This is a genomic window from Pseudomonas sp. UBA7500 (assembly GCF_002478435.1).
Classification (GTDB): Bacteria; Pseudomonadota; Gammaproteobacteria; order Pseudomonadales; family Pseudomonadaceae; genus Aquipseudomonas; species Aquipseudomonas palmensis.
The window spans coordinates 115,344-229,927 of record NZ_DLNW01000001.1 but is presented as its reverse complement, the minus strand read 5'-3'; the positions used below and the strand labels follow the sequence as shown (position 1 = coordinate 229,927).

Below are 114,584 nucleotides of genomic sequence, written 5' to 3'. Positions count from 1 at the left end.
TCGTCATCGCGCCGGCTCAGCGCCTGCACCGCCGCCAGTATCTTCAGGGCGAAGCCTTCGCGGGCCAGGTCCGACAAGCTCATGCTGGTATCTTCGAGCACGTCGTGCAGCACCGCGACGATGCGCTGTTCGGTGGTCTGCACCCTCAGCATCACCCGCAACGGGTGCAGGATATACGCAGTGCCGCCCTTGTCCTGCTGCCCTTCATGGGCCCTGGCGGCAACCGCAATGGCTCGCTCCAGTGTGGACATAAGCCCCCTCCTCTAACCCTCGCGCCGTCGCAGGCGCGCCATGCTGCAGGCATCGGTGAACACACCGTCACGTAAAGCATAGTCGCGCAAATGCCCTTCCACCTCGAAGCCGTGGCGCCGGTACAGCGCCAGTGCCGGCTGGTTATCGGCGTAAACAGTGAGTTCGACGCGCTGCAGGCCCATCCAGTTGTCCGCCACCTCGAGCACCGCCGACAACAGCCGTGTGCCCACCCCCTGCCCTTGCCAGGCCGGGGCGACGCCCATGCCGATGCCGCCGCAATGACCGCGACGTACACGTATGAACTGCTCGAGCGTACAGCTGCCGATCACCTCGCCTTGATGTAAGGCCACCAGAAACACCATTCGTTCGTTGTCGGTGGCGATGCGTTTGCGCCACAGGTCGGCGCTCTGATACGGCATCTGCAGCACCTGCCGCGCCACCTGCGGGTGGTTGTACAGGGCCGTGAGCCCCTCGACGTGCTGTTCGGTACAACGTTGAAGGGTAATGGCGAAGGGCGAATCACTCATGACGGCTCATCCTTGAAGACAAGCCGTGAGTGTAAGAGGCGCCGCCGCGTGCTGGCTAGCGCTCGGCGCCGTGCTGGATGACCACCGAATCGGTACCCAGGCGCGCCATCACATCGTTCTTGCTGGCCAGGGCCTCCTCTTTGGTCGGGTAAGGGCCCAGCAGAACCACCGGCTTGCCGTCGCGGTACACCACCGAGGATGGAATCTGTTTTTCGATCAGGCGCGCGGTCATGTCGCTGAGGGCGCCCATGTTCGGGCCCTGGATGATCTCGACGTCCCAGCCTTCGGGCGCGGGCTGGTCGGCCAGGGCATCGGCACGGCGCTGCAGGTCGGCACCACCGCAGATTTCGCGGATGCGCAGGTCGCCGCCGGTTTCGTCGATGATGATCTGGTAGTCGTCGCCCTGCTTGATGGCCACGTAGCTGCGGTAAGGCTGGAACACACCGGCCGCGTCCTTGCCACGGAACTGGCCGCAGATATCGCCCTGCTTGTTGAATCGCACGTTGGCGAACTTGGCCGTCTTCGGGTTATCCAGATGCTCGGCAACCTGCTTGTGTACCCGTTCGGCATCGTTGTCACAGCCGGCCAGGGCCAGCACTGCCATTACCACCGCCACTTTGCGCACGCGTCTATCTCCAGGTTTCAAGCGGCGGATTTTAGCATCTGTGCAAGGCCGGGGGTTACAATCGCCCGGCCTTGAACTTCCATAGGGCATTCCATGCGCCAGGTACTGCTGATTATCGACGTACAACCCTCGTTCAACCCGCCGCAATGGCTGGTAGACGGCATAGCATCACTGATCGGCCGCATGCCGTCGGTGGCGAGCGTGGAGCGCCATGATGAATCGGTGACCCCGTTTCAACGTCAGCTGGGCTGGCAACCGGCGGCGCACGACCAGAGCCTGGTGGCGGCAGATCGTATCTTCATCAAGCATGGCTACGCCCCGACGGCCGAGATGCTGGATTACCTCAGGCAATTGAACCCCGAGCGCGTGCTGGTGTGCGGCATACAGACCGACACCTGCGTGCTGGCGGCGGGGTTCGCGCTGTTTGATGCGGGGCTGCAGCCGACCCTGATCAGCGACCTCACGGTAGGGTCGTCGCTGGATCGGTCGGGGCAGTTGGGGGTGAGCCTGTGGCGGCATCATTTCGGGCACGTGGTGAGCACGCAACAGTTACAGTGAAGGCTTCGCCGGCATTGCCGGCGAAGCGGCCAGCACAAGCCATCCCTCATTCGCGGATGCAATCCACCGTATACACGTCCCCCACTTCATGCTGCAGCCCGTGCACATCGGCCACAAACCCGGGGAACCCACGGTCGAACGCCCGTGCAAAGCCCAGGTAGTCGATGATCGAGCGCGTCGACTCGGTAAAGCGCTCCCCGGGCATGATCAACGGAATCCCGGGCGGGTACGGCACCAGCATCACCGCCGCCACCCGCCCGATCAGGCGCTCGATCGGCACCGCCTCGACCTCGCCGCGCACCAGCTTGTCATACGCATCCCCCGGCTTCATCACCACCTCGGGCAAACGCATGTACAAGCGCTTGAGCTGCTTGGCTGTGGCGTTGGCGCGGTAGCATTCGTGCAACTGCTCGCACAGGTCGCGCAGGCCCATGCCGTGGTAGCGCAACGGGTCCAGTTGCGCCACGCACGGCAGGCTCTGCAGCAGCGCGGTATTGGCGTCGTAGTTGCGCTTGAACTCCAGCAGTTCGGTGAGCAAGGTGCTCCACTTGCCCTTGGTGATCCCCATCGAGAACAGCACCAGAAACGAATACAGGCCGGTCTTCTCCACCACCAGCCCGCGCTCCCACAGGAACTTGCTGACCACTGCCGCAGGAATACCATGCTCACCCAGGCTGCCGCCCGCATCCAGCCCCGGCATCACCAGCGTGACCTTGATCGGGTCGAGCAGCACGTAGTCTTCGCTCACATCGCCAAAACCGTGCCATTCGGCCTGGGGTTGCAGCAGCCAGTCCTCGGTCGCCACGCGGTGAATGCCACCCACCTGCGGCGGTTGCCAGATACTGAACCACCAGTCGTCGTCGGCCAGGTGCTCGCGCAGGTTGGCCAGCGCACGCCGAAAGCTCAGCGCCTCGTCGAACATTTCCTGCAGCAGCGAGCGCCCAGCCGGGCCTTCCATCATCGCCGACGACACGTCCAGCGAGGCCAGGATGCTGTACTGCGGCGAGGTGGAGATATGCATCATGAACGCCTCGTTGAATCGATCACGGTCGAGCTGGCGTGCACCGCCGTCCTGCACGTGGATCATCGAGGCCTGGCTGAACGCGGCCAGCAGCTTGTGGGTGGAATGGGTGCTGAACACCAACGGGCTGTCGGCACTGCGCGAAGTACCCATGGCGTAACGCCCGGCAAAGAATTCGTGAAACGCCGCGTAGGCGTACCAGGCCTCGTCGAAATGCAGCACCTCGACACTGTTGCCCAGCACCTGCTTGATCATCTCGGCGTTGTAGCACAGCCCGTCATAGGTGGAGTTGGTCACCACCGCCATCTTCACCCGCGGCTCGCGCCCTGCGGCCAGCGGGTTGGCCGCGATCTTGGCCTGGATCGCCTCGCAGCTGAACTCGCTCAGCGGGATGGGGCCGATGATGCCCAGCTCGTTGCGCTCCGGACACAGGTACAGGGGGATTGCGCCGGTCATGATGATTGCGTGCAGCACCGACTTGTGACAGTTGCGATCCACCAGCACCAGGTCGTCACGCCCGACCATCGAGTGCCAGACGATCTTGTTGGCGGTGGAGGTGCCGTTGATCACAAAGAAGGTGTGGTCAGCGCCGAAGTTGCGCGCCGCACGCGCTTCGGCCGCCGCCAGGGGGCCGGTATGATCGAGCAGCGAACCCAGCTCCGGCACCGACACCGACAGGTCCGAACGCAGGGTGTTCTCGCCGAAGAACTGGTGAAACGCCTGGCCCACCGGGCTCTTGCGATACGCCACGCCACCGCCATGGCCCGGCGTGTGCCAGGAGTAGTTCGATTGCGCGGTGTGCTGCACCAGGGCCTTGAAGAACGGCGGCAGCAGGCCGTCCAGGTAGTTGTGCGCCGCCCGCGCCACTTGTCGGGCCAGAAACGGCACGGTGTCTTCGAACAGGTAAAGGATGCCGCGCAACTGGTTCAGTTCGCTCATGGCGTCGGCCGGGGCGTTCTCCAGGGTCACCTGCTCGCCCAGTGCGAAGATCGGCAAGTGCGGTGCGCGCACCCGCGCCAGGCGGATCAACTCGACCATGTTCTGCAGCAGGTGGGTGTTTTCCCCCGCGCCTTCGGCCGCAATCAGCATGCAGGCCAGGCCGTGGTGGGTGGCCGCTACCAGGCGGCCCTCGGCGTAGTCCACCGCCGGCAGAATGGTAAAGCCGTCCTGGGCCAGTTCCTGGGCAATGCCGCGCACGCGATCACCGGCCACACTGTCGGCCTTGATATCGCGGTGCACGATGAGTATCGGAAACTTGAGGTCCTTGTACATGGGCGCCGGCACCTTCTGAGCGACAGGCCGTGAGGCCGTTCATTTCAGGGTAGAAGGTCGGCGCCAGGTACGCGGCGGGATTTGCTTCAGCGGGCCTCGAGCAGTTGCTGCCACAAGGCCGGGCCACCGGTGGATTTTGCCACTGCTTCAAGGCGCGCCATGTGCGCTTGCAGCTCTGCCTCGGTGGCCGGGATGATGCGCCCCGGCTGACGCCCCACCAGCCGACGGATCTCGCTGCCCTGGCTGGACTGGCCTTCGCCCTCGCTGTCGCTGCCGGCCAGTGACAGGCTGGTCTGGCCGCCGGTCATGGCCAGGAACACGTCCGCCAGCAACTCGGAGTCGAGCAACGCGCCGTGCAGTTCGCGGCCGGAGTTGTCTACGCCATAGCGTTTGCACAAGGCATCGAGGCTGTTGCGCTGGCCGGGGTGACGCTCGCGGGCCATCAGCAGGGTGTCGAGCACCTCGCAGTGCTGTGCGATATCGGCGCGATCGTGCTGGCCGAGCATGGCGAATTCGTTGTTGATGAAACCAACGTCGAACGCCGCGTTGTGGATGATCAGCCGCGCGCCCTTGATGTACTCGAAGAACTCGTCGGCGATTTCGGCGAAACGCGGCTTGCCCACCAGGAATTCGTCGGTGATGCCGTGCACCCCGATCGCACCCTCGTCGCTTTCGCGGTCGGGCTGCAGGTACACGTGGAAATTGCGTCCGGTCATGCGCCGGCCGACCAGCTCGATACAGCCGATCTCGATGATGCGGTGACCATCGGCCACCGGCATACCGGTGGTTTCGGTGTCGAGCACTACCGACCTGTTGTTCTGCATCTCCACGTCGGTCATCTCCTGCCGCGTACTGCCTGAATATTGAAAGCGGCGAATTTTACCTCACCCAGGGCAGGATGTGGCGAATTCGCTAAAGGGAGGGGTCAGCGTTGCTTGCGCAGATCGTCGACGCCGCGGTTGGCCAGCTGGTCGGCACGCTCGTTGCCGGCGTGGCCGACGTGCCCGCGCACCCACTGCCATTTCACGTTGTGGCGGTTGACCTGTTCGTCGAGCTGCTGCCACAGGTCGGCGTTCTTGACCGGCTCCTTGGCGGCGGTCTTCCAGCCACGCTTCTTCCAGTTGACCATCCACTCGGTGATGCCTTTCATCACGTACTGCGAGTCGGTCACCAGCAGCACATCACACTGGCGCTTGAGCGCCTCGAGGCCCTTGATGGCGGCCATCAGTTCCATGCGGTTGTTGGTGGTTTCGCGCTCGCCGCCCCACAGCTCCTTTTCGACGCCCTTGCAGACCAGCAGCGCGCCCCAGCCGCCCAGGCCAGGATTGCCCTTGCAGGCACCATCGGTGTAGATCTCGACGCTTTCGACGCTTTCGCTCATGTACAGCCTTTATTCATCATTGAAGGTGCGGCCCTCGGGGTGAGGCGTGCGCCGGTTGACCTTGGCCATCGGCAACGGCAGCAGCTTGCCCATCGGCTCGCGGCGCACCTGGCGCAGCGGGCGCAGGCCCACCACCATCTTGCGCGCCACCAGCACGTACACACCGCCACCGGATATCTGCCAGCGCCCGGCAGCACGCTCCCAGCCAGACAACCGTGCCTGCCAGGCCGGCGAGGCAAGCGGCGGACGATAGCACCCGAAGCGGCGTTTCTCCAGCGCGAAGCCCAGCAGGTTGAGCCAGTCGCCCACCCGCGACGGCGAGATGCAGCGCGCCTTGCGCAACGCATCATGGGCAAACACCCGGCGCAGGCCCCAGGTGCTCCAGGGGTTGATCCCGACGATCAGCAGGTGCCCGCCAGGGCGCACGCTGCTGGCCGCCTCGCGCAGCAGGCCGTGGGGCGAGAGGCTGAAGTCCAGCCCGTGCTGCAGCACCACCACGTCGGCGGCGTGCTCGCTCAGGGGCCAGGCCTGCTCTTCGCACACGATCTCGACGCCCGGCAGCGGCGCCCCCAGGCGCACGTTGCGTTGCACCTGCGGGGCATTGGGCGGTGCCTCGGCGCAAGGGCCGTAATGCACCAGGTAGCCACCGAAGAAGCGCCCCAGCTCCTCTTCGAGCAGGCGCTGCTCCCCGGCGAGCAGCTGCTGGCCCAGCGGGCCGGCGAACCACTCGCGCGCCTGGCTGATCAGCTCGAGCCACTGCGGGTCGGCCTGGGCAAAGGCTTGATCGGTCATTGCTGTCTCCCTTGGAAGGTTCTCGACAACGCACATAGCTACTAAGATGCACCCATGTCCACCGTTTGGCGAATCGCACGATGATACAGATACAGGCCCTGCCCGCTTTCAGTGATAACTACATCTGGTTGTTACAAGATGCCGTGAACCAGCGCTGTGCGGTGGTCGACCCGGGCGATGCCGCCCCCGTGCTGGCCTGGCTGCAGGCGCATGCCGACTGGCAACTGACCGACATTCTGATCACCCATCACCACCACGACCATGTGGGTGGCGTTGAGCAGCTCAAGGCGCACACCGGCGCCCGCGTCAGCGGCCCGGCCAACGAACGCATACCCGCCCGCGACCAGGCCCTGAACGACAATGACCGCCTCGAGGTGCTGGGGCTTGAGTTCCAGGTGTTCGCCGTACCCGGCCACACCCTGGGGCACATCGCCTATTACTGTGCCCAGCCGCAGTTGCCGATGCTGTTCTGTGGCGACACGCTGTTCGCCGCCGGCTGCGGGCGCCTGTTCGAGGGCACGCCGGAGCAGATGCACCACTCGCTGGAGCGCCTGGCAGCGCTGCCGGCGGCCACCCAGGTGTATTGCGCCCACGAATACACCCTGAGCAACCTGCGCTTTGCCTGTGCGGTCGAGCCGCAGAACCCGCACGTTATCCAACGCTTCGAAGACGTTACCGCACTGCGCGCGCAAGATCGCATCACTTTGCCCTCCACCATCGCGCTGGAGAAGCTGACCAACCCGTTTTTGCGGGTAGCAGAAACATCCGTTAAACAAAAAATAGACGAACGGGTGGGCCGCATAAACCCTACGCCCAGTGCTGTTTTTGCAGGGTTGCGGGCCTGGAAAGACACGTTCTAAACAGGCGCTGTGAAGGTCGGAAAATTCTCAAAGGTTGACCGATGGGGGGTGCCTTTCTAGAATCGCCCGACATTTTTGCCCGGAACTTTCCCCCAGCCAATGTCGTCCCCTAGCCGCAGAACCTTCAATTCCGTTGCCCTGACGCGCCTGGCCCAAGCCAGTGCGCTGGCCCTGGCCGCCACCCTCGTGGGCTGCCAGAGCACGCGCCAGGTCGATGAATCCGATAGCGTTCGCGCGCACAACTTCCAGGCGCGGATCAAGCAGAAACCGATCTTCGTGCATGACAAGAAGCCGGTCGAGCCAGCCGTGGCCCAGGACGTCTGGGAACGCATGCGCCAGGGTTTCCAGTTGCAGGACGGCATTGCGGTGAACCCGCGCATCGAGCAGCAGCGCCTGTGGTTCGCCAGCAACCCTTCGTTCCTGGAAGGCGCCGGCGACCGCGGCAGCCTGTACATCCACTACATCGTCGAGCGTCTTGAAGAGCGCGACATGCCGCTGGAGCTGGCCCTGCTGCCGGCAATCGAAAGTGCCTACAACCCGATGGCCTATTCCCGCGCCCACGCGGTGGGCCTGTGGCAGTTCATCCCGTCCACCGGGCGCTACTTCAACCTGCGCCAGACGCGCTTCTACGATGGCCGTCGCGACATCACCGCCTCGACCAACGCGGCGCTGGACTATCTGACCCGCCTGCACGACATGTTCAACGGCGACTGGCTGCTGGCCCTGGCGGCCTACAACGCCGGTGAAGGCACGGTCAGCCGCGCCATCGAGCGCAACGAGAAGCTTGGCCTGCCAACCGACTACTGGAACCTGCCGCTGCCCAAGGAAACCCGTGACTACGTGCCAAAGCTGCTGGCCCTGTCGCAGGTGGTGCTGACCCCGCAGGCGTATGGCGTGAACCTCAACCCGATTGCCAACGAACCCTACTTCGAAGCCGTGGCGATCAAGGACCGGCTCGACCTGTCGCGGGTCGCCGCACTGGCCGAGATCGACGAAGACGAACTGTTCCAGCTCAACCCGGCCTTCAAGAAACGCATGACCGTGGACGGCCCGCAGCAGTTGCTGGTACCCACCGCCAAGGCGCAACTGCTGACCACCAGCCTGTCGAACATGAAGCCCGAAGAGCTGCTCAGCCTGCAGCCGAAAAAGGCGGTATTCGAGGCAGCCCTGGCCGAAGCCTCGACGCCGGTGCGCAACAGCCGCTACCGGGTCAAGCGTGGCGACAATCTGGGCAGCATCGCCCGGGCCAACAAGGTCAGCGTCAAGGACCTGCAGCGCTGGAACAAGCTGCGCGGCAACAACCTCAAGGTCGGCCAGACCCTGGTGATGCAAGGTGCGCAGCCTGCCAGCGCGGCCGGAAACCAGAAGAAGCCTACCCAATACAAGGTGCGCAAAGGCGATTCGCTGTACATGGTGGCCAAGCGTTTCAACGTTGAAATGCAGCACCTCAAGCGTTGGAATCCGCGCAGCGGCCACGCCCTCAAGCCCGGCCAGACCCTCACCGTCTACCTGCCGCACTGAGACCCGGGCCAGGCCTGCCTGGCCGCGGCCCCGGCGATCTCCGGGGCTGCTCTTTTTCCTGCCGATACAAGCTGTTACTGTAGCCGGAATAAAGCCCAAGCCCGGATCGGATCGCCGACTTGATACGTCCCCTCCTGTTGCTGTCATTCAGCCTGGCCTTGAGCTTTCCCGCGGGCGCGACCATCAGCGAAAGTCACGGTTACGCCCAGTTCGGCACGCTCAAGTACCCAGCCAAATTCACCCATTTCGATTGGGTAAACCCGCAAGCGCCCAAAGGCGGCACCTTGCGCGCCATGGCATTCGGCACGTTCGATACCCTCAACCCCTATACCTTCAAGGGCTCAAGCCCGGTCACCACGCCCAACTTCCTGCAGTACGGGGTGAACGAGCTGAACGAGACCCTGATGGTGGGCACCGGCCAGCGCGACCCCTCCGGCGATGAAGCCACCTCCAGCTACGGGCTGATCGCCCGTTCGGTGGAGTACAGCGAAGACCGCAGCTGGGTGGTGTTCAACCTGCGTCCCGAGGCACGCTTTCACGATGGCCGGCCGATCACCGCCGCCGACGTGGCGTTCTCCTACCGCACCCTGCTCAAGGAAGGCCACCCGCTCTACCGCACCAACCTGCAGGAAGTGCAGCGGGTCGACATCCTCAGCCCCAAGCGCATCCGCTTCGTGTTCAAGCGTGCCGGCAACCCGCTGCTGATCTTGCGCCTGGGCGAAATGCCGGTGCTGCCCCAGCATTACTGGAAAGGCCGCGACTTCAAGGCCACCACCTTCGAACCGCCACTGGGCAGCGGCCCGTACCGCATCACCCAGGTACAGCCAGGTCGAAGCCTGGTGTTCGAGCGGGTCAAGGACTACTGGGGCAAGGACCTGGCAGTCAACCGCGGCAAGTACAACTTCGACCGCGTCGAGTTCGAGTTCTACCGCGACAGCGATGTGGCCTTCGAGGCCTTCAAGGCGGGTGAATTCGATGTCTACATCGAGCACCAGGCCAAGAACTGGGCCACCGGCTACAACTTCCCCGCTGTGCGTCGTGGCCAGGTGATCCAGGCGCAGATCGCCCACCAGATCCCGACCCAGACGCAGGGATTGTTCATGAACAGCCGGCGCGCCGCCTTCAGCGACGACCGCGTGCGCCAGGCCCTGGGCCTGATGCTGGACTTCGAATGGACCAACCGCACCCTGTTCAGCAGCGCCTACAAGCGCGCCAGCAGTTACTACCCCAACAGCGAGTTCAGCGCCACCGGCCTGCCGGTGGGCAAGGAGTGGCTGCTGCTGGCGCCGTACCGCGACCAACTGCCTGCCGCCCTGTTCACCCAGCCCTACAGCGTGGGCAAGACCAACGGGCGCGGTATCGACCGCGATACCCTGCGCCAGGCCCTCAACCTGCTCGGCCAGGCAGGCTGGAAGCTCAGCGGCCAGCGCCTGCTCAACAGCAACGGGCAGCCGCTGAAGCTGGAAATTCTGCTGGTGAACCCGAACCTGGAGCGGATCCTGCAACCTTATGTCGAAAATCTTGCCAGCATCGGTATCGACGCGCGCTTGCGCACGGTAGACCGGGCCCAGTACAAACAACGGCTGGACCAATTTGATTTCGACATGATTCTGATGACCCTGAACCAGACCCTGAGCCCGGGCCTTGAGCAGTGGCTGTATTTTCATTCCAGCCAGGCCGCCACCAAAGGCAGCAAGAATTACGCGGGTGTGAAGAGCCCGGTGGTCGACCACCTGCTAGAGTCCCTGCTCAATGCACAGAGCCGCGACGACCAGGTGGCTGCGGCGCGCGCCCTCGATCGAGTGCTGCTATGGCAGCACTACATGGTTCCCAACTGGTATCTCGACTATCACCGCCTGGCCTACCGCAACCGGTTTGCCTTTGTCGCCACGCCGCCCTACACCCTGGGGCTGAACAGCTGGTGGCTCAAGCCCACGGAGAACGCCCAATGATGCCATTGCCGTGCCTGCGCCTGATCGCAGGCGGCCTGCTGCTGGCCAGCCTGAGCCTTCAGGCCCTGGCCGCCCCGCAACATGCAGTGACCCTCTACGACGAAGCGCCCAAGTACCCGGCCAACTTCAAGCATTTCGACTATGTGAACCCCGACGCGCCCAAGGGCGGCACCTTTCGCGTCAACGGCTCCGGCAGCTTCGACAGCCTCAACCCCTTCATCAACAAGGGCGTGCCGGCCGACAACATCGATCTGGTATACGACACCCTGGCGCGCAACAGCCTCGATGAGCCATTCACCGAATACGGGCTGCTGGCCAGGCAGATCGAAAAAGCCCCCGACAACAGCTGGGTGCGCTTCTACCTGCGCCCCGAGGCGCACTTTCAGGATGGCCATCCGGTTCGTGCCGAAGACGTCGTGTTCACCTTCAACACCCTGGTCACCAGCGGCGCACCGCTGTACCGCGCCTACTATGCCGACGTCGACGAAGTGATCGCCGAAGACCCGCTGCGTGTGCTGTTCAAGTTCAAGCACAAGGGCAACCGTGAACTGCCGCTGATCCTCGGCCAGTTGCCGGTGCTGCCCAAGCACTGGTGGGCCACCCGCGACTTCACCAAAGGCAACCTGGAGATCCCCCTGGGCAGCGGGCCGTACAAGGTCGCCGAGGTCAAGGCCGGGCGCTCGGTCCGCTACGTGCGCGACCCCGACTACTGGGGCAAGGACCTGCCGATCAACCGCGGCTTCTACAATTTCGACACCATTCGCGTCGACTACTACCGCGACAATACCGTGGCGCTCGAGGCGCTCAAGGCCGGCCAGTTCGACTACTGGCTGGAGGTCAGCGCCAAGAACTGGGCCACCGCCTACAACATCCCGGCAGTTCGCCAGAACCGCCTGATCCGCGAAGAGATCGCCAACGGCAACCCGACCGGCATGCAGGGCTTCGTGTTCAACCTGCGCCGCCCGATCTTCCAGGACGTGCGCGTGCGTGAGGCACTGAGCCTGCTGCTGGACTTCGAGTGGACCAACAAGCAGCTGTTCAATGGCGCCTACACCCGCACCACCAGCTACTTCGAAAATTCCGACATGGCGGCCAGCGGCCTGCCGGATGCGGCCGAACTGAAACTGCTGGAACCGCTGCGCGGGCAGATCCCCGACAAGGTGTTCACCGAAGCGTTCAAGAACCCGGTCACCGATGGCAGCGGCATGATCCGCGAGCAGCAACGCCAGGCCTACAAGCTGCTGCAGGAAGCCGGCTGGCGCATCCAGGACGACAAGATGGTGGATGCCCAGGGCAAGCCGGTGGTGATCGAGTTTCTGCTCGCCCAGACCGAGTTCGAGCGCATCCTGCTGCCCTACAAGCGCAACCTGGCCGACCTGGGCATCGAGCTGAACATTCGCCGGGTGGACGTATCGGAATACATCAACCGCCTGCGCTCGCGCGACTTCGACATGATCGTGGGCGGCTTCCCGCAATCCAACTCGCCGGGCAACGAGCAACGCGAGTTCTGGCAGAGCGCCAGCGCCGACAAGCCCGGCAGCCGCAACTTCATGGGCCTCAAGGACCCGGCCGTGGACACCCTGGTGGACGGCCTGATCAATGCCGACTCGCGCCAGAGCCTGATCGAACACACCCGTGCCCTGGACCGCGTGCTGCAATGGGGCTACTACGTGGTGCCCAACTGGCACATCAAGACCTGGCGCGTGGCGTACTGGAACCATATCGGCCACCCGGCCACGCCGCCCAAGTACGACATCGGCATCAACACCTGGTGGATCAAGCCGGACGTGAAACCGGTGGTGCCGGGGGCCGCAGACGCCGCCCCAGCCGATGCTGCCCCAGCGGGCGAGGCACCTTGACATGCTGGCCTATATCTTTCGCCGCCTGTTGCTGATCATCCCCACCCTGCTGGGTATCCTGATCATCAACTTCGTGATCATCCAGGCCGCGCCCGGTGGCCCGGTGGAACAGATGATCGCCAAGCTCGAGGGCTTCGACGGCGCCACCAGCCGCATCGCCGGTGGCGGTTCGGAAGTATCCGTGGCCGGCTCCAACTACCGTGGCGCCCAGGGCCTGGACCCTGCCCTGGTCAAGGAAATCGAGCGCATGTACGGCTTCGACAAGCCGGCGCCGGAACGCCTGTGGATCATGATCAAGAACTACGCCCGGCTGGATTTCGGCGACAGCTTCTTCCGCGACGCCAAGGTCATCGACCTGATTGCCGAGAAGATGCCGGTGTCGATCTCGCTGGGGCTGTGGAGCACGCTGATCATGTACCTGGTGTCGATCCCCCTGGGCATCGCCAAGGCTACCCGGCACGGCAGCCACTTCGACGTGTGGACCAGCTCGGCCATCATCGTCGGCTATGCGATCCCGGCATTCCTGTTCGCCATTCTGCTGATCGTGCTGTTTGCCGGCGGCAGCTACCTGGACTGGTTCCCCTTGCGCGGGCTCACCTCAAACAACTTCGATGAACTGAGCACCACGGGCAAGATCCTCGATTACTTCTGGCACCTGACCCTGCCGGTGACCGCGCTGGTGATCGGCAACTTCGCCACCATGACCCTGCTGACCAAGAACAGCTTCCTCGACGAGATCAACAAGCAGTATGTGATCACCGCCAAGGCCAAGGGCCTGAGCCCCAACCGGGTGCTCTACGGGCACGTGTTTCGCAACGCGATGCTGCTGGTGATCGCGGGCTTCCCCTCGGCATTCATCGGCATCTTCTTCACCGGCTCGCTGCTGGTGGAGGTGATCTTCTCCCTCGACGGCCTGGGCCTGATGAGCTTCGAGGCGGCCATCAACCGCGACTACCCGGTGGTGTTCGGCACGCTGTTCATCTTCACCCTGCTGGGCCTGGTGGTGAAGCTGATCGGTGACCTGACCTACACCCTGGTCGATCCGCGTATCGACTTCGACAGCCGGGAGCACTGAGATGACCCTATCCCCTCTCAACCGCCGCCGCTTCGAACGCTTCAAGGCCAACCGCCGTGGCTGGTGGTCGCTGTGGCTGTTCCTGATCCTGTTCGGGCTGAGCCTGGGCGCCGAGCTGATCGCCAACGACAAGCCGCTGGCGGTGCGTTACGACGGCGAATGGTACTTCCCCGCCCTCAAGCGCTACCCCGAGACCACCTTCGGCGGCGAGTTCCCGCTGGAGGCCAACTACAAGAGCCCGTACATCCGCGAGTTGCTGGCAGCCAAGGACAGCTGGGTGCTATGGGCACCGATCCCGTTCAGCTACCAGAGCATCAACTACGACCTGAAGGTGCCCGCCCCGGCCCCGCCCTCGGCGCAGAACCTGCTGGGCACCGACGACCAGGGCCGCGACGTGCTGGCGCGGGTGATCTACGGCTTTCGCATCTCGGTGCTGTTCGCCCTGACGCTGACGGTGTTCAGCTCGATCATCGGGGTGATCGCAGGCGCCCTGCAGGGCTTCTATGGCGGCTGGGTCGACCTGGCCGGGCAGCGCTTTCTGGAGATCTGGTCGGGGTTGCCGGTGCTGTACCTGCTGATCATCCTGGCCAGTTTCGTGCAGCCCAACTTCTGGTGGCTGCTGGGCATCATGCTGCTGTTCTCGTGGATGAGCCTGGTGGACGTGGTGCGCGCCGAGTTCCTGCGCGGGCGCAACCTGGAATACGTGCGCGCGGCGCGGGCGCTGGGCATGCAGAACGGCGCGATCATGTACCGGCACATCCTGCCCAACGCGATGGTCTCGACCATGACCTTTTTGCCGTTCATCCTGACCGGCGCCATCGGCACCCTCACGGCGCTGGACTTTCTCGGCTTCGGCCTGCCACCGGGCGCGCCGTCGCTGGGCGAGCTGGTGGCCCAGGGCAAGTCCAACCTGCAGGCGCCGTGGCTGGGCATGAGCGCCTTCGCGGTACTGGCACTGATGCTCAGCCTGCTGGTGTTCATCGGCGAGTCCGCCCGCGATGCCTTCGACCCGAGGAAATGAGATGAGCAACGACACCTTGATCGAAGTGCGCGACCTGTCGGTGGAGTTCGTCACCGGGGCGCAGCAGCAACGCGTGGTCGAAGGCATCAGCTTCGACATCCGTCGTGGCGAGACATTGGCACTGGTGGGCGAAAGCGGCTCGGGCAAGTCGGTGACCGCGCACTCCATCCTGCGCCTGCTGCCCTACCCGCTGGCCCGCCACCCCAGCGGCAGCATCACCTACGAAGGCCAGGACCTGCTCAAGCTGGAAGAAAAACAGATGCGGCGCATTCGCGGCAACCGCATCGCGATGATCTTCCAGGAGCCGATGACCTCGCTCAACCCGCTGCACAACATCGAGAAACAGATCAACGAGATTCTCATGCTGCACAAGGGCCTGCGCGGCAAGGCGGCCACCGAGCGCACCCTGGAACTGCTGGAACTGGTGGGCATTCCCGACCCGGTCAAGCGCCTCAAGGCCCTGCCCCACGAGCTGTCGGGCGGTCAACGCCAGCGGGTGATGATCGCCATGGCCCTGGCCAACGAGCCGGAGCTGCTGATCGCCGACGAACCGACCACCGCGCTGGACGTCACCGTGCAGCTGAAAATCCTCGAATTGCTCAAGGACCTGCAGGCGCGCCTGGGCATGGCGCTGCTACTGATCAGTCACGATTTGAACCTGGTGAAAAGAATTGCCCACCGCGTATGTGTCATGCAGCGCGGTTGCATCGTCGAACAGGCGTCGTGTGACGAATTGTTCCGTGCCCCGCAGCATCCGTATACGCAAATGCTGCTCGGTGCCGAGCCCAGCGGCAAGCCTGCCGACAACCCGGTGGGCCCGCCGCTGCTGGAGGTCGAGGACCTGCGCGTGTGGTTCCCGATCAAGAAGGGCCTGCTGCGCAAGACCGTGGACCACGTCAAGGCGGTGGACGGCATCAACTTCAGCCTGCCCCAGGGCCAGACCCTGGGCATCGTGGGCGAGAGTGGTTCCGGCAAGTCTACCCTGGGCCTGGCGATCCTGCGGTTGATCGGCAGCCAGGGCGCGATACGCTTTGAAGGCCAGGCGCTGGACGGCCTGACCCAGCAACAGGTGCGGCCGTTGCGCCGCCAGATGCAGGTGGTGTTCCAGGACCCCTTCGGCAGCCTGAGCCCGCGCATGAGCGTGAGCGATATCGTCGGAGAGGGCCTGCGCATTCATCGGATTGGCACGGAGGCAGAGCAGGAACAGGCGATCATGGAGGCGCTCGAGGAAGTAGGACTGGATCCGCAAACCCGGCACCGCTACCCTCACGAGTTCTCCGGTGGCCAGCGACAACGTATTGCCATTGCCCGGGCACTGGTATTGAAACCGGCGCTGATACTGCTGGACGAGCCCACTTCGGCGCTCGACCGGACCGTTCAGCGCCAGGTGGTGGAACTGCTGCGTACGCTGCAGACCAAGTACAACCTGACCTACTTGTTCATCAGCCATGACCTGGCGGTGGTCAAGGCGCTCAGCCACCAGTTGATGGTGGTAAAGCAGGGCAAGGTGGTGGAACAAGGTCCGGCTACGGGTATTTTCAGCGCCCCGCAACATCCCTATACACAGCAGCTGCTGGAAGCCGCCTTTTTGGCCCCCACAGCTGTCGATTAACCTGAAGAGGAACAACACATGGGTTTTCTCGCCGGTAAGCGCGTACTGATCGTCGGTGTCGCAAGCAAACTGTCCATCGCATCCGGCATCGCTGCCGCCATGCATCGCGAGGGTGCAGAACTTGCCTTCACCTACCAGAACGAAAAGCTCAAGGGCCGCGTCGAAGAGTTCGCCGCTGGCTGGGGCTCCAGCCCTGAGCTGTGCTTCCCCTGTGACGTTGCCAGCGATGAAGAAATCGCCAAGGTCTTCGAAGAACTGAGCAAGAAGTGGGACGGCCTGGACTGCATCGTGCACTCCGTAGGCTTCGCGCCGGGCGACCAGCTCGACGGCGACTTCACCCAGGCCACCACCCGTGATGGCTTCCGCATTGCCCACGACATCAGCGCCTACAGCTTCGTGGCCCTGGCCAAGGCCGGTCGCGACATGATGAAGGGCCGCAATGGCAGCCTGCTGACCCTGTCGTACCTGGGCGCCGAGCGCACCATGCCCAACTACAACGTGATGGGCATGGCCAAGGCCAGCCTGGAAGCCGGCGTGCGCTACCTGGCGCGCAGCCTGGGCCCGGAAGGCACTCGTGTGAACGCTGTTTCGGCCGGCCCGATCCGTACCCTGGCAGCCTCGGGTATCAAGAACTTCCGCAAGATGCTGGACGCCAACGAAGCGCAGACCCCGCTGCGTCGCAACGTCACCATCGACGAAGTCGGCAACGCCGGCGCGTTCCTCTGCTCGGACCTGGCGTCGGGCGTGAGCGGTGAAATCATGTACGTGGACGGTGGCTTCAACACTACCGCCATGGGCGACCTTACCGAGTAAGGTTGGCAGGATGGGAAAAGGCCGCTGATGCGGCCTTTTCTTTTGTCCGGGATCTGGCCATTCGCCGGCAAGGCCGGCTCCTGAAGAGGTTGCGATCCCTGTAGGAGCCGGCCTTGCCGGCGAACGCCCCCGTACAACCAACACAAAAACAGAAAGGGCCGCATCAGCGGCCCTTTCCGTTTACAGCAGCATCACTCAGTAACGGGTGATGTCCGCCTTCTCTTCCAACTGCTTGCGGTACGCAGCGAAGTCCTGCTGGCCAGCACGCGACGCCAGGAAGCGACGGTAGGCCGCCTTCTCTTCGTCACTTGCCGCAGCACCTTCGTTGACGCCGTTCAGGCGCAGGACCACAAAGCTGCCGTCGTTCAAGGTGACGCTACCGAAGGTCGGCTTGTCCTTGGCTTGCGGCTTGCTCATGCGGAACACCGCCTGCAGCTCGGCCGGGTCGATGGCCTCCTGGTTGCGTGTGACCGCTTCCTGGACCTTCCAGCTCTGGCCTTCCTGGCTAGCTGCCAGTTCGACCTTGCCGTCGCGCAGGCCGGCGATCAGCGCCTCGCCCTTGGCCTTGGCCGCCGCACTGGCGTGCTCCCTGGCCAGGTGCTTGCGAATGCTGTCGCTCACCACTTCCAGCGGCAGTTGCTCAGGCTTGCGGTGCTCCTTGACACGGATGACCACGACCGTCTCCGGGTCCAGCTCGATGGCGGTGCTGTTGGCACCCTCTTCCAGCACTTCCGGGCTGAACGCCGCCTGGATCACCGCACGGTTGGCCGTGATGCCATCGCCACCTTCACGACCGAACGGCGCCGAGGTGTTCAGCTTCAGGCCAAGCTCCTGGGCCGGCTGGGCCAGGTCGGAGGCTTCGAACGCCGAGTCCTCCAGCTGCTTGGTCACTTCGACGAAGCGCTGTTCGACCTGCTGGGTCTTGAGCTCGCGGGTCAGCTTGTCTTTCAGGCTGGCGAAGGTCGGCACTTCAGGTGCCTGCACATCCAGCAGCTTGATCAGGTGCCAACCGAAGTCGGTACGCACCGGCGCCGATACCTGGCCCTTGTTCAGCGCATACAGCGCCTCTTCGAAGGCCGGGTCGTAGACGCCCTGGCCGGCATAGCCCAGGTCACCACCCGTGGCGGCAGAGCCCGGGTCCTGGGAGAACTCCTTGGCCAGCTTGGCAAAGTCTTCGCCTTTGTCCAGACGCTGCTTGATCTCTTCGATGCGGGCCTTGGCCTGGGCATCGTCAAGCTTGTCGTTGACTTCGATGAGGATGTGCGCGGCATGGCGCTGCTCGGCCAGGTTGGCGATTTCCTTCTGGTACAGCGCCTGGAGCGCCTCGTCGTCGACCTTGACCTGGTCGAAGAACGCGGCCTTCTTCAGCTCGATGTAGTCGATGACCACCTGATCGGGGCTCATGAACTCCTTGGCGTGCTCGTCGTAGTGCGCCTTGATCTCTTCGTCGGTGACCTTGACCGCGGCCGGGTCGGCCTTGAAGGTCAGCGAAGCGAAATCACGGGTCTGCTTCTCCAGGCGGGCAAATGCCTCGACCTGCGAATCGGTAACAAAACCGCTGCCGGCCAGGCCAGCACGCAGTTGGCCGATCAGCATTTCCTGCGCCAGCATGTCGCGGAACTGCAGGCGACCGTAGCCCAGCTGACGAATCACCTGGTCGAAACGCTCGGGGCTGAACTTGCCGTCAACCTGGAACTCCGGCGTTTGCAGGATGACCTGGTCAAGCGCGGCCTCGGAGAAGCTGAACTTGGCATCCTTGGCGCCCTGGAGCAGCAGCTTGCGCTCGATAAGGCCCTTGAGTGCTGCTTCACGCAGCATTTTTTCATCCAGCAGGGAGGCGTCGAAATCCTTGCCCAGCTGTTGCATCAGTTGCCGACGTTGCATGTCGACAGCCTGGCTCAGCTCATTCTGGCTGATGGTGTCGCCATTGACCTTGGCAGCGTCCTGGCTATGGGTGGTGGCCTGGAAGATGGCATCGAAGCCGGTCAGCGCCATCAAGGCCACGATGACACCGATGATGGTCTTGGCAATCCAACCTTGTGAATTGTCCCTGATATTTTGAAGCATGCGTCCCCCAGAAACGGCCGTACTAAATAAACAACCGCGGAGCGTGGGTAGAGTCCTGATAGAAGAAAGGCGCATCCGAGGATGCGCCTTCTCGTAACTGGCGAAGCACACGGGAATCTGTTTTTGCGATTCCCCGTGCTGCGCTACCAGGCCAGGCGAAACCCGACCCGGTTAGGCGAAGCCTGAAAGAGACGCCTTAGTTGACGGCTTCTTTCAGTGCTTTGCCGGCCTTGAAGCCTGGCTTCTTGGCAGCAGGAATTTCCAGAGTCTTGCCGGTTTGCGGGTTGCGACCGGTACGGGCAGGACGATCGGTTACCGAGAAGGTACCGAAACCGACCAGCACCACGGAATCACCGGCTTTCAGGGCGCCGGTGACGGATTCGATGACTGCGTCCAGCGCACGGCCGGCAGCAGCTTTCGGGATATCAGCAGATGCGGCAATAGCGTCAATCAGTTCCGACTTGTTCACTCTAAGTCCCCTTATCTCTATTTGAGTTTGTTTCTAAGTATGTAATGAAAAGCAAAACGATTGCCGGGTGGCCCACCGACAAGTGGGCGCCGCTTTATAACAAGGGCCCGAATTAACGTCGTGGAGGCCCCCCAGCCAAATACGTACTAATGGGTACTGATTCGTTCCTTGGAATCGCTGTCGCGCTTTTCATCCTTGGCGACAATCTCGGGAGCCACATCTGGCAAGGGCTCCGGGGCGTATTGCAGCGCAATTTGGAGGACTTCGTCAATCCATTTGACAGGTTTAATCTGAAGATCCTGTTTAATATTGTCAGGAATTTCCTTCAGGTCGCGCACATTCTCTTCTGGAATGATCACGGTCTTGATCCCGCCGCGGTGTGCTGCCAGCAGTTTTTCCTTCAAACCGCCAATGGCCAGCACCTGGCCACGCAGGGTGATTTCCCCGGTCATGGCCACATCGGCGCGCACCGGAATCCCGGTCAGGGCCGACACCAGTGCAGTGCACATGCCGATGCCAGCGCTTGGGCCGTCCTTGGGGGTAGCCCCTTCCGGCATGTGAATGTGGGTGTCGCGCTTCTCGTGGAAGTCGGCCGGGATCCCCAGGCTGCGTGCACGGCTGCGCACCACGGTCTGCGCGGCAGTGATCGACTCGACCATCACATCGCCCAGCGAGCCGGTCTTGATCAGTTGACCCTTGCCCGGAATCACCGCGGCCTCGATGGTCAGCAGCTCGCCGCCCACCTGGGTCCACGCCAGGCCGGTTACCTGCCCTACCTGGTCCTGCTGCTCGGCCAGGCCGTAGCGGAACTTGCGAACGCCCAGGTAATGCTCGAGGTTGTCACCATCGACCTTGACGGCCACCTGCTTGAGCCCGGCATGTTCCTTGACGACCTTGCGGCAGATCTTGGCGATCTGGCGCTCCAGGCCCCGCACACCGGCTTCGCGGGTGTAGTAGCGGATGATGTCGCGGATGGCGGCAGTGTCGATCTCCAGCTCGCCCTTCTTCAGGCCGTTGGCCTTGATCTGCTTGGGCGAGAGGTACTTGACCGCAATGTTGATCTTCTCGTCTTCGGTGTACCCCGGCAGACGAATCACTTCCATCCGGTCGAGCAGCGCCGGCGGGATATTCATCGAGTTGGAGGTGCACAGGAACATCACGTCCGACAGGTCGTAATCGACCTCCAGATAGTGATCGTTGAAGTTGTGGTTCTGCTCGGGGTCGAGCACTTCGAGCAGTGCCGAGGCCGGGTCGCCACGCATGTCGCTGCCCATCTTGTCGATTTCATCGAGCAGGAACAGCGGGTTGCGCACACCCACCTTGGTCATCTTCTGGATCAGGCGACCTGGCATCGAACCGATGTAGGTACGGCGGTGACCGCGAATTTCTGCCTCGTCACGCACGCCACCCAGGGCCATGCGCACGAACTTGCGATTGGTGGCGCTGGCAATGGACTCGGCCAGGGAGGTCTTGCCTACCCCCGGCGGGCCGACCAGGCACAGTACCGGGCCGCGGATCTTCTTCACGCGCTTTTGCACGGCGAGGTATTCGAGGATGCGTTCCTTGACCTCGTCCAGGCCATAGTGGTCGGCATCCAGGATCTCTTCGGCCTTGGCCAGGTCAAGGCGCACCTTGCTCTGCGCCTTCCACGGCACCTGCACCAGCCAGTCGAGGTACGAGCGCACCACGGTGGCTTCAGCCGACATCGGCGACATCTGCTTGAGCTTGTTCAGCTCGGCCTGGGCCTTGGCGTAGGCATCCTTGGGCAGGCCGGCAGCGTCGAGGCGCTTTTTCAGCTCTTCGACTTCGTTGTGGCCTTCGTCGCTGTCGCCGAGCTCTTTCTGAATGGCCTTCATCTGCTCATTCAGGTAGTACTCGCGCTGGCTGCGCTCCATCTGCTTCTTGACCCGACCACGGATGCGCTTCTCGACCTGCAACAGGTCGATTTCGGCATCCAGCAAGGCCAGGACGTGCTCGACCCGGGCGCCCAGGTCGATGATTTCGAGAATTTCCTGCTTCTGCTCGATCTTCAGGGCCATGTGGGCGGCCATGGTGTCGACCAGGCGGCCCGGCTCGTCGATGCTGTTGAGCGAAGAGAGGACTTCAGCGGGGACCTTCTTGCCCAGCTGCACATACTGTTCGAATTGCGACAGCAGGCTGCGCACGAAGACTTCGGACTCGCGATCGGCGGCCTCGACTTCGTCGATCAGCGCCACATCGGCGCGAATATGCCCGTCGACTTCGACAAAGCGCTCAACCGCACCGCGCTGCTCGCCCTCGACCAGCACCTTGACGGTGCCATCGGGCAGTTTGAGCAGTTGCAGTACGGTTGCGATGGTGCCGACACGGTACAGGGCATCTTCACCTGGATCGTCATCAGCTGGATTCTTCTGGGCCAGCAGGAGGATCTGCTTCTCGCCCGTCATCGCGGCCTCGAGGGCCTCGATGGACTTTTCACGCCCCACGAACAGCGGGATGACCATGTGCGGGTAAACGACGACATCGCGCAATGGCAAAAGAGGCAAGTCGAGGGTTGTCTTCATGATTTCGCCTCTACAGCGGCCTTATGGCCGTAATCCGATGGAAATTTGAGCATGGAGTTAATGTGGGGGCAGGCCCGCAAAAAAACAAGCTCTGCGACAGGAAAAGCAAAGGGGCCCGTAGGCCCCTTGCTGGTTTGCTGCCGTCACCCGACTCAGGCGTCGGGTGCAGCCTTGGCTTGCGGCTCGCTGTTCTCGTAGATCAACAGCGGCTTGGACGAGCCATCGATGACGCTCTCGTCGATCACCACCTTGCTGACATCCTTCTGCGAAGGAATCTCGTACATGGTGTCGAGCAGGATGCCTTCGAGTATCGAACGCAGGCCACGGGCACCGGTCTTGCGCTCCAGTGCCTTGCGGGCCACCGACTTGAGCGCATCGCTGCGGAACTCCAGGTCGACGCCTTCCATCTCGAACAGCTTGCCGTATTGCTTGGTCAAGGCGTTCTTCGGCTCGGTGAGGATCTGCATCAGCGCAGCCTCGTCGAGCTCGTCGAGGGTTGCCAGTACCGGCAGGCGGCCGACGAACTCGGGAATCAGGCCAAACTTGACCAGATCGTCCGGCTCGACTTCACGCAGCGACTCGCCAACCTTCTTGCCTTCTTCCTTGCTGCGAACTTCCGCACCAAAGCCGATGCCACCGCGGGTGGAACGGTTCTGGATGACCTTTTCGAGGCCCGAGAACGCACCGCCGCAAATGAACAGGATGTTGCGCGTATCGACCTGCAGGAACTCCTGCTGCGGGTGCTTGCGGCCACCTTGCGGCGGTACCGAGGCAACCGTGCCCTCGATCAGCTTGAGCAATGCCTGCTGCACGCCTTCGCCCGAAACGTCACGGGTGATGGACGGGTTGTCCGACTTGCGCGAGATCTTGTCGATTTCGTCGATGTAGACAATGCCCATCTGGGCCTTTTCCACGTCGTAGTCGCACTTCTGCAGCAGTTTCTGAATGATGTTCTCGACATCTTCACCGACATAACCCGCTTCGGTCAGCGTGGTGGCATCGGCAATGGTGAACGGCACATTCAACAGACGCGCGAGGGTTTCGGCGAGCAGGGTCTTACCCGAGCCCGTCGGTCCGATCAGCAGGATGTTGCTCTTGCCGAGCTCGACATCGTCGTTCTTCTTGTCACGTTGGTTCAGGCGCTTGTAGTGGTTGTACACCGCTACGGCCAAGACTTTTTTCGCGCGCTCCTGACCAATGACGTACTGGTCCAGGATGCCGCTGATTTCTTTCGGCGAAGGCAATTTATGCGCGCTGCTCTCGGCCTGGGCTTCCTGCACCTCCTCACGGATGATGTCGTTGCACAGGTCGACGCACTCGTCGCAGATAAAGACCGAGGGGCCGGCAATCAACTTGCGTACTTCATGCTGGCTTTTGCCGCAGAAGGAGCAATAGAGCAATTTGCCGTTGTCCTCGCCGTTACGGGTGTCAGTCATTCGATCGATCCAATCCGGTAGGCTTGCAACACAAGATGAAGGCAATTGCGGGCTTTTTCAAGTCCACAGGTGGCGGGAGGGCCCGCCCACCCGCTTGGCTGCCTATCAAACAGGCCGCTTGTGGAGCACCGAGTCGATCAGGCCGTATTCGGCAGCACGCTCGGCGCTCATGAAGTTGTCGCGGTTGGTGTCACGCTCGATGGTTTCGAGGTCCTGCCCGGTGTGATGGGCCAGCAGCTCGTTCAGACGCGAACGGATCTGCAGGATTTCCTTGGCGTGGATCTCGATATCCGAGGCCTGACCCTGGAAGCCACCCAGCGGCTGGTGAATCATCACCCGCGAGTTCGGCAGGCAGAAACGCTTGCCATGGGCACCGGCAGCCAGCAGGAACGCGCCCATGGAGCACGCCTGACCGATGCAGGTGGTGGAAACGTCGGGCTTGATGAACTGCATGGTGTCGTAGATCGACATGCCTGCTGTCACCGAACCACCCGGCGAGTTGATGTAGAGATGGATGTCCTTGTCCGGGTTTTCCGCTTCAAGGAACAGCAATTGCGCTGCGATCAGGTTGGCCATGTAGTCCTCTACCGGGCCGACCAGAAAGATCACCCGCTCCTTCAACAGGCGCGAGTAGATGTCATAGGCGCGTTCGCCACGAGCGGATTGCTCGATAACCATCGGGACCAGGCCGCCTGCGGCCTGGATGTCAGAGCTCTGCTGATAATAAGAATTGCGGGACATGTCCTGCACTCACTCCCAAATAGTCATGTCTTGAATACGCACAAGCCAGCTCGAAGGCTGGCTTGTGGTGTTTTCCTACAAGAGAAGGAAATCAGTCAGCGGCAGGTGCCTGCACCGGCTTGACAGCTTCTTCGTAAGAGACCGATTTGTCGGTCACAGTCGCTTTCTGCAGAACAGTATCCACAACTTGTTCTTCCAGCACAACCGAACGGACTTCGTTCAGCTGCTGGTCGTTCTTGTAGTACCAGGCCACGACTTGCTCAGGCTCCTGGTAGGCCGAGGCCATTTCCTGGATCATTTCGCGAACGCGGTCTTCGTCTGGCTTGAGGTCGAACTGCTTGACCACTTCGGCGACGATCAGACCCAGCACGACGCGGCGCTTGGCTTGCTCTTCGAACAGCTCGGCCGGCAGTTGCTCAGGCTTGATGTTGCCACCGAACTGCTGAACGGCCTGCACGCGCAGACGGTTCACTTCGTTTTCCAGCAGGGCCTTTGGCACTTCGATCGGGTTGGCAGCCAGCAGGCCGTCCATTACCTGGTTCTTGACCTTGGTCTTGATGGCCTGGCGCAGTTCACGCTCCATGTTCTTGCGAACTTCGGTGCGGAAGCCTTCGATGCCGGTTTCCTTGATGCCGAACTGGGCGAAGAACTCTTCGGTCAGCTCAGGCAGTTTTGGCTCGGAAACGCTGTTGACGGTAACGGTGAACTCGGCGGCTTTGCCAGCCAGGTCCAGGTTCTGATAGTCCTCGGGGAAGGTCAGGTTCAGAACGCGCTCTTCACCGGCCTTGGCGCCGACCAGACCTTCTTCGAAGCCTGGGATCATGCGGCCGGACCCCAGCACCAGCTGGGTGCCCTGGGCCGAACCACCGGCGAACACTTCACCGTCGACCTTGCCGACGAAATCGATGTTCAGCTGGTCTTCGTTCTGGGCAGCACGGTCGGTCGCTTCAAAGCGAACGTTCTGCTTGCGCAGCACTTCCAGCATGTTGTCCAGATCGGCGTCAGCCACTTCGGCGCTCAGGCGCTCGACGTTGATCGACTCGAAACCGGCAACGGTGAACTCAGGGAACACTTCGAAGACGGCAACGTATTCCAGGTCCTTGCCCGCTTCGAGCGACTTCGGCTCGATCGACGGCGAACCGGCCGGGTTCAGCTTCTGCTCGACCACGGCTTCGTAGAAGGAGGACTGGATCACATCGCCTACTGCTTCCTGGCGAGCGTCAGCACCGAAACGGCGCTTGATTTCGCTCATTGGAACTTTGCCTGGACGGAAGCCAGCGATCTTGGCCTTTTGGGCGGTCTGCTGCAGACGCTTGTTGACCTGGCTCTCGATACGCTCAGCCGGCACGGTGACGCTCATGCGGCGCTCGAGAGCGGAAGTATTTTCAACAGAAACTTGCATGGATATTCCTCGTTGCACAGACGTTAGCCGGCGATACCGACTCCAGAATCAAGGGCAAGCATTCTAGTGACTCAAACACCAGAAGTCACCCCGTTCAAATCAAGGAGAACAGGCCGCGGCACATTTGAATTTCGCACAACTGCCCCGAAGCCTCTTGCCTGGGCGCCGGAACCCGCCGTTGAAGGCGTTGCGGCCTGACCGGCGGGCATCCCGATGCCCAGAGGAGGCTATGGAACAGAAACTTTTCAACACACTACCGCGCCTCAGGGCGCAGCATCTTCAATTTCGTTGAACTCGCAGTATTCCTGCCAGCTCAGGCCCAATGTCTCGGCCACTTCGCGGTGCACTTCAAGACGCATCTCGCGCAGTTGTTCGGGCGACTCGGCAATCAACTCCAGGGTCAATTCCCAGGATTGAAGGCCACGCTCCTGCGCCTGGTCATCGAACGCCCACTGGATCTGCTGCTGTTGCTCGTGGGCATTGAGCCCGGCTATCTCTTCGAGCAACTGCGGGTTTGCCTGGGCAAATCGCTCTAGCGCGACCGCCTGGCGTGATTCTTTTGCAATCATGGTGCATTCCTTCCTGCGGCCGATAACCCGGCCACTGCTTCAACCGCCTGAAATCTATCAGCTTTGGCTTATTTGTCACTAGCCAGGGTGACATCGGCGACAGGTGAACAGCAGAATGCCGCGCACCTTAACATCCGGCCCTGTGCCACCCAAGCGCTGCAGCAAATCAACAAACGGCCGCCCGGTTTCTGCCAGACTCACCGGCGTCTTCTTTTCGGATACCTGCATGAATCACGAATTGTTCTGGGTCCTTGGCCTGCTGTTCAGCGCCGTCGCGCTGTTTGTCATCAATCGCCCGCGCATGGACGTGGTCGCGCTGCTGGTGATCGTCGCCCTGCCCCTGCTCGGCATCCTGAGCGTGCAGGAAGCCCTGGCCGGCTTCAGCGACCCCAACGTGGTGCTGATTGCCGCGCTGTTCGTGATCGGCGAAGGGCTGGTGCGCACCGGCATCGCCTACCGCATCGGCGAGTGGATGGCCGAACGCGCCGGCAACAGCGAAACTCGCCTGATCGTGCTGCTGATGGTGTCGGTGGCAGGCCTGGGCTCGGTGATGAGTTCGACCGGCGTGGTGGCGATCTTCATCCCGGTAGTACTGAGCATCGCCGCACGCATGAAGGTGTCGCCCAGCCGCCTGATGATGCCACTGGCCTTCGCCGGGCTGATCAGCGGCATGCTCAGCCTGGTGGCCACGCCTCCCAACGTGGTGGTGCACAGCGAGCTGGTACGCCACGGTGAAACCGGTTTCAGCTTTTTCAGCTTCACCCCTTTCGGCCTGGTGATCCTGGTGCTGGGGGTGGGCTACATGCTGCTGACGCGCAACTGGCTGGGCAGCGCGACGCGCAAGGACGGCAGCACCGAAACCCGCCGCACCCTGCTCGACCTGATCATCGACTACAAGCTGGCCGGGCGTGAACGACGCCTGCGGGTCAGGCCCCATTCGCCGCTGATCGGCCACAGCCTGAGCGAGCTGAAGCTGCGCACCGAGCACGGTGCCAACGTGGTCGGCATCGAGCGCCAGCACAAGTTCAGCACCCGCGTGATCAGCCCCGACTCCAGTACCCTGGTGCACGAAGGCGACGTGCTGCTGCTTGACCTGTTCTCGCCCAAGGACGACCTGCGCAGCCTGTGCCAGACCATGCGCCTGGAGCCTCTGCACTTCAAGGCCGCCTACTTCATCGACCAGTCGCGCGAAGTGGGCATGGCCGAAGTGGCGCTGCCACCGGGCTCGCAGTTGATCGGCAAGAACCTGCTGGAGCTGACGTTCCGCAGCCGCTGGGGGCTGAACGTGGTGGGCCTGCGTCGCGACCAGGCGGCCATCGACGAGCAACTGGTGGAAGAAAAGCTCAAGCTGGGCGACACCCTGCTGGTGATCGGCACCTGGAAGGCGATTCGCCAGCTGCAGACGCAACCGCGAGACTTTCTGGTGCTGAGCCTGCCGGCGGAAGTGGACAACGTGGCCCCGGCCCTGAATCAGGCGCCTTATGCGCTGATCAGCCTGGCGGTGATGGTGGGCCTGATGATCAGCGGCCTGGTGCCCAACGTGATCGCCGCGCTGATCGGCTGCCTGCTGATGGGCGCCAGCCGCTGCATCGACATGGAGAGCGCCTACCGGGCGATCCACTGGCAGAGCCTGATACTGATCGTGGGCATGCTGCCCTTTGCCCTGGCGTTGCAGAAAACCGGAGGCATCGCCCTGGCGGTGGACGGCCTGGTGGGCGTGCTGGGCGGTGCCGGGCCCTACGTGATCCTCGCCACGCTGTTTGCGATCACGGCGTTGATCGGGCTGTTCATTTCCAACACCGCAACAGCGGTACTGATGGCGCCGGTTGCGATCACCACCGCACAGCAACTGGGCGCATCGCCCTACCCGTTCGCCATGATCGTGGCGCTGGCCGCATCCGCCGCGTTCATGACGCCGGTGTCGTCGCCGGTGAACACCCTGGTGCTGGGGCCGGGGCAGTATCGCTTCGCCGACTTTGTGAAGGTGGGGGTACCGTTCACGATCCTGGTGATGATTGTGAGCGTGGTGATGGTGCCGTGGATTTTTGCTCTGTAGACGGCGGTGCTGCCTTCGCCGGCCATGCCGGCTCCTGCAGGAGCCGGTTTGGCGGCCACAACCCACTAACAATAACAATAACAATTATCATTTGAGAAATAATCTCGTTATACTCCGCAGCCTCATCAGCCCTGCACCGATCGCACTCGATGGAATCCAGCCCACACGCCCCTGCCAGCGCCCATGCGTACCTGCAGACGCTGTACACCGATCACCATCGCTGGCTACGCCAATGGCTGCGCAACCGAATGGGTTGCCCGGAGTCGGCGGCTGACCTGGCCCAGGACACGTTCCTGAGCATCCTGGCCTCCAAGGACCTGTTCAGCATCCGCGAGCCGCGCTCGTTCCTGTCCACCGTGGCGCGGCGCCTGATGGCGAACGTACACCGGCGCCGACTGGTGGAGCAGGCCTATCTCGAAGCCCTGGCCAACCTGCCCGAAGCCGTGGAGCCCTCGCCCGAGGTGCGCACCCTGGCCCTTGAAGCCCTGACCCTGCTGGACAGGCTGCTCGACGAGCTGCCGGCGAAGGTCCGCGAAGCGTTTCTGCTGTCGCACCTGCAGGGTCTGAAAATCGCCGAGATCGCCGAGCGCCTGCAAGTCAGCACACGCTCGGTGAAGCTGTACCTGGTGCGCGCCAACCAGCACTGTTTTTTTGCGCAGCTGCCATGAGCACACCGCAACCGGCCTTCAAGCCCCGCACCACCCGTGAGGCTGCCCACTGGCTGACCCTGTGGATGGACGGCGACCTGCCGCCCGAGCAGGCCCAGGCCTTTGCACGCTGGCGCGCCGCCGACCCGGACAACGAACGCGCCTGGCTGCATATAGAAAGCCTGCGCGGTCGCCTGGCCGGGCTGGAACCCACCGCCGGCTACCGCAGCCTCAGCCACGGCGGCGGCAGTCGTCGGCGGGTGGTCAAGGCATTGCTGCTGCTTGCCCTGGCCGGCGGCACCGGCGGCCTGGCCTACCGCGAGCCCTGGCGCAGCGGTGCGGGCCTGGCCTACCACAATGGCGCCAGCGCCCCTCGACACATCACCCTGGCAGATGGCAGCCAACTGACCCTGGATGCCGACAGCACGGTGGAGGTGGACTTCACTTCCACCCAGCGCACCGTGCACCTGCGCAGTGGGCGGCTGCTGATCAATACCGGGCATGATGACGCGCAGCGCCCCTTCAGCGTGAAGACCGCCCAGGGCAGCGTCCTCGCGCTGGGCACCCGGTTCGTGGTGCAGGTGCAGCCCGAGCGCACCGATGTGCAACTGTTCGAAGGCGCGCTGAAACTCAGCCCGCTGCACACCACGCCGCAGCGGCTCAGTGCAGGTGAGCGCACACGCTTTACTGCCGTGCGCATCGACGACAGCACCCGGGTGGGCCGCGAGCCTTCATGGGGCGTAGGCGCACTGGAGGCCGACGACATGCGCCTGGGGCACTTCATCGCCGAACTGTCGCGCTATCGCCCCGGCCTGTTGCGCTGCACCAGTGAAGTGGCCGACCTGCGCATCTCGGGGGTCTACCCGCTGGCCGACAGCGATGCGGTACTCGACGCGCTGACCCAGTCGCTGCCGGTCAGCATCAACCGGCGCTCACGCTACTGGGTCACAGTCAGCGCCCGCTGAGGGAACTGGCCACTCAGCACGCCAGCTCGATGCCCACCGCGTGCCCGGGCCCCGCCGTTACACTGACCTGAGCCCCGAACACCGTCTCGATGGTATGTGCATTCAGTACCTGTGCGGGCGTCCCGCTGGCGCACAACCGGCCCTTTTCCATCAGCCACAGCCGGTCGCAGTAGCGCGCCGCCAGGTTGAGGTCATGCAGCACGCACACCACCGCGATATGTGGCACGCGGGCCAGCCGGCGCAACAGGCGCATCAGATTCTGCTGCTGGCCGATATCCAGCGCGCTGGTGGGCTCGTCGAGCAGCAGCAGGCGCGGCGCCTGGCCCTCGGTGGGGCCCGCAGGGCTGATGGCCAACTGGTTCAGCGCGCGGGCGATGGTCACCCGCTGCAACTCGCCGCCCGACAGCGACAGCACGCCGCGGTCAAGCAGATGAGTGATGTCCATGGCCTCGACGATGCCGGCGCACGGCAACCCCGCATGCCCCTGGCCCAGCTGGATGAATTCGCCGACCTGCCAGTCGAACGCACTGTCCATGTGCTGGGTGACCAGGGCACGGTTGCGCGCCAGCTGGCGCGGTGAATAGGCGCTCAACGGCTGATCGAGCAGCCGCACTTCGCCGCAGTCGGGCGTGATATAGCCGGAGATCAGCGACAACAATGTGCTTTTGCCTGCGCCGTTGGGGCCGATCAGCCCCAGTAGCTGGCCGCCCTGTATGGCCTCGGTGACCGGGCTGAGGGCAAATGGCCGATGCAGGCCGACAGCGAGAAGATCGAGCATTCAGAACTCCCGGACCTTGCGGCCCAGCAACAACCAGAGAAAGTACGGCCCGCCGATCACGCTGGTGACCAGGCCGACCGGAATCTCGGCAGGGCTGACCAGGCTGCGCGCCAGGGTGTCGGCAAGTAGCAGCAGAATCGCCCCGCACAGCATCGAGGCCGGAATCAGCAGACGGTGGCCCGGCCCGAAGTACAGGCGCAGGCAGTGCGGCACCAGCAGGCCGATGAAGCCGATGATGCCAGTGAGTGCGACGCACAGGCCCACGCCCAGCGAGGAGGCCAGCACAATGCGATTTTTCAGGCGCTCGGCATTGAGCCCCGCCGCATGGGCAGACACCTCACCCAACTGGAACAGGTCTAGGTCGGCGGCGCTGCGCACCAGCACCAGCAAGGTCAACGGCAACACCACCAGCGCTACGCTCAGGGTCGACCACTCGGCACTGCCCAGGCTGCCCATGCCCCACAGGCTCAATTGGCGCAACTGTTCTTCGCTGGCCATGAAGGTCAGCATGCCGCCCACCGCGCCGGTCAGGGTATTGATCACCAGGCCGGCCAACAGCAGGGTGATGGTCGATTCACGACCTTTGTAGCCGCGCCCGATGCGGAAGATCACCAGCGTTACCAACAACGCCCCGACAAACCCGGCCAGAAACTGCCCATACAGCTCCAGGCCGGCAAAACGCCCATTGAACAGCACGATCCAGATCGACACCGCCAACCCCGCACCGCTGGCCTGGCCCAGCAGCGTGGGGTCGGCCAGCGGGTTGCGAAACAGCCCCTGCATGGCGGTGCCGCCTGCTGCCAGGGTCGAGCCCACCAGCACCGCCAGCAGCAGCCGCGGCAGGCGTACCTCGCTCCACACTTGCCATTCCAGCGGCGCGGGCAGATGGCCCAGCAGGATGCGCGGCGACAGGCCGATGCTGCCCACCAGCGAACACAGCGCCAGCAAGGCGCACAGGCCGGCCAGCATCAGCAACAGCGTCGGCAATGAGCGGGTGTGCGAGCGCGTCATGGGAACAGCGCCCCGGCATCACGGCGCAGTTGCAGCATGGCCGCCACGGTGCGTGGGCCCAGGTTGAGCAGCGCCTGATCGTCCACCTGCACCAGGCGCCGGTGCTGACCGGCCGGGGTCAGCGCCAGGCCGCCGAGCTTCCACAGGTTGTCCTCGCCGCCCAGGGCCTGCAACCCGGCGCGGCTGATGATCACGAAATCCGGTGCAAGCGACACCATCGCTTCGGCCGCCACCTGCTTGTAGGCACTGAACGGCGCGCAGTTCTCGATGCCCGCCTGCTCCAGTGCGGCATGGGCTTCGGTGCCGCGCCCCATGATCAGCGGGATCATGCCCGCTCGATTGAAGATGAACAGCGCCCTGGGGCCCTTGAGCGGCGCCAGTGCAGCCAGCTCGGCGGCCAGACGTTGCTGCTCTGCAACCAGCGGCGGGCTCAGGGTTTCACGGTCGAAGGCCTTGGCCACCTGTTCTATCTTGCGTGGGATATCGGCGATGCGCTTGCCCCTGGGCACTTCGATGACCTCGACGCCCACGGTATCCAGCTGGCGCAGCACCACGGCCGGACGCGCCGCATCGCTGAGCACCACCCGCCGCGGATGCAGGCTCAGGATGCCTTCGGACGACAACTGGCGCAGATAGCCCACCGACGGCAAGCGAGCCACTTCGGGTGGGTAGTGACTGGAATCGTCACGCCCCACCAACCGCGAAGTGGCCTGCAACTGCGCGGCAATCTCGGCCAGGTCGTTGCCGATGACCAATGTGTCGGCATGATCGGCATGCACGGGCGCTGTACCTATTAAAAGAAGCAGGCACACACTCAGCAGCCGAGCGCTCATTGCCCCGCCTCCAACCGATCGAGCAACTCGCGCCAGGCTGGCTGTTCGGGCTGCCCGGCAGGGCGACGCCCGAACAGTTGCACGATCAGGCGCTGCTCGGCATCGAAGATCTCCAGGCTGTTGACCCCGCCTACGGCATTGGGTTTGTACACGCGCCAGGCTTCGGCTTCGACGGTGTCACGTATGCCGAAACGGGTTGGTGCGGCGTCACCGTCACCCGGCATGTCGAACACCAGGCTGTCGCCCTGCCGCGTGGCGCTGTCGAGCTTGCCGGTGTAGATCTGCGTGGAGCCGGGGCTATAGATGAAGACCATCAGTTCCAGCCCGCTGTCGGCCAGTTGCCCGAGCAGCGCCGCAGTGCCCGCGCTGCCGATACGCCGGGCAAACTGCGGGGCCACGCCCTGGTTGCCCTGATAGCGGGTCAGGCCATGACGCTTGAGCAGCGCGAAGTGGTCATGCACATCCCCCATCGCCGCCCAGTCGTCGACCAGCCCGGCGACCTGTACATCTTGTTTGACCAGCGCCTCGCGCGGTGTGAAGTGCGGCTGCTCCAGGCTGCCCTGGGCATACAGCTCGGCCCACGCCTGCAGGTTCGAGCCGGGTAGCGACGCCAGGCGCAACAGCGGCGCGGCATGCCGGTCGAACACCCGCAGCTCGAAATCACCAGCGGCCTGGCCACGGGTGAGGCACAGCCAGTGCCAGGCGCGCAGGTTCAGGCGCAGGTCCAGGCCATCTTCGCCAAGCACCAGACCGACCTGGGCAACATCGTCCGACCGTGGGAAGCGCCCCACCTGGTCGAGGAATGCATGACTGGCCTGGGTCATGACCCTCAGCGGGCCAAGGTGATACAGACGGGCCGCCACTTCGGCGGCAGGCAGGGCGAGGCTGAGGCAGTCTTGCCCAAGGCGTTGGCGGAGGTCGCTGGCAGTAATAGCAGGCATGTGGGGATTCCTTGTGAGCAGAAAAGGTTCAGTGAAGGGCTGGCTGCAAGGGTGCGTCGCAGCTGGCAGCCGCCGGGGCAAGCGCAACACCGTCGCCGTCCTGGCTGGGCAGCAGCCACACGAAGTCGGCATCCTGCACGGCTGGGGCCTGGCCCTCCTCCCCCAGCACCAGCACCTTCAAACCGGGATCGCGCGCGCCATGCCTGAGGTACTGGGGCGCGCCCTGGGACTTGAGGGTGTGCAGCACACCGGCGAACAACAGGCGCGGGGCCGGCGCGGCGTCGAGCACCTGGGCCATGCGCCGGTCGCGACCGTGCTGAATGGCGAGCATGGCGTTCAGTCGCGGCAGGTCGATCTCGCCACAGTGCATCTGCACGATGCGCTGACGTTGCACCTCGGCGATTGCCGCTTGCGGAAACAGGCTGGCCGCATCCGCAGGCGCGTCGGCTGCCACCTGCTTGCGTTCGCGGGGAGACAGGTTGCCGGCCAGCACCGGGGCCGGGGCCTGCATCAGTGCCTGCATCAACGGGCCGTATTGCTCCCAGCTCCAGCGCTCATCCCACTGCATGATCTTGCGCAGACGCGCCAGCCGCACGCGGTTGCCTGCGCCCAGCCACGCCTGCACATCGCCAACCGGGCGCTGCTGATCGCTATCGAGCATCTCGAGCACCACGGCGCCTTGCTGGCGCCGCTCGGCCAGGCCGGTGGCCAGCCACTGCTCGATCAGGTGATGAGCCACGTTGTCGTGGGTCTCCCCCACCATCACCGTGGGGGCTTGCGCCAGTACGTCGAGCAATTGCCCGGCATCGATCTGCTGGCCGCTGCGCACATCCACGATCGCGCCCCAGCCGGGGATGTTGGCTTCGACACGGGCATAGGCGGTCTGGGCCGGCGGCGTATTGACCGTGGCGCAGCCGACGAGCAGGGCAAGGCATGCCCCAAGCAGGCAGTTCGTGTACATGAGAGGGTCCTGTGGGGTCAGTATTCGAACGTGACGCCGAACGAGGTGGTACGCCCACGCCCGGTACCGCGGTCCAGTGAGGCGGACATGATCGAGTCCACCGAGGCGTTGTAGCTGTAGGTCTTGTTCTCCACGTTCTCGACGTTGAAGAACAGGCTGACGTTCTGCTGCACCTGCCAGCTGCCGTAAAGGTCCCAGATCACGCCGGTGGACTGTGTCTTCCTGGTTTCGTACCAGTCCCAGCTTTCTTCGGCAGGGCCGGAGTACTCGCCGCGGGCGCCGAGCACCACGCGCTCGTCGAACCAGCGCGTGCCCAGGTCGAGGGTCCAGTAGCGGTCGGGCTGGCTGTTGATGTCTTCGAGTTCGATGCCCGAGGTGGTCGGCGCCTTGGTGGTGGCGCGGGTCCAGGAGAGATTGGCGTAGACGAAGCCTGCGTCGTAGCGGCCCTCGATCTCGTAGCCGCTCATGCGCACCTGCTCGGGCCAGTTGACCCAGTTGGCCTTGGCCGAGTATTCGCCGTCGTCATCGACGATGTCGAACGACTGCGGGGTGATATAGCCGTCGATCTTGCTGATGAAGCGGTTGACCTTGAGCTGGGCGTAGTCGTTGCTGCTGAACAGCCCGGCGCGACTGAGATTGAAGCCGAACTCGTAGTTGGTGGAGCGCTCCTGGCGCAGGTAGGGGTTGGCCCCCACGCCGTCGGCATCGCTGGCGTCGGCGGTCATCGGTACCTTCTCGAAGAACATCTCCTGCACCCGCGGTGCACGCGAGGTGCGCGACCAGCTGGTATAGAGCTGCATCCAGTCATAGGGCTTTACGGCAAAGCCGATACGCGGGTTGAAGCTGTGCTCGCGGCGGGTGATGTCCACATCGCCCCCGCCGATAGCCGCGCACTCGCGCAAAATCGAGCACTTGGGCACGTGGCCGCTGACCTTGTAGCCGTCGTAGTGCATGCCCAGGGTCATGGCATAGATGTCGTAGTCCAGCTCCAGGGTACTGAACAGGCTTTCGGTCTGCTGCTTGCCTTCGGGGTTGGCCCCGCGTTTTTCCGGCGTGTCGGCAACGAAGTCGTCGGTGTAGTAGCGCATGCCGTTGCTCCAGCTCGCTTCCACCGGGCCGAGGTTGAAACGGCTGAGGTTGGTGAAGTCGAAACCGTGGGCATCGTCGTGGGTCTTGCGGCCGATGAAGGTGGATTCCTCCACCGGCGGGTAATCGAGCTGGGTCTTGTTCTGGTAGGCGTTTACCGTCAGGTTCACCCATTCGTTGTAGGGCGTGTAGGCGTACTTGGCGCGGTAGGTTTCGTTGCGCAGTTCCCATGGGTAGTTGTGGTAGAACTCGTTGCGGTACTGCACGCCGCTGAGGTCCAGGCGGTGCAGGTCGTTGGGCTGCAGGCGCACCTTGAGCAGGCCCGAGGGCGGGCTCTGCTTGGTGGTGTCGTAGTGGTTTTCCTGGCCGGAGCTGGTCTTGTATTCGCCGGTTTGCGAACTGCTGGCGGCGGCGACGATGCCGTACACGCCTTCGCTATCCTCGGGACGGGTTCGTGCGCCAGCGGCGAGCATGCGCGTGTTGCCGTAACCGTTGTTGCCGGTGCGGTAGGTGCTGCGCACACCCACGCGGTGATCAGGCTTGACGATGTCGTCGATATCGAAGGTGCGGAAGTTGGCGGTGCCCCCCAGGGTATTGGCACCTTCGGCGCCGTCCACCGCGCCGCGCTGCACATCGACACCGGCCAGCAGGTTGGGGTCGACGAAGGCCATCGGCCCGCCCGAACCGTGACCGGCGTTGTTGCGGAAGGTCTGGGTCACGCCGTCGATCATGGTGTTGACCCGCCCCAGGCCCGACAGCCCGCGGATGTTCACCGAAACCCCGGGCTGGCTGCGTGAATGCAGGGTGTAGGTACCGGGCATGGAACGCACCAGGCTGTTGAGGTCCTGGCGTTCGGCGTGCACTTCGCGGCTGCTGCGGATCACGCCCGGGCGCTCGCCCAGTGCGTTGACCAGCGTGGGGCCCACCTCCAGCGCGCTGCGGCTCTGTTCCTCGGCGCGCAGCACGAAGCTCTTGTCCTTGAGCTGCACGATGCGCAGCCCGGTACCCATCAGCAGCAGGTCGAAGGCTTCCTTGCGGTTGTACTCGCCATCCAGGCCCTGGGTCTGGCGCTTGTCGGTCAGCTCCGGGGCAAAGGTCAGCATCACGCCGGTGGCGCCCGCCAACTGATTGAGTGCGGGCGCCAGCGGGCCTGCCGCAATCTGGTAATGCTTGCGTACAGCTGCGTGCTGAGCGGTGGGCGCCTCCATGGGCGCCGCCATTGCAACGCTGGCACCACTGACGGCAAGCGCCAGCACAGTAAGCGCGCCCTGCGCCGCCTTGAAAACACGGTGCCTGTCGGGCTGCTGGCCTGGATTTACGGTCGGCGCGATGCGTTTCACGTGAAGCTCCCTGGAACGTTGCAATGGTCTTGCAATAGAGGTCACGTGAGGCAGCCAAAAGGGGAAATGAAAATCAGTATTATTTTTAAAATCATTCATCAGCATGCGCGCGGATAAATGTTGGAACAGTTCTGCCCGTGGTGTTCACGCGCCTACGGCGCAAAGGACGCTATGCTTGCAGGGCCTTCCGTTGACGAACGGTGCCACAGCACCCCCACACGGAACGGCCGACTCGAGTGGCAGGGAGGCCGTGATAAAGGAACCGCACATGGAAAAATACCGATTGGCCGCTGCGCAGCTCGACGAGAGCCTCAGCAGAATTCGCGAACAACGCGATCACCTCCTCGCACTGGGGGAGGCGGAGCAAGCCGCTCCACTCACCAGAATCCTCAACATCGTTCGACTGGAGCTTGAGTTGTCACCGGTAGGTGGGCCCAAGGCGACCAGGCATTGACGCGAGGGCACTGAAACGCGAAAGCCACCTTGATAGGTGGCTTTTCTGTTCTATAGAGTGGCGCGTCGCTTGATAGCCCTACTCCCCTGGACCCTGCCCCATGACTGATCACCAGATTATCGTCCCCGACGAGATGAAATTGCTTTGCGAGCGTGCTGGTTATGCCCCCGCGGTAAAGGTGGGCAGCACCCTGTACTGCGCCGGGCAGGTGGGTCGAACGCCGGAGCTGGAGGTGATTGAAGACCCGGAGCAGCAGTTTCTGGCGGCCTGGGAAAACCTTCGCCTCGTGCTCGCGGCGGGCGGTTGCGGGTTTGACGACGTGGTCGAAATGACGACCTATCACATCGACATGCAACGCCATATGCCGCTGTTCAGGAGCGTGAAGGACAAGGTCTTTCCAAGGGGCACCTGCGCATGGACCTGCATAGGCGTCAGCGAACTCGCCCGACCAGGGTTGCTGGTGGAGATCAAGTGCATTGCGGTGCAGCGGTAGGTGCGGGTAAGGAGTAGAAGCCCAGAAACGAAAAAAGCCGCTCAAGGCGGCTTGTTCCGGGCTTCAACGCACTTCAGCGAAGGGCGGTGAAAGCATCTATGGTGCGGACGAAGAGACTCGAACTCTTACAGCTTGCGCCGCTGGAACCTAAATCCAGTGTGTCTACCAATTTCACCACGTCCGCGTGGAGCTTTTAAAGCAAAGGCGCCGGATTTTCATCGGGCGCCTTTTAGAATATGGGGTGGACGATGGGGATCGAACCCACGACAACAGGAGTCACAATCCTGTGCTCTACCAACTGAGCTACGCCCACCATATTGCTTTACTGCTTTTACTTGTGCCAGCTGCCTGTATTGGCGCACCCGGCAGGACTCGAACCTGCGACCATCCGCTTAGAAGGCGGATGCTCTATCCAGCTGAGCTACGGGCGCATATTTAATCTGCTTTCTGTTAGGATTACAAATTAACTTTTAGTCATACCGAACAAGCTATCAAAACCACTTATTCTGCCTGACCTTGCTAACCAGTGCTAGGCTCTGCCCGACAAGTGCGATGAATGTTATAGACGAGCGGCAAAGTCGTCAACACCTTTTTGAAAAAAATTCATTTTATTTAAGGGGTTAGGGGAATTGCCAGACCAAGCGCCTTTGCCCTGCGCCCCGGTCATGCGAGAATGCGCGCTCTTTTTATTCCCTCTCGATGGTTAATCACGCGTCATGACTGCACAACTTATCGACGGCAAGGCGATCGCCGCCAGCCTGCGCCAGCAGATCGCCCAACGTGTCGCGCAACGTCGCGAGCAAGGCCTGCGCACCCCCGGCCTGGCAGTGATCCTGGTAGGCAGCGACCCCGCCTCCCAAGTCTATGTTTCGCACAAGCGTAAAGACTGTGAAGAGGTCGGCTTCAACTCCCAGGCCTATGACCTGCCCAGCGACACCACCCAGCAGGCGCTGACCGACCTGATCGACCGCCTAAATGAAGACGCCGACATCGACGGCATCCTGCTGCAACTGCCACTGCCGGCGCACCTGGATGCCTCGCTGCTGCTCGAGCGTATTCGCCCCGACAAGGACGTGGACGGTTTCCACCCTTATAACGTAGGCCGCCTGGCCCAGCGCATCCCGCTGCTGCGCCCGTGCACCCCCAAAGGCATCATGACCCTGCTGCACAGCACCGGTCAGGACCTGTACGGCATGAATGCGGTGGTAGTGGGCGCCTCGAACATCGTCGGCCGCCCCATGGCCATGGAGCTGCTGCTGGCCGGCTGCACCGTGACCGTGACCCACCGCTTCACCAAGGACCTGGCCGGCCACGTCGGTCGCGCCGACCTGGTGGTGGTGGCTGCCGGCAAGCCGGGGCTGGTCAAGGGTGAATGGATCAAGGAAGGCGCCATCGTCATCGACGTGGGCATCAACCGCCAGGAAGACGGCAAGCTGGTGGGCGACGTGGTCTACGAGACCGCCCTGCCCCGCGCCGGCTGGATCACTCCGGTGCCAGGCGGCGTCGGGCCGATGACCCGGGCGTGCCTGCTGGAGAACACCTTGTATGCGGCCGAAGAGCTGCACGGTTGACCCCGCTGGATTTAAGTTCCAGCGGCGCTAGCCACTAAAGGAACGGCACCTGAGAAGGTGCCGTTTTTTTTGGCCTGGAACAAACGCATGCTCGTCAGCAAAGGCCGTCAGGTTGACGAACGGTCATGACAATGGTCAGATGCGGCCCAGTTTCAGGTGCCTGCTGCCGCCGTGCAGCAGGTGAAACGGGAAGCCGGTGCGTCTTGCATGACTAGTCCGGCGCTGCCCCCGCAACGGTAAGCGAGTGAAGCATCCAACAGGCCACTGTGCGCAACGCATGGGAAGGCGGATGACTTCGAGCCTCGCAAGCCCGGAGACCGGCCTGCAAACCCACGACTGTTGAAAGGATGCGTTCAGTCATTTTGGCAAACCTGCGGTGGGCGGGCACGAGCCGGTATTCTGGCGCGCGTTCGCCGGAACCCTCCTGTGCGCTTCCCGAAAAATCCTTTTTCGAGAAGTAGATGAAGACACGTCGTTTTACCCTGATCGGTTGCCTGATCGGCAGCCCGGCCCTGGCGGCCAGCGAACCCCTGACCCTCGACCAGCAGATCGTCTCCGCACCCTCGGTGGAGTCCACCACGGTGGCCGAGATGGCGCGCTATGGCAGCAAGGTGGAGGTCGTGGACCGCGAACAGATCGAGCGCGCCGGCCCCAGCGCCGACATCACCCGCGTGCTGCAGATGTTCGTGCCCGGCCTGTATGTGGCGCCCAAGCAGGGGCCGTTCGACTATGGCACCTATTCGCTGCTGGGGGGGCGCAACGACGACACGCTGATCATGCTCGACGGGGTGCGCCTGAACAACCGTCTCTACGGCGGCATCTATATAGACACCCTGCCCGCCGCCGCCATCGAGCGCATCGAGGTACTCAAGGGCGGCCAGAGCCTGCTGTTCGGCACCCAGGCCGTGGCCGGGGTCATCAACATCGTCACCCGTTCGGCCCATAGCCGCGACCCCTCGGGCCAGGTCAACCTGGGCGTCGACAGCTTCATGGGGCGCAACGGCGATGCCCGTATCGAGCGCATCTTCAGCAACGGCCTGGGCGACCTGGGGCTGTTGGCCTACGTCAGCCACAACGTGTCCGAGGGCTACCAGCCCTACCACAGCAGCCAGATCACCTCGACGGTCAGCGACAAGAAGCGCAGCTACGAGGTCAACACCTTCGGCGCCAAGGCCGCACAAAGCCTGGGCGATGACAGCCGCCTGGAGCTGTTCTACCAGTACAGCGCCGCCAACCTGGACTTCCTGCGCCCGGACGCCAACCGCCGTACCACCAACGACCGCGTGCAGCAGATCGCCACGGCCACCTTCGAGCAGCGCCTGAACCCCGACTTCAGCTACTTCGTCAAAGGCCACATGAACGATTGGGATACGCGCTACACCCGCATCTACAACAACACCGACGGCAGCACCCGCACCCTCAACCACGACGACTACTGGGGCTTCAGCGACTGGGGCATGCAGGCCGAAGGCAAGGCCGTGCTCCCCGGCGAGCACACCCTGGTGTTCGGTACCGACAACCAGTGGTTCAAGGGCAAGGACGACGTGCTCAAGATCGATAACAACCAGGCCGAGGCCCATGCGCTGTATGTGCAGCTGCGCCCTGTCATCGACGCCCTGCCTGACTGGCACCCCAGCATCGGCGTGCGCCGCGAGCACCTGAGCGGCGGTGACAGTGCCACGGTGGGCATGCTCACCTCGCTCTACGACCTGACCGACCAGCTCAAGCTGCGCGGCCAGTTCGGCACCGCCTACAAGCTGCCCAACGCCGAGCAACTGTACGTCAACGAACCGGGCGACGAGATGGGCAACCCCAACCTCAAGCCGGAGAAGAGCCGCAATGCCGAACTGGGCCTGGACTACACCGGCCTGATCCAGGGCCAGCCTTACAGCCTGAGCGGTACGCTGTTCACCCGGCGCATCGAGGACCTGATCACCATCGTGGATGCACAATGGGTCAACGGCGATGGCGAGATCCAGGTGCGCGGCGTCGAGGTCAACGGGCAGTTCCAGCTCAGTGACCGCTGGCAGCTGGCGGCAGACATGACGCGCAACCTGAGCGAGTCGCGCAACGGCGCCACCCTCAACAACATTCCCGGGTTCTTTGCACGCAGCCGGCTGGGGTACGAGTCGGGTGACCGAATGTGGGGCGCAGGCGCGGCGGTGCGCTACATCGGCACGGTAAAAAGCCCGCGGGATGTGGACTACGGGCATTACACCGTGGTGGACGCCGATGCCTACCGCTACCTGGACGGCGCCCGCCAGCATCGCCTGAGCCTGCTGCTGGAGAACCTGCTGGACCGCGACTACACCACCAGCATGGACAGCGGCGCGCGCAAGGTGCAGAACCTGGGAAGGCCGTTCACCAGCGAAGTGCGTTACACCTACAGCTTCTAGAAGCAGCGCGGGTCAATCCCGCTCCCACAGGTGACAGATGAGCCTGTGGGAGCGGGCTTGACCCGCGAAAGCCGCACCACGGACTCAAGGACAAGCCCATGCCCATCCCCAGCAAACCCGAGTGGTCGCACATTCCCGCCCACGCCCGCCACGTGATGCTGTGCACCGGCCCGCGCTGCACCCAGCGCGGCGCGCAGCAGGTGTGGAAAGTGGTGCGCAACGAACTGCTCGCCGCCCAGCGCATGGAAACCGCCGACGGCGTGCTGCTGACCCGCACCCACTGCCAGTTCCCGTGCAACCTGGGCCCGGTCGCCACCGTCTACCCCGAGCGCTGCTGGTACCGCATCGCCAGCGCCGACGATGCCCGCCGCCTGGTGCGCGAGCACCTGGTCGCAGGTACCCCGGTCAGCGCACTGCTGCTCAATGGTGATACCCCATGACGCGCCTGCTCTGCCTGCTGTTGTGCCTGCTCGGCACCACGGCCCACGCCCAGACCTACCGTAACTGCGGCCAGGACTGGACCCTGCCGCACGCCCCGCCGCAGCGCATCCTGGCGCTCAACCAGCATGCCGCCGACCTGCTGCTGGCCCTGCAGGTCGGCCCGTCGCTGGTTGCGGTGAGCTACATCGATGACGACCCCGAGGCGCTGGCCTCCCGGCGCTACCGCGGCGTGCCCCTGCTGTCGCGGCTGTATCCCTCGCCGGAGGTGTTCTATGCCCAGCGCTACGACCTGGTGGTCGGCGGTTTCGCCAGCGCCTTTCGCGATGGCGTGGGCGCCCGTACCCACCTGACCCGCAATGGCATCGGCAGCTATCTGCTGGAGAACGCCTGCGACCCGCGCCCGGCCTCCGGTTTCGCGGCCATCGAAGACGACCTGCGCAGCCTGGGCAAGCTGCTGCAGCGCGAACCCCAGGCCGCTCGGCTGATCGCGCAGCAACGAGCAGACCTGGACCGCGCCCGCCAGCTCGCCGCGCAGCATGCCCCGCTTTCGGTGTTCTACCTGGACAGCGAGCACCAGGGCCTCGACAGCGAGGGCAGCCGCGGCTTCATCACCCAACTGATCCAGGTTGCCGGTGGGCGCAACCTGTTCGCCGACGTCGACCTGCACCGCGTGACCGTCGACCCCGAAACCCTGCTGCAACGCGACCCGGACGTGATCATCCTGGCCGACGCCGTCTGGTCGCCGGCCCGGCGCAAGCGCGAGTACCTGCACAACCACCCGGCCCTCTCGAAGTTGCGTGCGGTGCGCGAGGGCCGGCTGATCGACCTGCCCTTCACGCACCTGGTGGCAGGCGAACACAGCGCCCGTGCTGCCGTCGCGCTGGCCAACCAGTTGCGTGACATGGCCGAGCACCTGCCCTGAACCGGCACAGCCGATTACGCTGCAATACCCCGCTTTTCAGCTTTCCCCGCTGAGCGCCCCGCGCGCTTCAGCCGGGATTGCAGCGCCACTGCATCGACAATAGACGCACTGCCAACCCCGGATGCGTGCCTCGATGCAAACCACCAATACAGTCTTGATGATCCGCCCCGCGCGGTTCGCCTTCAACCCGGACACCGCACTCAACAACCGCTTCCAGCAGCCTGCACTGGACCCCGACCAGGCACAGCATAAAGCGCTGGAAGAGTTCGACGGCTATGTGGACACCCTGCGCCAGCATGGCGTCGAGGTGCTGGTGGTGCAGGACACGCCGGCCCCGCACACGCCTGACTCGATCTTCCCCAACAACTGGTGGAGCAGCCACGCCGACGGCAGCCTGGTGCTCTACCCGATGGAGGGCCACAACCGCCGCCTGGAACGCGACAAGGGCGTGCTGCAGGTGCTCGCCGACCGCTTCAGCATTCACAACACCATCGACCTGAGCCCGCTGGAGCAACAGAGCATGTTCCTGGAAGGCACCGGCAGCATGGTGCTCGACCGCGAACACCGCATCAGCTACGCCTGCCACTCCGGGCGCACCCACACCGAAGCACTGCGCCAGTTCGCCGACAGGCTCGACTACCGCCTGTGCCTGTTTCACGCCGTCGACCGGCACCGGGCGCCCATCTATCACTGCAACGTGATGATGAGCGTGGGCCGCGGGCTGTCGGTGGTGTGCCTCAAGGCACTGCCCGATGCCGACGAGCGCCGTACCCTGGAACACAGCCTGCGTGCCACCGGCAAGGACATCCTGGCCCTGGACTTCGACCAGCTCGAAGGCTTCGCCGGCAACATGCTCGAAGTGCACGACAAGCAAGGCCAGCCGCTGCTGGTGATGTCGCGCAGTGCCTGGCGCTCGCTGCACCCCCAGCAGCGCCGCCAGGTCGAGCGGCACACCCACCCGGTGGTGGTGAACATCGACAACATCGAACGCATCGGCGGCGGCAGCGCGCGCTGCATGCTCGCCGAAGTGCACCTGCCGGTGCGCAATTGACCGACCACAAGAAGGAGCTCCCCATGACCCGTTACATCGACGTCAACGACCTCAGCCAACTGGTCGCCCGCAAGGGCCTCACCACCTGCCTGGAAGAAATGGCCGAGTACATCCGCCAGGACTACCTGCGCTGGCACGACTTCGAAAAGTGCGCGCGCCTGGCCAACCACTCGCCAGACGGGGTGATCGAGCTGATGCCGGCCTCCGACGCCAACCTCTACGCCTTCAAGTACGTCAACGGCCACCCGAAGAACACCCAGCGCGGCATGCTCACCGTGATGGCGTTCGGTGCGCTGGGCGATGTCGACACCGGCGCGCCATTGCTGCTCAGCGAAATGACCCTGACCACCGCGATCCGCACCGCCGCCACCTCGGCCCTGGCCGCACGCTACCTGGCGCGTCCCGACAGCCGCAGCATGGCGCTGATCGGCAACGGCTCGCAGAGCGAATTCCAGGCCATCGCCTTCCACGCGCTGGTGGGCATCGAGGAAATCCGCCTGTACGACCTGGACCCACAAGCCACGGCCAAACTGGCCGCGAACCTTCGCGCCTTCCCGGCGATCAAGGTGGTACTGGCCAGCTCCGTTGCCGATGCGGTACGCGGCGCCGACATCGTCACCACGGTCACCGCCGACAAAGCCTACGCCACCATCCTGACCGCCGACATGATCGAGCCGGGCATGCACCTGAACGCGGTGGGTGGCGACTGTCCGGGCAAGACCGAGCTGCACCGCGACATCGTCGACGCCGCACGGGTGATCGTCGAGTACGAACCGCAGAGCCGCATCGAGGGCGAGATCCAGCAGATGCCAGCCGACTCGCCGATCACCGAGTTCTGGCAAGTGGTCAACGGCCAGGTGCTCGGCCGCGAGAACGACATCCAGGTCACCCTGTTCGACTCGGTGGGCTTTGCCATCGAAGACTACTCGGCCCTGCGCTATGTGCTGGATGTGGCCAAGGCCCTGGATATCGGCCATGAAATCGACCTGGTGCCGGCCCTGGAAAACCCCAAGGACCTGTTTGCACGGCTGCTGCCCAAGGTTCAGGCGGTGCACAAGAAACGCGCCTAGACCGGGCCTGCACGTCAATCCAGGCGGCCGTGCACCTTGCACGGCCGTACACAGCAAGCTGCCCCGAAGCCAAAACAGGAGGTCACGCAGCCGATTCGGCTGACACCGAATCGCCAACAGCAGAATCCGGCAGCCAGCGCCGGCCCAAACGACACAAAAAAAATGCTGCCTTCACGCATTCTGACGCCCAGACCGAAGAGTCACACACAGACCAAGGCTCAGGCCAACGAAGCGTTCACTGCCCTACATCAACTACAAGACACAGGGATACCTTTATGACCTCGCTGCGAAAGCTGCTCAGCGTGCTGCTCCTGCCCATGTGCGCGAGCACAGTCCAGGCCCAGGAATGGAAAGAAATCCGTTTCGGCGTGTTCCCCGAATACCCGCCCTTCGAATCCGTCGCCGCCGATGGCAGCCTGCAAGGTCTCGACATCGAGCTGGGCAATGCCATCTGTGAAAAGCTGCAGGTCAAGTGCACCTGGGTGCACAACGAATTCGACGGCATGATCCCGGCCCTGCGTGCACGCAAGTTCGACGCAATCATGTCGTCCATGGCGGTGACGCCGGCCCGTCAGAAGCAGATCGAGTTTTCCGATCGCCTGTTCCTCAGCCCCACCTCGGTGATCGTGCGCAAGGGCGCCGACTTCGGCGACACCCCCGAATCGCTCGAGGGCAAGACCGTTGGCGTGTTGCAAGGCTCGCTGCAAGAGGCCTACGCCCGCGCCAAGCTGGCGCCTCTGGGCGCCCGGGTCAAAGCCTACCAGGCCCAGAACCAGAACTATGCCGACCTCATGAACGGGCGCCTGGACGCCACCCTCACCGACAAGCTCGAAGCACAGCTGAACTTCCTCAACACCCCCGAAGGCGCCGACTTCAAGAGCGGCCCGGCAATCAAGGACCCCACCCTGCCCCTGGACATCGCAATGGGCCTGCGCAAGAACGACGCCGAGCTCAAGGCGCTGATCGACAAGGGCATCGCCGCGGTGCTGGCCGATGGCACCTTCGCCAGGATCCAGCAGAAGTACGTCGGCGACCTCGATATCTACAACGAGTAATCGCCTGCAGAGCCCGGGCCTGCACGGCCCGGTGCGCTGTCGCACCCGCCTTTGGTCCTACCGAGAGTTTTCCCGTGAACGACTTCCTCACCTCCACCGGCTTGCAGGCCCTGAGCCTGCAGGGCTTCGGCCCGCTGTTGCTGCAAGGAACCTGGATGACCCTGCAACTGGCCTTTCTGTCACTGGGCCTGAGCCTGCTGCTGGGCCTGATCGGCGCCAGCGCCAAGCTGTCCTCGCTGCGCCTGCTGCGCATTCCCGCCACCCTCTACACCACGCTGATTCGCAGCGTGCCCGACCTGGTGCTGATCCTGCTGATCTTCTACACCCTGCAGCTGTGGCTCAACGACCTGACCGAGCTGCTTGGCTGGGATTACGTCGAGATCAACCCGTTCATGGCCGGCGTGATCACCCTGGGCTTCATCTATGGCGCCTACTTCACCGAGAACTTTCGCGCAGCGATCCTCAGCGTGCCCCATGGCCAGCTGGAAGCGGCTACCGCCTACGGGCTGAGCCGCGTGCAGCGCTTCCAGCTGGTGCTGTTCCCGCAACTGATGCGCTTCGCCCTGCCGGGGCTGGGCAACAACTGGCTGGTGCTGCTCAAGTCCACCGCGCTGGTGTCGATCATCGGCCTCTCCGACCTGGTAAAGGCTGCGCAGAACGCCGGCAAGACCACCAATGAGCCGTTGTACTTTCTGCTGTTCGCGGGGCTGGTCTACCTGCTTATCACCACCCTTTCCAATCGCCTGTTCAAGGTGCTGGAACGGCGCTACAACACCGGCATCAAGGGGTTGGCATCATGATCGAACTGCTTCAGGAATACGGCCGGGCCTACCTGTACAGCGATGGCGCGGGCATGTCGGGGCTGGCCATGACGCTGTGGCTGTTCATCGTGACCATGGTGCAGGGTTTGGTGCTGTCGTTGCCACTGGCGCTGGCGCGGGTGTCGCGCAAGCGCTGGCTGCGCTGGCCGGTAGAGCTGTACACCTTCGTGTTTCGCGGCACCCCGCTGTATATCCAGTTGTTGATCTGCTACACCGGGCTGTACGGGCTGGAGGTGGTACGTGACAACGCGCTGCTCGACCAGTTCTTGCGCAATGCGCTCAACTGCACGCTGCTGGCCTTTGTGCTCAACACCTGCGCCTACACCGTGGAGATCTTCGCCGGGGCCATTCGCAACATTCCCCATGGCGAGATCGAGGCCGCCCAGGCCTACGGCCTGCATGGCTGGCGCCTGAACCTGTTCGTGGTGCTGCCGGCAGCCCTGCGCCGTGCGCTGCCGGTGTACAGCAACGAGCTGATCCTGATGCTGCATGCCACCTCGCTGGCGTTCACCGCCACCGTCGCCGACGTCCTCAAAGTGGCCCGCGACGCCAACGCCGCGACCTTTCTGACGTTCCAGGCCTTCGGCATCGCGGCCATTCTGTACATGCTGCTGTCCTTCGCGCTGGTCGGGCTGTTTCGCCTGGCCGAACGCCGCTGGATGCGTTTCCTTGTTCCTGCCCGAGGCTGACCCATGACCCTTTGCGCACACCCCCTGCCGGCCCATGGCCAGGCCCTGTACGAAACCCCCACCGCCCCGCGCGTCAGCAGCGCCGCCATCAAACTGAGCGTGGATGCCCTGCACAAGAGCTATGGCGATCACCAGGTACTCAAGGGCGTCTCGCTGCAGGCGCGCAAGGGCGACGTGATCAGCCTGATCGGCGCCAGCGGCTCGGGCAAGAGCACCATGCTGCGGTGCATCAACTTTCTCGAACAGCCGGACTCGGGCGTGATCACCCTCGACGACCAGAGCATCGAGATGCACCAGGGCCGCGCCGGCACCCGCGCGCCGAACCCGGCCCAGCTGCAGAACCTGCGCACGCGCCTGGCCATGGTGTTCCAGCACTTCAACCTGTGGAGCCACATGACCGTGCTGGAGAACATCTGCCTGGCGCCGCGCCGCGTGCTTGGGGTGAGCCCGCGCGAGGCCGAGGCCCGCGCCCGCGCCTACCTGGACAAGGTCGGCTTGCCAGGGCGCGCGGCCGATCAGTACCCGGCATTCCTGTCTGGCGGGCAACAGCAGCGCGTGGCCATTGCGCGGGCGCTGGCGATGGAACCGGAGATCATCCTGTTCGACGAACCGACCTCGGCACTGGACCCGGAACTGGTTGGCGAAGTGCTCAAGGTGATACAGACGCTGGCCGAGGAAGGCCGTACCATGCTGATGGTCACCCACGAGATGGGCTTTGCCCGCCAGGTGTCGAGCCAGGTACTGTTCCTGCACCAGGGCCGGGTCGAGGAACAGGGCGGCCCGCAGATGCTCGACCAGCCGCAGAGCGAACGCCTGCAGCAATTTCTTTCCAACCGTTTGAAGTGAACCGACGCCACCATGGACACCAAGGCCAACCGCTTGCATGACACGCCGCCTCTGGATCGGATCGACGAGGCGATCATCGACGTACTGCGCCACAACGGGCGCATCACCTACGAGAAGCTGTCTTCGCTGGTGCATCTGACGCCCAGGCCTTGCCTGGAGCGGGTGCGCAAGCTGGAGCGACGCGGGGTGATACGTGGTTATGGCGCGATCATCGATGTGCAGCGGGTGTCGCCAGGGTTGTCGCTGCTGGTGCTGGTGGCGTTGTCCAACCAGAGCGGGCGCTCGGCCCAGCGGGCCTTCGAGGCCTGCATGAAGGCCTGCCCGCAGGTATTCGAGTGCCAGCTCATCAGCGGGCATTTCGACTACAGCCTGCGCATGCGCTGCCGGGACATGGAGCATTACCGGGTGCTGAGCGAAACCTGGATGAACAACGACGAGCTGCACATCGACAAGCTGGTGGCGCACCCGGAACTGGCGGTGGTGAAGAACACGGCGCCGCAGTTGTAGCGCCGGCCCTGCAGCAGCCGGCCTTGCCGGCCAAGGGCCCGACGCGGTATCACGCCTGGCGCAGCACCACCCACTCATGCGGCTGCACATACTCGCGCACCCATCCCACCACCTCCGCCGCCGGCATCGGCCGGGCGATGCCGTAGCCCTGCGCCACATCGCAGCCAAGCCCCATCAGCACCTCGCCATGCTCCACCGTCTCTACCCCCTCGGCGATCACCTGGCGCCCGAAGGCCCGTGCCAGGCCGATCACCGCGCGGGTCAGGGCCAGGTCATCCTGGTCATGCAGGATGTCGCGCACGAACGACTTGTCGATCTTGATCGCCTGGGTGGGCAGGCGCTTGAGATAGCTCAGCGACGAGTAGCCGGTGCCAAAGTCATCCAGTGAAAACTGCACACCCAACTGCTGACACGCCTCCAGGCATTCGCTGACCCGCTTGATGTTCTCGATTGCCACCGACTCGACGATCTCAAGGTCGAGCATGCGCGGCGCAACCCCGTCATGACGCGCAAGCAACAGGCGCAGGCGCTCGACGAAGTCAGACCGTTGAAAGTGGCGCGCCGCGATGTTCACGCTCACCGACCAGCGATACCCGGCGTCCTGCCAATGCTGCATCTGCGCCATCGCGCGGTCGATCACCCACTCGCCGATGTCCACGATCAGGTCGGTCTGCTCGATCAACGGCAGGAACTCCGCTGGCGGCACCAGCCCCTTGACCGGGTGCTGCCAGCGCAGCAAGGCCTCGAAGCCCAGCACCTCGCCACTGCGCATGTTCACCTTGGGCTGGTAGAACAGGCGCAGCTCGCCATTCTTCATGGCGCGGCGGACCCGCTCAACCGTCTGGTGCGTGGCCTTCACTTCCTGGTCCAGCGATACGTCGAACAGGTGGAAGCGGTTGCGTCCGCTCTGCTTGGCCACGTACATCGCCTGGTCGGCATGGCGCAGCAGGGTGTCGGCATCATCGTTGTCGGCCGGGTACAGGGTCACGCCGATACTGGCACTGACACTGATCTGCTGGCCGCGAATCGAATACGGCGCCGCCACCGCCGACAGCACCCGCCCCAGCACCGTGCGCAACTGCGCCTGGCCCTCGACATGGCGCAGAATCAGCACGAACTCGTCACCAGACAACCGCGCAACCGCATCGCCGCCACGCAGTATGCCCTTGAGCCGCGCCGCCACCTCGACCAGCAGCAGGTCGCCGCAGGCATGCCCATAGCCGTCGTTGACCGCCTTGAAGCCGTCCAGATCGAGCATGCACACCGCCAGCGGGAACTGCTCGGTGCGCGAGAATTCCAGGGCCTGGTTCAGCAGGTCCGAAAGGAATGCGCGGTTGGGCAGCCCGGTGAGCACGTCATGCCCCACGCGCCATTGCAGCGTGTGCACCAGCTGGCGTTTTTCGCTGACGTCGAAGCGGATCGACACATACTTGCGGACCTTGCCGGTGGCCGGGTCCAGCAGTGGCACCATGGTGCTGTCGACCCAGTACAACGAGCCGTTCTTGGCGCGGTTGCAGATCTCGCCCTTCCAGACCTTGCCGGCTACCAGCGATGCCCACATGCTCTCGAAGAAGTCACTGCCGTGCAGGCCGGAATTGAGGATGCGGTGGTTGGCCCCCAGCAGCTCTTCACGGCTGTAGCCGGAGATGCTGCAGAACTGCTGGTTGACGTAGGTGATGCGTCCGGCGAGGTCGGTTTCGGAAAAGATCGCGGCCGCGTCGACGGCCGCGCGGTAGTTGTCATCCATGCTCGTTCACTCGCCTGGCGGCTATCGGTTGAAGCGTTCAACCAAGGCACGCAGGCCGCTGGAAATATGCTCAAGCTCGCCACCACGGGTGGCGGCGGCATTGGCGTTGTCGGCAGTCTTCTGCACCGTGCCGGCTACCCGATTGATCTGCTGCGACACGTCCTCCGCCACGTAGGACTGCTCCTGCGAGGCGGCCGCCATCTGCTGGGTCATATCGGTGATGCGTGCCACCGCCTCGCGAATGCCTTGCAGTGCGCGCTGCGCCTCGACCACCTGCGCCACGCCCTGCTCGGCCTCCTGGATGCCCAGGTTGGCGATGCTCACCGCGTCATCGGCGCCGCTGCGCAGGGTCTCGATGATGCCCTGGATCTGCTGGGTCGACTGGCGGGTCTTGCCCGCCAGGGCGCGCACCTCATCGGCCACCACGGCAAAGCCGCGGCCCTGCTCGCCGGCCCGAGCCGCCTCGATGGCAGCGTTGAGCGCCAGCAGGTTGGTCTGGTCGGCAATCGCCTGGATCACGCTGGCAGCCAGCATGATGTCCTGGGTCTGCCCGGCCAGGTGGCCGACCGCCTGGTTGATCTGGGTGACGGTGCTGGCCAGCAGCTGGATCGCCTCGCGCGAGGTACCGGCCACCTGGCTGCCCTGTTCGGCCAGCTGGTTGGCGGTGCCGGCCTCGCTGGCGGTCTGCTGTACATGCACCGCCACTTCGGCGATGGATGCCGCCATCTCGGTCATCGCCGCCGCGGTCATGTCGGTTTCGGCGCGCTGGTCGAGCAGCGCCAGCTCGGTGGCATTGGACAGCCGGCTGGAATCGCTGGCGGCCACGGCCATCTGGTTGGCCAGGTCGCTCAGGCGCGTCAGCGCGGTTTTCAGGCGCGCCTCTTCACTGATCAACACCATCTGCAGTTGCGCGGTCGGCCCCAGCGCTTCGCTGTAGGCCAGCGCACTGATCGGGTCGGAGAACGTGTTGGGGGTGCTGCGCACGATCTGGCGCACTTCATGGCGCAGGCGATTGTGCCCCCACAGGCCCACCGCCACGAACAGCGCCAGGGTGATGCCCTGCCCGCCCCAGCCCGGCAACAGCCGGTTGGCGCCTATGGCCAAAGCGGCTGCCAGCAACGGCAGCGCAAGCACGCGGCCCTGCAGGGCCAGGCGACGCCCGAAGGGCACGGGGGGCTTGCCTTCACGCAGACGGGCATACAGCGCTTCGGCGCGCTGCACCTGATCGCGAGTGGGCTTGACCCGTACCGATTCGTAGCCGACCAGGCGGCCGTCCTCGAGCACCGGTGTGACGTAGGCGCTGACCCAGTAGAAGTTACCGTTCTTGCAGCGGTTCTTGACGATGCCCATCCAGCTCTGGCCGGCCTTGAGGTACTGCCACATCAGGGCAAATACGGCAGGCGGCATGTCCGGGTGGCGCACCAGGTTGTGCGTGCTGCCGATCAGTTCCGCCTGGCTGAAGCCACTCATGGCGGCGAATTCGGCATTGCAATAGGTGATGTTACTGTCGGTATCGGTGGCGGAAATCAGCCGCTGATGGTCCGGAAAGGTCTGTTCGACAGCCGTGACCGGCAGATTGAGACGCACGTTAAAACTCCCTGAAGCGCACGCTAAAGCCTTGTCCAGCGGCCCTGAAACCTGCAGCGTAAATGTCGGTCCAAGTGAACGATTCTACGAAATACATCACATTTTGCAAGGAAAGGTGATGAAACGTGGCGTTGTGCAATGCCAATATTTATCGTTAAGTTCTTGATTCTAAATGGGAATCGAGCGATGGAATTATCTAGTTTGGGTCCAGCCATCAGACGCTATCGCAAGGTAGCCGGGCTTACTCAGGCTGAACTTGGCGAAAAAACCGGTTTTGACCCCAAAACCATAAGCCGCTTTGAAACCGGCACCTACACCCCCAGTGTCGAAGCGCTGTTCACCTTTGCCGACGTGCTGGGCGTCAAGCTCAATGCCTTTTTCGCCGACCTGGAAGATGCGGACGAGCAACGTGCCTACTTGTTCGGTGTTATTCACAAAGCTCCACCCAAGGACCTGGGAAAGCTGATTGCAGCGGTAGACCTGGCCCTTTCCAAGCCTTGATCACTGCCCTCGCAAAAGCGTGACAGGCGCCTGCCACTGTTGCTTGAAGCGCTTTTGTCGTCGATAAGTACTGTAACTGGTCAGACCGGTAAAACCGATCTGATGCCCTGGATTCGCGAAATACTTGCAAACACGCAAAAACCCCGCCTACACTGCGCCTGCACTGGACATACCGGTAAGACCACAATAATTAAGTCTGTCGCTCGGCGCTTGTTGCCAGAAGCACGGACACCGACCAGAGATCCCTCCCCATGCTCAAATGGTGCTCGCGTTCGATCTTCCTCCAAGTGGTGCTCGGCCTGATGCTCGGCATCGCCTGCGGCCTGAGCTTTCCTGAAGTTTCCCTGCAACTCAAACCCCTCGGTGACGGCTTCATCAAGCTGATCAAGATGCTCATCGGGCTGATTGTGTTCTGCGTGGTGGTCAGCGGCATTTCCGGTGCCGGCGACCTCAAGAAGGTTGGCCGCATCGGCCTCAAGTCGGTGATCTACTTCGAAGTGCTGACCACCATTGCGCTGGTGCTGGGGCTGGTACTGGCATTCACCTCAGGCATCGGTACCGGTGCCAACATCCACCTCGACCAGTTGTCGACCGCCGATGCCGGCGCGCTGGCCGAGCGTGGCCAGCATATCCAGGGTACGGCAGCGTTCCTCATGGGCCTGATACCCAATTCGGTGCTCGGCGCCTTCGCCGACAACAACATCCTCCAGGTGCTGCTGTTCTCGGTGCTGTTCGGCAGCGCCCTGAACCTGGTGGGCGAGGCCGCGTCGGGCATCACCCGGCTGATAAACGAACTGAGCCATGTGATCTTCCGCATCATGGGCATGATCGTGCGCCTGGCGCCGATCGGCGTGTTCGGCGCCATCGCCTTCACCACCAGCCAGTACGGCCTGGACTCGCTGCAACACCTGGGCGGCCTGGTGGCTCTGTTCTACGTGACCTGTGCAGGCTTCGTGCTGGTGATCCTGGGGACAGTGATGCGCGTCTCGGGCCTGAAGCTGTTCCCGTTCCTCAAGTACATGCGCGAAGAACTGGGCATCGTGCTGGGTACTGCATCGTCCGATGCGGTCCTGCCGCAGATCATGCGCAAGCTCGAACACCTGGGCATCGGCAGCTCCACCGTCGGCCTGGTGATCCCCACGGGCTACTCCTTCAACCTGGACGGTTTCTCCATCTACCTCACCCTGGCCATCGTGTTCATCGCCAACGCCACCGGCACGCCGCTGGCCATGACCGACCTGCTGACCATCCTGCTGGTGTCGCTGATCACCTCCAAGGGCGCCCACGGCATTCCGGGGTCGGCGCTGGTGATTCTGGCCGCCACCCTCACGGCAGTACCGGCCATCCCGGTGGTGGGCCTGGTGCTGGTGCTGGCGGTGGACTGGTTCATGGGCATCGGCCGCGCGCTGACCAACCTGATCGGCAACTGCGTGGCCACCGTGGCCATCGCCCGCTGGGAAAAGGACATTGATCTGGAACGCGCCAACAACGTACTCAACGGCAAGCAGGGCTTCAGCTTCCAGACGCGCAAGCTGCCCACCCCTGCCCATCAACAGGAATTCTAGGCAACGACGTATGCATGTGTTTTCAGGGAGCAAACAGTGATTACCTCATCGACGGTAGTGAATGCGGTAGTGGAGAAACTGCGCCAGGCACTGGCCCGTGGCCAGTGGCGCTCGGGCGAGATGCTCCCGGGTCAGCGAGAACTGGCCGAGCAACTGGGCATCAGCCGGCCAAGCCTGCGCGAGGCGGTCACGGTGCTGGAGACCCTCGGCCTGGTGCGTTCCATGCCAGGCAAGGGAGTGCTGGTGCTCGACCCCGGTACCCAGGAGCTGGTACAGGCCCCCGCGGCCGTGGCCGGAGCCAGCCTGGAGGACGTGCTGCAGCTGCGTTACACGCTGGAGCCGTTCATTGTCGGGTTAGTGGCGCAGTCGGTCAGCAGCAAGGAAATCGGCCAGTTGCGCCTGACCCTGATGGACATGCGCGAGGCCCTGGAGGCCTGCGACAGCGAAGCCGGGGTGCGCGCCTACCTGGCATTTCACGAAGAGCTGTTCGCACTGACCGCCAACCCGATTTTCCAGAGTGTGGTGCAGCAGACCAGCAATGCCCTCAAGCAGAGCGCCCAGGTGCTGCACAACTCGCCCGAGCACCTGGCCGCGCGCCTGGAAGAGAACGAGGCGGTGGTGCGCGCCATCCGCAACAAGGACAGCGCCCAGGCCAGTGCGCAGATGCGCCGGCACATTCTGCAGGAAGGCCTGCGCATGGGCATCGAATTGACCATTCCGGATGAACACCCGGGCAACTGACCAGGAGAGCGACCATGAACGCCTGCCCTGCTACCCCGTCCGCGATCGCCCTGCCCGCGCTGCTGGCGGCCGGCGAGCAGCGCCTGAGCGCTGACGAGATCTACCCGCGCCTGTTCGATGCGATCCTCGAACAGCGCCTGGCGCCAGGTACCGCGCTGACCGAGCAGGCGCTGGGCCAGGCCTTCGGCGTGAGCCGCACGGTGATCCGCCGCGTGCTGGGGCGCCTGTCCGACCAGCAGGTGGTGGTGCAACGCCCGGCGCACACCGCCCGGCTGGCCGCACCCGACCCGCAGCAGGCGCGCCAGGTGCTCAGTGCCCGGCGCCTGGCTGAAACCACGCTGATCGGGCTGGCGGCGCGGCGCACCAGTGCCCCACGCATCCGCCAGTTGCGCGAGCTGATTGCCCGCGAGCGCAAGCACCACGAGCAGGGCCATCGGTGCACGGCGATTCGTCTGGGGGGCGAGTTTCACCTGAAGCTGGCGGAGATGGCCGACAATGCCCCGTTGACGCGGTTTCTCAACGGGCTGGTGCCCATGACGTCGCTGATCATTGCCCAGTACGAGACCCAGCCTTGCGAACACTGCGCCTGGCAGGAACATGCAGCCCTGGTGGACGCACTGGAGGACGGCGACAGCGAGGCGGCGCTGCAGTTGATGCACCAGCACCTGGACCGCATCGAGGCCAAGCTGAGCCTGGATTGAGAATGGCGGTGCGCCTTTCGCCGGCAAGGCCGGCTCCTGCAGGAGGTGTTGTGCAGGAGCCGACCTTGCCGGCGAAGGGTCTTGCTGCGCTTGACCTGCCAACGACAAACCGCGCAGCATCGGGCATCCCCACAAGAGCCCGCCACGTGACCCCAGAACAACGCCACAACGTCCGCGCCTTGCTCTCCGAGTCGTTCGTCGACAGCTGGGTGGACTACGCCTGGATCGCCCGCGAACTCGAACCCTTCGACCTGGCCGAGCTCAAGCGCATCTTCTACGAGGAAGTCGCGCCGGTCTGCTACTACAACATCGTGGCGCCGGTACCACCGGTATGGACCGGTTTCGAGCCGGTATCGCTCAACGAAGAAATCGAAGAGCTGCTGGAGGCGCGCCGACGCAACCCGTTGCGCCGGCATTGGGACCGCCTGTGGGCCGCCACCTGGATCCGCCTGTGGAGCCAGGAATGCTGGGACGCGATCCACCAGGCCTGCCTCGCCCAACGGCAGGCCTGATACCTCGGCACGCTGGCCTCAGAAGTCCCAGCGAGTGGTCACCATCACGTTGCGCGGGTCGCCATAAGAGGCCGAGTTGTAGAAGCCGATATTGGTGAAGTAGGCCTTGTCGAACACGTTGTTGACGTTCAGCGTGGCCGACAGCTGCTCGCTGATCTGGTAACGCGCCATCAGGTCCACCAGCCAGTAAGGGTCCTGGGCAAACTCTTCGTCGCGCTTCTTGACGTTGTTCGACAACACCTGCCAGCCCTTGCCCTGCCAACGCGCACCACCGCCGATGGTCAAGCGGTCGAGCGCCCCCTTGAGCTTGTAGCTGGTGTAGAAACTGACCTGGTCCTCGGGCTCCCAGGTCGACACCTTCTTGCCCTGGTCATCGCGGATCACCTTGTGGGTGTAACCCCCCTGCAGTTGCCAGCCCTCGGCCAGTTCGCCGGAGATCTCTGCCTCATAACCCTTGGTCTTGGCCTTGATGCCTTCGTAGGCATACTCGACCGCCGGGTTGGTCGGGTTGCCGTTGTAGGCCCGGTCCTCTTCGCCCCGGCTGCTCTGGTGAATCTCGAAATACGCCAGGCTCGCATTCAGGCGCCCGTCAAGGAACTCACCCTTCAGGCCCACCTCGTAGTTCTGCCCTTCATCCGGGTCGAGCAGGCGGTTGTTGCGGTCGCGGTACCAGGCATCCTGCGGCATGAAGATATCGGTGTAGCTGGCATACAGCGACAGGTAGTCATTGAGGTCGTACACCGCCCCCAGGTAGGGCAGCAGGCGATCGTCCTCGCGGCCGTTGGCGGTCACGCCGTTGATACGGTAGTTGGCCAGGCGTGCACCGAGCAGCAGCGTCAGATCGTCGGTGGGGTGCAGGCGGGTGGTCACGTAGGTGCCGGTCTGGCGCACGCGGTCATCCACGGTCTGGGTCTGCTCCCCCCAGTCCGGTTCGGGGGTGTTGCCGTTCCAACTGCCGTAGTCGACGGAGTTGCCATTGGGGTATCTGGCGCTCCACCAGCCCTTGCCTTCCCAGTGAGACTGGGCAAACGAGGTACCGATCACCAGTTCGTGCTCACGCCCCAGCAGCTCGAACGGCCCGCTGGCGTAGAGGTCGGCCGAATTGCTCACCGTCTCGCCCGTGTATTTGGCCGAATAGAGGCTGGCGGTGCCGTCGGCGCGCGGGTAGTAACCCTGGATCGAGCCCAGCGGCGCGTCATAGCCGTTGATCTTGTGGTCCAGCTGCGCCTTGGCAACCCAGCCGTTGGCCAGGTGATGCTCCAGGCTGGCAAACACGGTGCGGGTGTACTGGTTCCAGTGGCTCCACTTGGCGCCGTTGTTGAAGTGGCGTGGCAGGTCGTTGCGGTTGCCCTGGGCATCGAACAGCGGAATGCTGCCCGACCAGCTCGAGCCTTCCGGCTTGTTGTCCTGGTAGTCACCGCCCACGGTGAGCAGGGTGTCCGGGCTCAGGTCGAATTCGAGGATGCCGTAGTAGACGTTGGTCTTGCGCTGGTAGTGGTCCATGAACGAGTGCTTGTCCTGGTAGGCCGCCACCGCACGGCCGCGCACGTTGCCGCTGTCGGTCAGCGGGCCGCCCACGTCGAGTTCGCTGCGGTAGTTGTCCCAGCTGCCGGCGCCCAGAGTGAAATGCCCCTTGAAATCGGCAGTCGGCTTCTTGCGCACCAGGTTGATCGTGGCCCCCAGCGACCCCGCGCCGGTGAGCAGGCCGGTAGCGCCCTTGAGCACTTCCACGCGGTCATAGATGGCCATGTCGCTCAAGGTGTTGCCGGCCGAATAGCCGACGTTGCGCGCCGTCGAGGGGATGCCGTCGTACTGGAAGTTGTTTATCGAGAAGCCGCGGGCATAGTAGCTGGTGCGGTCGCTGTCGAAGGCCGACACGGTGATGCCCGGGGTATGGCGCATCACATCGTCGATGTTGTTGAGCCCGAAATCGTCCATGTGCTGACGGGTGACCACGGTGATGGTCTGGGGCGTTTCGCGCGGTGTCAGCACCAGCCGTGTGGCGGTGGCGATGGTGCCTGGCGTGTACGAGCCGCTGTCTTCGGTGATGGTACCCAACTGGTTGCTGGTGACTTCGGTCACGCCCAGGTTCAGCGCCCCGGCAGTTTGCGGCAGCGGGGCCAGGCTGTAGCGCCCGTCGTCTTCACGCACGGCCATCAGGCCATTGCCCTCGAGCAACGCCTGCAGGCCCTGATCGACACTGTAACGCCCGTGCAGGCCGGCGCTGGTCTTGCCCGCGGTCAGGCTCGGTGCGAACGACAGCACCACGCCGGCCTGGGCGGCGAAGCGGTTCAGAACCTGACCCAGGTCGCCCTGGTCGAGGTTGTATTCGGTCGGTGTGGTGCTGTCGGCGTGCGCCATGCCCGGCATCGCCAGCGGCCACAGCAGGGTGGAGCACAACAGCGTGGTACGCAGCCTTGCCGCGACCGGTGATCGGGTATTCATCGGTTCTTTTCTCTTCTGGTTGGCAGTCAGGCCATCACGCCTGGATGCCTAGAAGTCGAACGAAGGAGCGAATACCTATCATTTACGAAAAATATTTTTCAGGTGGTGAGGGGTTCGATGCTTACCCAGTATTTTGTGCGCCGCTCGACCCGCACCGGCAGGGTCTTGCCGATGGCGCGCAGAATCTGCTCGGTATCGTCGAGCTTGAAGGTACCGCTGATACGCAGGCTGGAAACCTCGTTGGCACAGTTGAGCCAACCGGGGCGATAACGCCGCAGCTCGGCGATGAATACCCCCAGCATCTGGTCGTTGGCAATCAGCAGCCCCCTGCGCCAGGCATCGCGGTCGGGCTCCAGTGGCGAGCCAAGCACGAACTTGGGGTGTGAAAACCGCACCTGATCCCCGGCATCGACCACCGCCCCCCCCATGCCATCGCGCGGCATCACGCCCACCTGGCCCTGGTACACCGCCAGTTGCGTGCTGCTGGCGTCGCTGTCGCGGCGCACCAGAAAGCGCGTGCCCAGCGCTTCGACGGTGCCGTTGACGGTCTGCACCCGCAACGGGCGCCCGGCCTTGTCGGCGGCGCTGGTGATCATCACCTCGCCCTGGCGCAGTACCAGCAGGCGCTGCTGGTTGTCGTAGCGCACATCCAGGGCAGTGTCGGTGTTGAGTTCGAGCCGGGTGCCATCGGCAAGGGTCAATGCCTGACGCTTGCCGACGCGGGTATGGTAGTCCGCCGTCCACGGCCCGCTGCTCAGCTCTCGGTAGCCGGCCCAGCCCAGGCCGCTGGTGCCGGCCAGCACCAGTATGCCCTTGAGCACGCCGCGCCGCGGGATCGCGGCAGGCTGCCCGGCGATGTCCAGGGTACGCCCGGCCAGCCCGCCAGATAGCTGGCCAAGCCGCTGCTGAACCTGGACGACCTGTTGCCAGGCCCAGCGATGCTGGTCGTGGGCGTCCAGCCAGGTCTGCCACGCTTGCCGGTCGGTATCATCCACGGCATCAGCATTGAGGCGGGCGCGCCAAAGCGCAGCCTGTTCCAGCGCGGCGCGCTGGAGAGGGTCGAGAGTAGCCATGGGGTCACGAGTCGGCTTGCAGGCTGTACAGCGTACAGTGGTGAAAGGCCTTGGCGATATAGCGGGTGACCGTCACCTCGGAAACCCCCAGCTCCTCGCCGATCAGCCTGTAGGTCATGCCATCGAGCTGCGACAGCAGAAAGGCCCGGCGTATGCGCGGGCCGAGCCCCGCCAGCATGGCATCCAGCTCGCACAGGGTCTGCAGCAGGATCAGCCGCTCCTGCTCGGATATCTCCACCGCTTCGGGCTGCTCGGCCAGTGCCTGCAACCAGGCCCGCTCGAGGCGGGCACGGCGAAAGTAGTCGATCATCAAACGCCGCGCGATGGTGGCCAGGTAGCCGCGTGGTTCGCGTACCGCGCCGAGCCGGTCGCTGGCGTCCGGGGCGCTGAGCACCCGCACGAACACGTCCTGCATCAGGTCGGCCGCCAGGTGCCGACAGGCCACCCGCGGACGCAGCCAGCCCTGCAACCAGCGGTGGTGGTCCTGATAGATACGGCTGACCTGTTCGCGCAACGCGGGATCGGGAGTGGACATGGGCGACCGGGGGTACGAATGAGAATTCCTATCATTCTATGCCTAGCCGACGCTCAGAAGCAAAGCATCGCGGGCCTGCACGACCTACACGGCGGGCGATACCTGTGCCGATGCCGAACTCGGCAGCCCGAACACCCGATCGAACAGCCAGTTGTAGAGGAACGTGTAGCAGGGGATCAGGATGATGAACGCCAGGTCCACCACGAAGGCCTCCCACAGCGAAATCCCCAGCCACCAGGCAATCAGCGGGATCAGGTACACCACCAGGGTCAGCTGGAACCCGATCGCGTGCGCCACGCGCCGGGCCACGCTGCGCCCCCGTGTGGCCTGGCGGCTCTCCCAGTACTCGAACAGGGTGTTGTAGATGAAATTCCACACCATCGCGATGGTGGTGATCATCACGGCCAGCGGCCCGGTGTTGCTGGGCGCGGTGCCGGACAGCAGCGCCAGCCCGAGTGTCGACAGGCACAGCCCGATACCTTCATAGGCCGTTACATACACCAGCTTGCGTTTCAGACCTTGCACCTTTTCACCCCTCGGCAAATCAAATTCGGCCGGCAGGATGCGTCAATTTTCTTGACAGAAAAAGTCAGCAGCTATCAGATCTACTGAAAGGAGAGGCTGATGAATTTTTCCAGCGACACTATCGAACTGTTTCTTGCGGTGCTCGACCGCGGCTCGTTCTCGGCTGCCGCCCGGGCATTGGGGCGGGTACCCTCGGCAGTCAGCATGGCCATCGCCAACCTGGAGGCGGAGCTAGGCTTTGCCCTGTTCGAGCGTACCCACCGTGAAACCCGCCCCACCCCGCTGGCTCTGGCGCTGGAGCCCCATGCCCGGCTGATCGCCGACCAGCTGACGCAGCTTCAGGTGCACGCCATCGAGCTTTCCCAGGGCCTGGAAAGCACCCTGGCCATCGGCGTGGTGCCCGACATCGATCACCAGCCGCTGTTCCAGGCCATCGGCCAGATCAGCCAGCGCCACCCGCTGCTGCAGGTGGAGGTGCTCAGCGCCCCGCAGGAAGATGCGCTGCACCTGCTGCACGAGGGTCGCGTGCAGCTGTGCCTGGCGTTTGCCGGGCTGACGGTCGACCCGCGCCAGCGCTTCGAACAGGTCGGCATGGAGTCGCTGACCGCCACCCTCTCGCCCCATCACCCCGCGCTGGGCGAGCAGGTGCGCTACCTCGAAGACCTGGTCAACGTGCGCCAGATCGTGGTGGCCAGCCGCGATTTGCCGATGCTCGACCCCCGCGTGCTGATCGGTGCCTCGCACTGGCGCACCGACAGCCTCAGCATGGCCATCGAGATGGTCGAGGCCGGGCTTGGCTGGGGCGACTTCCCGCTGTCGCGCATTGCCCCGCTGCTCAACGCCGGGCGACTGGTGCAACTGGATTTTCGCAACACCCGCAATGAACTGCGCCTGCCGGTGCATGCCTTCTGGCTCAAGCAGCAGCCGCTGCAACGCGCTGCCCAGGAGCTGGTGAGGTTGCTGAGACAGACCGCAGCCCTGGCCGACTGACCCCGCGTCAAAATGGTACGTAAATATTTCGTGGTTTCAGCCGATACCTGAAAGGTCAGTCGCGTGCAATTCACGATGGCGGTGCTCACAAGGCTCCGACCCGTGACGCCGTCACTTCCCCTATCTGGCTAAAGGTCTCGAAACATGAACCTGAAATTTCGCCACAAGATCCTGCTCAGCGCCGGCGCAGTCGTCGTGCTGGCCTTTGCACTGTTCACCCTCTACAACGATTACCTGCAACGCAACACCATCCGCCAGAACATCGAATCGTCGGTCAACCAGGCCGGCGCGCTGACAGCCAGCAGTGTGCAGAACTGGATGAGCGGGCGCATCCTGGTGCTGGAAAACCTGGCCCAGAACATCGCCCATCAGGGCGCCAATGCCGACTTCCCCGGGCTGGTCGACCAGCCCGCCTTCACATCGAACTTCCAGTTCACCTATGTGGGCCAGACCAACGGCGTGTTCACCCAGCGCCCGGACGCGAAAATGCCCGACGGCTACGACCCGCGCCAGCGTCCCTGGTACACCGCCGCTGTCGCCGCCGGCAAACCCATGCTCACCCCACCCTACCTGGCGGCTGTCGGCGGGCTGGTGGTGACCATTGCGATGCCGGTCAAGAGCAACGGCGAACTGGTCGGCGTGGTGGGCGGCGACCTGAGCCTGGCCACCCTGGTGGATATCATCAATGCCGTGGACTTCGGCGGTATCGGCCACGCCTTCCTGGTCGACCGCGACGGGCAGATGATCGTCAGCCCGGACAGCGACCAGGCCATGAAGAACCTCAAGGACATCTACCCCGGCAGCAACCTGCAGGTCGCCGCCGGCCTGCACGACGTGACCCTCAACGGCGAACAGCGGATCATCTCGTTCGCCCCGGTCAGCGGCCTGCCGTCGGCCGACTGGTACATCGGCCTGTCCATCGACAAGGCAAAGGCCTACGCCCCGCTGAGCCAGTTCCGCACCTCGGCCATCATCGCCATGCTGATCGCCGTGGCCGCCATCGCCGGCCTGCTGAGCCTGCTGATTCCGGTGCTGATGCGCCCCCTCACCACCATGGGCCGCGCCATGCAGGACATCGCCCAGGGCGAAGGCGACCTGACCCGGCGCCTGACCGTGGAAAACAAGGATGAATTCGGCGAACTGGCCGGTGCCTTCAACCAGTTCGTGGAGCGCATCCATGCATCGATTTCCGAAGTGGCCTCGGCCACCCGCCAGGTGCACGACCTGTCGGAACGCGTGATGAGCGCCTCCAACGCCTCGATCATCGGCTCCGAGGAACAGAGCCTGCGCACCAACAGCGTGGCCGCTGCAATCAACGAACTGGGCGCCGCCACCCAGGAGATCGCGCGCAACGCCGCCGATGCCTCGCAACATGCCAGCGGTGCCAGCGACCAGGCCAACGATGGTCGCCAGGTGATGCAGGAGACCATCAGCGCGATGACGGCGCTGTCGCAGAAGATCAGCGAGTCGTGCGAGCAGATCGAAACCCTCAACGCCAGCACCGATGACATCGGCCAGATCCTCGACGTGATCAAGGGCATCTCGCAGCAGACCAACCTGCTGGCACTCAACGCCGCCATCGAGGCAGCACGGGCCGGTGAAGCCGGTCGCGGCTTTGCCGTGGTGGCCGACGAAGTGCGCAACCTGGCGCACCGTACCCAGGAATCGGCCGAAGAGATCCACAAGATGATCACCACCCTGCAGGTGGGGTCGCGCGAGGCAGTGCACAACATGAACGCCAGCCAGGTGTCCAGCGAGCAGAGCGTGCAGGTCGCCAACCAGGCCGGCGAACGCCTGACCAGCGTGACCCTGCGCATTGGCGAGATCGACGGCATGAACCAGTCGGTAGCAGCCGCCACCGAGGAACAGACCGCCGTGGTCGAGAGCCTGAACCTGGACATCACCCAGATCAACGTGCTCAACCAGCAGGGTGTGGCCAACCTCAACGACACCCTCAAGCACTGCGATGACCTGGCGCGTCAGGCCGGGCGCCTCAAGCAACTGGTAGACAGCTTCAAGATCTGACCCCCGCCCTCGCCCATCGGCCGCCCAGGCGGTCGATGGCACCCTCGCCTGCTGCGTTACGGTTATAAACTAATAACGAACAAGTCTATTTGGCTATAAAAAAACCTTTATGCTGGCGCCATCCGATCACGGGCTCGCTGGGTGTTTAGGTATTTATGGATGTAGGTTCTTTTGGTTTCACCATCGCAGGCCTGGTTGTTGGGTTCATTGTCGGCATGACCGGCGTTGGCGGTGGTTCGTTGATGACCCCGATCCTGCTCTGGTTCGGCATCAACCCGGCCACTGCAGTGGGCACCGACCTGTTGTATGCGGCCATCACCAAGGCCAGTGGCGTCTGGGTGCACAGCAAGCAAAAGAACATCGACTGGAAGATCACCGGGCTGCTGGCCATGGGCAGCGTGCCAGCGGCGGCCTTGACCCTGTGGTTTCTGAGCACCCTGCATACCGACACCCAGACGCTCAACGGCGTGATCAAGCAGGGCCTGGCGGTGGTGCTGATCCTCACGGCGCTGGCCATCCTGTTCAAGTCGCGGTTGCAGGCGTTTGCCAGCAAGCACGCCGGTGACCGCTACCACCTCAGCGAACGCAGCCTCAACGCCCTTACCGTGGTCACTGGCGTGGTGCTGGGCGTGATGGTGTCACTGACCTCGATTGGCGCGGGCGCCCTGGGCACTGTCGCGCTGTTTCTGCTGTACCCGTACCTGGTCACCCGGCGCCTGGTGGGCACCGAGATCGCCCACGCCGTACCTCTGACCCTGGTCGCCGGCCTGGGCCATGCGAGCATGGGCAACATGGACTGGTCGTTGCTGGGCTACCTGCTGCTGGGCTCGTTGCCGGGGATCTACCTGGGCAGCCACCTGACCGGGCGCATTTCCGACAACGTACTGCGCCCTTGCCTGGCGGGGATGCTGTTGCTGATCGGGTACAAGCTCGCGTTCTGAGCGCATCTTTCCGACAGCGCGTCGACGCCATTCGCCGGCAAGGCCGGCTCCTACCGTGATCATGTAGGAGCCGGCCTTGCCGGCGAAGCTTTTTATGACGCAACGTATAGTAGTATTACTATACGTCGCAGGTAGTACTTCCATAACAACCCGACATTGTTATATAAGATGCCCGGAGCCATCTGCGCTGCCGCCACCGACAAGGGGGCAGCTGACATCAAGAGCTAACAATCAGCCAACGGGTGCCACACATGTCGAATTCTCACCAGGGCCTCGCCCCTGCCTGTACGAGCCTGCTCAACCTCGGCTCACCCCCGCGCACATTACCCCGCCCCGCGACCTGATCGCGGCGCGCCGGCGCCTGCCCCACAGCATTTACCGTCTGGCTGCGAGCCCTGCCCGCCGCCCTGACGCCCCACACCCGCAACAAAGTCGATGGCCCGCCCCAGGCAATAAAAACAACAAAGGAGCCCCACCCATGACGCACGCCCCAACCGATCACGCGCAGAGTTGCGACCGCATCCGCGCCAACCCCAAATTCCAGCAACTGGTGCGCACCCGATCGCGCCTGGCCTGGTCGCTCAGCGCCGCAGTGCTGGGTGCCTACTACCTGTTCATGCTGGTGGTGGCGTTCTACCCGCAGGTGCTGCACACACCGCTGGGGGACGGTCGCCAACTGACCCTCGGCATTCCCGTGGCCTCGGCACTGATCGTGCTGTCGTGGCTGCTGACCGGCTGGTACGTGCGCAGCGCCAATACCCGCTTCGACAGCCTCAGCGCACAGGTACTGGAGGAGTCGAAATGAACCGCACCGCACTGCTAGTGCTGAGCAGCCTGCTGCTGACCCCGGCGGCTTTCGCGGCGCCGCTGGTGGCCGACAAACAACCGGTCAACCTGCATGCCATCGCGATGTTCTTCGTGTTCGTGCTGGGCACCCTGGCGATCACCTGGTGGGCCGCGCGCCAGACCCGCTCCACCTCCGACTTCTACACCGCCGGCGGCGGCATCAGCGGCTTCCAGAACGGCCTGGCGATTGCCGGCGACTACATGTCGGCGGCCACCCTGCTGGGCCTGTCGAGCCTGGTGTTCGCCAAGGGCTACGACGGCTTCATCTACACCGTGGCGTTCTTCGTCGGCTGGCCGATCATCACCTTCCTGATGGCCGAGCGCCTGCGCAACCTGGGGCGCTACACCTTTGCCGACATCGTGTCGTACCGCCTGGACCAGACCCGCATCCGCACCTTCGCCGCCTTCGGCTCGCTGACCGTGGTGTGCTGCTACCTGGTGGTGCAGATGGTGGGTGCCGGGCAACTGATCAAGCTGCTGTTCGGCCTGGACTACAGCACCGCAGTGATGGTGGTGGGCGCCCTGATGCTGGTGTACGTGATCTTCGGCGGCATGATCGCCACCACCTGGGTGCAGATCATCAAGGCCGTGCTGTTGCTGGCCGGTGGCACCACCCTGGCGCTGCTGGCCATGGCCGAGTTCGGTTTCAGCCTGGAAACCCTGGCCAGCCGCGCAGTGAACGTGCACAGCACAGGCTGGAGCATCATGGGCCCCGGCTCGATGCTGGCCGACCCGATCAACGCCGCGTCGCTGTCGCTGGGGCTGGTGTTCGGCATCGCCGGGCTGCCGCATATCCTGATGCGCTTTTTCACCGTGCCCAACGCCAAGGAAGCACGCAAGTCGGTGTTCTACGCCACCGGCTTCATCGGTTTCTTCTTTCTGGTGGTGATGGTGCTGGGCTACGCGGCCATCGTCATCGTCGGCACCGACCCGCAGTTCTACGTGGACGGCGACCTCAAGGGCGCGCTGATCGGTGGCGGCAACATGGTCGCCATGCACCTTGCAAAGGCAGTGGGCGGCAACCTGTTCCTGGGCTTCCTGTCGGCGGTGGCCTTCGCCACCATTCTTGCGGTGGTGTCGGGCCTGGCACTGGCCGGTGCGTCGGCCATCTCCCATGACCTCTACGCCACCGTGTGGAAAAAGGGCACCGCCAGCGAAAAGGACGAGATGCGCGTGACCCGTATCGCCACCGTCGGCCTGGGCATCATCGCGATTCTGCTGGGCATCCTGTTCGAGAAGCAGAACGTGGCCTTCCTGGTGGGCCTGACCTTCGGTATCGCCGCCTCCACCAACTTCCCGGTGCTGATCATGGCCATGTACTGGAAAGGCCTGACCACCCGCGGCGCGCTGGCCGGCGGCTTTGCCGGGCTGATCACCGCGCTGGGGCTGGTGATCCTGTCGCCGGCGGTGTGGGTGTCGGTGCTGGGCAACGCCCAGGCGATCTACCCCTATGACCATCCGGCACTGTTTTCCATGCCGCTGGCGTTCCTGGTCACGGTGATTGTGTCCAGGCTCGACCGCAGCGCCCGCGCAGCCCGCGAACGTGCCGCCTTCGACGACCAGTTCGTGCGCGCACAGACTGGCCTGGGCGCCGCCACCGCCGTCAGCCACTGAACCACTGCAACCCCTGTCACGGGCCGCTACGGCGGCCCGTGCGGGCATCGCTGCACCTCATAAAAACAAAAAAGAGGATTTACCATGCACCGCACTTTCCCACCGTTCAGCCTTGGCCTGCTGGCCACGGCAACACTCGCCGGCGTTTGCAGCACGGCCAACGCGGCCTTTGTCGATGACAGCAAGGCCAGCGTGGAACTGCGCAACTTCTACTTCAACCGCGACTTTCGCCAGCACGAGGCCCCGCAGTCCAAGGCCGAGGAATGGGCCCAGGGCTTTGTGCTGCGCTACGAGTCCGGCTTTACCGAGGGCACCCTGGGCGTTGGGGTGGACGCCATCGGCCTGCTCGGGCTCAAGCTCGATTCCAGCCCCGAACGCAGTGGTAGCGGCCTGCTGCAGCGTGACCGCGAGGCACCGCGCCGTGCCCAGGGCGAATACAGCGAGCTGGGCCTGACCGCCAAGGTGCGCGCCAGTCACAGCGTGTTGAAGGTCGGCACCCTGATACCCAGGCTGCCGGTGCTGATGCCCAACGACTCGCGCCTGTTGCCGCAGACCTTTTCCGGCGGGCAGTTGAACGTGCAGGAGCTGGAGAACCTGAACCTCGACATCGGCCGGCTGCGCCAGGTCAACCAGCGCGACTCCACCGACTACGAGGACATGGGCGTGACCACGGGCGCGGCAAAAAACATCGTGGCCCGGCGCAGCGACAGCGATCGCTTCGACTTCGCCAGCCTTAGCTACAAGTGGACCGACAGCCTGAGCACCAGCTACAGCTACGGTGCGCTCGACAACCTCTACCGCCAGCACTTCGTGGGCCTGAACCACACCTGGGCGCTGGGCGAGGGGCAGTCGCTCAAAAGCGATATCCGGTTCGCCCGCTCCAGCGACGACGGCGCCAGCAACGTCGACAACAAGGCGCTGGGGGCGATGTTCACCTACGGCATACAGGGCCACGCCTTCGGTGTGGGCTACCAGCGCATGCGCGGCGACACCGGCTTTGCCTACCTCAACGGCGCTGATGCCTACCTGGTGAACTTCGTGCAGATCGGCGACTTCGCCAACAAGGACGAAACCTCGTGGCAGGCCCGCTACGACTTCAACTTCGCCAGCGTGGGCCTGCCGGGGCTGACCTTCATGACCCGCTACCTGCGCGGCGACGGCATCGACCTGGGTGCGGGGCGGCCTGATGGCAAGGAGTGGGAGCGCGACACCGATATCGGCTACGTGGTGCAAAGCGGCCCGCTGAAAAACGTCGGCGTGAAGTGGCGCAACGCCACGGTACGCTCCACGCATTTCGGCAACGACCTGGACGAGAACCGGCTGATCCTGTCGTACACCGTTGCACTCTGGTAATTGAACATTGGCCATTCGCCGATAACACTCAGGCGTTGCTCGTGGTCCAGAGGGCAACGTCTGACGTCATCAAGCGACGAACAACTGGAAGTCTCGCTTGAAAAAGTCCCACCTTGGGACCAGAATGGGGCCTTATGAGAATCATTGCCATCAGTCACCTGAAAGCATTTTCCGAGAACCATCCTGCATCCAAGCAACCCTTGCTCTCATGGATTGACGAAGCCAGGCAGGCAAGATGGTCCACGCCTGCGGATATCAAGGCGCAGTTCGGCAATGCCAGCATCCTCAAAAGTCGCAGAGTGGTGTTCAATATCAAAGGCAATGACTATCGGATCGTGGCTGCCGTGGCCTATCGCTTCGAAGCCATCTACATCAAGTTTGTCGGTACTCACGAACAATACGATGGCATTGACGCCGACACCGTTGAGATGGAGTGATCCTGTGAACATTCACCCAATTCATACCGAGCAGGACTACAAGGCCGCGTTGAACGCAGTGTCCGAGCTGTTCGACAACGAGCCGGAACCCGGCACGCCCGAAGGTGATTACTTCGATGTCATGGTCACGCTGATAGAGGCGTATGAGACCAAGCAGTTTCCGCTCGACCTGCCCGACCCCATCGAGGCTATTCGCTTCAGAATGGAGCAGTCCGGCCTGAGCGCCGCCGACCTGGTACCGGCAATCGGCCGGAAGAACCGGGTCTACGAAGTACTCAATGGAACGAGAGCGCTGACACTGCCGATGATATGGCGGTTGCACGAAATGTTCGGAATTCCGGCGCAAAGCCTGATAAAACCTCGACAAGTACAGGGCGTCGACACTACACGTTGACTGCTTGCGCAGAGCTATCGAGCCAGGGAGGCCCGGCATGTTGCACGTTCTGTTCCACCGCTTTTCTCTTGCCCTTGCCCTGAGCGCCCTGCTCGTCGCCTGCGTGCCCTACCCGCGAGAGCGCCCGGCCTATGCCGACCTGTGCGAGTCGCGCCAGGTGTTCGAGGTGCCGACCGCGCACGGGGTCAAGACCTTCTACCTGTACACCTACCTCTACGACCATGCGCTGATGTGGAGAGATCGACCCTACACGCAGGGTTACTTCAGCGTGCCCCACGGCTCGCCACAGCGCGAGTTCTACGTGCAGGTGATCGGCTTCAACAAGAATCGCCAGCAGCCTCTCAAGCCAGGGTCGGGCGAAGCGCCTATCCCCATGCTGTACGACAGCCGCAAGGCCTACCTGACCTTCGAGAATGGCCAGCGCCTGGCGGCCCGCCCGGACCTTTACCTGGGCGCGTTGAACAACGACTTCCCGCTTTCGGGCAAGGACTACGTGCGCCCCTCACCGTTCGACATCAACAGTGACGAGGTACACCGGCGCATTCCCAAGCTCACCAACAACAGCCGCTATGGCTCGGTCTACGTCGCGTTCAACACCCCGGACTTCAACGCCGACGCCAAGTGGACGATCAACCTGGGCACGTTGGAAATCGACGGGCAGTCGGTTACCGTGGCCCCACTGCAACTGTGCCACCACCCGAAAAAATCCTGGATCGGCGTCGAGCCGTTGATGCGGCCCTGAGCCCCGGTCCACTTCACGCCCACATTCAGCGAGGTTGCATGCAGATCGAGCTTCTGGAGGTTCGCGATCACCTCCACCGTTTCGCCCCTTTCGACGCCCTGCCCGAAGAAACCCTCAACGGCATTGCGCCACGAATCCAGGTGAGCTATTTCAAGGCCGGCAGCACCATCCTGGAAGCAGGCGCCAGCATCCAGGACCTGCACTACGTGCGCAGCGGTGCGGTGGAGATCTACCGGCGCAACGGCGAGCTCTACAACCGCCTGGGCGAAGGCGACATCTTCGGCCAGGCCGGGCTGCTGCGCAGCAACAAGGTGCGCTTTCCGGCCAAGGCGCTGGAAGACAGCCTGATCTACTTCATTCCGGCAGACCTGTTTGCCGAACTGTGCGAGCAGCACGACAGCTTTGCCGAGTTCGTCGAGGCCGAAGGGCATTCGCGCCTCAAGTCCGCTGTCGAAGGCCAGGGCCGCGCCAGCGAGCTGATTCAGCTCAAGGCACGCACCCTGCTCTCGCGCAGCCTGGTGTGGGTGAGCCAGGACACTTCGATTCTGGACGCGGCGCGCCTGATGGCCGCCGAAAGCGTGTCGTGCGTGGCAGTGGTCGAACCGGTACCGGATGCCCCCGACAGACTGCTGGGGCTGGTCACCGACCGGGACCTGCGCACCCGCGTGCTGGCCGCCGACCTCAGCAGCAGCCTGCCCATCAGCACGGTGATGTCGAGCGATCCGGTGGTGATCCAGGCCAACGACTCGGTGTTCGAAGCCATGCTGTGCATGCTGCGGCGCAACATCCACCACCTGCCGGTGGTGCACAAGGGCCGCACGCTGGGGCTGATCAACCTGTCGGACATCATCCGCCACGAGTCCCAGAGCAGCCTGCACCTGGTCAACAGCATCTCCAACCAGAACAGCGTGGCCGGCCTGCGCTCGCTGCTGCGCGACCTGCGCGGCACCTATGTGCGCATGGTGCGCGATGGCGCCACCGCGCACATGATCGGCAGCGCGATTTCCGGCATCGGGCGCGCCTTCACCCAGCGCCTGCTGGAACTGGCCGAACGCGACCTGGGCCCGCCGCCGGTGCCGTACTGCTTCATGGCGCTGGGCTCGATGGCGCGGGACGAACAGTTGCTGGTCACCGACCAGGACAACGCCCTGGTGCTGGACGACAGCTTCGACCCGGTGCAGCACGACGCCTACTTCCTCAAACTCGCCACCTTCGTCAGCGACGGCCTGGCCGCGTGCGGCTACAGCTACTGCAAGGGCGGGATCATGGCCACCAACGACCAGTGGCGCCAGCCGCTGCGGGTATGGAAGGGCTACTTCACCCAGTGGATCGACAAACCCAACGCGGCCACCCTGCTCAACAGCAGCATCTTCTTCGACCTCGACGGGGTGTATGGCCAGCTGGAACTGGTGGAAACCCTCAAGACCCTGTGCGCGCAGAAGTCCAGCGCCAGCCCCGCCTTTCTTACCGCCATGGCGCGCAATGCACTGAACCGTACGCCGCCGCTGGGGTTCTTCCGGACCTTCGTGATGGAAACCGACGGCCGCCAGAAACAGATCATCAACCTCAAGGGCCGCGGCACCGCACCGCTCACCGACCTGATTCGCGTACATGCCCTGGCCTGCGCCAGTACCGCGCAGAACTCGGTCGAGCGCCTGGAAGCCATCAGCGCCACCAAGCTGATGCAGCCGGCGGCCATCGAGCACCTGCGTTATGCGCTGGAGTTCCTGTCGATGGTGCGCATTCGGCACCAGGTGGACGCCCTCGAAAACGGCCAGCAGCCGGACAACTACATCGAGCCCGAGCGCTTCTCCAGCAGCGAGCGACACAACCTCAAGGAAGCGTTCCAGGTGCTGAGCCATGCGCAGAAGTTCCTGCGCTTTCGCTACCCTGGCATCGTGCGGCACTCGCGATGAAGCCGCGTGGTATCGACCGTATCGACTGGGCAACGCGCTTTCAGGCATTGGCAGCCCAGGCGCGCAACCCGCTGCTGAAGAACTTCTATGCCGCCGGCGTGGTGCCGGCTGGCACTCCCCTGGAGCAGGTGCCGTTGCTGGCGCTGGATGTGGAAACCACCGGGCTGGATGCGCAGAAGGATGCCATTGTCAGCATTGGCCTGATGCCCTTCACCCTGCAGCGCATCCGCTGCGCCGAGGCGCGCTACTGGGTGGTGAAACCGCGCACCGAACTGAGCGACGAGTCGGTGACCTTCCACCACATCACCCACAGCGACATCCGCCATGCGCCCACCCTGCCCCATGTGCTCAACGCGTTGCTGGGAGCCATGGCCGGGCATGTGATGGTGGTGCATTACCGCAACCTGGAACGCGGGTTTCTCGACAATGCGGTGCGACGGCACCTGGGTGAGGGGTTGGAGTTTCCGGTGATCGACACCATGCAGCTGGAAGCACTGCTGCACCGTGGCAAACGCAGTTGGCGGGACCGCCTGCTGCGCCGGCCGCCAGCCTCGATACGCCTGGCCGACAGCCGCGCGCGCTATCACCTGCCGCCGTATCACGCGCACCATGCCCTGACCGATGCGTTGGCCACGGCCGAGCTGTTGCAGGCCCAGGTGGCACATCGGTTCGAAGCGGGAATGGAAATCGGGCGGCTGTGGGATTGAACGCCAGCAAACTGGCTTTGTGCAGGAGCCAGCCTTGCTGGCGATGCCCGGCTACGCCGGGCCAGGGGCGCCATGCACGCCATCGCCGGCAAGGCCGGCTGCTACGCCCCCACAATAAAGTTGCTGCGCCGGGCGGGCTTTAACCGCGCGGCTCCGACATCAGTCCCTTGACCAGCGACACACAGCCGAGCAGCAACACGATGGCGAACGGCAGGCCGGTCGACACCGCCATCGCCTGCAGCGCAATCAAGCCGCCACCGAGCAAAAGCGCAATCGCGATCACGCCCTGCATCACCGCCCAGAACACCCGCTGCGGCACCGGTGCATCCACCTTGCCACCGGCGGTGATGGTATCGATCACCAGCGAGCCGGAGTCGGACGAGGTGATGAAGAACACCGCCACCAGCACGATGCCGATGAACGAGGTGATCTCCTTGAGCGGCAGGCCGCTGAGCATCGCGAACAGCTTGAGCTCCAGCACCGCATCGGTCACGCCGGCAAAGTGCTGGTTCACGGTCTGATCGATGGCGGTGCCGCCGAAAGTGGTCATCCACAGTACCGATACCAGCGAGGGCACCAGCAACACGGCGATGAGAAACTCGCGCACCGTGCGGCCACGGCTGACACGGGCGATGAACATGCCCACGAACGGCGACCAGCTGATCCACCAGGCCCAGTAGAAGGCAGTCCAGCCCTGGGTGAACTCGGCATCCTCGCGCCCCACCGGGTTGGACAACGCCGGCAGGTACTCGATGTAGGCCGTGAGGTTTCTGAAGAAGCCGGTGAAGATCGCCAGGGTCGGCCCGACCACGATGATGAACACCAGCAGCAGCAACGCCAGGCCCATGTTCACCTGGGACAGCATCTTCACGCCCTTGTCCATGCCGGCCAGCACCGAGCCCAGTGCGATGATGCTGATGCCGATGATCAGCAGCACCTTGCTGACATTGGTCGAGGGGATCGCGAACAGGTATTCGAGCCCGGCTGCCGCCTGCTCGGCACCGATCCCGAGGGAAGTGGCCAGGCCGAACAGCGTGGCGAACACCGCCAGGATATCGATCACATGCCCCGGCCAGCCCCACACGCGCTCACCCAGCAACGGGTAGAACACCGAGCGGATCGACAGCGGCAAGCCCTTGTTGTAGGTGAACAGCGCCAGCGACAACGCAACGATCGCGTAGATCGCCCACGGGTGCAGGCCCCAGTGGTAGATGGTGGCCGCCATCGCCATGTCGGCCGCCACCTTGGCATCACCGCCTGCACCGCCCAGCGGCGCCCAGTCGGTACGCACGCCGTTGGCGTCGAGGGTGACCCCGCCCATGGCGGCCGAGAAGTGCGACATCGGTTCGGCCACGCCATAGAACATCAGGCCGATACCCATGCCGGCGGCGAACAGCATCGAGAACCAGCCCACATAGGAATGGTCCGGCACCGCTTCGCGCCCGCCCAGGCGCACCTTGCCCAACGGCGAGACGATCAGGCCCAGGCACAGCAGTACGAAGATGTTCGCGGTGCTCATGAAGAACCACGCCAGGTTGGCGGTCAACCAGCTGCGCATGGCGCTGAACACCGGCTCGACTTCGTTCTGCAAGGCCAGGGTGAGGATGACGAACAGGAAGATGGTGGCGGCAGAGATGAGGAACACCTTGCCGTGGATATCTAGCGAGAAGGAAAACTCGCCCTTGAAATTGTCCTGGCCGACGACGTAGTCGGTATCGATCAGGTTTACTTCACCGCTGGGAGCTGGAATGCCGTCGACGGTCGGCGGCTGAGAATGCCCGGGTGTGTCGTTGGAGGGGGTTCTTCCCACGAAATAGCTCCTTGAATTGCTGGCACGCTTCGACGTGCAGTGATCTGATAGCCCCGCTGTTCCTATGGCAAAACGAGAAATGTGAAGGCCACAGGGTAGCAGGCCTGAGGTCGGACCGCCGCACCCGTCATCGGTTCAAGGCTTTTTGCCATTATTTGCATTCACCTTGCCGGCCCTTTATTGCACGACTCAAGCGAGCCCCCATGTCCCGATACGCCATCGCCGTCACCGCCGCCGACCACAAGCCAGGGATCGTCAAGCTGCTGCGCCAGTGGTCTGCCGACAGCATCGGCGAGCTGATGCGCAAGGTGGGCACGCAAACGCCGGTCGTGCTGTTCGATACCACGGACTTCGCCCTGGAGGTGCCCAGCGAGCAAGGCACGGTGACGCAGCAGCAAACGCTGCTGGCAATCATCGATGCGCTGGAGCAGGCCGGCGCCAGCCTGCGCATCACCCACCATGCAGGCACGCTGGTGGAGCCGCTGACGCGTGAGATGCTGGAGAACCTGTTCGAAAGCGAGCTGCTCTACCTGGGCCAGGAGCACGACTGAGCGTTGCTACGCCCCGCCGTGCCCGTAACGCTTGCGGTACTCGGCAGGTGTCACCCCCACGTGCTTGAAGAACGCGCGGCGCAGGGTGTCGGCGTTGGCGAAGCCGCATTTGGCGGCCACCTGCTTGGGCGCATCACCACCGGCCTCCAGCAGGGCGCGTGCAGCGGCCACCCGCGCCGACTCCACCCAGGCTGCGGGCGTGACGCCCACCTCGGCATGAAACAGCCGGGCAAAATGCCGGGGGCTGAGGCCGGCATGTTCGGCCAGTGCCTCGACTGTCAGCGCCAGCTGCGGGTTGGCGGCCACCCAGCGCTGCACTTGCTGCAACACCGAACGCCCGGCTGGCTGCGCCTCGCCCTTGCGGCTGAACTGCAACTGCCCGCCCGGGCGCTTGAAGAACATCACCAGTTGCGCCGCTACCCGCAGCGCGATTTCACGGCCCAGGTCTTCCTCCACCAGCATCAGCGCCAGGTCCAGCCCGGCAGTGACCCCGGCGGCTGTGCGCAGCTTGCCGTCGCGCACATACAGCGCATCCTCTTCCACGCTCAGGCTTGGGTAACGCTGTGCCAGGGCCTGTGCCGCGGCCCAGTGCGTGGTCACCCGCCGCCCATCCAGCAACCCGCTGGCCGCCAGCGCGAAGGCGCCGGTGCACACCGAGCCGAAGCGGCGCGACTGGCCCGCGCAATCGCGGATCCAGGCCAGCAGCGTGTTGTTCAGTTGCATCCGCGCCGCATCCGGCGCCCCGGCCACCAGCAAGGTGTCGAAGCGCTGCCCGGGCTCACCTGCCACCAGGTCGGGCAACAGCCGCGCACCGGACGAGCTGTGAATGGGCCCTGCCTCGCACGCCACCACCTGCAACGTGTAGACCTGCCGACCCGCCTCGACATTGGCCTGGGCGAACACATCCAGCGGGCCCGACACATCGAGCAGTTGAACACCGGGCAGCGCGAGTACGGCAATGGTTCTGGTCATGGCTAAGGGGCGAACCTCAAGGCGTCGTGATTTCACGTGAAATGGCAGTATATGGCGTATCACGCCATTTGAGGACAGCAGTGTCGAGGCTGACAATGGAGGCGAACCGCAACCCGGAGCCTGCCCCATGACACTCGACATCCACGGCATCAAGATCCCCGACAGCCAGCTCGCCCGCGAAATCACCGAGGTGGTACGCGATACGGCCTCGCCCCTGCTGTTCCACCATTCCAGCCGCGTGTTCTACTTCGCCGCCCTGGCGGGCCAGAAGCGCGGCCTGAAGTTCGACGCCGAACTGCTGTACTGCGGCTGCATGTTCCACGACATGGGCCTGACCCATCAGCACAGCAGCGCCTGCGAGCGTTTCGAAGTGGATGGCGCCAATGCCGCACGCGACTTCCTGTGCGGCCACGGCATCGCCCAGCAGGACATCGATACGGTATGGACCGCCATCGCTCTGCACACCACCCCAGGCATACCCGAGCACATGCACCCGGTGGTGGCGCTGGTGACGGCAGGGGTCGAGATGGACGTGCTGGGGCTGACCCACGGCCAGTACGGCGCTGCCGAGCGCGAAGCCATCGTCAGCGCCCACCCGCGGGGCGAGCATTTCAAGGAAGACATCATCCAGGCCTTCTACGACGGCATCCGCCACAAGCCGCAGACCACCTTCGGCAACGTCAAGGCGGATGTGCTGGCCGACAAGGACCCCGCCTTCAAGCCCGGGAATTTCTGTGCGGTGATTCGCGGCTCGAAGTGGGCGAGCTAGGCACCTGCTCTACAGCGTCACCAGCATGCAGGCCACGGTGATGGCCATGACCCCGGTGGCAATCCACCCAAGCCAGCGCAACCGCGGCCTGATCACGTGCTCGCCCATCGTTTGCGGCCGCGATGCCAGCAGCATCATGACCACCATGATGGGCACGGCGATCACGCCGTTGAGCACTGCCGACCAGAACAGCTCCTTCACAGGGTCGGTGGGCGTGAAGCACAGGATCACCCCGCCGACGGTCGCGGCGGCGATCAAGGTGTAGAACGCACGCCCTTCGCCCTTGTCCAACCGCGCGCTGAGGCTGCCCGACCACCCCGCCGCTTCGGCCACGGCATAGGCGGCCGACCCCGCCAGCACCGGCACCGCCAGCAGCCCGGTGCCGATGATGCCCAGGCTGAAGATCAGAAAGGCAAAGTCCCCCGCGAGCGGGCGCAGCGCCTCGGCCGCCTGGGCCGAGGTCTGGATATCCGTGATACCGGCGGCACGCAGGGTTGCCGCCGTGCTCAGGATGATGAAGAACGCGATCAGATTGGAAAACGTCATGCCCACCACCGTGTCGACCCGGATGCGCAGCAGGTGCCGGCGCACCTCGCGCCTAGCCGGTACCTGCTGGCCCGTTGCGACGTCTTCCATTTCCTGCGCGGCCTGCCAGAAGAACAGGTAGGGGCTGATGGTGGTACCCAGTACCGCCACCACCATCAGCAGGGTGTCATGGTTGAATGCGATATCGGGGAACACGATACCCCGCGCTACCGCGCTCCAGTCCACGTGCACCATGAACGCCACCGCCACGTACGACAGCAGCGCCAGGGTCAGCCATTTGAGCCAGCTGACGTAGGCGCGGTACGGCATGAACACCTGCAGCACCAGGCACAGCAGGCCGAACGTGACGGCATAGATATGCGCCGACCCGCCCACCAGCAAGCGAAGGGCCTCGGCCATGGCTGCGATGTCGGCCGCCAGGTTCAGCGTATTGGCCACCAGCAGCATGCTCACCACGGCCCACAGCACGCTGGCGGGAAAGCTCTGCTTTATATTGGCGGCCAGGCCGCGACGGGTGATGTAGCCGATGCGTGCACTCACCAGTTGAATCGCGATCATCAGGGGCAGGGTCAGCACCACGGTCCACAGCATGGAGAAGCCAAACTATGCGCCGGCTTGCGAATAGGTGGCGATACCGCTCGGATCGTCGTCGGCAGCGCCGGTGATCAACCCGGGCCCAAGCCGTCGCAGGCTGCGGCGCAATCCGATTTTCCTGGCAGGCTTCATGACCGCGCCTCGATTCACCTGCGGGGGTGGGCCGAACATTGCGCAGGGGACAGCAACAGACTAGCCCGCCCACGGCCATTTGGGCGCCGGCATGACGGGCTTGCAGGCGAAGCTTGCAGACTCTTGGTAAACTGGCGCACTTGTGTTTTTGGGGCTGGCCGGTGTGACGCAGTGTCAGCGCAGAACGTCCATCGCCCGAAACACCCGTGGACCCCGCTGGCTTATCGGATTGTCTCAGCGATCACTACTTCAAGAGCCACGCCGGATGCCCTCCACCTTCGTCATCCCTTGGGTGGTGACCGGAGTGTTCGCAGTAGGACGATTCGTACTTCTCTTATGCGCCACAACAGTCCATTACTGTGTTCATAATCTCCCCGAAATTTGATACGATTTCTGGTTAATCCAAGGTAGGACCATTAATGAAAAAGCTACTATTTGCATCGGTTTTAGTTTTGAGCGGCTGCGAAGACACCGCACCGAAAGGCATAATTTCGGGTGATGTAATATTTGGTATTGATTCTTCCATGCCAATGCCAGTGGAAAACGCAAGGCTTAATTACCCGGAAGACGCAGTGGAAGCACGTGATGGGACTATCTATGTTTCGGATACGCACTTGCACGTGATCAGAAAAATCAAAGACGGCGTAGTGGAAAACTTCGCAGGCACTTTTGAGTCAGGATTCAATGGTGATGGACCCAGAGAATCTGTCATGCTCAACCTTCCTACGGCATTGCTTATCTCCGACGATCAGAAGTATCTGAATTTCGCAGACAGTGGCAACAATCTAATTAGAAGAATAAACATAGAAAGCGGTGAAGTCTCGACAATTGCCGGAATTCGTGGCGGAGAGGAGCTGCCTAACGTTGGCACAGCAGCCACCGCCTCTCCAATCGGATACACAGCCTCTCTAAAATATGACGAAAATGGAAATTTATGTTTTCCCTCAACGCGCATGGTAAAAGGAATTTCTGTTGAGGGTGGCATTTTCTGCATCGACAAATCTCAGACAATAATATCCAACACCACGACAGCTACTCAAAAATTCGAAAAAGCAAAAGACATCCTGATAGGAGAGAATGAATCCTATGTTACGGAACTCAACAAACTCTACAAATTCAAGCAAGATAAAGAGACAGAAGTTCTTACAATGCAAAGTGGTTACGGAAAGGGACTTGCGAAACTTGGCAACACTCTTTTCGTAGGAAACCATACATTGCTTTACGCGGTAGACGAGAACTTTAACTCAAAAATTGCAGCATCTGGGTTTGCTAACATTTCAAATGTCAAACCCTACCATGGCGGCTTACTGATTACCGACTCCGACCAAGGTGTTATTTACTCGTTCGATGGTGTAAACAAAACCCAGCTCACTGGTACGAGCTCTAATGCGATAGGTGCTCTTACCAGTGTTGCACAGTATGGTGAAGGGAAGCTTTTAATACTCGACAATCAGCGACCAAGGATTTTTATACTTGATATAGCTACGGGCGAGTCGTCCGTTTGGGCTGGTACTGGAGAGCAGGGCTGGGCATCGATTAACGTAGATAAACTAAATACGAAATTTTACTACCCTACTACACTGGCAGTAGACAAGAACCTCAATGTGTTTGTATCAGAGCAACATCGAATCATGAAGATTGATGCAAACGGGCAGGTAAGCAGATTCGCTGGCCATGACTCCTACGGCGATGTTGACGATGACAACCCTGAAAATGCTCGCTTCAAATCTATTGCTGGAATGTCATTCGGTGCAGATGGGACCCTCTACGTAACGGATACGTATAACCACAAGGTTCGAAAGATAAGCCCTACCGGAAAAGTTACTACGTTGATAGGAACTGGAAGTGCAGGCGTTCCTGTCATAGGGGGAGCGGCAAATACTTCAAAGCTGAATCACCCTCTCGGTGCTATTGCGCTGAAGAACGGTGATGTGTTGATCGCGGACGGTTGGAATAACTCCGTACTGAGAGTCGATACAAATGGAATAGTACATAGCTTTGCCGGGAAACAAAAATATTCAATTTATCAAGGCATGGGGTCTTACGCTGGCGACAATGGCTTGGCTGTGGATGCCGAGCTTAATACGCCAACCAAGCTTGCCGCAGATGAACATGGAAACGTGTTTATCACAGACCAGTTCAATCACAAAATCAGGATGGTCACTGGCACTGGAAAAATCTTGACAATTGCTGGCGAAGCACAAGGCTTTGCACCTCACGGAAAAAGGCTGAACTTCCCTAATGGCCTTCAAGTCATTGATGGATATCTCTACGTGGCAGATAGCGGAAACCGGGTGACACTGAAGTACAAAATAGGTAAGTAGCAAGCGACAGAAATAATGGCAAGATATAATAATCTTGCCATTTTTAAAGCCCAAACATATCTATCAGTGCTTATCTGAGCGTTTGTGCGATGGGTAGTTATTGCATATACCCAACCGATTGAACTACTGGGCGCGGTGTAGAAGCGTTTGTATTGCCTTTGGGCGGTCTTGACAGCTTGCGTCAAGGGCCAAATCCTCAGCCACCAGTCCTACACCGCCCGCCTGTAAGTGCAGGCTTGATCTCGTCCTCACCTTGATAGGGTTGAGAGTAGCCCGCTTGGTATTGCCCAACGCAGCTTCTCGTGGTTCAGGTGCCGCTCGCTCGTATCCTTGATTGTTACACCCGCCCAACTAGCCTTCTCAATACCTCCTGCCTCATACAGTTTCGCCTCGCGCTTACTGATCCAGGCTTGGGTCGTTGCATCCGGTCGAGGGTTTGGGTTTCCTGATAGACTGTCTCACCCTTTTTTACGGTCCGGATCTGCACGATTTTCGCTGTCGATCCGTCCTTGCGCTTGCGCTGCGTGATGGTTCCCGGGGTTTTGCTACATGACTGCTTGGGGTTGCTACGTTGTAACAACAAGCAAAGCAAAACCAGCAAGAACCTGAATAATTCGGCATCAATTAGAGATACAGAAATGCAACAGATTCAAGCGGAAAACCCAACAACCCCAGGCAATACGGTCGTCAGGAGGTTTTCTGTAGCACCCATGATGGACTGGACCGACCGCCACTGCCGCTTCTTCCTGCGCCTGCTGTCGCGCAATGCCTTGCTCTACACCGAAATGGTCACCACCGGCGCCCTGCTGCATGGCGACGCCGAGCGTTTTCTGCGCCATGACGAAGCCGAGTACCCGCTGGCCCTGCAACTGGGTGGCAGCGTGCCGGCGGACTTGGCCGCCTGCGCCGTACTCGCGCAAAACGCCGGCTACAACGAAGTGAACCTCAACGTCGGCTGCCCCAGCGACCGCGTGCAGAACAACATGATCGGCGCCTGCCTGATGGGCCATCCGGGGTTGGTGGGCGATTGTGTCAAGGCCATGCTCGACGCAGTGCAGATCCCGGTCACGGTCAAGCACCGCATCGGCATCAACGGCCGCGACAGCTACGCCGAACTCTGCGACTTCGTCGGCCAGGTACGCGACGCAGGCTGCCGCAGCTTCACCGTACACGCGCGCATCGCCATCCTCGAGGGCCTCTCGCCCAAGGAGAACCGCGAGATCCCGCCACTGCGCTATGACGTTGCCGCGCAGCTCAAGGCCGACTTCCCGGACCTGGAGTTCATCCTCAATGGCGGCATCAAGACGCTCGCCGAATGCCAGCAGCACCTGCAGACCTTCGACGGCGTGATGCTCGGCCGCGAGGCGTACCACAACCCTTATGTATTGGCCGAAGTCGACCAGCAGCTGTTCGGCAGCAACGCCCCGGTGATCAGCCGCAGCGAAGCGCTGGCCAGGCTGCGCCCGTACATCGCCCAGCACCTGCAGAACGGCGGCGCCATGCACCATGTCACCCGGCATATCCTCGGCCTGGGCCAGGGCTTCCCCGGCGCTCGCAAGTTCCGCCAGCTGCTGTCGGTGGACATCCACAAGAGCACCGACCCCCTGGGCCTGCTCGACCAGGCGGGGCTGCTGCTGGAAGGACGCTAGGAACCTGCGCGCAGCTGGACACTCCAATCGTTACCCTCCCCGATAGCCTGCCGCACAGCCCTTGAGCGGCCGGCAGCGCTCGGGTAATGTCGTCCAACCGCACAGGACAGAGCACGCTCATGACTTCCAAGCTGGAACAACTCAAGCAGTTCACCACGGTCGTCGCCGACACCGGCGATATCGATGCGATCAGCCGGCTCAAGCCGGTCGACGCCACCACCAACCCGTCCCTGTTGCTCAAGGCCGCCGCCATGCCCGGCTATGCCGAGCTGCTCGATGACGCGCTCAAGCACAGCAAGGGCGACCTGGGCCTTGCCTGCGATGCATTCGCGGTATCGGTGGGCAGCGGAATTCTCAAGGTGATCCCGGGCCGTATTTCCACGGAAGTGGACGCCCGACTGTCCTTCGACCAACCTGCCCTGCTGTCCAAGGCGCGCCAATTGATCGAGTTGTACGACAAGGCCGGCATCGGCCGCGACCGCGTGCTGATCAAGCTGGCCTCCACCTGGGAGGGCATCCGCGCCGCCGAGGTGCTGGAAAAGGAAGACATCCAGACCAACCTGACCCTGCTGTTTTCCTTCGCCCAGGCGGCTGCCTGTGCCGATGCCGGGGTGTTCCTGATTTCGCCGTTCGTGGGCCGTATCTACGACTGGTACAAGAAATCGACCGGCAAGGAGTATGTCGGGGCCGAAGACCCGGGCGTGAAGTCGGTCACGCGTATTTACGATTACTACAAGGCCAACGGCTACGACACCGTGGTCATGGGCGCCAGCTTCCGCAACATCGGCCAGATCGAGCAGTTGGCCGGCTGCGACCGCCTGACCATCAGCCCTGAGTTGCTGCAGCAGCTCAGCGATGACCAGGGCACCCTGGCGCGCAAGCTCACCCCGGGCAAGGCTGGCGAGCCACGCCTGACACTCGACGAAAGCCAGTTCCGCTGGCTCTCCAACGAAGATGCCATGGCCACCGAGAAACTCGCCGAGGGCATCCGCCAGTTTGCGCGGGATCAGGAGAAACTCGAGGCGTTGTTGGCTGCAAAGGCCTGATACAAATACGGTTTGCCAGGCAAGGTGTGAAGGCGGAGCATTAGCGGTTTTGCACGCTGGATCTTGCAGACCTCTTCGCCGGCAACGCCGACTCCTACAGGGCTGCACGATACTGTAGGAGCCGGCATTGCCGGCGAAGCGCCGAAGGCGCACCCATCCATCTTCGAGTAATCAATGCCCGAAAACACCCCGCTGCCCCTGGTACTGGCCGGCCCGTTGCTGCGCCGCCTGGAGCCTGCGCGCATGGTCCTGTGGCTGGTCGGCTCACAGCCGTTGCAGCCCGAACTGCACCTGCAACACTCCACCGAATACACCCTGAGCTGTCAGGTCATCCCCATCGGCCAGCACGCCTTCGTGCACCTGCTCGATATCCAGCTGCACACCCCACTGCCCACCGACGTGCAGATCGACTACGACGTGCTGATCGGCGGCCAGGGCATCGCCACCTGGGCCCCACACCTGCTGTATGAAGGCGCCCGCCTGCCCAACTTCGTGATACGCGAGCGCCTCGACCAGTTGTTGCATGGCTCGTGCCGCAAGCCGCACCACCCCGCCGCCGATGGCCTGTTGTGCGCCGACCGCCTGCTGGCCGCGCCCCACGCACCCGCCGAGCGCCCGGCGCTGCTGATGATGAGCGGCGACCAGGTGTACGCCGACGATGTCGCCGGCCCCATGCTGCGGGCCATCCACGGGCTGATCGAACGGCTGGGCCTGTACCACGAGCACTTGGAAGGCGCCGTGGTGCAGAACAGCGCCGAGCTGTACCGCCACCCGGCCAGCTACTATCACCGTGCCGACCTGCTGCCAGCCCTGGAGAGCAACGAAACCCTGCGCGAGCGCTTTTTCGGCGGCACGCGCAAACCCATCTTCACCAGCAGCAACGCCGACAACCACCTGGTAACCCTGGCTGAGATCATGGCCATGTACCTGCTGGTCTGGTCGCCTGTGCCCTGGACCTTGGTCGACACCCCCATGCCATCAAGCCTGACCACCCAGCGCCAGGCCCGCTACCAGCGCGAACAGCACTGCCTGAAGGGCTTCGTCGAAGGGCTGGATGGCGTGGCGCGGGTACTGGCGCACCTGCCCAGCCTGATGATCTTCGATGACCACGACATCACCGACGACTGGAACCTCTCGGCCCAATGGGAAGAAACCGCCTACGGGCACGCCTTCTCGCGGCGCATCATCGGCAACGCGCTGATCGGCTACATGCTCTGCCAGGGCTGGGGCAACAACCCGGACGTGTTTGGCGAGCTGCTGCAAAGCTGCCAGGCCCTGAGCCACAGCGCCGATGACGACGGCTATTTCGACCGCGCTGCGCAAGATGGCCTGATCAAACAGCTGCTGCGCTTTCAGGAGTGGCACTTCGTGCTGCCCACCCAGCCTGCGCTGCTGGTACTTGATACCCGCACACGTCGCTGGCGTAGCGAGAGCAAGCTGCAAAAGCCCTCCGGGCTGCTGGACTGGGAAGCGCTGTGCGAACTGCAGCAGGCCTTGCTGGACCACCCCTCGGCCATCATCGTCTCCCCCGCCCCGCTGTTTGGCGTGAAGCTGATCGAAACCATCCAGCGTGTGTTCAGCTGGTGCGGCTATCCGCTGCTGGTGGACGCCGAGAACTGGATGGCGCACCGGGGAGCGGCGCAGGTGATCCTGAATATCTTCCGTCACTCGCGCACGCCAGGGCATTACGTGATCCTCTCGGGCGACGTGCACTATTCCTTCGTGTACGAGGTAATGATTCGTCACAAACGCGGCGCCCCGCACCTGTGGCAGATCACCAGCAGCGGCATCAAGAACGAATTCCCGCGCCGACTGCTCGATGTGTTCGACCGACTCAATCGCTGGCTCTATGCCCCACGATCACCGTTGAACTGGTTCACCAAGCGCCGCCTGATGCAGGTGGTGCCGCGTACACCCGCGCACAGCAAGGCCGGCGAGCGCCTGTGGAACAGCGCCGGGCTGGGCCAGGTGTTCTTCAACGCGCAGGGGCAGCCCGAGCGCATCTTCCAGCTCAACGCCAACGGCGCGCCGCCCACGGAGTTTCCCCGCGAGGCTGAATGAAAAGGTGAGTTCGGCGCCCGCTACAGGGCGCCAGGATCGATCAGGTCCGCTCCAGGGCGTTGACCAGGTCGTGGAAGGCTTCGCGGTTGGAGTCGTTCAGGCCCATGAGGATCTTGTGCGCTTCCAACACCTTGGCGCGCACTACCTCTTCGTTCTGGTCCTGGGACGGCAGATCGGTCAGGCACTCAGGGCACGGGATTGGACGATCGACGATGTTGAACACCTGATCGAAGCCCATCGACTGCAGAAGCCGGGTGATATCGGCATGGGTAGTCACCACCGTGGGCAGCAGGCCGACCTTCTGCCGCGACAGGATCGACAACTTGGCCAGCAGGCCCAGAGTGGTGCTGTCGATACTGTTGGTTTCGGTAAGATCGATGACGATCGCCGAGAAATTCAGCGCCGTGAAGATCTTTTCAATCGTTGCATCCAGCGCCGAACACAGGGTCAGACGCACTTCACCGACGAACTTCAGAACAAAGGTGCCATTCTGCTCGGCAAACTGGATTCTTCCAGTACTCATTGAAGGTTCCTGCTCAACACCATTAGGGCGATATCATCCGGCATCTCCCCAAGCGTAGCCAATTCGAATCGTTGGCGCAGCCCATCCAGGCTGCCACCTGCTGCCTTGATGATTTCAGGCAAGGCAGCCTCCTTATCTTTGAGTGTGTCGCCAGGCAAAAGGTCCAGAATGCCATCAGACAGCAATGTGAGGCTGAACTGCGGCGGCAACTCCAGAACGTGATCCTGGTAGGTGGCCTCGTCGAACAGCCCCACCGGCAGGCCGCGCCCTTCGAGGTAGCGGGTGTCGTCCGGGGTGTACAGCACCGGCAACGGCAGATGGCCGCCGATGCTGTAGGTCATCAGGCCGGTGTGCTCGTCGATCACGCCGCCCACCATGGTCACGTGCTTGCCCAGCCTGCAATTGATCAGGCCGCGGTTGATATGCCCGAGCACCTCGGACGGCTTGAACTCGGGCAAGGTGCCGGCGCGCTTGAATTCGAACAGCAGGCGCGTGGTCATGAACTTGAGCAGCACAGTCACGAACGCCGAGGAGGCACCATGGCCGGACACGTCGGCCAGGTAGAACGCCACGCGTCGCTCGTCGACACGAAAGTAATCGGTGAAATCGCCAGACAGGTACAGAGACGGAATGATCTGGTGTTCGAAACGCAGGTCTCCGGCCTTCCAGGGGTTCTCCGGCAGCATGTTCATCTGCACCTGGCGCCCGGCAGTCTGGTCTTCCTGCAGCAGGTGCAGGCTGGCCTCCAGCTCACGGTTGGCGGTTTCGAGCTTGTCGCGGTAACGCTGGTTTTCCAGTACCAGATGCGCCCGATCCAACGCCCGGCGAACCGAGTGCTCCAGCACTGCCAGGTCTTCCAGAGGCTTGATCAGGTAGTCGGCAGCACCCAAGCGCAACGCTTCGACGGCATCGTTCATCACGCCCGCGCCCGACACCACGATCACCGGCAGGTCGGGGGCACGCTCGGTAACCTGGCGAATCAGCTCCAGGCCGCCCATTTGCGGCATGCGCAGATCGCAGATCACCAGATCAGGCTGTTCCTGCTCGAAGACCTGGAGACCCTGCTGGCCGTTGCTTGCCTGCAGGACGCTGAAGCCGCTGTCTTCCAGGTAGGCGGCGAGGCTCGCACGCACTACATCGTCATCATCGATTATCAGCAGCGTTGCACTGTTTTTCTGCATGTGGGCAAACGGCGCCAGAAATAGGTTGGGGTAGGCGGCCAGGCAAAACGAGGCCCGCTTACTGGATTCACTTCTAGCCACTCTGGCATTTCAGGTGTAGGACAAAAGGCCTGCCCGGCAAATGTCAGAGGTGCCCTGTAAGGCGCAGACGGTACTCCCATCCGCCGGGGGTTTCAAGCATGCACCGATGGTCGCCTGTGCTCTTTACAGCACAAATCACCGGGAGTTATAAAAACCCCTTCTATCGCAACCCAATGGAAGGATGCAGGCATGAGCCAGAACCACGCCGACTATAGCGAGAAGCGTGATTTCATCAGGATGCGGGTAGATACCGACGTTACCCTGATACATGCCGAGCAAGTGATTGCGGCGGTGTGCCTGGACCTATCGAGCAGCGGCATGCAGGTACAGGCAGCGAAAACCTTTCAGGTTGGAGACAACCTCAGCGTCAGCATCGATTCGGACCACCCTTCACTCAAGGGCCTGCACGCCACAACGCAAGTGGTGTGGATTGCCGATCAGCCCCAGGGCCAGCAGAAGCTGGGCCTCAAGATCCTTGCGATGAGCTGAACAGCAGGCATGAAAAAGGCGGCCATGGCCGCCTTTTTCATGCATCACGATCAGAAATCGTCTTTTACATCCCCGTCCTTGACCTTGAACTCGCGGTTCTGCAGGTAGGCGTTGCGGATGAAGCTGTACTTGTCGCCACGGATCATCTTCTCGGCCGACAGCAGGCTGGCACGGGTGTCCACCACGTCCACCGCGATTGCGGTATTGCGGGTGGGCACATGGTCCATGTAGCGGTAGGGTTCGGTGTAGGTGTCCGGGTACTTGGCGATCGCATCGCGCACGGTGCTCGGCCCAAGCAGCGGCAGCATCACGTACGGGCCACTGCCTACACCCCAGTAGCCGAGGGTCTGGCCGAAGTCCTCGTCGCTGCGCTGCAGGCCCATCTTGGTACCCACATCGAAGAAGCCGGCCAGGCCGAAGGTGGTGTTGACGATCAACCGCGCGGTATCCACGCCGGCTGCGTGGGGCTTGAGCTGCAACACGTTGTTGGCAAGGTTGGTCACGTCACCGAGGTTGCGGAACATGTTGTGGATGCCGTCCTCGAGAAACTGCGGCGTCACCCACTGGTAGCCCTGGGCCAGCGGCTTGAGCGCGTAGGTATCGATCGTGTCGTTGAACCGGAAGATCGGCCGGTTGATGCTCTCCCACGGGTCTTCCTCGGTCGCCGCCTGGGCCAGTACCGGCGCCAGCAGCAGGCTCGCGCAGACACAGGCACGGGTCATACGATCGATCACGCCAGCACCGATCCCACGCATAAAATTTCTCCTAGGCAAACATTGCACTGCGCCGGCATCAGGCCGTCGACAGCCAAAAGGAAACAAGTATAAAGCCTCTCTGGCAGATTAGGCAGCTTCCTCCAACCTGCGTCGATATTTTGTGAAAGCCGCCTGAAGGTCATCAAAGCGTCACGCCACGGTCACACCCCGACGTTAGCCTTGCTGGTTATTTCAGGGACGTTGCCATGCCCCATTCCCCCGCCTTCACCGCCGTGCTGTTCGGCCTGCGCGGCTGCCTGGTCGACTTCGGCGCACGATGCCAGGCGCCCGGCAACGCACCGGCCAGGCCTACACCAGGCGCCCTGCCCGCCCTGCACTGGCTGCGGGAACACGGCGTGCCCTGTGCCTGGCTCGACGAACTGCCGGCTGCCCTGGGCCAGCACCTGAGCCAGGCGCTGCCCGCCTGGGTGCGCCGACCGGATACCACCGGCCACGCGCCCTGGCCCGCGCCGGATGCCTGCTGGCACGCCCTGATGCAGCTCAAGGCCGACCGGCTCGATGGCTGCGTGCTGGTCAGCGGCGAGCCGCGCCTGCTGCAGGCCGGGCTCAACGCCGGGCTGTGGACCGTGGGCCTGGCCTCGTGCGGCTCGCTGTGCGGGCTGGACGAGGCTACCTGGCAGGCACTGGAGGAACGCGAGCGCGAACTCAAGCGAGGCAAGGCTACCGTTCACCTGTTCGGGCTGGGGGTGCATTCGGTGATCGACCAGCTGGAACAACTGGCCGATTGCCTGGCCGATATCGGCCTGCGCCGCCTCAAGGGCGAAAAACCCTGATACAGGCACATTGATCAGGGTCATGCAAAGCGGCGCCGGGTGGATTAACCTGAACAGCGAGGCACGGACCTTTCGCCCGCGCGCGGGGTCCATGTCTGAGCCTATTCATAGAGGGAGAACACCCATGCCTGCCCGCGAACTTCAAGCGCAACTCGACGCCCTGCGCGAGCAACTGGAGCAAAACCCACCGCTCTCGGAACAGGAGCGTGTCGAGCTGCACGAACTGATGGCGCAGATCCAAGCAAAAATCGAACTGGAGGCCGTAACCCCGGACAACAACCTGGTCGACGGCGTCAACCTCGCCGTCGAACGTTTCGAAGTCGAGCACCCGGGCCTGACCGCCACCCTGCGCAACATCGTTCAGAGCCTGCAAAGCATGGGCATCTGAACCCCGCGGCAAAAACGAAAGCCCCGTCACACTGGACGGGGCTTTTTCGTTACTGGCGAACCAGGCGCAGGTTCTTCAGGGTGACCGGCCCGGTGCTGCGGTACGGGTTGATGTCCAGCCCGCCCCGGCGCACGTAGCGCGCATACACCGTGAGGGTCTCGGGGTTGAGCAGGCGCTTGAGGTCCAGGTAGATACGTTCAACGCATTGCTCGTGGAAGTCGGCATGCTGACGGAAGCTGATCAGGTAGGTCAGCAGGCTGGCATGGTCCAGCGCCGCGCCACGGTAATGGACGGTCACGCTGCCCCAGTCCGGCTGCCCGGTCACCGGGCAGTTGGATTTGAGCAGATGGCTGTGCAGGGTCTCTTCCACCACACGCTCGGCATCGCAGCGCAGCAGCTCCGGTTGCGGCTGCTCGTAGTTGCTGATGCTGACCTCCAGGTCATCGATGCAGGTGCCCGGCAGCGCCATCACCCCTTCGCGCTGAACCTCGGCCAGGCTGCGGATACGCACCCCTACCGGCTTGCCGGCTGCCGCGGACAGGTCCTTGACCAGACAGGCCTGCACCGCCTGCGCCGAGGCGAACTCGGTCTGGTTCAGCGAGTTCAGGTACAGCTTGAACGACTTGGACTCGATGATGGCCGGCGAATCGGCCGGGATGGCGAACTCGCCGATGGCCACCACCGGCTTGCCCGAAGGCAGCAGCCAGGACAGCTCGAAGCAGTTCCAGTAATCCACACCCGACCACGGCAACGTTTGCGCGGTGACCCCAAGCTCGGCCCATTTGGCTGCACGCGGGATGGGGAACAGCAGCGACGGCGTGTAGGTGCTGATGTATTCACTGGACTTGCCCAGTGGCGAATGTTCGGCGGCGGGATGCATGGCTCAAACCTGAAGGACGAAATTGGTCTAGTTTATCGGGTTTGCGCGCTGCATTGGTCATTTGGCGATAGTCAGCTTGCCCACCATGCCGGCCTGGTAATGCCCCGGCACGTTGCAGGCGAACTCGATCGGCGTGCTCTGGCTGAAGGTCCAGGTCAGTTCGGCGCGTTTGCCCGGCGCCACCATCACCATGTTCGGGTCGTCATGCTGCATGCCGCCGCTACCCATCGCACCATGATCATCACCGCCATGATTCATGCCGCCATGTCCCATTGCCGAATGATCCATCTGCCCCTGCATGGCGAGCATCTCCTGCTGGTGCCGGGCGTGCATGGCCGCATCCCCCAGGTTGAACTCGTGGGGCACCTGGCCGTTGTTCACCAGCACGAAACGCACCGTTTCGCCGGCCTTGACCTGCAGCGCGCGCGGCTCGAAGTACATGTCGCCCATCACGACCTCCACCGTGCGCGTGGCCTGCGCCGCCGCAGCCGGCTTGCCGAAGGCGTACTCGTGCCCGGGTGCCGCCAGCAGCGGCAGGCTCCACAGCGCCAGGGCGCTCGCGATCATCAAGCGTTTCATCGTGCATCCTCTATCATGTGCAAGCTCATGCCCCGCACTGTAGAAAACTGCCGCTGGCAACCACCTGACGAAAACATTACAACTTTGTCAGCTTTGCCCCGCGCACCCTGCCACAGGGTATAAACCCAGCCCCCAACGCTGCCGAGAAGCCCATGAAACTGTTGATCGTCGAAGACCAGCCCAAGACCGGCCTCTACCTGCGCCAGGGCCTCAACGAAGCCGGCTTCAGCACCGAACTGGCCACCGACGGCGATACCGGTCAGCACCTGGCCCTGAGCGGCGACTACGACCTGCTGATTCTCGACGTGATGCTCCCCGGGCGTGACGGCTGGCAGATTCTGCAGGCCGTGCGCGAGGCCGGCTTCGACACCCCGGTGCTGTTCCTCACGGCCCGCGATGCGGTAGAGGACCGCGTGCATGGCCTGGAACTGGGCGCCGACGACTACCTGATCAAACCCTTTGCGTTCTCCGAACTGCTGGCGCGGGTCCGCACCCTGCTGCGCCGCGGCGCCAGCCCGCCCCAGGAAACCACCCTGAACCTGGCCGACCTGCGCCTGGACCTGATTCGCCGCCGGGTGGAGCGTGCCGGGGCACGCATCGACCTCACCGCCAAAGAGTTCGCCCTGCTCGAACTGCTGCTGCGCCGCCAGGGCGAGGTGCTGCCCAAATCGCTGATCGCCTCGCAGGTGTGGGACATGAACTTCGACAGCGACACCAACGTGATCGAAGTGGCGATCCGGCGCCTGCGCCTGAAGGTCGACGATGGCCACGACAACAAGCTGATCCACACCGTGCGCGGCATGGGCTACGTGCTCGAGGAGCGCCCGGCGTGATGCGCAGATTGTCCCTGGGCGCACGCCTGGCGCTGTTGTTCGCCGCCTGCACGGCGGCGGTGTCACTGGCGGCGGGGCTCCTGTTCAGCCGGGCCAGCGAGGCCCACTTCATCGAGCTCGATCAGCAGTTGCTCGACAGTCGTCTGTCGGTACTGCGCCAGGCGCTCGTTGGCGTGCACGACCGCCCGAGCCTGGCAGCGCGGCTACCGCTGCTGCGCGGCGAACTGAGCCACCAGGCCGACCTTGCACTGCGCATTCGTGGCAGCGACGGGGCGCAGTGGTTTGCCAGCCGCCCCGGCCTGCCTGACGCACCCGACATACCGGGCCTGAGCACCCTGCGCAGCGAGGGCATGGATTTTCGCAGCCTGTGCGTGGTGCTTGAAGGCGGCAGCCGGCTCACCCTGTTTCTGGATATCACCCACCACCAGCACTTTCTGCAACGCATGCAGCGCCTGATCTGGCTGACGATGGGCCTTTCGGCGCTGGCCACCGCGCTGCTCGGTGCCTGGGCCGTGCGCCGTGGCTTGCGTCCGCTGCGCCGGATGGGCGAGGTGGCAGCCGGCGTTTCGGCGCGCTCGCTGACCACACGCCTGCCCCAGGCCCAGATGCCGCCAGAGCTGGCGCAACTGGCCGGCACCATGAATGCCATGCTCGAACGTCTGGACGATGCCTTCCAGCGCCTGTCGGCCTTCTCGGCCGACATTGCCCACGAGCTGCGCACGCCGCTGTCCAACCTGCTGACCCACACCCAGGTCACCCTCACCCGCCCGCGCAGCCTGGAGGAGTACCGCGAGGCATTGCACGGCAACCTCGAGGAACTGCAATGGATGGCGCAACTGGTCAACGACATGCTGTACCTGGCCAAGGCCGACCACGGCCTGCTGATGCCCAATTGCGAGCCCCTGGCGCTGGACCAGGAGGCCGATGCCTTGATCGAGTACTACGCGCCATTGGCCGAGGATGCACAGATCAGCCTGAGCCGCGAAGGGCTGGCCGAGCTGACAGGAGACCGCAACATGCTGCGACGGGCCCTGTCCAACCTGCTGGACAACGCGCTGCGCTTTACCCCGGCACAGGGCGAGATACGGGTCGAGATTGCGCAGGGTGATGGCAGGGTTCGCCTGGTGGTGGCCAATCGCGGGTCGCCGATCGATGCAGCGCTATTGCCGCGGCTGTTCGACCGGTTCTACCGGGCCGACCCGGCACGCCGGGAAGGCAGCAGCGAACACGCGGGGCTGGGGCTGGCGATCACCCGTTCGATCGTGCAGGCGCACGGTGGGGTGATCAGTGCCGAATCGGCGCAGGGGTGGACGCGGTTCCTGATCGACTTGCCGGAACACAACGCAGCCCTGTAGGAGCCGGCGTTGCCGGCTCCTACAAGAGCGGTGGCATCACTCGTACCGCAAGGCGTACGCCGGCTCGACCTGCGAAGCACGCCACGCCGGATACAGGGTGGCCAGAAAGCTCATCACCAACCCCGCCGTGCAGATCAGCGCCACATCGCCCCATTGCAGTTCCGATGGCAGCGTACTGATGAAGTACACGTCCGAGGTAAAGATATGCTGCCCGCTGACCCGCTCCAGCCAGCCGACGATCTGGCTCACATTGAGCGCCGCGATCACACCGAGCACACCACCGATCAAGGTACCCACCACACCGATCAGGCTGCCCTGCACCATGAACGTGCCCATGATCTGCGCCGGCGTCGCGCCGATGGTACGCAGGATGGCAATGTCCGCGCCCTTGTCGTTCACCACCATGATCAGGGTGGCGATGATGTTGAACGCCGCCACCGCAATGATCATCATCAGCAGCAGGCCGATCATGGTTTTTTCCATCTTCATGGCACTGAACAGGCTGCCCTGGGTGTGGGTCCAGTCATCGGCGCGGTACTGCTCGCCCAGTTCGCCCACTATCGCCCTGGACACCTGCGGCGCGGCATACAGGTCCTTGACCTTGAGCCGCACGCCCTGCACCTGGTTCGGCGCCCAGCGCTGCATGCTCGCCGCATCGGCCATGTGGATCAGGCCCATGGAGCCATCCAGCTCGGCGCCCACCTTGAACACGCCGACCACGTTGAGGCGCTGCATGCGCGGGGTGATGCCGCCGGGCGCGGTGCTCACCTCGGGCACGATCAGGGTCAGCTTGTCACCGACCCTGAGGCCAAACCGACGCGCCGTCATCTCGCCTACCACCACGCCGAACTCGCCCGGCTTGAGGTCGTCGAGCCGGCCCTGAACGATGTGGTCGGCCACGATCGAGACCTTGCCTTCCTGCGCAGGGTCGATGCCGCTGATCTGGATCGGCTGCATCGCGCCCTTGTAGGAGAGCATGCCTTCCATCTCGGTCAGCGGCGCAGCGGCCAGCACTTCGGGGTTCTTCAACGCGGCATCGGCCACCGCCTGCCAGTTGTCCAGCGGCTGGGCGCCCAGCACGGCGGCATGCGGCACCATGCCCAGGATCCGCGCACTCATTTCACGCTGGAAGCCGTTCATCACCGACAGCACCACGATCATCGCCAGCACGCCCAGGGACAGGCCGATCATCGAGGTCATCGAGATGAACGAGATGAAGTGGTTGCGGCGCTTGGCACGGGTGTAACGCGCACCGATGAAAATTGACAAGGGTCTGAACATGAACTGAAGCACCCAGGTAAAGAAAAGAGACAAGGGGCCCGCCATGCACGGCGGGCCACCTGTACTGCCAGGTCAGATCGAAACCAGACGCCCGTCTTCCAGGCGCAGCACACGGTCCATCTGCCGCGCCAGGTTGAGGTCGTGGGTCACCACCAGGAACGCGGTCTGCGAGGAGCTGCTCAGCTCCTGCATCAGGTCCTGGATGCCCTGTGCGGTGTGGTGGTCGAGGTTGCCGGTAGGCTCGTCGAGCATCACCAGCCCGGGCCGGTTGACCAGCGCCCGGGCAATCGCCACGCGCTGGCGCTCGCCGCCGGACAGCTCGGATGGCTTGTGCGTCAGGCGATGGCCCAGGCCGACACGCGTGAGCAGCGCCTCGGCACGTTCGCGCGCCTCGGGGATCGGCGTGCGGCCGATCAGCAGCGGCATGCACACGTTCTCCAGCGCGGTGAACTCCGGCAGCAGGTGGTGGAACTGGTAGACGAAGCCCAGTGCGCGGTTGCGCAGCAGGCCACGTGCACGCTCGCCCAGCGCCGACAGTTCTTCACCGGCCAGCCATACGCTGCCCTGGGTCGGGGTATCGAGGCCACCCAGCAGGTTGAGCAAGGTACTCTTGCCCGACCCCGAACTGCCGACGATCGCCACACGCTCACCCGGGTGCAGCTCCAGCTGCAGGCCCGACAACACTTGCACCGACTCCGGGCCTTCCTCGTAGGACTTGCCCAGGTTGCGGCAACTCAGCACTGCTTTATCACTCATGCCCAACTCACTCATAACGTAGCGCCTCCGCAGGCTGGGTGCGCGCCGCACGCCAGGCCGGATACAGGGTGGCGAGGAAACTCAGGACCAGCGCTGCACCGCAGACCATCCACACGTCTTCGGCCATGACCTGGGACGGCAGGTAGTCGATGAAGTACACGTCGGCGTTGAGGAACTTGTGCCCCATCAACCGCTCGAGGCCGGCAATCGCTGCACTCACGTTGAGCGCGGCGGCGATGCCGACCACGGCGCCGATCAGGGTGCCGACCACGCCGATCACGGTGCCCTGCACCATGAAGATGGCCATGATCTGACCCGGCGTGGAGCCCAGCGTGCGCAAGATGGCGATGTCGCCCTTCTTGTCATTGACCACCATCACCAGGGTGGAAATGATGTTGAACGCCGCCACCGCGACAATCAGCAGCAACAGCAGGCCGATCATGGCTTTTTCCATGCGGATGGCCTGGTACAGGTTGCCGTGGCTGCGGGTCCAGTCACGGGCGTAGAACTCGTGCTCGCCCAGCTTCTGGGCGATGTTCCAGGCTTCGCGGGGTGCCTGGAACAGGTCGTCGAACTTCAGGCGCAGGCCCTGCACCTGGTCGGCCTTCCAGCGGTGCAGGCGCGACAGGTCCGACAGGTTGGTCAGGCCCAGGTAGCCGTCGATCTCGCCGGCGCCCACGTGGAAGATGCCGACCACGGTGAAGCGCTTCATGCGCGGGAACATGCCGGCCGGGGTCACGGTGACCTCTGGGGCGACGAAGGTCAGCTTGTCGCCGATGCCCACGCCCAGCTTGGCTGCGGCCTTGTCGCCGATCATGATGCCGAAGCTGCCCGGCGCCAGTGCGTCGAGCTTACCCTCGCGCACGAAGTCGTCGATGATCGACACCTTGCGCTCTTGCGCCGGGTCAATACCGTTGAGCAGCACCTTCTGTACCTTGCCGTCATGGGTCAGCAGGCCCTGCATCTGGGTGAACGGCGCCACCGCCAGCACCGCCGGGTTCTGCTTTACTGTATCGGCAAGGGCTGGCCAGTCGCTGATCGGCTGTCCGGTCTCGAGGGTGGCATGGGGCACCATGCCCAATACGCGGGTACGCATTTCATGATCGAAGCCATTCATCACCGACAGCACCACGATCATCACCACCACGCCCAGGGCGAGGCCGATCATCGAGGTCAGCGAAATGAACGAGACGAAGTGATTGCGACGTTTGGCACGGGTGTAACGCGTACCGATAAATACGAAAAGAGGTCTGAACATGTCGGGGCTTGTTCGGAGGAAAGAGGAACGTCCTTGTGGCGGGGCTTGAATAGCAGCTTTACACTCAGACCACCGCCGCTACCATGGGTTCGCCATGTCGACATTAGATGAAGAAGATCGCCGCGAATACTACCGTATCGAGGACAGGATCGCACTGGAAATTACCCCTCTGAGCGCCGCCGAGGCCTTGGGCGGCGAGTTGTTGCAAGATGCTTCACCACTTTTCAACCTGCTCAGCGAACTGCACCTGAGCGAGTTCGAGTCCCAGCACCTGCTGCGCCAGCTCAGTGACAAGGACCGCACCCTGGCAGCCTTTCTCAAGGCCCAGAACAAACGCATCGACCTGCTCAGCGCCGTGGTTGCGCAAACCCTGCTGGGGCAGATCGGCGAGGCGCGCCCGGTGACTCTCTCCGAAGGTGGCGTCGAGGTGCACCAGGCCCAGGCCATCACCGCCGGCAGCCGCGTCTCGGTGAAGATGGTGCTGATGCCCCAGGCCCTGGGCCTGCTGCTGCGGGCCAAGGTGACCCACTGCGACAAGGCCGCTGATGGCCTGTTCGACATCGGCGCCGAATTCGTCGAGATGACCGACGCCCAGCGCCAGTTGCTGGCGCGCTATATCCTGCAGAAACAGGCACTGCAACGCCGCCAGGCACTGGAACAGAACACCCCGCCTGCCTCCTGATTTTCCGTCTTGCTTGAAGGAACGAACGTGACCCTGATTTACGGCCACCGCGGCGCCAAGGGCGAAGCCCCCGAGAATACCCTGACCAGTTTCCAGCAATGCCTGAGCCACGGCGTTCGCCGTTGCGAGCTGGACCTGCACCTGTCCTCCGACAACGAGCTGATGGTCATTCATGACCCCAGCCTCAAGCGCACCACCGGCCGTGGCGGCAAGGTGGTGGAGCACAGCGCCGCCGACCTGGTGACCTACGATGCGCGCAAGGGCGGCCCGGGCTGGGTCAACCCCTGCCCGATCCCACGCCTGGAAGAGCTGTTCGAGAAATGTGATTTCGACCACTGGCAGCTGGAGGTCAAGAGTGCCTCGCGCACCCGCGCTGCCACCACGGTGCTGGCGATTCGCGAAATGGCCCAGCGCTTCGGCCTGCTGGACAAGGTCACCATCACCTCAAGCTCGCGGGAGGTGCTGGGCGCCGCCCTGGAGCTGACCCCGGACGTGTCCCGCGGGCTGGTCGCGGAATACACCTGGCTCGACCCGTTGAAGGTCGCGCAGAACTACGGTTGCGAACTGCTGGCGCTGAACTGGACGCACTGCACCCCCGAGCGCCTGGCCAAGGCCCAGCGTCAGGGGTTGCATGTGTCGGTGTGGACAGTCAACGAGCCGGCGCTGATGCTCCGACTCGCCGACTTCGGCGTAGACAGCCTGATTACAGACTTTCCCGGTTTGGCCAGCGCCACCCTCGAGAATCGCTGAAATCGGTCTCCCCGGCCGGCTCAGGCCACCGGCCGGAGCCGCTCAAAAAAGCCGGTTGAGACCGTCGTAGGCGGCAACCCGATAGGCTTCGGCCATGGTCGGGTAGTTGAAGGTGGTGTTGACGAAGTACTTCAACGTGTTCTGCTCGCCCGGCTGACCCATGATCGCCTGACCGATGTGCACGATCTCCGAGGCCTGGTAGCCGAAGCAGTGCACGCCGAGGATCTGCAGCGTCTCGCGGTGGAACAGGATCTTGAGCATGCCTTGCGGCTCGCCGGCGATCTGCGCCCGAGCCATGCCCTTGAAGAACGCCTTGCCCACTTCGTACGGCACCTTGGCCTGTGTCAGCTCCTGCTCGTTCTTGCCGATCGAGCTGATCTCCGGAATGGTGTAGATGCCGGTCGGCACGTCGTTGACGAAGCGCCAACTGCCATTGTCGACGATGCTGCCGGCGGCCGAGCGGCCCTGGTCGTGGGCGGCACTGGCCAGGCTTGGCCAGCCGATCACGTCACCGGCGCCATAGATGTTCGGCACGCAGGTGCGGTAGGCCTCGTCCACTTCGATCTGGCCACGGCTGTTGACCTTCACGCCGATGTTTTCCAGGCCCAGGCGGTCGGTGTTGCCGGTACGCCCGTTGCACCACAGCAAGGCGTCGGCCTTGATCTTCTTGCCCGACTTCAGGTGCAGGATCACACCGTTGTCCAGGCCTTCGACGCGCTCGTACTCTTCGTTGTGGCGCACGGTGATGTTGTTGTTGCTGAAGTGATAGCTCAGGGCCTGGGAGATTTCCGAGTCCAGGAAGCTCAGCAGCTGGCCGCGGTTGTCCACCAGTTCCACCAGCACGCCCAGGCCGCTGAAGATCGAGGCGTACTCGCAGCCGATGACGCCGGCGCCGTACACGATCAGTTTGCGCGGGGTGTGGCCCAGGCTCAGGATGGTGTCGCTATCGTAGATGCGCGGGTGATGGAAATCGATATCGGCCGGGCGATACGGGCGCGAGCCGGTGGCGATGATGATGTGCTTGGCTACCAGCTTCTCGACCACACCGTTGGCGCAGACCACTTCGATGGTCTGCTCGTCGGCGAAGCTGCCGGTGCCGAAGAACACGTCAACGCGGTTGCGGGCGTAGTAGCCAGTGCGCGAGGCGACCTGCTTGGAGATGACCTTCTCGGCGCTTTTGAGCACGTCGGGGAAGGAGAACCAGCGCGGCTCACCGATGGCCCGGAACATCGGGTTGGTGTTGAACTGCATGATCTGGCGCACCGAGTGACGCAGGGCCTTGGACGGGATGGTGCCCAGATGGGTGCAGTTACCGCCGACCTGGCGACGGCTATCGACCATCGCTACCTTGCGTCCTGCTTTGGCGGCGTTCATTGCCGCCCCTTCTCCTGCCGGGCCGGAACCCAGCACCACTACGTCGTAGTTGTAGACAGCCATGCGTACTCCTTCAGAACAGGCCCGGACGCCAGATTGACCTCCGGGGCTACATCATGCCGCCATCGGCGCCATGCAAAAATTCGGGTGCAGTCTAATCAAGCTTGAACGCCGCGCACATTAACCCTTGGTCGCGTCGTAGGCTATTTTTCTCTGCACTACATGTAGGCCGCCTTGCTGGCGAAGCCTTTCATTTCCCCGCAATGCTGTTGAATGCTGGCGTGGCCCGGGAAACGAACCCACCCTCGACCCGATTCACGAACACTGCCGCAATCCGATGCTCGACCGCGAAGCGCCAACCCTGCTCCGGGCCCAGGATCAGCAACAGGGTCGAGTACCCGTCAGCCATCAGCGCAGTGGGCGCCAGCACCGTCACCGCCGCCAACGCATGGGCAACCGGGGTGCCCAGGCGCGCATCGAAGGTATGCGAATAACGCTGGCCATTCTCCTCGAAATAATTGCGGTAGTCACCCGACGTGGACACCCCGTACCCCTCCAGCGGCAACACCTGTTGGGCTATCTGCAGATCGTCGCGCGGCAGTTCGAGTGCAATGCGCCAGGCACTGCCATCGGGTTTGCGCCCCATTGCCTTGAGCTCACCGGTAGCTTCCACCAGAAAGCTTTCGACCCCCAGAGCTTGCATCCGTGCCACGATCAGGTCGACCGCATGCCCGGCGGCGATGCTGTTGAAGTCGACCTCGACGCCAGCGTCCTTGCACAGTTGCTGGCCTTCGATACGCAAGTGGGTATACCCCACCCGCTCGCGCACCTGCGCCAGCCGCCGGGCATCGGGCACCTTCTCTTCACGCGCCTGGGGCCCGAAGCCCCACAGGTCGAGCAGCGGCTCCACCGTGAGATCGAAGGCCCCGTCACTCTGGCGCGAGAGCTGCTCACCTACCCGCACAAGCTGCAGCACGTCGGCCGGCATCGCCTGGCAGCGGTGGGCGGGCAGCTGGTTGAACTGCCCCACCAGTGAATCGCTGCGGTAGGTGGAGAAGCGCTGGTCGATGCCCTGCAGGATCGCCTCGACCTCCTGCTGCACCTGCCCAGGCGTCGGGCCGCCGGCCTTGCGCACGTACTGCACGGTGTAGCTGCTGCCCATGGTCGGGCCACTGATGCGCTCGATCGAATCCCTGTGCTCGCAACCGACCAGCAATGCCACCAGGGCAGGCAGCGCAGCCCATCCCTTTTTCACACGACGCCTCCTTTTCTGAAGCCAAAAAAAACGGGAACCCGCAGGCTCCCGTTCTTTCAACGCAACGTAATGCTTAGCGTGGGAACGCTGGCGGGTTGACCCCGGCCATGTCTTCCATCACGCGCACTACCTGGCAGCTGTAACCGAACTCGTTGTCGTACCAAACGTACAGTACAACGCGGTTGTCGTTGCAGATGGTGGCCTCGGCATCGACCACACCGGCGTGACGCGAGCCGACGAAGTCGCTGGAAACCACTTCCTGCGAGCTGACGAAGTCGATCTGCTTGTGCAGGTCCGAGTGCATGGCCATCTGGCGCAGGTACTCGTTGATCTCGTCGCGGCTGGTGGCCTTTTCCAGGTTCAGGTTCAGGATCGCCATCGAGACGTTCGGCGTCGGAACGCGGATCGCGTTACCGGTCAGCTTGCCCTTGAGCACTGGCAGCGCCTTGGCGGCGGCAGTGGCGGCGCCGGTCTCGGTGATGACCATGTTCAGCGCAGCGGAACGACCACGGCGGCTGCCCTTGTGGAAGTTGTCGATCAGGTTCTGGTCGTTGGTGTACGAATGAACGGTTTCGACGTGACCGTTGACGATGCCGAACTTGTCGTTGACTGCCTTGAGCACCGGCACGATGGCGTTGGTGGTGCAGGAAGCCGCCGAGATGATCTTGTCGTCAGGGCTGATGTCGGCGTGGTTGATGCCGTGCACGATGTTCTTCAGCGCGCCCTTGCCCGGTGCGGTGAGGATAACGCGTGCGGCACCCGGGCAGGCCAGGTGCTGGCCCAGGCCGTCGGCATCGCGCCAGACGCCGGTGTTGTCGACCACCAGGGCGTTCTCGATACCGTACTGGGTATAGTCGACTTCGCTCGGGTTCTTCGCGTAGATAACCTGGATCAGGTTGCCGTTGGCGGTGATGGTGTTGTTTTCTTCGTCGATGGTGATGGTGCCATCGAACGGACCGTGCACCGAGTCGCGACGCAGCAGGCTGGCACGCTTGATCAGGTCGTTCTCGGCGCCCTTGCGTACCACGATGGCACGCAGGCGCAGGCCGTCGCCACCACCGGTCTTCTCGATCAGGATACGCGCCAGCAGACGGCCGATACGACCGAAGCCGTACAGGACCACGTCGGTGCCCTTGCGTGCGGAGGCGTTCTGCTGGCCAACCACGTCGGCCATTTCTTCACGCACGAACTGCTCGGCGCTGCGGCCGTTGCCTTCTTGCTTGAACTTGTTGGCCAGCTTGCCCAGGTCGACCGAAGCGGCGCCCAGCTTGAGCTCGCTCATGGCCTTGAGCAGCGGGAATGTCTCGTGGACAGACAGTTCGGTTTCGTCGGTCTGGCGATGACGGGCAAAGCGGTGGGCTTTGAGGATCGCGATCACCGAACGGTTGATCAGGCTACGGCCATAGATCGAGCTCACCACATTGTTATTGCGGTAGAGCTGACCGATAAGCGGGATCATCGCTTCTGCAAGCGCTTCACGATCGATCCACTCACCAAGACACTGGTCGGGCTTCTGAGTCACGGGAACCTTCCACATGTAGGGACAGAAAAAAGGGGCTACATTATGACGCCCCGCGTCGCTTCGAGCAATGAGCGCCTGTCGCCGGCGCCGCACGGCATGATCCGGGCCCCACATTCAGGCGGCTGAAACCTGACAGCAATGCCCCGCGCCCGGTACAATCGGCGTTTTGTCGCAACGCTTGGAGCTCGACCTCCCGTGCCTGTTCTGCGTCTACCTCACCTGCCGGCCAGCGCCGGCAAACACACCTGGGGCAACCTGCCCGGTGCCGCCCTGAGCCTGGCCATCGCCGAGGCCGCCAGCGCCGCGAAGCGCTTCACCCTGCTGCTGACCGCCGACAGCCAGAGCGCCGACCGGCTGGAGCAGGAGCTGCGTTTCTTCGCCCCGGAACTGGCCGTGCTGCCGTTCCCCGACTGGGAAACCCTGCCCTACGACCTGTTCTCGCCGCACCAGGACATCATTTCGCAGCGGATCGCCAGCCTGTACCGGTTGCCGGAGCTGGACCACGGCATCCTCGTGGTGCCGATCACCACCGCACTGCACCGCCTGGCGCCCACGCGCTTTCTGCTGGGCAGCAGCCTGGTGCTGGATATCGGCCAGAAGCTGGATGTGGAACAGATGCGCACGCGCCTGGAGGCCAGCGGCTACCGCTGCGTCGACACCGTGTACGAGCATGGCGAGTTCGCCGTGCGCGGTGCCCTGATCGACCTGTTCCCGATGGGCAGCAAGCTGCCGTACCGCATCGACCTGTTCGATGACGAGATCGAGACCCTGCGCACCTTCGACCCGGAGAGCCAGCGCTCGATCGACAAGGTCGACTCGGTACGCCTGCTGCCGGCCCGCGAGTTCCCGCTGCAAAAAGACGAAGTCACCCGCTTCAAAGCGCGCTTTCGCGAACGCTTCGACGTGGATTTTCGCCGCAGCCCGATCTTCCAGGACCTGAGCAGCGGTATCGTGCCGGCCGGCATCGAGTACTACCTGCCGCTGTTTTTCGAGGAAACCTCGACCCTGTTCGACTACTTGCCGGAAAACACCCAGGTGTTCTCCCTGCCCGGCGTGGAACAGGCCGCCGAGCACTTCTGGAGCGATGTACGCAACCGCTATGAAGAGCGGCGCATCGACCCTAACCGCCCTCTGCTGCCGCCTGCCGAGCTGTTCATGCCGGTGGAAGACTGCTTCGCCCGGCTCAAGGGCTGGCCACGGGTGGTGGTCAGCCAGGACGACATCGACGCCGGCCCCGGCCGCGAGCGCTTTGCCGCGCAGACGCTGCCCAACCTCGCCATCGAAGCCAAGGCCAACCAGCCCCTGGCGGCGCTGTCGGGGTTTCTCGAGCAATTCCCCGGCCGCGTGCTGTTCACCGCCGAATCGGCCGGGCGCCGCGAAGTGCTGCTGGAACTGCTCGAACGCCTGAAACTGCGCCCGCAAACCGTCGATGGCTGGCACGAGTTCGTCGCCAGCAAGCAGCGCCTGGCAATCACCATCGCACCACTGGACGACGGCCTGCTGCTGGACGATCCGGCCCTGGCACTGGTTGCCGAGAGCCCGCTGTTCGGCCAGCGCGTGATGCAGCGGCGGCGGCGCGAGAAGCGCAGCGACGTCAACAACGACGCGGTGATCAAGAACCTTACCGAGCTGCGCGAAGGCGCCCCGGTGGTGCATATCGACCATGGCGTGGGCCGCTACCTGGGCCTGGCGACACTGGAGATCGACGGCCAGGCCGCCGAGTTTCTCACCCTTGAATACGCCGAAGGCGCCAAGCTGTACGTGCCGGTGGCCAACCTGCACCTGATCGCGCGCTACACCGGCAGCGACGATGCGCTGGCACCGCTGCACCGTCTGGGCTCCGAGACCTGGCAGAAGGCCAAGCGCAAGGCAGCCGAACAAGTGCGCGACGTGGCTGCCGAGCTGCTCGACATCTATGCCCGGCGCGCCGCGCGCAAGGGCTATGCGTTTGCCGACCCGTCGGTGGACTACGCCACCTTCAGTGCCGGCTTCCCGTTCGAGGAAACCCCGGACCAGCAGTCGGCCATCGAAGCGGTACGCGAGGACATGCTCGCCGCCAAGCCGATGGACCGCTTGGTGTGCGGCGATGTCGGCTTCGGCAAGACCGAAGTGGCCATGCGTGCCGCCTTCATCGCCGTGCACGGCGGGCGCCAGGTCGCGATCCTGGTGCCCACCACCCTGCTCGCCCAGCAGCACTACAACAGTTTCCGCGACCGCTTTGCCGACTGGCCGGTAACCGTCGAAGTGATGAGCCGCTTCAAGTCGGCCAAGGAAGTCGGTGCCGCCGTGGCGGACCTCGCCGAAGGCAAGATCGACATCGTCATCGGCACCCACAAGCTGCTGCAGGACGACGTCAAGTTCAAGGACCTGGGCCTGGTCATCATCGACGAGGAACACCGGTTCGGCGTGCGCCAGAAAGAGCAGCTCAAGGCGCTGCGCAGCGAAGTCGACATCCTGACCCTGACCGCCACGCCGATCCCGCGCACGCTGAACATGGCGGTGGCGGGCATGCGCGACCTGTCGATCATCGCCACCCCGCCGGCACGCCGGCTGTCGGTGCGCACCTTCGTGATGGAGCAGAACAAGAGCACCATCAAGGAGGCGCTGCTGCGCGAACTGCTGCGTGGCGGCCAGGTGTACTACCTGCACAACGACGTGAAGAGCATCGAGAAGTGCGCCGCCGACCTCGCCGAACTGGTACCCGAGGCGCGCATCGGTATCGGCCACGGGCAGATGCGCGAACGCGAACTCGAACAGGTGATGAGCGACTTCTACCACAAGCGCTTCAACGTGCTGATCGCCTCGACCATCATCGAGACCGGCATCGACGTGCCCAGCGCCAACACCATCATCATCGAGCGTGCCGACAAGTTCGGCCTGGCCCAGTTGCACCAGTTGCGCGGCCGTGTGGGGCGCAGCCACCACCAGGCCTATGCCTACCTGCTGACGCCCCCACGCCAGCAGATCACCCCCGACGCCGAAAAGCGCCTGGAGGCCATCGCCAATACCCAGGACCTGGGCGCAGGCTTCGTGCTGGCCACCAACGACCTGGAGATCCGCGGCGCCGGCGAACTGCTGGGCGAAGGCCAGAGCGGGCAGATCCAGGCGGTGGGCTTCACCCTCTACATGGAAATGCTCGAACGCGCCGTCAAGGCGATTCGCAAGGGCACCCAGCCCAACCTCGACCAGCCCCTGGGCGGCGGCCCGGAGATCAACCTGCGCGTACCGGCACTGATCCCCGAGGACTACCTGCCCGACGTGCATGCGCGCCTGATCCTGTACAAGCGCATCGCCTCGGCGGTGGACGAAGATGGCCTGAAGGATCTGCAGGTGGAGATGATCGACCGTTTCGGGCTGCTGCCCGAGCCGACCAAGAACCTGGTGCGCCTGACCCTGCTCAAGCTGCAGGCCGAGAAGCTGGGCATCAAGAAGGTCGACGCCGGCCCGCAAGGCGGACGGGTGGAATTCGAGGCCGAGACCCCGGTCGACCCGCTGGTGCTGATCAAGCTGATCCAGGGCCAGCCCAAGCGCTACAAGTTCGAAGGCGCGACGATGTTCAAGTTCATGGTGCCCATGGAACGCGCCGATGAACGCTTTACTACAGTGGAGGCGCTGTTCGAACGACTCGCCCCGAAACCTGCTTGAAGGATGATCCATGCGTGCAATTCGTAGCTTGACCCTGCTGCTGGCGCTGATTGCGCCGGCCGCCTTTGCCGACAGCCAGTACCAGGTCGAGATGTTCCTGCTGCGCCAGAATGCGGTGCCCGCGATCACCAGCCAGTTCGCCCCGGAAGACTGGCGCCAGGGCGCCAAGGCCCCCAGCGACTACGACGTGCGCAAGCCGGTGCTGACCGCACAGGCCGAAAAGCTGGCCGCCGACAGCAACTACACCGTGCTGCTGCACAAGGCCTGGCAGCAGCAGGTAGGCAGCGAACCGTCGCGGGTTGCCATCAGCGAGGGCCAGGAGCAGTTCGGCCACTTCCCGGTCGAAGGCAATGTCAGCCTCAGGCAGGGCCGTTTCATCGAAGTGCAGGCCAACTTCTGGGTCAACCAGCTCGATGGCAATGGCAGCGTGATCCAGAGCGAACAGCTCAGGCAGGTCAACAGCACGGTGAAGAACAACGAACTGACCTTCCTCGATGGCGGACACCTGGCGGTCCTGTTCAAAGTGATCGCCGCCGGCACACGCACCACCTCTCCTGCTGAAGCGGAGATGATGGAACAGTAGAGCCATGTCGACCACACTGCAGCGCGCGCTCAAGAGCAAGCTCTGGCGCGAACAATTCGGCCCCAAGACCCTCACCCGAGGGCTTGACTATGCAGACAACAAGCGCGTCAGGCTCGTTTCGGTTGACGACAAGGGCGCGACCACCCTGTGCCACGGGTCCGGCGGCAACCTCTACCGGCAGACCCTGCTGATCGAAGGCGACGTTCACCCCCTCCTGATCGCCACCTGCAGCTGCCCTGTCCGCCAGAACTGCAAGCATTGCGCAGCGGCGCTGTACACCCTGACGGAGCGGCTGACGGCCAACGACTTTCCGCCGCCTCCAGCCACGGCGACCTACCAGAACCAGGTCATCGAAAATGTACCGGCTGTTGCGCACCTCACCCTGGGCAGCTACGAATTCACCGCCTACATGCCCAAGACCGGCAAGATGCAGCGCCAGTTGCAACACCGTGCGGCACTGGCGTTCACCTATGACGGGCAGCGCACCAGCGACAAGAGCAGCAGCGAAGTCATCCGTATCGACGGCAACGTCCGCCAGCGTATCCAGCGTCAGCCAGACGCCGAAAAGGCGCTGCGCCAGACCTTGAAGAAAATGGGCTTCAGCGTTGCCACGCGCCAGAGCAAGGCATTGCCCGACAGCGCCGGCGAAATGCTGCAGATGGCCGACGACCAGGCCTGGCTGCAGTTCGCCCGCACCGGCATCGATACCCTGCGTGCAGCCGGCTGGGAGGTGGAAGTGAGGCCCGACTTCGCCTTCAACCTGCATGACATCGACGACTGGTACGCCGATGTCGAGGAAGCGCCGGGGCGCGAATGGTTCGACCTGGAGCTGGGCATCGTGGTCAACGGCCAGCGCCACAGCCTGCTGCCGATCGTGCTGCACCTGCTGCGCAGCAACCCCGAACTGCTGCGCCCCAGCGAACTGGCCCGGCGCAGCGACGACGAGCACCTTCTGATCGACCTGAACCGCGCCCGCCATGACAGCCCGGCGCTGCGCGTGGCCTTGCCCTACGCACGCATCAAGCCGCTGATGGCCACCCTGGGCGAGCTGTACCTGGGCAATGACAGCGGGCCTTCGCTGCGCCTGGCAGCGCCGGATGCCGCGCGCCTGAGCAGCATCGACGACATGGCGCTGACCTGGCGCGGCGGCGACCGGGTACGCGACTTTGCCCGCCGCCTGCGCGAGTCCAGGCGTACCGACATCGCCGCCCCCGAGGGCCTGAACGCCACGCTGCGACCCTACCAGCTCGAAGGCCTGAACTGGTTGCAGACCCTGCGCGAACTGGAGGTCGGCGGGATCCTGGGCGACGACATGGGCCTGGGCAAGACCCTGCAGACCCTGGCGCACCTGCTCACCGAAAAGAACGCGGGGCGCCTGCAGGGCCCTGCCCTGGCCGTGATGCCGACCAGCCTGATCCCCAACTGGCTCGACGAAGCGCAGCACTTCACCCCGCAGCTGCGCGTGCTGGCCCTGCATGGCCCCGGCCGCACCCGACACTTCGCCGACCTTGACCAGTACGACCTGGTACTGACCACCTACGCCCTGCTGCCCCGCGACCTGGCTCACTTCACCGCGCAGCCCTGGCACCTGCTGATTCTGGATGAAGCGCAGAACATCAAGAACGCCAACAGCAAGGCCGCCGAAGCGGCGCGCGAGATCCAGGCCAACCAGCGCCTGTGCCTGACCGGCACACCGATGGAAAACAACCTGGGCGAACTGTGGTCGATCTTCCACTTCCTGCTACCCGGCTGGCTGGGCGACAGCAAGGCCTTCAGCCGCGATTACCGCACCCCTGTCGAACGCCATGGCGACGTCGAGCGCATGGCGCATCTTGCCGCGCGCATCAAGCCATTCCTGCTGCGCCGCACCAAGGAACAGGTGGCCCGCGAACTGCCGGCCAAGACCGAGATCGTGCATTGGGTGGAGCTGAGCGACGCGCAGCGCGACACCTACGAAACGGTGCGGGTGGCGATGGACAGGAAGGTCCGCGAGGAAATCACCCGCAACGGCGCGGCACGCAGCCAGATCGTGATTCTGGATGCGTTGCTCAAGCTGCGTCAGGTGTGCTGCGATCTGCGCCTGGTCAAAAGCATTGCGCCAAGAACCACCCATTCGGACAAGGGCAAGCTGGGCAGCCTGATGCAGATGCTCGACGAACTGCTCAGCGAAGGGCGACGCATCCTGCTGTTCTCGCAGTTCACCTCGATGCTCGAACTGATCGAGCAGGAGCTGCACAAGCGTGGCGTCCGCTACAGCCTGCTGACCGGTGAAACCCGCGACCGGCGCACCCCGGTGCAGCAGTTCCAGAGCCTGCAGACGCCACTGTTTCTGATCAGCCTCAAAGCGGGCGGCACCGGCCTCAACCTCACCGCGGCCGACACGGTGATCCACTATGACCCGTGGTGGAACCCGGCCACCGAAAACCAGGCCACCGACCGCGCCTACCGCATCGGCCAGGACAAGCCGGTGTTCGTCTACAAGCTGATTACACGGGGCACGGTGGAAGAGAAGATCCAGAAGTTGCAACAGGAGAAGGCAGCGCTGGCTGCAGGCTTGCTGGAGGGGCGTCAGGCGGGGGACTGGAAGCTGGCGGATGAAGACATTGATGCGCTGTTTGCGCCGTTGCCCGGGAAGCGGCAGGCCGCGAAAATTAGTTGAGCCTTTCGCCGGCAAGGCCGGCTCCTACAGGTATCGCAGCACCTGCAGGAGCCAGCCTTGCCGGCGCAGGACCTCAGTCGATCAGTTGTGCATCCTTCAGCGCGCCAAGCGCCTCCAGCCAGCGGGGCTGCTGGCGGTAATCGGTACGCGCAAAACCCTGCCCGCGCATCTGCGCGATCCGCGGCGACGGCCTCACCCTCAACCGCTGCGCCGCGGACAACGCAAGCTCGGCAGCCGCCCGATCATTGCACACCAGGCCCATGTCGCAACCGGCACTCAGCGCCGCCTCGATACGGCTGGCGGCGTCCCCCACCACATGCGCACCGGCCATCGACAGGTCATCGCTGAAGATCACCCCGTCAAAGCCCAGCTCGCCACGCAGAATCTCCTGCAGCCAGCGCCGCGAGAAGCCGGCCGGCTGGTTATCGACCTGTGGATAGATCACGTGCGCGGGCATCACCGCCGCCAGCTGCCCGCTCAGGCGCGTGAACGGCACCAGGTCGGCTGCGCGGATCTGCTCCAGGCTGCGCTCGTCGGTGGGTATCGCCACATGCGAATCCGCCTCGGCCCAGCCATGCCCCGGGAAGTGCTTGCCGCAGGCCGCCATGCCCGCCGCGTTCATGCCGCGAATGAAGGCACCGGCAAGCAAGGTGGCGCGCTGCGGGTCACCCTCGAAGGCGCGACTGCCAACCACCGCGCTGCGCTGGTGGTCAAGGTCCAGCACCGGGGCAAAGCTCAAGTCGAGCCCTACCGCCAGCACTTCGGTTGCCATCAGCCAGCCGCAGTGTTCGGCCAGGCGCTCGGCATTGGGGTTGTCGGCAATCGCACGCATCGCGGGCAAGCGCACGAAGCCCTGGCGCAGGCGCTGTACGCGACCACCCTCCTGGTCCACGGCCAGGATCAGGTCCGGGCGCACGGCACGGATCGACGCACTCAGTTCGCGCACCTGGCGCGGGCATTCGATGTTGCGGGCAAAGATGATCAGGCCGGCCACTTCGGGCTGACGCAGCAGGTGGCGGTCTTCGGCAGTCAGCCAGGTGCCGGCCACGTCGACCATCAGGGAGCCTTGCAGGCAGGTACTCATAAATGATCCTTCAGTTGAGGGGCGCGCTCGCCCACTGGGGGCAGGCGGCTTCTTCGATCTGTACCGGGCAATGCACAGGCACCCGGTCGAACAGCGCTACCAGGTCGGCGTTGCGCAGGCGTATGCAGCCGTGGGACAACGGCACACCCATGGGTTCGCTGTCGGGCGTGCCGTGCAGGTAGATATAGCGGCGGAACGTATCCACCGGCCCGAGGCGGTTGCGCCCCGGCTCGCGACCGCTGAGCCAGAGAATGCGCGAGAGGATCCAGTCGCGCCCAGGGAACTGCGCGTGCAGGTCGGGCGTCCAGACCTCGCCGGTCCAGCGACGCCCGCGCAGCACCGCGCCCTGGGGCAAGCCCGCGCCGATCTTCGCACGCACCTGATGCAGCCCGCGCGGTGTACAACCGGAGCCGTTGTGCTCGCCCGGGCCATTGAGTGCGGTGGACACCGCAAGACGCACCGCCAGTCGCCCCTGGGCGAACCCATAAAGGCACTGGTCGGCGATGGAAATGTGCAGCAAATCGAGAATAGGCATGGGCGCTAGCTTAGCCGAAGCCGGCTGTGCCGCCCAGCCGGGGAATCAGGCCTTTGCCGGCACCGGGGCGTGGCTGGTCTTGCTGCGCGGACGCAACTGCGCCGCCGCCATCGCCTCGTCCGTGACCCCGCTGTCGGCACGCATGCCGGCGGCCAGGAACGGCACCATCAGGCGCATGACCTGCTCGATCGAGGTATTGACCCCGAAATCGGTCTCGGCAATCGCGCGCAGGGCCTTGATGCCCGACATGCTGAACGCTGCAGCGCCGAGCATGAAATGCACGCGCCAGAACAGTTCAAGGGGAGGAATCTGCGGCGCGGCCTCGTTGACCAGCAGCATGTAGCGGCGGAACACCTTGCCGTACATGTCTTCGAGGTAACGACGCAAGTGGCCCTGGCTCTGGCTGAAGGCCAGGCCCAGCAGGCGCATGAAGATCGACAGGTCATTGCCGCTGCGCGGCTGCACCACCAGCGCCTGCTCGACCAGCATCTCCAGCAGTTCTTCAAGGCTGGGCTTGTGCTCGGGGCGCGCCTGGCGCCGCTCGAGCTCACGCTCCAGGCTCTGGCAGAACGGCCCTAGAAAACGCGAGAAGACCGCCTGAATCAGCGCCTTCTTCGAACCGAAATGGTAGTTCACCGCCGCCAGGTTGACGCCGGCCTTGCTGGTGATCAGCCGCAATGAGGTTTCGGCAAAACCTTTTTCCGCGAACAGCTGCTCGGCAGCATCGAGAATGCGTTCAACGGTTTCCGACTGGGCCATGACTACTCCGCGAGACAAACACTTGTTTGAAACATACGTTTCAAGGCAGGGTTCTGTCAAGTACGCACGGGCGTTTTGTGCCCGGCCGGTCATGGTATTGAAGGCAGCGACAAGCCACAAGCCGGAAGCGGCAGGCAACTGCGGGCACGCTTGGAGCTTGCCGCTTGTAGCTTGCCGCTATCACTGTATATAATCCCAGTCACTGTATAAAAAGACAGAGCGATCGACATGCTAAAACTGACGCCACGCCAAGCTGAGATTCTGGCTTTCATCAAGCGCTGCCTCGAAGACAACGGCTTCCCGCCCACCCGCGCGGAAATCGCCCAGGAACTGGGGTTCAAATCCCCCAACGCCGCCGAAGAGCATCTGAAGGCACTGGCCCGCAAGGGTGCAATCGAGATGACCCCTGGTGCCTCGCGCGGCATCCGCATTCCGGGGCTCGAGAGCAAGCCCGATGAAAACGCCCTGCCCATCATTGGCCGCGTGGCCGCGGGTGCCCCTATCCTCGCCCAGCAGCACATCGAGGAATCCTGCGCCATCAACCCGGCCTTCTTCCACCCCCGCGCCGACTACCTGCTGCGCGTGCACGGCATGAGCATGAAGGACGTCGGCATCGTCGACGGCGACCTGCTGGCCGTACACACCTGCCGCGAAGCGCGCAATGGTCAGATCGTCGTAGCCCGCCTGGGTGACGAAGTCACGGTCAAGCGCTTCAAACGGGAAGGCAACAAGGTCTGGCTGATCGCCGAGAACCCCGAATTCGCCCCTATCGAAGTCAACCTGAAAGAGCAGGACCTGGTCATCGAGGGCTTGAGCGTCGGCGTTATCCGCCGCTAATAAGGAGGCGTCATGCAGTTCCCCCACGTACCACAGCAAGCACAGTTGCCCTTGTTCGAAGCATTCCTGGCCCAGCCGGTACTGCCGCGGGTCAAAACCAGGCAGCCCGCCCGGCAAAGTAACAAGCCGCAGGCATTCAGCGAGCTGTCCTTGCGTGGCGCGCTGGAGCACTGCCAAAGCCTGCTGGCACCGGTGCTACGCGACCTGAGCGAACTGAGTGAAGAGCATGACGCCCGCTGGCTTACCCTGATCGCCCCACCCGGTAGCCTTACCCAGGCCTGGCTGAGGGACGCAGGGCTCAACCGCGAACGCATACTGCTGCTGCAGCCTCGCGGCAACCAGAGTGCGCTGCAACTGGCCTGTGAAGCCCTGCGCCTTGGGCGCAGCCATACGGTGGTCACCTGGTTCAATCCGGTCAGCAACGGCGCCCGCCTGCAACTGACCAATGCTGCCCGTGCGGGTGACGCACAAAGCCTGAATATCCGCCTGGGCTGATACTCGCTGAACGCTCGAAGGGTATGCAGCAGGCTTCCTCAGGACGAGGAAGCCGGATACTGACGGTCAGTGCAGAACCCGTGGGCCTGCATGTTCCTGTTCGATCTCGCCTTCAACCAACTTGCCGGCCATCTGCACACCAACGCTGAGCATGGCCTTGGCCACCTCGACGTGTTGGCCCTGCAGGAACGCCTTGGCATCTTCCGAAAAATCCAGGGTTACCAACGACCCCTCGTCCTCGGCGCGGCGCAACTCGATGCGACCGTCAGGCAACTCTACAATTTCTAGAAAGGACGTGGGCATAAAAGACTGTTCTCCAGGAAAGGCCGGCATTGTACCAGCCACTGGCAGGATCAGCACTCACTCAGACCTTCGCGAAAACGCACCACGAGGCGTTTGAGATTCTGCCGCCAGCTCTCCAGTTCTTCGCGCGACAGCGCTGGCGCCTCGGGTTCATCCAGGCTCACCGCCTGAATCAACGGTTGGGTCACATCACCTTTGGGCGCCTTGCTCGCGACAGGTGGTCGGAACAAATCGGCATAAGCCCTGAGCAGTTGCGCCAGCCAGGTTTCAGGCTGCTCGGCAAGTTCGACCAGTTCAGCCAGCTCGGGAATGGCGATGGTCGCCAGTACTTCACGGCTCAGCAGTTGCTCGGCACGCAGCGCGCCGGCCTGGGGCAAGCGATAATAGCCACCGACCTCATGACACAGCCCCAACAGCGCACCATACAGGTGAAACAGCGCAGACTCCCGCTCGGCCTGGGTCTGCGCCTGGGCGTTCATGGCGCGACTGTCCTGCGCCTTGCCCAGTGCCTCCAGGGCCAGACCGGCGAAATAGATCTTCTGGTTGGTACGGGTATAGAGTTCCTGGGCCATCGAGGCGCGCTCCGAGGGAGTGTGAGGCGGGGGCTCAGTTTCTGTGATGGATCGCAGGCACGCAAGCTGAATCACCGCAGGCGTGAGGCTCAACCGCCCTTGCGGTCATCGTTGCGCGGCAAACCGCCAACCGTGGTTGCAGCCGAGTCTTTCGGCGTGGCCGGGGTGACCGGGCCGTAGATCTTTTCGATGCGCAGGCGGCCACGCTGCCACGCGGGATGAAAGTGCCGCCAGTGTGCGTCCTGAGCCGCGGCCAGCAGCTCATGGTCGCCCCGCGTGTCGCCCCAGGCGCGCATGCGGTACTGCGTCAGCACCCCGTAAACCGCCTCCAGGCGCAGAACCTTGGCTTCGCAGCGGCAGTTGTCTCCACTGATCCTGCCGGTCAGCACGCCATCGATCACCTCCAGCTCGGTGCCGATCAGCTTGATGCCCAACTGTTCGGCAAAGGGCTTGAGCACCAGCGCCGGCGATGCCGAACAGATCGTCACCTCGGCACCAGAGGCCAGTTCCTGTTTCACCGAAATCACGCCCTGCGGGCGCATGAGCCGGGCCCACGCCTGCGACTTGAACGCCACCGCCTTCTGCGCGACCCATTGCTCTTTCACACCCGCAAGAAACGTCTGGATCAACTGGGCCTTGAGTTCATCGCGGCTGATCCGCCGCCCCAGATAGCGCAGGCTTGGCCAGATCATCCGCAGCATGCGGCGAGCAAAAAAGCCGTTG

At 63.5% G+C, this 114,584-nt stretch carries 105 protein-coding genes, 3 tRNA genes and 1 riboswitch (2 of these 109 cut by a window edge); of the genes, 59 read left to right on the top strand and 49 right to left on the bottom strand.

Features of this window, described 5'->3' with window-relative positions; all coding sequences use genetic code 11:
• The 3 genes in view from B4I46_RS01005 to B4I46_RS00995 are tightly spaced (at most 55 nt apart) and all read right to left on the bottom strand, a layout consistent with a single transcriptional unit that may run on beyond the window.
• Nucleotides 1-251, bottom strand: partial view of an HD domain-containing protein gene (locus tag B4I46_RS01005; protein WP_286898132.1) — the 5' portion only. The gene continues 175 nt to the left of window position 1, outside the view; only the first 251 of its 426 coding nucleotides appear in the window; the start codon lies at nt 249-251; the stop codon falls past the left edge of the window.
• A gap of 12 nt (nt 252-263) precedes the next feature.
• Nucleotides 264-779: a GNAT family N-acetyltransferase gene (locus B4I46_RS01000; protein WP_043860822.1), complete on the bottom strand. Its 516-nt coding sequence runs from the start codon at nt 777-779 to the stop codon at nt 264-266.
• A gap of 55 nt (nt 780-834) precedes the next feature.
• The gene (locus B4I46_RS00995; protein WP_054915273.1) at nt 835-1,404 is read right to left on the bottom strand and encodes an SPOR domain-containing protein; all 570 of its coding nucleotides are present in this window, start codon (nt 1,402-1,404) and stop codon (nt 835-837) included.
• Nucleotides 1,405-1,497: 93 nt separating this feature from the next.
• On the opposite strand from B4I46_RS00995, the gene B4I46_RS00990 reads away from it, so the two are divergent.
• Nucleotides 1,498-1,962, top strand: a complete 465-nt coding sequence (locus tag B4I46_RS00990) for a cysteine hydrolase family protein (protein WP_286898128.1) — start codon at nt 1,498-1,500, stop codon at nt 1,960-1,962.
• Nucleotides 1,963-2,008: 46 nt separating this feature from the next.
• Here the strand turns inward: B4I46_RS00990 and B4I46_RS00985 are convergent, their stop codons facing one another.
• The 4 genes from B4I46_RS00985 to B4I46_RS00970 form a co-directional block, all read right to left on the bottom strand.
• Entirely contained in the window at nt 2,009-4,255 is a 2,247-nt protein-coding gene (locus B4I46_RS00985) for an Orn/Lys/Arg decarboxylase N-terminal domain-containing protein (protein WP_286898126.1), read from the bottom strand.
• 86 nt (nt 4,256-4,341) lie between these two features.
• Nucleotides 4,342-5,094 carry a DNA polymerase III subunit epsilon gene (gene dnaQ, locus B4I46_RS00980; protein WP_229589435.1) on the bottom strand — a complete coding sequence of 251 codons (753 nt, stop codon included), beginning with the start codon at nt 5,092-5,094 and terminating at the stop codon, nt 4,342-4,344.
• Nucleotides 5,095-5,180: 86 nt separating this feature from the next.
• Entirely contained in the window at nt 5,181-5,636 is a 456-nt protein-coding gene (rnhA, locus tag B4I46_RS00975; protein ID WP_043859728.1) for a ribonuclease HI, read from the bottom strand.
• A gap of 9 nt (nt 5,637-5,645) precedes the next feature.
• Nucleotides 5,646-6,428 carry a class I SAM-dependent methyltransferase gene (locus B4I46_RS00970; RefSeq protein WP_043859727.1) on the bottom strand — a complete coding sequence of 261 codons (783 nt, stop codon included), beginning with the start codon at nt 6,426-6,428 and terminating at the stop codon, nt 5,646-5,648.
• Between the two features lie 80 nt (nt 6,429-6,508).
• Between B4I46_RS00970 and gloB the strand changes: the two genes are divergently transcribed.
• The 8 genes from gloB to fabI all read left to right on the top strand — a co-directional run bounded on the left by gloB (nt 6,509) and on the right by fabI (nt 17,141).
• Nucleotides 6,509-7,288, top strand: coding sequence for a hydroxyacylglutathione hydrolase (gene gloB / locus B4I46_RS00965; RefSeq protein ID WP_043859726.1), 780 nt, complete (start codon nt 6,509-6,511; stop codon nt 7,286-7,288).
• A 99-nt stretch (nt 7,289-7,387) separates the two neighbouring features.
• Nucleotides 7,388-8,809, top strand: coding sequence for a LysM peptidoglycan-binding domain-containing protein (locus tag B4I46_RS00960; protein ID WP_043859725.1), 1,422 nt, complete (start codon nt 7,388-7,390; stop codon nt 8,807-8,809).
• A 119-nt stretch (nt 8,810-8,928) separates the two neighbouring features.
• Complete coding sequence (locus B4I46_RS00955; RefSeq protein ID WP_286898121.1) at nt 8,929-10,761, top strand: extracellular solute-binding protein; 1,833 nt, start codon at nt 8,929-8,931, stop codon at nt 10,759-10,761.
• Nucleotides 10,758-12,620, top strand: coding sequence for an extracellular solute-binding protein (locus tag B4I46_RS00950; protein ID WP_286898119.1), 1,863 nt, complete (start codon nt 10,758-10,760; stop codon nt 12,618-12,620). Before B4I46_RS00955 ends, B4I46_RS00950 begins: the two co-directional genes overlap by 4 nt.
• A 1-nt stretch (nt 12,621) precedes the next feature.
• Nucleotides 12,622-13,695 (top strand): microcin C ABC transporter permease YejB, encoded by a 1,074-nt coding sequence (locus B4I46_RS00945; RefSeq protein WP_043864486.1) that lies wholly within the window; start codon nt 12,622-12,624, stop codon nt 13,693-13,695.
• A gap of 1 nt (nt 13,696) precedes the next feature.
• Complete coding sequence (locus B4I46_RS00940) at nt 13,697-14,716, top strand: ABC transporter permease (protein WP_043864487.1); 1,020 nt, start codon at nt 13,697-13,699, stop codon at nt 14,714-14,716.
• A gap of 1 nt (nt 14,717) precedes the next feature.
• Nucleotides 14,718-16,328 carry an ABC transporter ATP-binding protein gene (locus tag B4I46_RS00935; RefSeq protein ID WP_043864488.1) on the top strand — a complete coding sequence of 537 codons (1,611 nt, stop codon included), beginning with the start codon at nt 14,718-14,720 and terminating at the stop codon, nt 16,326-16,328.
• A gap of 18 nt (nt 16,329-16,346) precedes the next feature.
• Nucleotides 16,347-17,141 carry an enoyl-ACP reductase FabI gene (gene fabI, locus B4I46_RS00930; protein ID WP_043864489.1) on the top strand — a complete coding sequence of 265 codons (795 nt, stop codon included), beginning with the start codon at nt 16,347-16,349 and terminating at the stop codon, nt 17,139-17,141.
• Between the two features lie 195 nt (nt 17,142-17,336).
• Here the strand turns inward: fabI and B4I46_RS00925 are convergent, their stop codons facing one another.
• The 7 genes from B4I46_RS00925 to B4I46_RS00895 form a co-directional block, all read right to left on the bottom strand.
• Nucleotides 17,337-19,208, bottom strand: coding sequence for a SurA N-terminal domain-containing protein (locus B4I46_RS00925; RefSeq protein ID WP_054915281.1), 1,872 nt, complete (start codon nt 19,206-19,208; stop codon nt 17,337-17,339).
• A gap of 196 nt (nt 19,209-19,404) precedes the next feature.
• Nucleotides 19,405-19,677, bottom strand: a complete 273-nt coding sequence (locus tag B4I46_RS00920; protein WP_003183171.1) for an HU family DNA-binding protein — start codon at nt 19,675-19,677, stop codon at nt 19,405-19,407.
• A gap of 146 nt (nt 19,678-19,823) precedes the next feature.
• Nucleotides 19,824-22,220 carry an endopeptidase La gene (gene lon / locus B4I46_RS00915; RefSeq protein WP_043864491.1) on the bottom strand — a complete coding sequence of 799 codons (2,397 nt, stop codon included), beginning with the start codon at nt 22,218-22,220 and terminating at the stop codon, nt 19,824-19,826.
• 152 nt (nt 22,221-22,372) lie between these two features.
• Nucleotides 22,373-23,656 carry an ATP-dependent Clp protease ATP-binding subunit ClpX gene (clpX, locus tag B4I46_RS00910; RefSeq protein WP_043864492.1) on the bottom strand — a complete coding sequence of 428 codons (1,284 nt, stop codon included), beginning with the start codon at nt 23,654-23,656 and terminating at the stop codon, nt 22,373-22,375.
• Nucleotides 23,657-23,761: 105 nt separating this feature from the next.
• Nucleotides 23,762-24,397, bottom strand: a complete 636-nt coding sequence (gene clpP, locus B4I46_RS00905; RefSeq protein WP_043864493.1) for an ATP-dependent Clp endopeptidase proteolytic subunit ClpP — start codon at nt 24,395-24,397, stop codon at nt 23,762-23,764.
• 91 nt (nt 24,398-24,488) lie between these two features.
• Nucleotides 24,489-25,799, bottom strand: a complete 1,311-nt coding sequence (tig, locus tag B4I46_RS00900; protein WP_043864494.1) for a trigger factor — start codon at nt 25,797-25,799, stop codon at nt 24,489-24,491.
• Between the two features lie 263 nt (nt 25,800-26,062).
• Nucleotides 26,063-26,368, bottom strand: a complete 306-nt coding sequence (locus tag B4I46_RS00895; protein ID WP_229589432.1) for a DUF6388 family protein — start codon at nt 26,366-26,368, stop codon at nt 26,063-26,065.
• Between the two features lie 226 nt (nt 26,369-26,594).
• Here B4I46_RS00895 and B4I46_RS00890 point away from each other — a divergent pair, with 226 nt between their 5' ends.
• The 3 genes from B4I46_RS00890 (at nt 26,595) to B4I46_RS00880 (ending at nt 30,036) form a co-directional block, all read left to right on the top strand.
• The gene (locus B4I46_RS00890; protein ID WP_100633184.1) at nt 26,595-28,424 is read left to right on the top strand and encodes an SLC13 family permease; all 1,830 of its coding nucleotides are present in this window, start codon (nt 26,595-26,597) and stop codon (nt 28,422-28,424) included.
• Between the two features lie 149 nt (nt 28,425-28,573).
• The gene (locus B4I46_RS00885; protein WP_043864497.1) at nt 28,574-29,092 is read left to right on the top strand and encodes a sigma-70 family RNA polymerase sigma factor; all 519 of its coding nucleotides are present in this window, start codon (nt 28,574-28,576) and stop codon (nt 29,090-29,092) included.
• Nucleotides 29,089-30,036 carry a FecR domain-containing protein gene (locus tag B4I46_RS00880; RefSeq protein WP_043864498.1) on the top strand — a complete coding sequence of 316 codons (948 nt, stop codon included), beginning with the start codon at nt 29,089-29,091 and terminating at the stop codon, nt 30,034-30,036. The genes B4I46_RS00885 and B4I46_RS00880 overlap by 4 nt, the downstream gene beginning before the upstream one ends.
• Nucleotides 30,037-30,049: 13 nt before the next feature.
• On the opposite strand, the gene B4I46_RS00875 is transcribed toward B4I46_RS00880, so the two are convergent.
• From B4I46_RS00875 to B4I46_RS00850, 6 genes are read right to left on the bottom strand one after another with little or no spacing between them, the layout of a single operon-like run.
• Nucleotides 30,050-30,814 (bottom strand): ATP-binding cassette domain-containing protein, encoded by a 765-nt coding sequence (locus B4I46_RS00875; RefSeq protein ID WP_058541308.1) that lies wholly within the window; start codon nt 30,812-30,814, stop codon nt 30,050-30,052.
• Entirely contained in the window at nt 30,815-31,825 is a 1,011-nt protein-coding gene (locus B4I46_RS00870) for a FecCD family ABC transporter permease (RefSeq protein WP_054915286.1), read from the bottom strand. It lies immediately after the preceding gene.
• Nucleotides 31,822-32,604, bottom strand: coding sequence for a heme/hemin ABC transporter substrate-binding protein (locus tag B4I46_RS00865; protein WP_286898085.1), 783 nt, complete (start codon nt 32,602-32,604; stop codon nt 31,822-31,824). Before B4I46_RS00865 ends, B4I46_RS00870 begins: the two co-directional genes overlap by 4 nt.
• Before the next feature lie 50 nt (nt 32,605-32,654).
• Nucleotides 32,655-33,599, bottom strand: a complete 945-nt coding sequence (locus B4I46_RS00860) for a ChuX/HutX family heme-like substrate-binding protein (RefSeq protein WP_088515232.1) — start codon at nt 33,597-33,599, stop codon at nt 32,655-32,657.
• Nucleotides 33,600-33,627: 28 nt separating this feature from the next.
• Complete coding sequence (locus B4I46_RS00855) at nt 33,628-34,560, bottom strand: ChaN family lipoprotein (RefSeq protein WP_286898081.1); 933 nt, start codon at nt 34,558-34,560, stop codon at nt 33,628-33,630.
• Nucleotides 34,561-34,577: 17 nt separating this feature from the next.
• Nucleotides 34,578-36,986 (bottom strand): TonB-dependent receptor, encoded by a 2,409-nt coding sequence (locus B4I46_RS00850; RefSeq protein WP_286898079.1) that lies wholly within the window; start codon nt 36,984-36,986, stop codon nt 34,578-34,580.
• 268 nt (nt 36,987-37,254) lie between these two features.
• Between B4I46_RS00850 and B4I46_RS00845 the strand changes: the two genes are divergently transcribed.
• Nucleotides 37,255-37,440, top strand: coding sequence for a hypothetical protein (locus B4I46_RS00845; protein WP_054915290.1), 186 nt, complete (start codon nt 37,255-37,257; stop codon nt 37,438-37,440).
• Between the two features lie 100 nt (nt 37,441-37,540).
• The gene (locus tag B4I46_RS00840) at nt 37,541-37,933 is read left to right on the top strand and encodes a RidA family protein (RefSeq protein ID WP_274096690.1); all 393 of its coding nucleotides are present in this window, start codon (nt 37,541-37,543) and stop codon (nt 37,931-37,933) included.
• Nucleotides 37,934-38,032: 99 nt separating this feature from the next.
• On the opposite strand, the gene B4I46_RS00835 is transcribed toward B4I46_RS00840, so the two are convergent.
• The 3 genes from B4I46_RS00835 to B4I46_RS00825 all read right to left on the bottom strand — a co-directional run bounded on the left by B4I46_RS00835 (nt 38,033) and on the right by B4I46_RS00825 (nt 38,364).
• Nucleotides 38,033-38,117, bottom strand: a tRNA-Leu gene (locus tag B4I46_RS00835).
• A 53-nt stretch (nt 38,118-38,170) separates the two neighbouring features.
• Nucleotides 38,171-38,246: transfer RNA gene (locus B4I46_RS00830), tRNA-His, on the bottom strand.
• A gap of 41 nt (nt 38,247-38,287) precedes the next feature.
• A tRNA-Arg gene (locus B4I46_RS00825) sits at nt 38,288-38,364 on the bottom strand.
• 285 nt (nt 38,365-38,649) lie between these two features.
• Between B4I46_RS00825 and folD the strand changes: the two genes are divergently transcribed.
• The 11 genes from folD (at nt 38,650) to B4I46_RS00770 (ending at nt 49,302) form a co-directional block, all read left to right on the top strand.
• Nucleotides 38,650-39,504: a bifunctional methylenetetrahydrofolate dehydrogenase/methenyltetrahydrofolate cyclohydrolase FolD gene (gene folD / locus B4I46_RS00820; RefSeq protein ID WP_054915292.1), complete on the top strand. Its 855-nt coding sequence runs from the start codon at nt 38,650-38,652 to the stop codon at nt 39,502-39,504.
• Nucleotides 39,505-39,641: 137 nt separating this feature from the next.
• Nucleotides 39,642-39,844: riboswitch (cobalamin riboswitch) on the top strand.
• A gap of 121 nt (nt 39,845-39,965) precedes the next feature.
• Nucleotides 39,966-41,900 carry a TonB-dependent receptor plug domain-containing protein gene (locus B4I46_RS00815; RefSeq protein WP_054915293.1) on the top strand — a complete coding sequence of 645 codons (1,935 nt, stop codon included), beginning with the start codon at nt 39,966-39,968 and terminating at the stop codon, nt 41,898-41,900.
• A gap of 98 nt (nt 41,901-41,998) precedes the next feature.
• Nucleotides 41,999-42,340, top strand: coding sequence for a (2Fe-2S) ferredoxin domain-containing protein (locus B4I46_RS00810; RefSeq protein WP_043864507.1), 342 nt, complete (start codon nt 41,999-42,001; stop codon nt 42,338-42,340).
• The gene (locus B4I46_RS00805) at nt 42,337-43,263 is read left to right on the top strand and encodes an ABC transporter substrate-binding protein (RefSeq protein ID WP_043864508.1); all 927 of its coding nucleotides are present in this window, start codon (nt 42,337-42,339) and stop codon (nt 43,261-43,263) included. Before B4I46_RS00810 ends, B4I46_RS00805 begins: the two co-directional genes overlap by 4 nt.
• A 133-nt stretch (nt 43,264-43,396) precedes the next feature.
• Complete coding sequence (gene ctlX, locus B4I46_RS00800; protein WP_054915323.1) at nt 43,397-44,314, top strand: citrulline utilization hydrolase CtlX; 918 nt, start codon at nt 43,397-43,399, stop codon at nt 44,312-44,314.
• A 23-nt stretch (nt 44,315-44,337) separates the two neighbouring features.
• Nucleotides 44,338-45,384 (top strand): ornithine cyclodeaminase, encoded by a 1,047-nt coding sequence (locus B4I46_RS00795; RefSeq protein WP_100633179.1) that lies wholly within the window; start codon nt 44,338-44,340, stop codon nt 45,382-45,384.
• A gap of 275 nt (nt 45,385-45,659) precedes the next feature.
• The gene (locus B4I46_RS00790) at nt 45,660-46,439 is read left to right on the top strand and encodes an ABC transporter substrate-binding protein (protein WP_088515235.1); all 780 of its coding nucleotides are present in this window, start codon (nt 45,660-45,662) and stop codon (nt 46,437-46,439) included.
• Nucleotides 46,440-46,513: 74 nt separating this feature from the next.
• On the top strand, nt 46,514-47,239 hold the full coding sequence (locus B4I46_RS00785) for an ABC transporter permease (RefSeq protein ID WP_043864511.1): 726 nt from the start codon (nt 46,514-46,516) through the stop codon (nt 47,237-47,239).
• Nucleotides 47,236-47,949 (top strand): ABC transporter permease, encoded by a 714-nt coding sequence (locus tag B4I46_RS00780; protein ID WP_286898061.1) that lies wholly within the window; start codon nt 47,236-47,238, stop codon nt 47,947-47,949. The genes B4I46_RS00785 and B4I46_RS00780 overlap by 4 nt, the downstream gene beginning before the upstream one ends.
• A gap of 3 nt (nt 47,950-47,952) precedes the next feature.
• Nucleotides 47,953-48,795 (top strand): ABC transporter ATP-binding protein, encoded by an 843-nt coding sequence (locus tag B4I46_RS00775; protein WP_229589384.1) that lies wholly within the window; start codon nt 47,953-47,955, stop codon nt 48,793-48,795.
• Nucleotides 48,796-48,807: 12 nt separating this feature from the next.
• Nucleotides 48,808-49,302 (top strand): Lrp/AsnC family transcriptional regulator, encoded by a 495-nt coding sequence (locus B4I46_RS00770; protein WP_043864513.1) that lies wholly within the window; start codon nt 48,808-48,810, stop codon nt 49,300-49,302.
• Nucleotides 49,303-49,351: 49 nt separating this feature from the next.
• Here B4I46_RS00770 and B4I46_RS00765 read toward each other — a convergent pair whose 3' ends face one another.
• Nucleotides 49,352-51,049 (bottom strand): putative bifunctional diguanylate cyclase/phosphodiesterase, encoded by a 1,698-nt coding sequence (locus B4I46_RS00765; protein ID WP_043864514.1) that lies wholly within the window; start codon nt 51,047-51,049, stop codon nt 49,352-49,354.
• Nucleotides 51,050-51,070: 21 nt separating this feature from the next.
• Nucleotides 51,071-52,636 (bottom strand): methyl-accepting chemotaxis protein, encoded by a 1,566-nt coding sequence (locus B4I46_RS00760; protein ID WP_116055014.1) that lies wholly within the window; start codon nt 52,634-52,636, stop codon nt 51,071-51,073.
• A gap of 186 nt (nt 52,637-52,822) precedes the next feature.
• Between B4I46_RS00760 and B4I46_RS00755 the strand changes: the two genes are divergently transcribed.
• The 5 genes from B4I46_RS00755 (at nt 52,823) to B4I46_RS00735 (ending at nt 56,656) form a co-directional block, all read left to right on the top strand.
• The gene (locus tag B4I46_RS00755) at nt 52,823-53,137 is read left to right on the top strand and encodes a helix-turn-helix domain-containing protein (protein ID WP_043864657.1); all 315 of its coding nucleotides are present in this window, start codon (nt 52,823-52,825) and stop codon (nt 53,135-53,137) included.
• Nucleotides 53,138-53,388: 251 nt separating this feature from the next.
• A complete protein-coding gene (locus B4I46_RS00750) occupies nt 53,389-54,702 on the top strand; it encodes a C4-dicarboxylate transporter DctA (RefSeq protein ID WP_043864516.1) in 1,314 nt (437 codons plus the stop codon).
• 36 nt (nt 54,703-54,738) lie between these two features.
• A complete protein-coding gene (locus B4I46_RS00745) occupies nt 54,739-55,443 on the top strand; it encodes a FadR/GntR family transcriptional regulator (protein WP_043864517.1) in 705 nt (234 codons plus the stop codon).
• 14 nt (nt 55,444-55,457) lie between these two features.
• Nucleotides 55,458-56,144 carry a GntR family transcriptional regulator gene (locus B4I46_RS00740; RefSeq protein WP_043864518.1) on the top strand — a complete coding sequence of 229 codons (687 nt, stop codon included), beginning with the start codon at nt 55,458-55,460 and terminating at the stop codon, nt 56,142-56,144.
• A gap of 146 nt (nt 56,145-56,290) precedes the next feature.
• Nucleotides 56,291-56,656, top strand: coding sequence for a DUF7079 family protein (locus B4I46_RS00735; protein ID WP_063612014.1), 366 nt, complete (start codon nt 56,291-56,293; stop codon nt 56,654-56,656).
• Between the two features lie 18 nt (nt 56,657-56,674).
• Here B4I46_RS00735 and B4I46_RS00730 read toward each other — a convergent pair whose 3' ends face one another.
• From B4I46_RS00730 to B4I46_RS00715, 4 genes are all read right to left on the bottom strand, one after another.
• A complete protein-coding gene (locus B4I46_RS00730; protein WP_167400205.1) occupies nt 56,675-59,101 on the bottom strand; it encodes a TonB-dependent siderophore receptor in 2,427 nt (808 codons plus the stop codon).
• Nucleotides 59,102-59,199: 98 nt separating this feature from the next.
• Nucleotides 59,200-60,174 carry a FecR domain-containing protein gene (locus B4I46_RS00725; RefSeq protein WP_043864520.1) on the bottom strand — a complete coding sequence of 325 codons (975 nt, stop codon included), beginning with the start codon at nt 60,172-60,174 and terminating at the stop codon, nt 59,200-59,202.
• A 4-nt stretch (nt 60,175-60,178) separates the two neighbouring features.
• Nucleotides 60,179-60,709, bottom strand: a complete 531-nt coding sequence (locus tag B4I46_RS00720; RefSeq protein ID WP_043864521.1) for a sigma-70 family RNA polymerase sigma factor — start codon at nt 60,707-60,709, stop codon at nt 60,179-60,181.
• A gap of 84 nt (nt 60,710-60,793) precedes the next feature.
• On the bottom strand, nt 60,794-61,234 hold the full coding sequence (locus B4I46_RS00715) for a PACE efflux transporter (RefSeq protein WP_043864659.1): 441 nt from the start codon (nt 61,232-61,234) through the stop codon (nt 60,794-60,796).
• Between the two features lie 99 nt (nt 61,235-61,333).
• On the opposite strand from B4I46_RS00715, the gene B4I46_RS00710 reads away from it, so the two are divergent.
• From B4I46_RS00710 to B4I46_RS00660, 11 genes are all read left to right on the top strand, one after another.
• Complete coding sequence (locus tag B4I46_RS00710) at nt 61,334-62,224, top strand: LysR family transcriptional regulator (protein ID WP_286898040.1); 891 nt, start codon at nt 61,334-61,336, stop codon at nt 62,222-62,224.
• Nucleotides 62,225-62,368: 144 nt separating this feature from the next.
• Entirely contained in the window at nt 62,369-64,249 is a 1,881-nt protein-coding gene (locus B4I46_RS00705) for a methyl-accepting chemotaxis protein (RefSeq protein ID WP_058541318.1), read from the top strand.
• A gap of 155 nt (nt 64,250-64,404) precedes the next feature.
• Nucleotides 64,405-65,190, top strand: a complete 786-nt coding sequence (locus B4I46_RS00700; RefSeq protein WP_043864524.1) for a sulfite exporter TauE/SafE family protein — start codon at nt 64,405-64,407, stop codon at nt 65,188-65,190.
• A 478-nt stretch (nt 65,191-65,668) separates the two neighbouring features.
• On the top strand, nt 65,669-65,995 hold the full coding sequence (locus tag B4I46_RS00695; protein WP_043864525.1) for a DUF485 domain-containing protein: 327 nt from the start codon (nt 65,669-65,671) through the stop codon (nt 65,993-65,995).
• Nucleotides 65,992-67,650 (top strand): cation acetate symporter, encoded by a 1,659-nt coding sequence (locus B4I46_RS00690; RefSeq protein ID WP_058541320.1) that lies wholly within the window; start codon nt 65,992-65,994, stop codon nt 67,648-67,650. Before B4I46_RS00695 ends, B4I46_RS00690 begins: the two co-directional genes overlap by 4 nt.
• A gap of 84 nt (nt 67,651-67,734) precedes the next feature.
• A complete protein-coding gene (locus B4I46_RS00685) occupies nt 67,735-69,003 on the top strand; it encodes an OprD family porin (RefSeq protein WP_043864527.1) in 1,269 nt (422 codons plus the stop codon).
• A gap of 134 nt (nt 69,004-69,137) precedes the next feature.
• A complete protein-coding gene (locus tag B4I46_RS00680) occupies nt 69,138-69,440 on the top strand; it encodes a type II toxin-antitoxin system HigB family toxin (RefSeq protein WP_286898034.1) in 303 nt (100 codons plus the stop codon).
• 4 nt (nt 69,441-69,444) lie between these two features.
• Nucleotides 69,445-69,834: a helix-turn-helix domain-containing protein gene (locus tag B4I46_RS00675; RefSeq protein WP_043864529.1), complete on the top strand. Its 390-nt coding sequence runs from the start codon at nt 69,445-69,447 to the stop codon at nt 69,832-69,834.
• A 37-nt stretch (nt 69,835-69,871) separates the two neighbouring features.
• On the top strand, nt 69,872-70,576 hold the full coding sequence (locus B4I46_RS00670; protein WP_078479613.1) for a hypothetical protein: 705 nt from the start codon (nt 69,872-69,874) through the stop codon (nt 70,574-70,576).
• A 38-nt stretch (nt 70,577-70,614) separates the two neighbouring features.
• Nucleotides 70,615-72,492 (top strand): DUF294 nucleotidyltransferase-like domain-containing protein, encoded by a 1,878-nt coding sequence (locus B4I46_RS00665; RefSeq protein ID WP_088515242.1) that lies wholly within the window; start codon nt 70,615-70,617, stop codon nt 72,490-72,492.
• Nucleotides 72,489-73,199 carry a 3'-5' exonuclease gene (locus B4I46_RS00660; protein WP_043864532.1) on the top strand — a complete coding sequence of 237 codons (711 nt, stop codon included), beginning with the start codon at nt 72,489-72,491 and terminating at the stop codon, nt 73,197-73,199. The genes B4I46_RS00665 and B4I46_RS00660 overlap by 4 nt, the downstream gene beginning before the upstream one ends.
• 139 nt (nt 73,200-73,338) lie before the next feature.
• Here the strand turns inward: B4I46_RS00660 and B4I46_RS00655 are convergent, their stop codons facing one another.
• The gene (locus tag B4I46_RS00655) at nt 73,339-75,009 is read right to left on the bottom strand and encodes a BCCT family transporter (RefSeq protein ID WP_054915306.1); all 1,671 of its coding nucleotides are present in this window, start codon (nt 75,007-75,009) and stop codon (nt 73,339-73,341) included.
• A gap of 203 nt (nt 75,010-75,212) precedes the next feature.
• Here B4I46_RS00655 and B4I46_RS00650 point away from each other — a divergent pair, with 203 nt between their 5' ends.
• Nucleotides 75,213-75,560 carry a hypothetical protein gene (locus tag B4I46_RS00650; RefSeq protein WP_058541323.1) on the top strand — a complete coding sequence of 116 codons (348 nt, stop codon included), beginning with the start codon at nt 75,213-75,215 and terminating at the stop codon, nt 75,558-75,560.
• A 6-nt stretch (nt 75,561-75,566) separates the two neighbouring features.
• On the opposite strand, the gene B4I46_RS00645 is transcribed toward B4I46_RS00650, so the two are convergent.
• Nucleotides 75,567-76,532 carry a GlxA family transcriptional regulator gene (locus tag B4I46_RS00645; RefSeq protein ID WP_100633170.1) on the bottom strand — a complete coding sequence of 322 codons (966 nt, stop codon included), beginning with the start codon at nt 76,530-76,532 and terminating at the stop codon, nt 75,567-75,569.
• 127 nt (nt 76,533-76,659) lie between these two features.
• On the opposite strand from B4I46_RS00645, the gene B4I46_RS00640 reads away from it, so the two are divergent.
• Nucleotides 76,660-77,301 carry an HD domain-containing protein gene (locus B4I46_RS00640; protein WP_043864536.1) on the top strand — a complete coding sequence of 214 codons (642 nt, stop codon included), beginning with the start codon at nt 76,660-76,662 and terminating at the stop codon, nt 77,299-77,301.
• A gap of 9 nt (nt 77,302-77,310) precedes the next feature.
• On the opposite strand, the gene B4I46_RS00635 is transcribed toward B4I46_RS00640, so the two are convergent.
• Nucleotides 77,311-78,438: a divalent metal cation transporter gene (locus B4I46_RS00635; protein WP_286898028.1), complete on the bottom strand. Its 1,128-nt coding sequence runs from the start codon at nt 78,436-78,438 to the stop codon at nt 77,311-77,313.
• 554 nt (nt 78,439-78,992) lie between these two features.
• Here B4I46_RS00635 and B4I46_RS00630 point away from each other — a divergent pair.
• The 4 genes from B4I46_RS00630 (at nt 78,993) to B4I46_RS00615 (ending at nt 85,653) form a co-directional block, all read left to right on the top strand.
• Entirely contained in the window at nt 78,993-80,897 is a 1,905-nt protein-coding gene (locus B4I46_RS00630; RefSeq protein WP_286898027.1) for a hypothetical protein, read from the top strand.
• Between the two features lie 638 nt (nt 80,898-81,535).
• Nucleotides 81,536-82,546 (top strand): tRNA dihydrouridine(20/20a) synthase DusA, encoded by a 1,011-nt coding sequence (gene dusA, locus B4I46_RS00625; RefSeq protein WP_286898026.1) that lies wholly within the window; start codon nt 81,536-81,538, stop codon nt 82,544-82,546.
• Between the two features lie 119 nt (nt 82,547-82,665).
• On the top strand, nt 82,666-83,592 hold the full coding sequence (tal, locus tag B4I46_RS00620; RefSeq protein WP_286898025.1) for a transaldolase: 927 nt from the start codon (nt 82,666-82,668) through the stop codon (nt 83,590-83,592).
• A 174-nt stretch (nt 83,593-83,766) separates the two neighbouring features.
• Nucleotides 83,767-85,653 (top strand): alkaline phosphatase D family protein, encoded by a 1,887-nt coding sequence (locus tag B4I46_RS00615; protein ID WP_275727881.1) that lies wholly within the window; start codon nt 83,767-83,769, stop codon nt 85,651-85,653.
• A gap of 40 nt (nt 85,654-85,693) precedes the next feature.
• Here B4I46_RS00615 and rssC read toward each other — a convergent pair whose 3' ends face one another.
• Nucleotides 85,694-86,176, bottom strand: a complete 483-nt coding sequence (gene rssC, locus B4I46_RS00610; protein ID WP_043864541.1) for an anti-sigma factor antagonist RssC — start codon at nt 86,174-86,176, stop codon at nt 85,694-85,696.
• Nucleotides 86,173-87,357 (bottom strand): two-component system response regulator RssB, encoded by a 1,185-nt coding sequence (rssB, locus tag B4I46_RS00605; RefSeq protein ID WP_043864542.1) that lies wholly within the window; start codon nt 87,355-87,357, stop codon nt 86,173-86,175. Before rssB ends, rssC begins: the two co-directional genes overlap by 4 nt.
• 270 nt (nt 87,358-87,627) lie before the next feature.
• Here rssB and B4I46_RS00600 point away from each other — a divergent pair, with 270 nt between their 5' ends.
• Nucleotides 87,628-87,927 carry a PilZ domain-containing protein gene (locus B4I46_RS00600; protein WP_043864543.1) on the top strand — a complete coding sequence of 100 codons (300 nt, stop codon included), beginning with the start codon at nt 87,628-87,630 and terminating at the stop codon, nt 87,925-87,927.
• 50 nt (nt 87,928-87,977) lie between these two features.
• Here B4I46_RS00600 and B4I46_RS00595 read toward each other — a convergent pair whose 3' ends face one another.
• Nucleotides 87,978-88,682 (bottom strand): MlaA family lipoprotein, encoded by a 705-nt coding sequence (locus B4I46_RS00595; protein ID WP_043864544.1) that lies wholly within the window; start codon nt 88,680-88,682, stop codon nt 87,978-87,980.
• A 206-nt stretch (nt 88,683-88,888) separates the two neighbouring features.
• On the opposite strand from B4I46_RS00595, the gene B4I46_RS00590 reads away from it, so the two are divergent.
• Nucleotides 88,889-89,476 carry a hypothetical protein gene (locus B4I46_RS00590; RefSeq protein ID WP_054916180.1) on the top strand — a complete coding sequence of 196 codons (588 nt, stop codon included), beginning with the start codon at nt 88,889-88,891 and terminating at the stop codon, nt 89,474-89,476.
• A gap of 124 nt (nt 89,477-89,600) precedes the next feature.
• Complete coding sequence (locus B4I46_RS00585) at nt 89,601-89,864, top strand: DUF4404 family protein (RefSeq protein ID WP_043864546.1); 264 nt, start codon at nt 89,601-89,603, stop codon at nt 89,862-89,864.
• A gap of 49 nt (nt 89,865-89,913) precedes the next feature.
• Here the strand turns inward: B4I46_RS00585 and queF are convergent, their stop codons facing one another.
• Entirely contained in the window at nt 89,914-90,744 is an 831-nt protein-coding gene (gene queF / locus B4I46_RS00580) for an NADPH-dependent 7-cyano-7-deazaguanine reductase QueF (RefSeq protein WP_054916181.1), read from the bottom strand.
• A gap of 57 nt (nt 90,745-90,801) precedes the next feature.
• On the bottom strand, nt 90,802-91,323 hold the full coding sequence (locus tag B4I46_RS00575; protein ID WP_043864548.1) for a cupredoxin domain-containing protein: 522 nt from the start codon (nt 91,321-91,323) through the stop codon (nt 90,802-90,804).
• A 152-nt stretch (nt 91,324-91,475) separates the two neighbouring features.
• On the opposite strand from B4I46_RS00575, the gene B4I46_RS00570 reads away from it, so the two are divergent.
• The gene (locus tag B4I46_RS00570; RefSeq protein ID WP_043864549.1) at nt 91,476-92,156 is read left to right on the top strand and encodes a heavy metal response regulator transcription factor; all 681 of its coding nucleotides are present in this window, start codon (nt 91,476-91,478) and stop codon (nt 92,154-92,156) included.
• Nucleotides 92,153-93,511, top strand: a complete 1,359-nt coding sequence (locus B4I46_RS00565) for a heavy metal sensor histidine kinase (RefSeq protein WP_286898017.1) — start codon at nt 92,153-92,155, stop codon at nt 93,509-93,511. The genes B4I46_RS00570 and B4I46_RS00565 overlap by 4 nt, the downstream gene beginning before the upstream one ends.
• 36 nt (nt 93,512-93,547) lie before the next feature.
• Here the strand turns inward: B4I46_RS00565 and B4I46_RS00560 are convergent, their stop codons facing one another.
• From B4I46_RS00560 to B4I46_RS00550, 3 genes are all read right to left on the bottom strand, one after another.
• Nucleotides 93,548-94,792 (bottom strand): lipoprotein-releasing ABC transporter permease subunit, encoded by a 1,245-nt coding sequence (locus B4I46_RS00560; protein ID WP_043864660.1) that lies wholly within the window; start codon nt 94,790-94,792, stop codon nt 93,548-93,550.
• Between the two features lie 72 nt (nt 94,793-94,864).
• Complete coding sequence (lolD, locus tag B4I46_RS00555; RefSeq protein ID WP_173925058.1) at nt 94,865-95,548, bottom strand: lipoprotein-releasing ABC transporter ATP-binding protein LolD; 684 nt, start codon at nt 95,546-95,548, stop codon at nt 94,865-94,867.
• Between the two features lie 7 nt (nt 95,549-95,555).
• Nucleotides 95,556-96,806, bottom strand: coding sequence for a lipoprotein-releasing ABC transporter permease subunit (locus B4I46_RS00550; protein ID WP_054916186.1), 1,251 nt, complete (start codon nt 96,804-96,806; stop codon nt 95,556-95,558).
• A 94-nt stretch (nt 96,807-96,900) separates the two neighbouring features.
• Between B4I46_RS00550 and B4I46_RS00545 the strand changes: the two genes are divergently transcribed.
• On the top strand, nt 96,901-97,488 hold the full coding sequence (locus tag B4I46_RS00545) for a PilZ domain-containing protein (protein ID WP_043864553.1): 588 nt from the start codon (nt 96,901-96,903) through the stop codon (nt 97,486-97,488).
• Between the two features lie 27 nt (nt 97,489-97,515).
• Entirely contained in the window at nt 97,516-98,238 is a 723-nt protein-coding gene (locus B4I46_RS00540; RefSeq protein ID WP_043864554.1) for a glycerophosphodiester phosphodiesterase, read from the top strand.
• A 42-nt stretch (nt 98,239-98,280) separates the two neighbouring features.
• Here the strand turns inward: B4I46_RS00540 and sthA are convergent, their stop codons facing one another.
• The 3 genes from sthA to B4I46_RS00525 form a co-directional block, all read right to left on the bottom strand.
• A complete protein-coding gene (sthA, locus tag B4I46_RS00535; protein ID WP_043864555.1) occupies nt 98,281-99,675 on the bottom strand; it encodes a Si-specific NAD(P)(+) transhydrogenase in 1,395 nt (464 codons plus the stop codon).
• Between the two features lie 187 nt (nt 99,676-99,862).
• Nucleotides 99,863-100,774, bottom strand: coding sequence for an FAD:protein FMN transferase (locus tag B4I46_RS00530; RefSeq protein ID WP_080922958.1), 912 nt, complete (start codon nt 100,772-100,774; stop codon nt 99,863-99,865).
• Between the two features lie 166 nt (nt 100,775-100,940).
• A complete protein-coding gene (locus tag B4I46_RS00525; RefSeq protein ID WP_043864557.1) occupies nt 100,941-102,404 on the bottom strand; it encodes a glyceraldehyde-3-phosphate dehydrogenase in 1,464 nt (487 codons plus the stop codon).
• Between the two features lie 180 nt (nt 102,405-102,584).
• Here B4I46_RS00525 and mfd point away from each other — a divergent pair, with 180 nt between their 5' ends.
• The 3 genes from mfd to B4I46_RS00510 are packed head-to-tail and all read left to right on the top strand — an operon-like array spanning nt 102,585 to nt 109,276.
• Nucleotides 102,585-106,034, top strand: a complete 3,450-nt coding sequence (gene mfd, locus B4I46_RS00520) for a transcription-repair coupling factor (protein ID WP_043864558.1) — start codon at nt 102,585-102,587, stop codon at nt 106,032-106,034.
• A gap of 10 nt (nt 106,035-106,044) precedes the next feature.
• Nucleotides 106,045-106,617, top strand: a complete 573-nt coding sequence (locus B4I46_RS00515) for a CsiV family protein (protein ID WP_043864559.1) — start codon at nt 106,045-106,047, stop codon at nt 106,615-106,617.
• 4 nt (nt 106,618-106,621) lie between these two features.
• Nucleotides 106,622-109,276 carry a DEAD/DEAH box helicase gene (locus B4I46_RS00510; protein WP_058541330.1) on the top strand — a complete coding sequence of 885 codons (2,655 nt, stop codon included), beginning with the start codon at nt 106,622-106,624 and terminating at the stop codon, nt 109,274-109,276.
• A 73-nt stretch (nt 109,277-109,349) separates the two neighbouring features.
• Here B4I46_RS00510 and nagZ read toward each other — a convergent pair whose 3' ends face one another.
• The 3 genes from nagZ to B4I46_RS00495 are packed head-to-tail and all read right to left on the bottom strand — an operon-like array spanning nt 109,350 to nt 111,654.
• Nucleotides 109,350-110,348, bottom strand: coding sequence for a beta-N-acetylhexosaminidase (gene nagZ, locus B4I46_RS00505; RefSeq protein WP_173925092.1), 999 nt, complete (start codon nt 110,346-110,348; stop codon nt 109,350-109,352).
• 22 nt (nt 110,349-110,370) lie between these two features.
• On the bottom strand, nt 110,371-110,895 hold the full coding sequence (locus B4I46_RS00500; protein ID WP_177333000.1) for a L,D-transpeptidase: 525 nt from the start codon (nt 110,893-110,895) through the stop codon (nt 110,371-110,373).
• 45 nt (nt 110,896-110,940) lie between these two features.
• The gene (locus B4I46_RS00495; protein ID WP_043864562.1) at nt 110,941-111,654 is read right to left on the bottom strand and encodes a TetR/AcrR family transcriptional regulator; all 714 of its coding nucleotides are present in this window, start codon (nt 111,652-111,654) and stop codon (nt 110,941-110,943) included.
• Nucleotides 111,655-111,882: 228 nt separating this feature from the next.
• Between B4I46_RS00495 and lexA the strand changes: the two genes are divergently transcribed.
• Together lexA and sulA are read left to right on the top strand one after the other, a co-directional pair.
• The gene (lexA, locus tag B4I46_RS00490; protein ID WP_043864563.1) at nt 111,883-112,491 is read left to right on the top strand and encodes a transcriptional repressor LexA; all 609 of its coding nucleotides are present in this window, start codon (nt 111,883-111,885) and stop codon (nt 112,489-112,491) included.
• A gap of 12 nt (nt 112,492-112,503) precedes the next feature.
• Nucleotides 112,504-112,986 carry an SOS-induced cell division inhibitor SulA gene (gene sulA, locus B4I46_RS00485; RefSeq protein ID WP_286898003.1) on the top strand — a complete coding sequence of 161 codons (483 nt, stop codon included), beginning with the start codon at nt 112,504-112,506 and terminating at the stop codon, nt 112,984-112,986.
• A gap of 66 nt (nt 112,987-113,052) precedes the next feature.
• Here the strand turns inward: sulA and B4I46_RS00480 are convergent, their stop codons facing one another.
• The 3 genes from B4I46_RS00480 to B4I46_RS00470 all read right to left on the bottom strand — a co-directional run.
• Nucleotides 113,053-113,289: a hypothetical protein gene (locus B4I46_RS00480; RefSeq protein WP_043864565.1), complete on the bottom strand. Its 237-nt coding sequence runs from the start codon at nt 113,287-113,289 to the stop codon at nt 113,053-113,055.
• 50 nt (nt 113,290-113,339) lie between these two features.
• Entirely contained in the window at nt 113,340-113,861 is a 522-nt protein-coding gene (locus B4I46_RS00475) for a DUF6586 family protein (protein WP_123752343.1), read from the bottom strand.
• 89 nt (nt 113,862-113,950) lie between these two features.
• Nucleotides 113,951-114,584: the 3' portion of an HAD-IB family hydrolase gene (locus tag B4I46_RS00470; protein ID WP_210014681.1), read on the bottom strand. 119 nt of this gene lie beyond the right edge of the window; 634 of the gene's 753 nt are visible here — the last part of the coding sequence; its start codon lies off the right edge, out of view; the stop codon is at nt 113,951-113,953.

Coding starts and splice junctions, on each gene's coding strand:
- B4I46_RS00815 (WP_054915293.1), top strand. CDS start 39,966: ATGAAGACACGTCGTTTTACCCTGATCGGTTGCCTGATCGGCAGCCCG.
- B4I46_RS00860 (WP_088515232.1), bottom strand. CDS start 33,599: ATGCCTGCTATTACTGCCAGCGACCTCCGCCAACGCCTTGGGCAAGAC.
- B4I46_RS00810 (WP_043864507.1), top strand. CDS start 41,999: ATGCCCATCCCCAGCAAACCCGAGTGGTCGCACATTCCCGCCCACGCC.
- B4I46_RS00475 (WP_123752343.1), bottom strand. CDS start 113,861: ATGGCCCAGGAACTCTATACCCGTACCAACCAGAAGATCTATTTCGCC.
- B4I46_RS00740 (WP_043864518.1), top strand. CDS start 55,458: ATGAACGCCTGCCCTGCTACCCCGTCCGCGATCGCCCTGCCCGCGCTG.
- B4I46_RS00680 (WP_286898034.1), top strand. CDS start 69,138: ATGAGAATCATTGCCATCAGTCACCTGAAAGCATTTTCCGAGAACCAT.
- B4I46_RS00660 (WP_043864532.1), top strand. CDS start 72,489: ATGAAGCCGCGTGGTATCGACCGTATCGACTGGGCAACGCGCTTTCAG.
- B4I46_RS00720 (WP_043864521.1), bottom strand. CDS start 60,709: ATGTCCACTCCCGATCCCGCGTTGCGCGAACAGGTCAGCCGTATCTAT.
- B4I46_RS00585 (WP_043864546.1), top strand. CDS start 89,601: ATGCCTGCCCGCGAACTTCAAGCGCAACTCGACGCCCTGCGCGAGCAA.
- B4I46_RS00650 (WP_058541323.1), top strand. CDS start 75,213: ATGTCCCGATACGCCATCGCCGTCACCGCCGCCGACCACAAGCCAGGG.
- B4I46_RS00970 (WP_043859727.1), bottom strand. CDS start 6,428: ATGACCGATCAAGCCTTTGCCCAGGCCGACCCGCAGTGGCTCGAGCTG.
- B4I46_RS00665 (WP_088515242.1), top strand. CDS start 70,615: ATGCAGATCGAGCTTCTGGAGGTTCGCGATCACCTCCACCGTTTCGCC.
- rnhA (WP_043859728.1), bottom strand. CDS start 5,636: ATGAGCGAAAGCGTCGAAAGCGTCGAGATCTACACCGATGGTGCCTGC.
- B4I46_RS00500 (WP_177333000.1), bottom strand. CDS start 110,895: ATGCCTATTCTCGATTTGCTGCACATTTCCATCGCCGACCAGTGCCTT.
- B4I46_RS00615 (WP_275727881.1), top strand. CDS start 83,767: ATGCCCGAAAACACCCCGCTGCCCCTGGTACTGGCCGGCCCGTTGCTG.
- sthA (WP_043864555.1), bottom strand. CDS start 99,675: ATGGCTGTCTACAACTACGACGTAGTGGTGCTGGGTTCCGGCCCGGCA.
- B4I46_RS00960 (WP_043859725.1), top strand. CDS start 7,388: ATGTCGTCCCCTAGCCGCAGAACCTTCAATTCCGTTGCCCTGACGCGC.
- B4I46_RS00790 (WP_088515235.1), top strand. CDS start 45,660: ATGACCTCGCTGCGAAAGCTGCTCAGCGTGCTGCTCCTGCCCATGTGC.
- B4I46_RS00710 (WP_286898040.1), top strand. CDS start 61,334: ATGAATTTTTCCAGCGACACTATCGAACTGTTTCTTGCGGTGCTCGAC.
- B4I46_RS00670 (WP_078479613.1), top strand. CDS start 69,872: ATGTTGCACGTTCTGTTCCACCGCTTTTCTCTTGCCCTTGCCCTGAGC.
- fabI (WP_043864489.1), top strand. CDS start 16,347: ATGGGTTTTCTCGCCGGTAAGCGCGTACTGATCGTCGGTGTCGCAAGC.
- rssC (WP_043864541.1), bottom strand. CDS start 86,176: ATGAGTACTGGAAGAATCCAGTTTGCCGAGCAGAATGGCACCTTTGTT.
- B4I46_RS00640 (WP_043864536.1), top strand. CDS start 76,660: ATGACACTCGACATCCACGGCATCAAGATCCCCGACAGCCAGCTCGCC.
- B4I46_RS00990 (WP_286898128.1), top strand. CDS start 1,498: ATGCGCCAGGTACTGCTGATTATCGACGTACAACCCTCGTTCAACCCG.
- B4I46_RS00730 (WP_167400205.1), bottom strand. CDS start 59,101: ATGAATACCCGATCACCGGTCGCGGCAAGGCTGCGTACCACGCTGTTG.
- dusA (WP_286898026.1), top strand. CDS start 81,536: ATGCAACAGATTCAAGCGGAAAACCCAACAACCCCAGGCAATACGGTC.
- B4I46_RS00550 (WP_054916186.1), bottom strand. CDS start 96,806: ATGTTCAGACCTCTTTTCGTATTTATCGGTACGCGTTACACCCGTGCC.
- clpX (WP_043864492.1), bottom strand. CDS start 23,656: ATGACTGACACCCGTAACGGCGAGGACAACGGCAAATTGCTCTATTGC.
- B4I46_RS00875 (WP_058541308.1), bottom strand. CDS start 30,814: ATGCTCGATCTTCTCGCTGTCGGCCTGCATCGGCCATTTGCCCTCAGC.
- B4I46_RS00700 (WP_043864524.1), top strand. CDS start 64,405: ATGGATGTAGGTTCTTTTGGTTTCACCATCGCAGGCCTGGTTGTTGGG.
- dnaQ (WP_229589435.1), bottom strand. CDS start 5,094: ATGACCGACGTGGAGATGCAGAACAACAGGTCGGTAGTGCTCGACACC.
- B4I46_RS00855 (WP_286898081.1), bottom strand. CDS start 34,560: ATGTACACGAACTGCCTGCTTGGGGCATGCCTTGCCCTGCTCGTCGGC.
- B4I46_RS00845 (WP_054915290.1), top strand. CDS start 37,255: ATGGAAAAATACCGATTGGCCGCTGCGCAGCTCGACGAGAGCCTCAGC.
- lexA (WP_043864563.1), top strand. CDS start 111,883: ATGCTAAAACTGACGCCACGCCAAGCTGAGATTCTGGCTTTCATCAAG.
- gloB (WP_043859726.1), top strand. CDS start 6,509: ATGATACAGATACAGGCCCTGCCCGCTTTCAGTGATAACTACATCTGG.
- B4I46_RS00780 (WP_286898061.1), top strand. CDS start 47,236: ATGATCGAACTGCTTCAGGAATACGGCCGGGCCTACCTGTACAGCGAT.
- B4I46_RS00895 (WP_229589432.1), bottom strand. CDS start 26,368: ATGATTGCAAAAGAATCACGCCAGGCGGTCGCGCTAGAGCGATTTGCC.
- B4I46_RS00515 (WP_043864559.1), top strand. CDS start 106,045: ATGCGTGCAATTCGTAGCTTGACCCTGCTGCTGGCGCTGATTGCGCCG.
- B4I46_RS00600 (WP_043864543.1), top strand. CDS start 87,628: ATGAGCCAGAACCACGCCGACTATAGCGAGAAGCGTGATTTCATCAGG.
- B4I46_RS00595 (WP_043864544.1), bottom strand. CDS start 88,682: ATGCGTGGGATCGGTGCTGGCGTGATCGATCGTATGACCCGTGCCTGT.
- B4I46_RS00880 (WP_043864498.1), top strand. CDS start 29,089: ATGAGCACACCGCAACCGGCCTTCAAGCCCCGCACCACCCGTGAGGCT.
- clpP (WP_043864493.1), bottom strand. CDS start 24,397: ATGTCCCGCAATTCTTATTATCAGCAGAGCTCTGACATCCAGGCCGCA.
- B4I46_RS00945 (WP_043864486.1), top strand. CDS start 12,622: ATGCTGGCCTATATCTTTCGCCGCCTGTTGCTGATCATCCCCACCCTG.
- queF (WP_054916181.1), bottom strand. CDS start 90,744: ATGCATCCCGCCGCCGAACATTCGCCACTGGGCAAGTCCAGTGAATAC.
- B4I46_RS00690 (WP_058541320.1), top strand. CDS start 65,992: ATGAACCGCACCGCACTGCTAGTGCTGAGCAGCCTGCTGCTGACCCCG.
- B4I46_RS00645 (WP_100633170.1), bottom strand. CDS start 76,532: ATGACCAGAACCATTGCCGTACTCGCGCTGCCCGGTGTTCAACTGCTC.
- B4I46_RS00925 (WP_054915281.1), bottom strand. CDS start 19,208: ATGCTTCAAAATATCAGGGACAATTCACAAGGTTGGATTGCCAAGACC.
- B4I46_RS00840 (WP_274096690.1), top strand. CDS start 37,541: ATGACTGATCACCAGATTATCGTCCCCGACGAGATGAAATTGCTTTGC.
- B4I46_RS00750 (WP_043864516.1), top strand. CDS start 53,389: ATGCTCAAATGGTGCTCGCGTTCGATCTTCCTCCAAGTGGTGCTCGGC.
- B4I46_RS00885 (WP_043864497.1), top strand. CDS start 28,574: ATGGAATCCAGCCCACACGCCCCTGCCAGCGCCCATGCGTACCTGCAG.
- B4I46_RS00950 (WP_286898119.1), top strand. CDS start 10,758: ATGATGCCATTGCCGTGCCTGCGCCTGATCGCAGGCGGCCTGCTGCTG.
- rssB (WP_043864542.1), bottom strand. CDS start 87,357: ATGCAGAAAAACAGTGCAACGCTGCTGATAATCGATGATGACGATGTA.
- B4I46_RS00725 (WP_043864520.1), bottom strand. CDS start 60,174: ATGGCTACTCTCGACCCTCTCCAGCGCGCCGCGCTGGAACAGGCTGCG.
- B4I46_RS00575 (WP_043864548.1), bottom strand. CDS start 91,323: ATGAAACGCTTGATGATCGCGAGCGCCCTGGCGCTGTGGAGCCTGCCG.
- B4I46_RS00805 (WP_043864508.1), top strand. CDS start 42,337: ATGACGCGCCTGCTCTGCCTGCTGTTGTGCCTGCTCGGCACCACGGCC.
- lolD (WP_173925058.1), bottom strand. CDS start 95,548: ATGAGTGATAAAGCAGTGCTGAGTTGCCGCAACCTGGGCAAGTCCTAC.
- folD (WP_054915292.1), top strand. CDS start 38,650: ATGACTGCACAACTTATCGACGGCAAGGCGATCGCCGCCAGCCTGCGC.
- B4I46_RS00495 (WP_043864562.1), bottom strand. CDS start 111,654: ATGGCCCAGTCGGAAACCGTTGAACGCATTCTCGATGCTGCCGAGCAG.
- B4I46_RS00510 (WP_058541330.1), top strand. CDS start 106,622: ATGTCGACCACACTGCAGCGCGCGCTCAAGAGCAAGCTCTGGCGCGAA.
- lon (WP_043864491.1), bottom strand. CDS start 22,220: ATGAAGACAACCCTCGACTTGCCTCTTTTGCCATTGCGCGATGTCGTC.
- B4I46_RS00480 (WP_043864565.1), bottom strand. CDS start 113,289: ATGCCCACGTCCTTTCTAGAAATTGTAGAGTTGCCTGACGGTCGCATC.
- B4I46_RS00770 (WP_043864513.1), top strand. CDS start 48,808: ATGGACACCAAGGCCAACCGCTTGCATGACACGCCGCCTCTGGATCGG.
- B4I46_RS00590 (WP_054916180.1), top strand. CDS start 88,889: ATGCCCCATTCCCCCGCCTTCACCGCCGTGCTGTTCGGCCTGCGCGGC.
- B4I46_RS00695 (WP_043864525.1), top strand. CDS start 65,669: ATGACGCACGCCCCAACCGATCACGCGCAGAGTTGCGACCGCATCCGC.
- B4I46_RS00985 (WP_286898126.1), bottom strand. CDS start 4,255: ATGTACAAGGACCTCAAGTTTCCGATACTCATCGTGCACCGCGATATC.
- B4I46_RS00630 (WP_286898027.1), top strand. CDS start 78,993: ATGAAAAAGCTACTATTTGCATCGGTTTTAGTTTTGAGCGGCTGCGAA.
- B4I46_RS00685 (WP_043864527.1), top strand. CDS start 67,735: ATGCACCGCACTTTCCCACCGTTCAGCCTTGGCCTGCTGGCCACGGCA.
- B4I46_RS00525 (WP_043864557.1), bottom strand. CDS start 102,404: ATGTGGAAGGTTCCCGTGACTCAGAAGCCCGACCAGTGTCTTGGTGAG.
- B4I46_RS00890 (WP_100633184.1), top strand. CDS start 26,595: ATGAATCACGAATTGTTCTGGGTCCTTGGCCTGCTGTTCAGCGCCGTC.
- B4I46_RS00935 (WP_043864488.1), top strand. CDS start 14,718: ATGAGCAACGACACCTTGATCGAAGTGCGCGACCTGTCGGTGGAGTTC.
- B4I46_RS00560 (WP_043864660.1), bottom strand. CDS start 94,792: ATGTTCAGACCCTTGTCAATTTTCATCGGTGCGCGTTACACCCGTGCC.
- tal (WP_286898025.1), top strand. CDS start 82,666: ATGACTTCCAAGCTGGAACAACTCAAGCAGTTCACCACGGTCGTCGCC.
- B4I46_RS00870 (WP_054915286.1), bottom strand. CDS start 31,825: ATGACGCGCTCGCACACCCGCTCATTGCCGACGCTGTTGCTGATGCTG.
- B4I46_RS00570 (WP_043864549.1), top strand. CDS start 91,476: ATGAAACTGTTGATCGTCGAAGACCAGCCCAAGACCGGCCTCTACCTG.
- B4I46_RS00765 (WP_043864514.1), bottom strand. CDS start 51,049: ATGGATGACAACTACCGCGCGGCCGTCGACGCGGCCGCGATCTTTTCC.
- B4I46_RS00545 (WP_043864553.1), top strand. CDS start 96,901: ATGTCGACATTAGATGAAGAAGATCGCCGCGAATACTACCGTATCGAG.
- B4I46_RS01000 (WP_043860822.1), bottom strand. CDS start 779: ATGAGTGATTCGCCCTTCGCCATTACCCTTCAACGTTGTACCGAACAG.
- B4I46_RS00940 (WP_043864487.1), top strand. CDS start 13,697: ATGACCCTATCCCCTCTCAACCGCCGCCGCTTCGAACGCTTCAAGGCC.
- ctlX (WP_054915323.1), top strand. CDS start 43,397: ATGCAAACCACCAATACAGTCTTGATGATCCGCCCCGCGCGGTTCGCC.
- B4I46_RS00755 (WP_043864657.1), top strand. CDS start 52,823: ATGGAATTATCTAGTTTGGGTCCAGCCATCAGACGCTATCGCAAGGTA.
- B4I46_RS00705 (WP_058541318.1), top strand. CDS start 62,369: ATGAACCTGAAATTTCGCCACAAGATCCTGCTCAGCGCCGGCGCAGTC.
- sulA (WP_286898003.1), top strand. CDS start 112,504: ATGCAGTTCCCCCACGTACCACAGCAAGCACAGTTGCCCTTGTTCGAA.
- B4I46_RS00635 (WP_286898028.1), bottom strand. CDS start 78,438: ATGCTGTGGACCGTGGTGCTGACCCTGCCCCTGATGATCGCGATTCAA.
- tig (WP_043864494.1), bottom strand. CDS start 25,799: ATGCAAGTTTCTGTTGAAAATACTTCCGCTCTCGAGCGCCGCATGAGC.
- B4I46_RS00530 (WP_080922958.1), bottom strand. CDS start 100,774: ATGGGCAGCAGCTACACCGTGCAGTACGTGCGCAAGGCCGGCGGCCCG.
- B4I46_RS00795 (WP_100633179.1), top strand. CDS start 44,338: ATGACCCGTTACATCGACGTCAACGACCTCAGCCAACTGGTCGCCCGC.
- B4I46_RS00775 (WP_229589384.1), top strand. CDS start 47,953: ATGACCCTTTGCGCACACCCCCTGCCGGCCCATGGCCAGGCCCTGTAC.